Genomic DNA, 115,343 nt, shown 5'->3' with positions numbered 1-115,343 from the left:
GGCATCAGGTAATAAACCAAAGCGGTCTATTAGCTCTACTTGTAATTCGTCCATATCGGCAAGGTTAGCACAACTTGCAATGCGCTTGTACATACCTAAACGCGCATTAACATCGTGTATGTAATCATCAGGTAGTAAGGCAGGGAGTTTTAAATCAACTTCAGTTTGCTGCTGAAGCAGGTTTTCAAGCGTTGGCTCTTTACCATTTTTAAGGGCATTAACCGCTTGCTCTAGCATTTCCATATACAAGCTAAAGCCAATAGTTTGCATTTGCCCTGATTGATCGTCGCCTAATAGCTCACCCGCACCACGTATTTCTAAATCATGTGTGGCAAGGGCAAAACCTGCGCCTAAATCTTCCAACGACTCAATTGCTTGTAAGCGTTTGGTGGCATCTTTAGAAAGTGCTTTAGCATCGCCGGTTAATAAATAAGCATACGCTTGGTGGTGGCTTCGCCCAACACGACCGCGTAATTGGTGTAATTGCGCAAGGCCAAGTTTATCGGCTCTGTCCATTATAATAGTATTAGCAGTAGGCACATCAATACCGGTTTCGATAATAGTGGTACATACCAGTACATTGTATTTTTGATGATAAAAGTCTGTCATTATTTGCTCAAGCTCTTGCTCGCGCATTTGCCCATGAGCAGAGGTGACACTAGCCTCTGGCACCCATTCGCTGATCTCTTGCGAGACTCGCTCAATAGTCTCAACATTGTTATGCAAAAAGTACACTTGGCCGCCGCGTTTAATTTCACGCAGTATGGCTTCGCGTATTAAGTCGCTGTCGCGTTGGCGTACAAAGGTTTTAACCGCTAAACGCTTAGCAGGTGGGGTGGCAATAATTGATAAATCACGCATGCCGCTCATCGCCATATTTAAAGTACGCGGAATAGGCGTTGCAGTAAGCGTTAATATATCTACATCAGCACGTAATGACTTTATTTTTTCTTTTTGGCGCACACCAAAGCGGTGCTCTTCATCAACAATTAGTAAACCTAAGTCGTTAAATTTAATATCTTGCTGAATTAACTTATGCGTTCCAATAACGATATCTAGTTTACCGTCGGCCATTTTTTCAAGCGTGTCTTTTTGCTCTTTAGTTGAATTAAAGCGCGACAACACTCCCACTTCGATAGGAAAATCGGCAAATCGGTCTTTAAAGTTTTCATAATGTTGCTGAGCCAGCAGGGTGGTTGGTACTAATACGGCTACTTGTTTGTTATCGTTAACCGCTACAAACGCGGCGCGCATAGCCACTTCTGTTTTACCAAAGCCTACATCACCACACACTAAACGGTCCATAGCAAGTTTTGATTGCATATCACCAAGTACGGCTTCAATAGCATTACGCTGATCGTCGGTTTCTTCAAATGGAAAGCTGTCGCTAAATTGGCGATAGCTTTGCCCATCGAGTGCAAATTTATTACCTGGTTTTGCTTGGCGCTGTGCGTAAATATCTAATAGCTCCGCGGCTACATCACGTACTTTTTCGGCGGCCCGCTTTTTGGCTTTCTCCCAGGCATCTGAGCCAAGTTTGTGAAGCGGGGCGCTTGCTTCTTCACCGCCCGAATAACGGCTTAGCATATGCAGTGCCGATACCGGCACATACAGTTTTGCTTCACCGGCATAGGTAATGGTAACAAACTCAGTAATTACACCTGCCGCGTCAATTGTTTGCAGGCCTTGATAGCGACCAACACCGTGGTCAAGGTGAACAATTGGCTGGCCCTCTTTAAGCTCGGCTAAGTTGCGAATTAACGCATCTTGGCTTGCTTCGTATTTATGTTTACGGCGCCTGCGTTGCGACACCTTGATACCTAACAGCTCTTGCTCGGTAATAATAGAAAGGCTCGGTTTTGTACCCAGTACAACACTTTGCTCAAGAGGGCTTACAATTAAGCCTACATCGCTTTGGCTTTGTGTAAATTGCTGTAAGCTTTCAAATTCTTTAAACTTTAAGCCGCTTGGCTTAAGCACGGTTAATAAAGACTCGCGGCGACCATCAGACTCAACACTTAATAAAATACGGCTTTTTTTCTTTTTTTGTTCTGCCACATAGTTAATAAATGCGCCGTAGGGTTCGTGTTGTTTATGATCGATTCGTACTGCGGGCAGCTCGCTCACATTTAAGTTTTTATTGCCTGCTTTAGTGGGTAATTTAGCTTGCGATAAACGTATTCGTGAAAACTCACCTAAATTAGAAAACAACTCATTAATAGGTTGATACAACTCGCTGGGCGCCAGTAGTGGACGCAGGGGATCTACTTTACGGTTTTCGTAGCGTACGTTTACATCGTGCCAAAAGGTATCTGCGGCGTGTTCTAAGTCACCTAGTTGCATAACCGTAGTGGTGTTTGGCAAGTAATCAAAAATGGTGGCAAGCTTTTCAAAAAACAGCGGCATGTAGTATTCAATACCGGCAGGCCAAGTACCTTTGCTTACTTGCATGTAAACAGAGTCTTGCTCTGAGCTGGCCCCAAATTTATCGCGATAATTTATTCTAAAACGCTCAACGTCTGCTTCGTTGGTTGGAAATTCATGCGCGGGAAGTAACTCAATTTTCTCTACTTTTTCATCTGAGCGCTGGGTTTCTACGTCAAATAAACGAATAGAGTCGAGTTCATCGTCAAAAAAGTCGAGCCTAAATGGGTGCACACTGCCCATTGGGTACAAATCAACAATAGAGCCGCGTATTGCGTATTCGCCGTGCTCCATTACCTGTTGTACGTTTAAATATCCTGCTTGTTCTAAATTACTGCGCAGGTTATGGGTGTCGAGTTTATCGCCTACTTTAAAATTAAGGGTAGAGCCATAAATAAACGAAGCAGGCGCAGTACGTAGCATTAACGTAGATACAGGCACTATAAGTACGCTTTGCTGCTCGTTTTTTAAAGTGTTTAAAGTGGCTAAGCGCGCTGAAATAATATCTTGGTGCGGAGAAAAATGGTCATACGGCAAGGTTTCCCAATCAGGAAATACCATTACCGGGTTATCTGGCAATAAGTATTCGAGCTCGGTTTCAAGCCGTAATGCGCTTGGCGTATCTGGCGTAACTATAAGCACTAAATCGTTTTGCTGTTTTACACCTTCTGCAATGGCTATACTTAGTGCACTGCCAGTAAGCTGCCCCCATTGAATTTTATCTTTTTGAGATTTTACCCACGGCAAGGCTGCCCATTGCTCAAACGCCATTTAGTGCTCCATTTTTTAGTTGGCGTTTGCTCGCAAACGCCATGCAGTTATTTAGTCTCGGTAAATTTTTGTTAAGTCTTGATAGTGATCAATTCTGCGGTCGCGTAAGTACGGCCATATACGTCTTACGTTTTCAGAGGCTTTTTGATCAAGTTCTACTACTAAAATTTGCTCATCAGTATTGTTCGCCTCTGAGAGCATTTCGCCTTGAGGGCCTGCAATAAACGAGTTACCCCAAAATTGTATACCTTCGCTTTGTCCGCTAGGGTCGTTTTCGTGCCCTACACGGTTACAGCTAATAACGGGTACGCCGTTCGCAACCGCATGCGCACGCTGGCTTATTACCCACGCGTCTTTTTGGCGTGTTTGCTCTGCGTTATCATCACGTGGGTCCCAGCCTATTGCGGTTGGGTAAATTAGTACTTCTGCGCCAGCCATGGCCATTAAACGGGCCGCTTCAGGGAACCATTGATCCCAGCATACTAAAACACCTAATTTACCTACTGAGGTTTGAATTGGCTCAAAGCCTAAATCGCCTGGGGTAAAGTAAAATTTTTCGTAAAAGCCAGGGTCATCAGGAATGTGCATTTTACGGTATTTACCCGCAATGGTGCCGTCTTTTTCAAGTACCACCGCGGTATTGTGATAAAGCCCAGTGGCACGTTTTTCAAACAGTGAAGCCACAATAACGATGCCGAGCTCTTTAGCAAGCTCGCCCAGTGTATTTGTGCTTGGACCCGGAATTGTTTCGGCTAGGTCAAATACATCTACATCTTCTGTTTGGCAAAAATACAGACTACGGTGCAGCTCTTGTAGTACCACAAGCTGTGCGCCTTGTTTAGCAGCATCACGAATGCCAGCAATCGACTTTGCCATATTTTGGCAGGCGTTATCACTGTTAGTTTGTTGCACTAAGGCAACGGTTAATTTTGCAGGGCTTGTCATTGTGCTGCTCCAGCTAAAAATCCACGAGGTAATTGCATGGTAATGCAATGTAAACTACCAAATTGTTCAATAATAGGTAGGCAATTAACGCCAATAATAGTGTGCGCTGGGTATGCTTTTTGAACTTGCGCTAGCGCCAGTGCGTCGTTGTCATCGTTATACGTCGGGACTAAAACCGTATTATTGATAATCAAGTAGTTTGCGTACGTTGCCGGTAAACGGGTGTTGTCATCATCAAACACTGGTTTTGGCCACGGCAAATCAATTAACGTATATGGGGTATTATTTTGCGTTTTAAAGCTTTGCAGCTGCTTTTCCATCGCATCTAATGCGTTAAAGTGCTCATCTTCTTTAGCATCGCACTTAACATACACAAGTGTATTATTGGGGGCAAAACGGACCAGTGTGTCGATATGGCTGTCGGTATCGTCACCGGCTAGGTAGCCATGATCTACCCATAAAAAGTCAGTTGCGCCTAAATGTGTTGTTAAAATTGACTCTATATCGCCTGATGATAAATCGGGGTTGCGGTTTTTATTCAGTAAACATTCGCTGGTTGTAAGCAACACACCGTGTTCGTTAATTTCAATGCCGCCACCTTCAAGTACCACATTTAGGGCTTGGTAATCAGTGTTTGGATTACTTAGCTGGTTTACCAGTACGGCGTTAATTTTATTATCGAGGGCACTTTCGAATTTATTACCCCAGCCATTAAAGATAAAGTCGTAAATTTTAAGTTGGCGAGCGTCGCTAATATTTGCGCAGGTAATAGGGCCGTGATCCCGTGCCCAGGTATCGTTTGTTGGTGTAAGAACAAAGTGCACGTGGCTTAAGTTTATATTCGCTTTTGTTAGCAAGGCAGTAATGTGGATTTTAAGCGCCGTGTTATGGGCAACAATAACAAGCTGCTGCACGGCTGTGATATGCGTTGCAAGTTCAACATAAACAGGCTCTACGCGTTCAAGCGTATCAGCCCAGTCGGTCTGTGCATGGGGCCAGGTAAGCATAACGGCGTCTTGCTCAGCCCATTCAGGTAAAAGTCTAAAGTTCATGAAGTTTTGATACAAATTACGGTGGCGCTAGTTTAGCATTTTACATGCATATGTCAGCTATTTATCGCTGCTTGAATCATTGTCAATTTGCTCGAGTTCTTGGCGTTTTTTTAGCTGGCGTGTTTGTGCATGTAAGCTGGCTCTGACAACTAATTCTTGGTCTGTGGTTCTTATTGCAGTAAACAGTAATGTGTATTGGTAATGTTCGCTGTCTTGTTTTTCAACGGCCACAACTTCTGTATAGCAGTAAACGGCTGAGGCTTCGTGGTGCAAAAATAGCTTTGTTCTAAAAGCTTGGCCTATTGCGTATACATCAGGCGAAGTAAAGCGAATGCCGCCTCCGCCGTAGCTATCGCACTGTATGGCGTTATCTTGCGCTTGCTCTGAGGCTAAAATGTGGCTCATTATTAAATCAATTTTACGCGACTGTGCTTGTAAAAAAGCCGCCAGCTCTTGTGCTAAATCGCCTAAGTTTCTAAGGGGTCTTAAAGAGGCCTGTTCAAGCTCACTGACTTCGTTAGCTAGCTTAAATAGAGGAGGTATATCGTCTTCAAGCGCGAGTTGAGATTGCGGCACTAACTGATTTTCTACAGCAAATAAGTTTACTCGAATGCTTTCATTTATTTGAAAGTATTCTTCAAATTCGCTTAATCTTTGACTGTTCATAATTATCTCCACTGCGTATTCATTAAATAGTAGCGTTGTGGGGAGTAAATTGCTAGCAGATAAAAATGCTAAATGGTTTGTTTATAAGCCAGTTTTTAAGAATGTTGATTAGGGCGTGTTGAACTTTGCGGATTGAAATTTGTTCAATCTAGGGGCGGTTAAATTGCGGCGAGAGGTTTGTAACCTAGTGGGCACGATAACTGCTCCTGCGTTTCGCCTATTTATGTGGAATAACCACACTTATAGGCTCTGCCTTGCCTAAAAACTAAACACACTGCTGCAAATTTAATTATCAAAGATCAACACGCCCTAATAAAAAAGCGGCCAATGTCATCCTAACATCGGCCGCTTGGGTATTGATTAATTAGCGCTAGGAGTGCTTATTTAAGTAGAGCGGCTAATTCATGTAAATCTTTCACAACGTGGTCTGGTTTTTTTGCCAGTGGGTAAAGTGTTTTACCTGGGCGGGCGATAAAGGTTGTTTGTAACCCGGCTTCTTTAGCACCTGCTACATCCCAACCGTGCGCCGCTACCATCATTGCTTCATTTGCTTTTACATTTAATTTTGTTAGCACCCACTCATAGGCACGTAAGTCTGGTTTATAAATTTTAATATCTTCAATGCTGTAACGCGCATCAAAGAACGACATTAATCCAGCGCTCTCAAACTGGGCTTTAACGCCTTTGTTTGAAGAATTTGTCAGACTTACTAACTTATAGCCCTGTGCTTTGAGTTTTGCCAGTCCTTCTTTCACATCTTTGTGAGGAGGTAGGGTTAAAAGCGGGGTGACAATGGCTGTTTTTGCTTGTTCATTCGTAATGGCTATGTTGTTATTTTTGGCAACCATGCGCAGCGATGCAACGCCAATTTGACCAAAATCGTGGTAATTGCCACTTACAGTATCAACGAGTGAATGATGCAACATGGTCGAAAACCAAAGTGGTAATAAATCTTCACGCCCGCCAAGCGCTTTACCAATAGAGGTGCGCATGGAGGTTAAATCTAACAAGGTTTCGTTTACATCAAAAATAAGTACTTTAGGTTTCACTTGTGCCTGTGGCTCCTCAGCCATAGCGTAGCCAGAGGCAAGGCTAGTACCAACAAGTAGTGATAAGGTAAAGGTTTTTAACGATTTTAAAATAGACATTAGTGTTGCTCCGATTCAAGGGCTGCCAATACATCAGTAGGCTCTGCGCGTAGGGTATAGTCTTCGTTTAAAAAGGCATACGTAATTATGCCTTTTTGGTTAATTACATAGGTTGCTGGTAAAGGTAATTTATAACTTTTATTGCCGTAGTACTTTTCAAAATCAATTCCAAACTGGCTATAAAGCGCCACAATACGTTCATCTAAAGTAAACAGTAAACCAAATTGCTCGGCCACCTTGTTATTAATATCTGAAAGCACATCGAATTCAAGGGCATTTTTTTGTGCGCTAGATAACGTCTCGTCGGGTAATTGTGGCGATATCGCAACTAACTGCGCATTGTGCGTTTTAAATTCGGGTAAGTGATCATTAAGTGCTTTTAGCTCTAAATTACAATATGGACACCAGTTACCACGGTAAAAGCTAATTATTACCGGGCCATTATTTAATAAATCAGCGAGCTCAACTTGCTCAGCGCTATGATTGTTTAAGCTGAAATTGCTTACTTTAGCGCCTACCTGTAGCGCATTATCTTTTATATGCTGAGCAATGAGCTCTTCATTTGTCTGCGCCATAAGGGCTAATACATCGCCAGGTAGCTTCGCTTCTTTTTGCACGTTATAGGCATCAATCTGTGATTTTAAACTCATTATTAAATCTCGAATATAACTGTATGGCGATTATGGGTGTTTTAGTTATTTAAATATATATTGCAAAACTGAAAGCTTCATTCGAAAATATTAAACACTCAAAACTGCCTAGCCAAATGTATGTATAATTTAAGTGACCTAGAAACATTTATTGCCGTAGTAGAAAATAAAGGGGTGCTTGCAGCTGCGCGTGAGCAACGTTTGTCGCCGGCAACAGTAAGCCACAGGCTAAGCAAGCTCGAGCGCGAGCTTTCAACCGTGTTAGTGTTTAGAGACAGCAGACGAGTAAGGTTATCGCCCGCCGGTGAGCTATTTTATCATCGCGTAGGGGCTATTATAGAAGCCTTGCACGATGCAGAGCACAGCATTGGCGCACGAAGCTCTTCGGTGAGCGGGTTATTACGTGTGACTATGCCACCGTGGGTTTTTTCAAAGTATGTTATGCCTAAGTTGACCGAGTTTGAAACCCAATACCCGCAGCTAAAGCTCGACTTTTTAATTACTGATCATTTTGTCAATGTGGTCGATGATGCACAAGACGTGGCAATTAGAGTAGGGCAATTAACCGATTCTGGCCTGCTTTCTCGTAAAATTGTCAACAACTCCCGTATTTTATGTGCAGCGCCAAGTTATATAAAAAAGCATGGTATGCCTTGTACACTAAGCGAACTGAGCACGCACTATTGGGTGTGTTTACCCTGGCAAAGGCAGTTAAAACTGTATGATGAAAATAATAAAATACACACCTTTAATGCCAAAACGCGCTTTACTATTTCTAATTCCGATAACATGACGCAAGCAGCCCTTGCCGGACATGGCATAGCCATTAAATCTAAAATAGCAATTAACGATGAGCTAAGCGCCGGAAACTTAGTAGAGGTGATGCCCAATGTAATGGCCCAAAGCGACGCGCCGGTGTGGTTTTTACGGCCTCAAAATAGCTTAACAACCCGCAAAACCGAGGTGTTTTATGAGTTTATGAAGTCTTTATTTGCCAGCTATGAATAAGCGGTAATACCCGCGCTTAATAATGAACAAGGTTACAAAGCCAATAAACTCAGCAAAAATAGCAATAATAATGGCGCAAACAAGCGCTGCTATTATGGAGTCTTTTTTGAGCACTATTTGCCCTTCAAAGCGTTGCCATACTTGCTTTTTAATGGTGAGAAAGTCGCTGGTTAAAGTAAATAAATAAGGCGATTGGTTAAAGTTATTAACTGCCGCTTGTAAAGAGTGCTGGCGATTATTGAGGTTTTTAATATGGGTAGCCCCTTTACCCACAATATCATCACCAATATTTTCATAGTGGGCAATTAACTTGTTTAAATCGTTGTTAAAGTAGTTTTGAGCATCTTTTTTAAACGGGGCTAATGCTTTATTTGCTTCAATTAAATGTGCATCTAAAGCGTGCCCAAAGTCGCTTACAAAGGCTGGTATTTGTACCCCTAATAGTAAACCTGCTGCAAAAAAACTGAGCCTTATGTAATCTAATAATTTACTCATTTGATCTCCTGTTTACTCAAAACCCACCTAAACAACGCTAAATTAACATTTGCGCTTGTTTTTATGCCAAAAACTCGTAATCTATCGGTAATAAAAATAACAATAGGCCTATGTTAAGGATGACTACCAAAGTAAATATGACATCAACGTTTGTTGATATCACTAAGCAGTTAAAACGCTTTGTGTCGCGTATTGTACAGCCCGATGACGTAGAAGACATTGTGCAAGAAACCTTTATTAAAAGCTACGAAGCTGATTTGAAACAAGATATTCAGTTTAGACGCAGTTACATGCTTAAAACTGCAAAGCACTTAGCGCTTAATCATATAGCCAAGTGGGATAACAAGTTTAATGACTCGTTAGAGCACGACGCAGAATTACCCCCGCTGCTTAAATCCTCACAACTTGAGGATGAATACACCTCAAAAGAGCGTTTTTTACTTTTTTGCAGAGCAACGGATCAACTAAATTCTTCTATCCGTAAATGCTTTATATTTAAAAAAGTGTACGGTATGAGCCAAAAAGAAATCGCCCAGCACATGCAATTAAGTGAAAGCACAGTAGAAAAACACATTGCCAAAGGTTTATTACAAACCATGTTATACATGAAAGAACATGAACAAAATCATAACCAATCTGCGGCGCATAATTCTGCTTGTAATTCGGCTCTATCAATTGAAAGGGCAGCAAAATGAGTAATGTTCATCAATTTACATCAAAAGATTTAATTTTAGAAAAAGCCTGCCAATGGATCAGCGCAATTGATAGGGGCTTAAGCGAAATTGAAAAAGAGCAATTTAAGCTGTGGATGATGCAAAGTACCGCCCATCAAGATGCCGTCTACGAACTTGCGCAGCTATGGGATGAATTGTCCGTATTAAACGAGTTAAGCAGTTTATTTCCGCATAGAAGTGTAAAACAGCCCCAGAAAAAAAGATGGGCGTTTTCTAGTGCGATTGCCGCGAGCTTATTTGCAGCATTAATGGTGTGTAGTTACTTATTAATTAACCTTGAAAACGGCTACAACGAAGAGCTGGCTAAAATAAATTACACCAAAATATATACAACGAAGGTGGGCGAACAAGCCACGTATGTTTTACCCGACGGCACCATAGTGCAATTAAACACGAATAGCCTATTAGAGGTAGCTTATAGCAAAGGGCGTCGTCAGTTGTTACTGAGCAAGGGTGAAGGGCGTTTTAATGTAGCAAAAGATGCATCGCGCCCATTTAGTGTGATGGCTGGCGATAAGAGCTTTACGGCACTTGGTACTGTATTTAATGTACAACGCAATACCTCTTCTGATTTAGAGCTGGTTGTAACCGAAGGTAAAGTGATGATCACCGACCCAAGTGTTGCTGTAAGTGCCAACGATTTTAAAGACTACCAACTGGCTGATAATAACGCTAAAAAAGTACGTAAAATCAATGCCAATATTGTTATCTCTGGTGAAAAAGCAATTATAGAGCAAAGTATTACTAAACCTATCACGCAGCTTTCTATGGATGACGTACAGCGTGATTTAGCGTGGCAAAATGGCATGTTAATTTTTAATGGTGAGCATTTAAGCGATGCATTAAATGAAGTGAGCCGTTACACCTCTACGCGTTTTGAGCTTTCAAGCGATGAGCTTGCCAATATAAAAGTGGCGGGTGTTTTTAAAGCTGGCGATGTTGAGGGGCTACTTGAGAGTTTACAGACTAACTTTGCAATTGAGCATGAGCGTTTAGGTGAACATATGGTGAGCCTAACACAGCAAACTAAATCATAAGAAATGTTATGCATATCAAACAAATGTTAGGTGAAGTTGCATCTTTAAATGTTATTAGTAAAAAAAAGTTTAAAAAAAAGATAAAAAACTATAGAGGAATTTTGTTTGTCAGCTGTTTATATAAATTGCGCAGTAACCAAACGCGTTTATTTAGTGGTTTAAGTGTACTTGCTCCGGCTATTTTTAGCTTGAGTGTGCAAGGGGCAACACAGACCACTGGGCAAATGGTGCAATTTGATATACAAGCGCAGCGAGCAGACAAAGCCTTAATAGAATTTGCTAAACAAACAGAGCAAACCGTGGTGTTTTCTTATGAGTTGGCAAAAAATTACCAAGCAAATTCGGTTTATGGTTTTTATACCCAATTAGATGCACTGCAAGCATTATTAAGTGGGACTGAGCTCGATGCGGTTGTTGATCAAAATGGTTTACTGAGTATAAAACTCAAACAAATCAATAGGAAAGATAACAACATGATGAAGCTTTCAGGGGTTAGTGCAGCTGTATTACCAGCATTGCTTGCAGCAAATTCACACGGTGTGAATGCAGCAGAGGATGTTGCACAAGAGAAAATAGAAAAAATTGCTATTGTAGGTAGCCGCGTAGCAGGGCGCTCAGTAGAAGATTTACCCGTACCCGTTGATATTTTAAGTGCTGAAGCACTTGAAAACACAGGCCAAACCGAAGTTGGCCGTATGTTGCAATCTATTGCACCTTCATTTAACTTTTCAAGCTCGTCAATCAGTGACGGCACTGATGCCTTACGACCTGCAACACTGCGTGGTTTAGGGCCTGACCAAACACTTGTGCTTATTAATGGTAAGCGCCGCCATCAGGCAAGTATTATTCATATCAATACCTCAGTAGGGCGTGGTACCGCAGGTACCGATATGAATGCTATTCCAGCCTCAGCTATTAAACGTATAGAAGTTTTACGAGACGGCGCAGCAGCGCAATACGGCTCAGATGCAATTGCCGGTGTAATTAATATTGTACTAAAAGATGGCAGCGAAGGCGGCAAAGCAGCGGTTAATTACGGCCAATACTCAGAGGGTGATGGCGAAACAGTAAACGTTGATTTTAATAAAGGGTTTGCCCTAGGTGATAGCGGCTACTTAAATGCAACACTTAATTACCGCGACCGCTCGCCTACTAACCGCGCTGGTTTACACGGCTCGTGTCAGTTTTATGGGTGTACAGAGCTTAGCGACGGTACTTTACTGGCAGGCGATCCGCGTGAATTGACCGCCGACAGAGACACTTTTCGTATTGGCGATGCCGACTCACAACAATTTGGCTTAACCGTTAATACAGGGTATGAGTTAGGTGATGGCGAGCTGTATGGTTTTATTACTTATTCAACGCGCGATAACGAATCAGCCGCGTTTTTCCGTCATAATGCAAATGCGGGCGGTAACCCTGTTTTACAAGACAACGATGCAACTATCCCGCTAGGCTTTTTACCTAAAATTAATACCACAATTGATGATATTTCTTACAACTTTGGTTACAAAACCGACTTTGATAACGATGCAAGTTTAGATGTATCATACACCTACGGTGAAAACAGCATTGATTACACAACAAGTGACACAATCAATGCCTCGTACGCTAACTTTTTACGTTACGAGCAAGGTTTAAGTGCCGCTGATATTCGCAGTACTATTCCACGTGAAGCCTATGCCTATGGCATGGAGTTATCACTGCAAACCATTAATATAGATTTTACACAAAACTTTGATGACTACTCATTGGCTATGGGTGCAGAAATTCGTACCGATGAATACCGCATTTTAGAGGGCAGCGAATATGCTTATCGTGATTACGACACCCTTGATGGGGTAAGTATTTATAGTGGTTTAAGTGGCGGTGTAGGCTCTGAAGATGCCTCTGGCGGCACGCAAGGTTTTGGTGGTTCTTCGCCGGCATCATCGGTTGATGAGTCACGCGATGTAATTTCGTTTTACCTTGATGCAGAAACCTACCTAATTGAAGATGTCATTTTATCAGGCGCACTGCGTTACGATAATTACAAAGGCTTTGGCGACACAGTAAACTTTAAGCTTGCAGGTAACTGGGCAATTACTGATGATGTGTCACTGCGTGGTGCATTAAGCTCAGGCTTTAGAGCGCCATCAATGCAGCAATTGTATTTTAACAATATCAGCACACAATTTGTTGTGGCTGAAGACGGCTCATTAGTTGCTGAAGAAGTAGGTACATTCAGAAACGATTCAACCCTTGCACAAAGTTTAGGTATTCCAAAACTTAAAGAAGAAAAATCGCAAAACCGTAGTTTAGGTATTGTCTACAACGTTACGGATAACATTAATGTTACTGTGGATTACTACTCAATTGATATTGACGACCGCATAGTAATTAGTAATCGTTTAGGCAAAGGGCTTTCTTCAAGCCTAGATGCTGCATTAATCAGCTCAGGTGCAGGTGCAGGGCAGTTTTTCTTAAATGGTGCAGATACCGAAACTTCGGGTATTGATTTTGTAGCTACTTGGAATACCGAGGGATTAGGTGGCACGCTTGATTTTACTTTAGCAGCTAACTTTACTGAAACTGAGGTGGTATCGTTATTTACGCCATCGGGCTCAGGGCTTGAAACCGTACCAGTTGAAGATGTTTTCTCTGATCAAGAAATTTCAATTATTGAAGAGTGGCAACCAGAAGATCGCATTAATTTAAGTGCGCTTTACCAGCGTGGTGATTGGACTGTAAACCTTTCACTTAACCGCTTTGGTGAATACACAGTAGAAGATGGCGGGCGCCAAACCTACGGTGCAGAAATTTTAACTGACGTTAAAGTTAATTACTTCGTGACTGAAGATTTATCTGTAAATATTGGTGCAAATAACTTATTTGACGTGTACCCAGATAAAAACACCATTGGTAACTCACGCTCGGGCACAATTGTAGATTCAAATGGCAATACGATTGTAAGCAGCGATGGGGTATTTGAATACTCTCGCCGTTCAGCGCCATTTGGCTTTAATGGTGCTTATTACTATGTAGGCGCAGAATACCGTTTTTAATAAATAACTCTCCCTTATGTTATTTAAGTTCAAAGGGCCGTAAGGCCTTTTTTTTGTATTTAGGCTTTTTAGTATTTATTTCTCAACCGCGATTTTATTGTGTTGCGCCTTACCTCAGCGTTAAATTATACCAATTCGCTTAATTAAACATTATTACGGATTGGTTTAACCCCTGTATGGCTTGGATAATACTAAATGTGGCATTTTGGACTTGGCTATACATAGCAGGGTTTAAACTGGGTGTTGCAATTATTGGCTTATAGCCTTAAACCTTGTAATAATAAAAAACCCAGCGGCTAGGCTGGGTTTTAAATATATGCAATTGAAAATTAATGCTTTTGCATACGGCTCATTTCGGTGTGGCAGCTTTGCATCGTTAGCAAGGTTTTCGCTAAGGCTGCTTCACAGTCGGCTGGCTGTGGTTTATCCATCGCTGCTTTAATTTCTTCAAGTGTTTTATCTTCTACCTCTTCAAGCTCTTTAACGTATGTTTTATCGTTATGAGAACTAAACGAAGTGAGTAGGGCTGTGTAAGCTCTGCGTGCTTCTACAGCAAAAGAAGAGCCGTCTTCACGCTCACCTTTTTCGTTAACTGCATAAGGTTGTAAGCGCTCAACACTTACTTTTCGTGCGTCAATCATGCGTTGAAATAATGCGCCAATGGCTGGGTCTTCAACTTTCTCTTGCGCTTTTTGATAAAAATCAATGCCACTGTTCATTACTTGGATGATGTCAGTAATATGAGTTGCTTCTGTTCCTTGATGGGTATTCATAATGACCTCTCTTTACATGAATTTAAGTTTCATAGTAACTAAAGCAAAGGCCATTCCAATTTCATTTTAATTTTTTAAGTTATTGTAATTATTAATTAATTATTTATTTGGCAAGCTGCAAGGCTATTTAAAATAAAATAGCCTCGCAAATTTTACATGGCTTTTGTAATAAGGTTATTTAAGCTCATCCGCCACTTCGGCTACTTTTTGGCGTAACCAAATATGACTTGCATCACGATGCAGTAAAGGGCTCCAAATCATATCTAGTTCAAAAGGCGGTATAGGAAATGGAGGCTCTAAAATTTTAAGGCCTGCATCATCTAAGTAAATATTGGCAGCCTTTGAAGGTAAGGTCGCCACTAAATTTTGCTCTTTTGCTAAATGAATGGCTACGTGGTAATTACGGGTAAACGTGGCAATATTTCGGTGTTTACCAAAATGGGCAAGTGCTTCATCTACCCAACCTAGCTTTTGTACATCTTTAGGGTCCATACCTACGCCAACCCCAAAGCCGGTTTTACTTACCCATATATGGCGGGCTTTTAAATAGCTGTCTAGGCTAAAGTTTTCGATAATTGGGTTGTCGGCTTTTACTAAGCAGCAAAAGCTGTCTTTCCATATGCGTTTATGATGAAAAGATTGCGGAAGGTTTTCAAAGCGGTTAATTGCCATATCCACTTTACCATTTTCAACATCATGAAACGTTACATCACTAGGCGTAAGTATATCTAAGGTTGTATCGGGCGCTTCTTCATGAAGTTTACTTAAAAGCTTTGGCGCTAATGTACTGGCTGCATAGTCACTGGCCATTATTCTAAATACACGTTTACTTTGGCTGGCTTCAAATTCGCGATTTGGTGCCAGGGTTTCTTCTAGGGTCATTAATATACCGCGTATAACCGGTTGCAGCTCTATAGCACGCTCTGTGGGGACCATACCTTCACTGGTACGTACCAAAATTGGATCGTTAAACAAGTTTCTTAAACGCTTAAGGCCGTTACTCATAGCTGGTTGAGTAATACTTAACTGGTTAGCGGCGCGGGTTACGTTACACTCACGTAATAGGGTGTCGAGGTAAACCAGCAAATTTAAATCTATTTTACTTATGTTCATTGTGTGTCCTTTAACGCTTACCAGTGATGAATAAAGCGCTGTGCTGTCGGGTATGGGTATATGTGACTAACATGACCCTTTTTTATATTTTGCTGAGCTTGCTTCCAAAAACTAACATCAACAAGCTCGGGGTGTGTACTGAGCAAAAACTGTTTGTACTTTGGGTTTGGCATAACAAAGGTACAAAGTTGCTCAGGAAAAACATCTTGCGGCGCAACTGAGTAACTTTGTTCATCAGTTAAGTAATCATCATAGCTTTTGGCCTTAGGTAAGGCCCTAAAGTTCATATCTGTTAGGTATTGAACCTCATCGTAGTCGTAAAAAATAATGCGCTTGTGTTTGCTTACCCCAAAGTTTTTAAGCAGCATATCGCCTGGGAATATATTTACCGCAATCATTTCTTTAAGTGCTTGGCCATACTCTTCTATTGCATCGGCAGCACTTTCTTCGCTGGCGTTTTCTAAAAATAAATTAAGCGGTGTCATGCGCCTTTCAATATATAAATGCTTGATAATAAGCCACGGGCCTTCAATTACCATAGATGAGCCAATGGTTTTATGTAGCTGTGCCAGTAAATTACTATCAAAGCGTGCCAAAGGAAATACGACGTTAGAGTATTCTATGGTATCGGCCATGCGACCAACCCGATCGTGGCTTTTTACCAGTTGATAGCGTTTAAGCACGGTATCACGGCCAAACGGTTTGCTTTCGCCAAACTTATCTTTAATTACTTTAAATACATAGCCAAAAGAGGGCAGTGTAAATACCATCATAACCATGCCTGGTGTGCCTGGCGCTATAATAAAGTTATCGTCTGAGTGAGACAAGTGATGTAAAAATTCACGGTAAAACTCTGTCTTACCTTGTTTATGAAACCCAATGGCATTATAAAGCTCAGCGAGTGTTTTATTAGGCATAAGTTGATTTAAAAATCGCACCATGGCTGAGGGCGCATGGGTTTCAACCATGAAATAAGCCCGTGCAAAGCCAAAAATAACCCGCATTTGCGATGATTTGGTTAATAGCGCATCGAGGTATAAGCCTTTATCTTCATGGTGCAGTATTGCAATAATAAAAGGCTGTACACCGCTTTGAGAGACCACTCGGCCGACTATGTAAGCAGCTTTATTACGATAAAAAGGCGTGTGCAAAATATCAAAGCGCATTTGCCAAGGCTGGTGGTGAGTGTCGGGCGCTTGTTTGTAAAATGCCTTTACGAGCAAACGTATATCCCGCTCTAAATTTACAAACGGGGCTTTAAAATCAAAATGCTCAATAATGTGCTTTATTGTGGGCTTTAAACCATCAACCACAGGAAAGTAGCTGCGGTACTCTGCCTCAACAGGAATGGCAGGGGCATCTTTTAATGTGGCTTGTACAAATATAAAGTCGTTATGAAAATAGCGTCTGTGGTACAAACGGCAAAATACTGAGTTATAAAATGTTTCGGCAAGTTCAGCTTGAGGATGAAAGCATAAAAAGCGTTGGTACAGTATTTTTACTTCAAGCCAAAGCTGCTCATCTAATTGCTCAGTTAACTGTGCTTGTTTTAATGCTTTAGTGGTTTCGTTTACTCTGTCATCGTAGTAACTAATACGCAGTTTACTAATTTCATTAATTTGTTGCCAATCGCGCTTTGCAAAGGCAAGCGGGGCTTGGGCGGTGGTTTTATGAAACAGCTGATAATGCTTTTTAAAACCCGTTAAAATTAATTCAGCTATGTGGCGTGGCTGCATAAACACTCCTTAAAAAAGTGTATATAACGATTTTAGTACAGCATTTATAAATGTTAGTGGTGCTGTAGTGTTATACACGTTAGAGCTTTAGCTCTATAGTTGTTAAGGTTATGTTATTTTAAGTTTAAAACCAAGATAAATATTCTCAGTTTTTATACTTTTATCTTAAAGCATAATTGAGTGTGATGGCAAAAGCTAAGTTATTGGTAGGAAGCTATTTTTTTCTCTAACTTTTTAATGCGCTTTTCAATTTCGGTGGTTTGCTTTTTATGATCTTTATTTATTATTTTTAATTGCTTGGTAATATCTTTGCTAATTAACTTTTTGTCCTCGTCATCTAAAATACGGTTGAGGCGCTGTTGTTGGTTGTATTCTGCGCGGTCTTTTTTACGTTTTATAATCGCTAATTTATTAGTATTACTTCTCAGCTCTGCTTGCAGGTCAAGCACGATCCGTTCGCGCTCTAATGCGTTTAGCTCTTTTGTGTAGTCTTGCGCCGGTGCAGTATTAATTCCCGATACAGTATTAATTGTGTAGGCGGTAGCGTTATCGTTACAAGGGAATTGCGAAAAGATAGTGCCGTTTTTTTTCACGCATTTATAGTAAGTTGTGGCATTTTGCGCATGCAGAGAAAGTGGGCATACCATTACTGCGCATAAAAAAAGTGTGTGTTTTTGCATTAAGTTCATCCCTGAGCGTTTACTATGATTTAGTAAATATAACCTAGCTTGGTGTTATAGCAAGCTAGGTTAAGGGATAGGGCTATTGTGTGTAGGTTTTTAGCTTTTTAATACTTTGTACTAAAAACGGGATATCGAGGCTTTGCTCAATAGAAAAACCTTCAGCGGCAGATATATTTTTATAGTTACCGTCTGAATCTATTAGCGTAATTCTATCTTTTTTGTAAGCAATAACTACGCCTTGTGAGTAATTAACGCCAGTGTCCGTTTTTTTCTTATACAGGTTTTCACCTAGCATGGTTTGTTTAACCACAGACTTACAGTTTAAGTATTGGCCTACACTGGTTGCAATAATATCACTGGGTTGAATAAGTCCATCTACCTTGGCTATTCGCTTATCTGAGCTGTATAACACCGATGATGTAACTACTTCCGAGCTATTATTAGCTAAGCTAAACGCAAAAATATGGGTGTCGTCACTGCGAGGAGACGGATTTTCTTCACCTTTAATGATTTTAATTGCACTGTTTGAATGCGCTTGATCGTTTATAAAGCTTAGCTTTTCAATTCCAGCAAGCTCTATGCTTCTGCGCTGACTTTGCCACGCAGGTAAGGTTTGCTCTGATAAAATAGCCATTTTATAAAAAGAAGGTAAGCCATACACTAAACTAAACAAGCTATCGCCATGGTGTGTTGGCTGTAAAAACTGATCAGTTTTATGTAGGTTTTTATGCTTGGCAACAAAGCGTTTTAACTGCTCGTTGCTATCAAATACAAAAATATCGACTTGCTGCGCAGTGTAATCTTCACATTTTTGCATTGGCGCAGGTATTTGGTAATTAATATTTTGGTTATTAATTCTTACATTGTGAGCTTGTTTATAGCTTTCAATGTCGAGCAAATCATTTTTTGCTAATAAACTTTTAGCGGTCGTAGGGTACGACAGCGGTAAAACGTTATCTTGCTTCGTTATATCAAACTTTAAATTTGCATCTGCCCAAATGTGAATACTGTGGCTAAGTGCAAAACACAACACTAAAAACGAGCTGGCAAAACGGGCAAACTTAAGTTGTTTTAAGCGCGCTAAGTGCTGCCATGTATAGTTACTTACAACTAATTGGAAGCCTAAAATGAGTAAAACAATCCCCCCGGCTAGCAATGTAGTAAGGGCAGGCGAGCTAGTTAGACGATGCCACAGTAAGGAAATGATTTCCGGTAGCGCAGAAGAGCTTAAATGATAGCCCAAATTAACGTATACATACGCATCAAGCGTTAAAATAGACGCCCCAAGCGTAGCAATAACGGCAGCCATACCTCGAATATGTCGAGGGTAGGGAAACACTAAGCTTAAAGGAAATACCGTCAGCACAAATGCTAAAAAAGCGATAAAGCTCGTATGGCTTAACCACGTCACTAACATATAGGTAATACCCATAAAGCTAGTTGGCGGTGAATCTGCAAATAAAAAGCTTAGGCTAATAAAAAGCGCTAAACCAATATTTGCAAAAGTGAACCAGTGGCCCCAACTTAATAACTGACTCGCTTTTGACGAAAACTGATTGTGCTGCGATAAATTCATATAATTTATTTAACCGACTGAGCAAGTGCTTTTGCAAAGTTCTCAGTTACGGCTTGTCTTTTCCCTGCAGGTACATGCTCTTTTAGGATATGCGTGATAGAATTTCCTAAACACATAAGGCTTAAATCAACCGGCGCATTGTGTTGCGTTAGCACATCAATGAGCTGATCGACGATTTGTTCTACTTCTTCATTAGAGTATTTTGATAAGATTGGCATCAGTTGGTTCAATAAAAGAGTTATATTCTCGTATTTTAACACCAGAGGCGTGAAAAACAAAGATGACAACAGACGTTAAAAAATTAGTCGTTCATTATGTAGACAAAAAAGACGACGATACGCAAATTCACCTACGAAACGATGAAATGGTGATAAACGATAAAGTCGCTGTTTTTATCGAACAACTTCATCATGCATACAACTCAAAGCCAGGTAAAGGTTACTGTGCATTTAGTGGCGATAAAAACAGTGTTGTAGCATCGGCAATGCAAAGCTATCGTAATGACGAGTTAGGCTTTTGGCACATGACCGAGCAGGCATCTACTGTTTTAAAAGAAGAGTTAGATAAATACGCCTTTAGCGAAACAGGCTACTTAGTATTTTGTCATTATCAGTATGTGGCTACTGATTACATGCTAATAGCTATGATCAATATTAAAGAGCACTACAGCATGACCTCTGAACTTGATTTAGCAGCGTCGCGCCACTTAGATATATCGCGCATGCAACTAGCTGCACGTATAGATTTAACCGCGTGGGATACTCAAGCTGATGACAATCGCTATATCTCTTTTATTAAAGGGCGAGCAGGGCGAAAAGTAGCAGACTTTTTCTTAGACTTTTTAGGTTGTGAAGAGGGCATAGACCCTAAACAACAAAGCCAAGTGATGCTTAATGCCGTTGAAGACTATTTATCGGAGCAATCATTCGATAAATCAGAAAAAGACGAGTTACGTAAGCAAGTATTTGACTACTGTAACGATTGCGTGACCACGGGTGAAGATGCAAGCGTTACTGAGCTCTCGGCTACGCTAACGAAAGGTGACGACAGCCCGTTTGATAACTTTTGCAAAGAACAAAGTTACGACTTAGAAGACTCTTTCCCGGTCGATAAAAAAACAGTGACCAGTATGGTTAAGTTTTCGGGTTTAGGGGGCGGTGTTAGTGTTAGTTTTGAGCGTAAACATTTAGGTGAGCGCGTAACTTACAATGAAGCGACTGATACACTGGTTATTAAAGGCATTCCGCCAAACTTAAAAGATCAATTACAACGCTTTATGGAAAATGAAAGCGAATAAACTCATTTGATCTAGTTAAAAGCCGATTTAAGAGCGCGATATTTATATCGCGCTTTTTTTATTTTTGCTAGGTAGTAAAGCCACTTAAAAATCTATTGCACAAAGAGAAATGAAAGAGGAACAAATGAGAAAATACAAGCTATGGTTTATTAGCTGAGCCCTTTTAAATTAGCTTGTTTAGCTTTATTACTCACTCTAAAAGCGCAGCGTCTCTTATCCTCTTTGTGAATATGCGTTTATTACGGGCTTTGCCCATCACGCCAACAAGCTGAGTGTACAATTTAAAATTCACTGTATGAAATTTCGCCCGTAGGCGTGAAGCTTGCTCACACGAGAATCAGCGTTTTGTTTTTTTTAATTTTTTACTAATAAAAACACATGAAGATCTATTGCACAAAGAGAAGCGAAAGAGGAACAAATGAGAAAATACCTTTCAGGACAAGACAGGTATTAAAACAAAAAAGCCGCGCTATTTTACATAGCGCGGCTTTTTAATGAGGCTAAGGGTTACTCAGCGCTCATTGTTTTAGTCATGTCTGAACTAGCACGACCTGCAGGTTTAATTGACCCTGCGCGTAAGCCACTATCAGGAACTAACTCACGTTTATCGTGTGCCATGGCAACTGATGTATGCTTTACGTCGCTATCAGCAACTGGTGTCGGTTGAGCCATAGGTGCGCTTGCAGCCCCTTTGCTAATAACCGTTTTTGCATTGGCATCTTTTTGCTCAGCTACTTCAGTCTCTGCTTTAACAGGCTCAGGTTTCGCTGGTTGCTCAACTACTTCAGGCTCTGCTTTAACAGGCTCAGGTTTCGCTGGTTGCTCAGCTACTTCAGGCTCTGCTTTAACAGGCTCTGGTGTTGCTGGTTGTTCAGCTACTTCAGGCTCAGCTTTAACAGGCTCTGGTGTTGCTGGTTGTTCAGCTACTTCAGGCTCTGCTTTAACAGGCTCTGGTGTTGCTGGTTGTTCAGCTACTTCAGGCTCTGCTTTAACAGGCTCTGGTGTTGCTGGTTGCTCAGCTACTTCAGGTTCTGATTTCACAGGCTCAGATGCTGTTATTGGTTGCTCAGTAACAACAACTGGCTCTTCAGCTGTTTCTGGGTCAACAGTTTGTACTGCATCGTCATTGGCTGTTGGTTGCTCTGCTTTAGGAGCAGCTTCAACTTTAGCTAAGTCTTCTACAGCTAACGCTTGCTCAACATTTTCTGATGCATCGTTTGAGGTTGGCTGTTCAGCTTTTGCTTTTAGCTCTGCCTCATACTCAGCGGCAGCTTGATCTGCTACTGGCACAAATGCCGGAGCTTCATCTGCTTTTTCTTCTGTAGCTTCACCTTGTTCAGGACGACGGCGACGCTGGCCCGAAGCGCGAAGGTGACGAGGAGAACGGCGTGAACGCGTACGTGTTTGCCCTTGCTCATCTTCAGAGTTTGCTTCGTCAGTTGACGCTGCAGCTACTGGCTTTTCTTCTTGCTCAGGTTGTGCCTTAGGCGCTTGCTCTTTCACAGGTGCAGGTTTTGTTTGCTCTGACTTTTGCTCATTTGCAGTTTGCTTTGCTGCTGGCGCTTGCTCTTTAGGCTGCTCTACTTTAGCTGTTTCAGTGCTTTGCTGCGCTTGCTCAGTCGTATCAGATGCTTTTACTTGCTCAGTATTTTCATCTTGGATACGTACTTTTTTGCGAACATTACGACGTTGACGGCGAACTTTTGGCTTCTGCTCTTTAGGCTCAGTGCTTTGCTTAGCCTCAGTTTCATTCGCTTTTACGTCTGTTTTAACTTGCTCTTTGTCGGCATTACGATTGTCGTTATTACGGTTATCGTTACGCTTACGCGAGTTAGGATTACGACGGCGCTTATTGCGGTTCTCGTTTTTCTCTTGGCTTTCGTTCGCGGTAGATTCAGTTTTCACTTCTTCTTCAGCAGGGCGTTCACCACGAGGTTTAGAGCGTGAGTTATTACGACGACGCTGGTTGTTATTGCGGCGACGGTTGTCACTGTTACCACGGCGATTGTTATTACGTGTTTGCTGTTGCTTTTCTTGCTCAGCTTTTTCTTTTGCTTGCTTTTCTTCTTCGCTTTCACCAGCAAATAACGACTTAAACCAATTACCAATAGCAGCCAATAGGCCACCTTCAACCTTAGGTACAGCAACAGGCGCTGCTGGTTTGTCTACTTTAGCTTGTGGCGCTGGCGTTGAAGGCATAACAACACCTTTAAGCATCGGCTCTTCACGAACAGGCGCAGCTGCTGGTTTAGCCATTTCGAACGACTCTGGCTCAGGTGCAACTACTTGCTCGTAACTTACTGTTTCTAGTGTTTCGTCTTTACGTAAACGCATCACTTCGTAGTGTGGTGTTTCCATGTGTTGATTAGGAATAATAACCACATCACATTTATGATGTTTTTCAATACGATGAACGCTTCTGCGCTGCTCGTTTAATAAATAAGCGGCAACCGCTACAGGCACTTGTGCATTTACTTGTGCTGTGTTGTCTTTAATTGCTTCTTCTTCAATTAAACGCAAAATAGACAAGGCGATAGACTCGTTAGAACGAATAGTACCTTGGCCGCTACAACGCGGACATGGGCCTTGGCTTGCTTCACCTAGTGAAGGGCGCAAACGCTGGCGCGACATTTCAAGTAAACCAAAGCGCGAAATTTTACCAATTTGTACACGCGCACGATCTGGACGAGCGGCATCTTTTAAGCGGTTTTCTACTTCACGCTGATGGCGTGGCGGTGTCATATCGATAAAGTCGATAACAATTAAGCCACCTAAGTCGCGAAGACGTAATTGACGCGCAATTTCATCAGCCGCTTCTAAGTTAGTATTCAGTGCTGTTTCTTCGATATCTCCGCCTTTTGTTGCTTTAGACGAGTTGATATCAATAGAGGTAAGCGCTTCTGTTGGGTCAATTACAATTGAACCACCTGAAGGCAAACGTACTTCACGTTGGAACGCAGACTCAATTTGGCTTTCAATTTGGTAATGCGTAAATAATGGCGTGTCGCCTTGATAAAGCTTTACGCGGCTCATAAAGTCAGGGCGAAAACGCTCAATGTGCGCTTTAGCTTCTTCAAATACACGTGGTTTATCAATTAATATTTCACCAATATCACGACGTAAATAATCGCGAATAGCGCGGAAAATCACATTGCTTTCTTGGTGAATCAAAAACGGTGCTTTAGCACTGTCGGCTGCTTGTTGAATTGCATCCCAATGGACTAAAAGTGCTTTTAAATCGTAGTTTAATTCTTCAAACGACTTGCCAACACCTGCTGTACGTACAATTAAACCCATACCTTTAGGAAGTTCTAATCGGCTAAGTGCTTCTTTAAGGTCTGTACGCTCATCGCCTTCAATACGACGAGAAATACCGCCTGCACGAGGGTTGTTTGGCATTAGCACTAAGTAGCTACCCGCTACGCTGATAAAGGTAGTAAGTGCTGCGCCTTTTTGGCCGCGCTCTTCTTTATCAACTTGTACAATTACTTCTTGGCCTTCTTTAATCACGTCGCGAATATTTGGGCGACCATGAAAAGTGTAACCTTGTGGGAAGTAAGTACGGGCAATTTCTTTTAAAGGAAGGAAACCATGACGATCGGCGCCGTAATCTACGAAAGCCGCTTCTAAAGAGGGTTCAATGCGTGTGATTTTGCCTTTATAAATATTGGCTTTTTTCTGTTCGTGACCTGGGCTTTCTATATCTAAATCATATAGGCGCTGGCCGTCAACCAGTGCTACGCGCATTTCTTCTTGCTGCGTTGCATTGATCAGCATACGTTTCATATTGTTACTCTACTTATTTTTTGTCGCTGACATGACGAAACGTGTTCGCCTGTTCAGTTGTTCCTTTTTTTAGAATGTGCAGCCTCACGACTGGGTCTGTAACGGAACGCTCTGTAATGTGTATGCAGTATTTTTTAAATGCTGGCTAACAATAACGTACGCTTACGTTATTAAATTCTTTATGGTGCTAAAACTGTCGGCTCTTATGCTCTTTACAAGTTTTACCCAGAAGTTGGCCTGTCATATCAATCTTTTTAGTACGTTTATGTTAGGCGCGTAGGGCTCGTTAAGTAACTTAAATACGATGAGTATTTTCTAAGTACTTGCGAGCAAAGTTCGCTGCCGAATGTTAATAAACGCTTATTTGCTAGATTTTTAGTTCTAAATAAGCTGCTATACGGTACTACGTGTGAGCAAATGCTGAACAACGTTTTTACGTCGTCACTATCAAACAAATTATTTGTTCATTGCTTTTATTTTTACATTAAATGTAAATTCATGTTCAAACTTAACCAGTAATATATTACGCGCATTACTGTTAGTTGATCGCACGTGTTAACTGAGTAGGCATAAAAGCTTTGGAAAACTTAACTCGGATCTGTATGATCGGCTACCCAGAATGTGCATCACGAATGTTTTAATGTGTTAAAAAGCACCGTTGTTATTTGCAAATACTAAATATTTGCGCTGCTGATTATCCCACTATTATAACCGTGTTAGCAACTAAATTATTTTACTTAAATCAGTGATTAGGCAATGTCAGAAAAAACCGGCTTACAAGTAACTTTTGTCACAATCAACGAAGACCATTTAGGTCAGCGTATTGATAACTTTCTTATTACCCATTTAAAAGGGGTGCCTAAAAGCGCTGTTTATAAAATTTTACGCAAAGGCGAGGTACGCGTTAATAAAAAGCGTATTAAGCCAGTTTACAAATTACAGCTTGATGATGTAGTGCGTATTCCGCCAATTAAAGTAGCAGAGCGCGAAGAGTTTGTGCCTAAAAAGCTCGATAAAGTGAAGCAATTAGAAGACGCAATACTCTTTGAAGATAAATACCTTATTGTAATTAATAAACCTTCGGGCATGGCTGTACATGGCGGCAGTGGTTTAAGCTACGGTTTAATAGAAGCACTACGCGTATTACGCCCAGATGAGCGCAGTTTAGAGCTAGTACATAGGCTTGATAGAGACACATCGGGGTGTTTATTAATTTCAAAGCGTCGTTCGGTACTTACCGCATTGCATGAGCAGCTGCGTGAAAAAACAATGGAAAAAAATTACTGGGCGTTGGTAACAGGGCAGTGGGATTCGTCGGTTAAAAATGTGACCGAAGGGCTGCGTAAAAACACCCTCAAGTCGGGCGAGCGCGTGGTGCGAGTAGATAATAACGAAGGTAAACCTTCACATACTCGCTTTAGAGTACTTGAGCGTTTTAACGAGTGTTCGTTAGTGCAAGCCTCACCTGTGACAGGACGTACTCACCAAATTCGTGTTCATACACAGTGTAAAGGCCACCCTATTGCATGCGATGATAAATACGGCGACCAAGGGTTTGATGTATCAATGCGCAAAATAGGCTTAAACCGCTTATTTTTACACGCCCACGATTTAAGCTTTTATCACCCTAAAAACGAAACTACCATGCGTGTAGAGGCACCGCTTGATAACGCACTTAAAAGTTGTATTTTAAAATTAAGAGATGCTAAAGCGTAATGACCACCGCTGTATTAAAAAAATATAAACTGGTTATTTTTTGATTGGGATGGCACTGTAATGGACTCAATTAGCAAAATTGTTAATTGTATTCGTCACAGTGCGCTGGCGCTTAATATTGAGCCGCCGAACGACACTGCAATTAAAAATATTATTGGTATGTCGCTTGAACTTGCTATTGAGGTGCTATTTCCTGACGAGGTAGCGCATCATCCCGCATTAGTTAACGGCTATAAACAGCAATACCGTGTTGATACGACTGCCACCCCTGTATTTGATAATGTAGAAAATGTTCTAAGTGCGTTAAAAGCACAAGGGGTTATTTTAGCGATTGCCACCGGTAAAGGTCGTGCTGGTTTAATGCGTTTATTAGAGCAAACTCAGTTAGGGCATTACTTTAGTGCCACGCGCACAAGTGATGAAGCACGCTCTAAACCTTCCCCCGATATGCTTGAACAACTATTAGCTGAATTAGCAATAAATGCCGACGAAGCACTCATGATTGGGGATACCAAAATAGATATGGCCATGGCACAGGCAGCCAACATAGATAGAATTGGCGTTACTATGGGCGTACACAGTGCAGCGCAGTTAAGTGAGTTTAGCCCCGTTGCAACCGTTGATAATTATCAGCAGCTGCAACGCATACTACTTGGCTAAGGTTGAGCTGCGAGTATGTCGAGATTAAACTCAGCCAATAGCTGGCTGAGTTTAATTAGAGGCAAGCCTATTAAGCTATTAGGATCGTCTCCGTTTAATTTTTCAAATAAGCATATCCCTAATCCTTCACTTTTAAAGCTCCCAGCACAGTTATAAGGCTGCTCTGCATCGCAGTAGGCTTCTATTTGCTCTTTGGTGAGTGTTCTAAATACTACTTCAAAAGGCTCTATTAACGTTTTTGCTTTATCGCTAGCAATATCGTAAACACACAGGCCCGTTAAAAACGTGACAGTTTGGCCGCTAAACAAAGAAAGCTGCTTTATAGCGTTTTCTTTATTATGAGGTTTACCAAGTATTTGCCCATCATATACGGCCACTTGGTCGGAGCCGATTGCAAGGCCTTTAACAAAATGATCGCAAGCGGCACGCGCTTTGCGCTCGCTTAGGCGTTTAACAAGTTGCTCTGGGGTTTCGTTTGGTATGGCGGTTTCGTCAATATCAGGCGAAAAAGTACTAAATGGCAGATTAAATTTTTGCAATAAAGACTGCCTAAATGGCGAGCTTGACGCTAATATAAGCGGGTGCTTCATAAATTATTATCCTAATTAAAATTAGTTTGAGTTAGGATAAATCAGATCCGTAATGAAAACACGTGAAAAACCATGTAAAAATGCTTTTTTGCTTTGACTAACTAATTAACTATCTATATGATGCAGCCCCTATGCAAAAGGTAAAAATTCCCATCACTCTTCATCCTGGGAAAGCAGCGCAACACCGTTTAACTTACGATGGTATTGTACCGCTTGAAAAACTTGCTCGTTTACGAGGTGTTGTACAGGAAGAAGTAGGTGAAATAGCGGTAAAAATTCAGTGCAAAACCGATGAGCAAGGTTTAGTTGTGATTAGTGGCAATTTGTCTACACACGTAACTGTAACTTGTCAGCGTTGTAATGATGATTTAGGGTTGGATTTGGATCAAGACTTTATGTATTCGCCTGTTGGTTTGGATGCTGAGTCAGATGATCTTCCTGAAGTCTACGATGAAGTAGCGCTTGATGAAAACGGTGAAATTAACGTGTTTGAGTTAATCGAAGACGAACTAATTTTAGCAGTGCCATTAGTGCCTACACACAACGAAGCTTCGTGCAATTATTCATCAAAGCCTGCTAGCTTTGGTGTACTAAAGGCGGAAGATGATAAACCAAATCCATTTGATATTTTGAAACAACTTAAGAAAGATTCTTAGGAGAAGACTAATGGCTGTACAAAAAAGCAAAAAGTCTCGTGCAAGACGCGGCATGCGCCGTTCACACGATGCGATCAACGGTCCAACTTTAACAGTTGACCAAACTTCAGGTGAGACTCATCGTCGTCACCATGTAACTGCTGACGGTTACTACAAAGGCGTTCAAGTAATTTCTAACTAAGAGATTGCTTTATGCTGACTAATCTAACCATAGCGTTAGATATGATGGGGGGCGATTATGGCCCCCGTTCATCTATCCCCGCTGCTGTTTGCGCAGTAAATGCTCATGCCAATTTAACACTCATTTTATGTGGCAACGAGCAAGTAATTACTAATCAATTAGAATCCCTCGATTCACTTTCACACCCACGTTTAATTATTCGCCATTGCAGCGAAGTTGTCACTAATGCCTGCGAACCCGCTTTAGCTGTGCGTTCAAAAAAAGACTCCTCTATGCGTGTCGCCCTTGATTTAGTTAAATCGGGTGAAGCACAAGCCTGTGTAAGCTCGGGTAACACCGGCGCTTTATTTTTTATGGCTCATTACGTATTAAAAATGCTGCCTGGCGTTAAACGCCCCGCATTAATATCGGCCGTTCCTACAGAGCGAAAAAATCCAGTTTATCTGCTTGATTTAGGCGCTAATGTGCATTGTGATTCAGAAATACTTTATCAATTTGGCATTATGGGCTCGGTAGTAGCAGGCCAAGCTCTTGGCTGCGATAACCCTAAAGTGAGTTTACTTAATATTGGCTCTGAAGACATAAAAGGCCATGAAGGCATAAAGCAAGCAGCGCAGCTTATGCAGCAAAGCCCTTATATTAATTACACGGGTTACAGTGAAGGCAGTGATATTTTTTCGGGGAAAGCCGATGTCATTGTGTGTGAAGGGTTTGTCGGAAACGTTGCATTAAAAACCTGCGAAGGCATTGCTAAACTGATCATGAAAAAGTTTACAAGCGCCCTAGAAAAGCACTTAATTTACAAATGCATGGCGTTTATTTTAAGTCCTATCATAAAAAAACTCTATAATCGGGTGAACCCCGACCAGTATAACGGCGCTTCTCTGGTAGGATTGCGCGGTATTGTCGTTAAAAGCCATGGAAATGCATCAGCAAAAGCATTTCAAGCAGCAATCGATGAAGCGGTAAAAGAGGTTGAACGTCAACTTCCAGATAAAATAGCCGCTATTTTCGAAAAAACACATTCTAAAAACTCGGCGGCCGAATAACGTTTAGGTGCCGTAGTTACACTAAATTTTTGTTTAATTAAAAAGAGCAAAGTATGGCACAAAAAATTGCACTTCTATTTCCTGGTCAGGGCTCACAAAGCGTTGGCATGTTAAGCGAGCTACTAGAGAGCTCTGACATTGTAAAAGCAACCTTTAGCGAAGCGTCAAGCGCACTTGGCTACGATTTAGCAGCGCTTGTACTAAATGGCCCAGAAGAAGAACTTAATCAAACTCACCGCACTCAACCTGCTTTATTAACAGCAAGCGTGGCAATTTACCGCCACTGGTTAGCTGCAAACCCAGATGTGGATGTGGTTATGGCTGGTCACAGCTTAGGTGAATACTCTGCATTGGTATGTAGTGAGGTTATTAGCCTAGGTGAAGCGGTAAAACTTGTTGAAAACCGTGGCTTATACATGCAAGAAGCTGTGCCTGCGGGCGTAGGCTCTATGGCTGCCATTATTGGTTTAGCCGATGAGCAAATAAAAACAGCATGTGAAGAGTCTGCACAAGGCGAGGTTGTTTCACCGGTAAATTATAACTCACCAGGGCAAGTGGTTATTGCAGGGCATAAAGCTGCTGTTGATAGAGCTTCACAAGCGTGTAAAGATGCCGGCGCAAAACGTGCCTTACCACTGAGTGTAAGCGTGCCTTCACATTGTGAATTAATGAAACCAGCGGCTGAAAAACTCGCAAATGATTTAGCCGCTTTAACATTTAATACACCTAAGTGTGATGTAATTAATAATGTTGATGTAAAAGCACAAAGCTCGGCTGATGCAATTAAAGATGCATTGGTACGTCAACTATACAGCCCAGTTCGTTGGACAGAAACAGTACAGGCTTTAGTTGCTCAAGGTATTACGCAAAGCTACGAATTTGGCCCAGGTAAAGTATTAACTGGCCTTGCAAAACGAATTGATAAAGCAATGGTATGTGGCTCAGTAAATGACGCTGCTGCTATCGACGCTGCAAAATAAGAGAATATAAAATGACTAATTTATTTTCATTAGAGGGCAAAGTTGTCCTAATTACTGGCGCAAGCCGTGGTATTGGTAAAGCAATTGCAAACACTTTAGTAGCGCAAGGCGCAAAAGTAGCAGGTACTGCTACGAGTGAGTCAGGCGCGGCTAAAATTAGCGATTACTTAGGTGATAACGGTAAGGGTTATGCTTTAAACGTAACCGATCCTGCATCGATTGAGGCTACATTAGCGGCAATAAAAGCCGACTTAGGCGATGTTGACGTACTTGTAAATAACGCAGGTATTACCCGTGATAATTTATTAATGCGTATGAAAGACGGTGAGTGGGACGATATTATCGACACCAACTTAAGCTCTATCTTCCGTTTATCTAAAGCGGTATTACGCCCAATGATGAAGAAAAAGAACGGCCGTATTATTAATATTGGCTCAGTTGTGGGCACTATGGGTAATGCAGGGCAAGCTAACTACGCGGCGGCTAAAGCGGGTGTCATTGGCTTTTCTAAATCGCTTGCACGCGAAGTTGCATCGCGCGGCATTACAGTAAATGTAGTAGCCCCTGGTTTTATTCAAACTGATATGACCGATGAGCTAACAGAAGATCAAAAAGCGGCCACCCTTGCTAATGTACCAGCAGGTCGGTTAGGTCAGCCTGATGAAATAGCAGCGGCAGTGTGTTATTTAGCATCTGACGCGGCTGCGTATGTATCTGGCGAGACTTTGCATGTAAATGGCGCGATGTACATGGTTTAATCGCCATTGTTAAAAGTAAATGCTAAAAATAACTTAAGTAAGTGACCTCAAAAACATTGAAATTTTTATGATCTTGCTTTAAACATACTTGAAATCGCTGTGAAAATAAGCGATAAAAGACAAAACAAACACTCAGAGGTTTGACCAGACAATTATTTATGGTCAAATCATTGAATCAGAGAATTATGCGGCGTAAACTACGCCGCAATCTGAAAATAACGCATTGGCGTTTTTAATAAAGGAAAGAAGAATGAGCGATATCCAAGAACGCGTAAAAAAAATTATCATCGAACAGCTAGGTGTTAAAGAAGAAGAAGTTAAAAACGAAGCTTCTTTCGTAGACGACCTAGGTGCAGATTCTCTTGATACTGTTGAACTAGTTATGGCTCTTGAAGAAGAGTTTGATACTGAGATCCCAGATGAAGAAGCTGAAAAGATCACTACAGTACAATCTGCAATCGATTACGTATCAGCTCACGCTGAGTAATTAATCGCATATTAAAGGCAGCATTCGCTGCCTTTAATCTATATATCCAAACCACCTCAAAGTTCATGATTCAAATTCACCCGCTTTTACTCTCTACTGCATTCATTTGTAATAGCACATCTTTAGTTGAATTTGAGACTCGCACTTTGAGGTCGCTTGGGTATGAATTCCCTTTGTAATGCCAATAGATTTAAACTTAGTGAGTTAAACGGCTTACTAAAGTAATACTATTTTAATCAATTGGTTTAAATATCCCTTATTGGAGGCAAACCGTGGCTAAACGTCGAGTCGTCGTAACTGGCTTAGGAATGTTGACGCCGCTAGGTAATGATGTGCAATCTACCTGGCAAGGCTTATTAGATGGTAAAAGTGGTATACAAAATATAACCCACTTTGATACATCAAAATTTGGTACTAAATTCGCTGGACTCATAAATGACTTTGATGCAACTGCATACATGTCAGCGAAAGATACTAAAAAAATGGACTTATTTATTCAGTACGGCATTGCAGCGGGTGTTCAAGCCTTTCAAGACTCAGGTCTTGAAGTTACTGAACAAAACGCAACACGTATTGGTGTTGCTGTAGGTTCAGGCATTGGTGGATTAACCCTAATTGAAGAAAACCATATAAAGCTACTTAACAGTGGCCCACGTAAGCTTTCTCCATTTTATGTGCCATCAACCATTATTAATATGATCTCGGGCCATTTATCAATGATGCATGGTTTACGTGGTCCTAATATTTCTATTGTGACGGCATGTACTACAGGCCTGCACAATATTGGCCATGCAGCGCGTATGATTGCTTACGGCGATGCCGATGCGATGGTTGCCGGTGGCGCAGAAAAAGCCTGTACACCTATTGGTATGGGTGGCTTTAATGCTGCACGTGCGCTTTCTACCCGTAACGACGACCCACAAGCTGCGTCGCGTCCGTGGGATAAAGACCGCGATGGTTTTGTACTATCTGATGGTGCAGGGGTTGTTGTAGTAGAAGAGTACGAACACGCTAAAGCCCGTGGCGCTAAAATTTATGCTGAGCTTGTTGGCTTTGGTATGAGCGGTGATGCGTATCACATGACCTCGCCACCGGAAGACGGTGCAGGTGCGGCACTCGCTATGCAAAATGCATTAAACGATGCACAAGTAAATGCAGACCAAGTTGGTTACATTAACGCACACGGTACATCTACTAATGCAGGCGACAAAGCCGAAACGCAAGCTGTTAAAGCTATTTTTGGCAGTGCAGCGCAAGATGTAATGGTAGGCTCGTCTAAATCGATGATGGGACACCTATTAGGTGCTGCGGGTTCTGTAGAGTCTATTATTTCTATTTTATCGCTGGCCGATCAAAAAGTATCGCCCACCATTAACCTAGATAACCCAGATGAAGGCTGTGACTTAGATTACATAGCCCACACTGCACGTGATGCAAAACTTGACTTTGCATTGTGTAACTCATTTGGTTTTGGTGGGACTAATGGCTCGTTGCTATTTAAAAAGGTATAATCCTTTTTAACAACGAACCAGATTATAAGAGCTCAGTTGGTTAACTGGGCTTTTTTTATGCAAGCCATTCAATATGCAAACAATAATAACAACCGATGATACAAGTGCGATTAATACACGCGATAGAGGCCTTAACTACGGTGATGGCTTTTTTACCACAGCCAAAGTAATTGCTGGGCAAGTAGAGCATTGGCAGTACCATAAAGCACGTTTGGTAGAATGCGCAGAACGCTTAGCGTTTCCTGCAATTAACTTTACTGAGCTTGAGCAACATATTGCAAAGGCGATTACTGGCTGCCAATTAAATGTGCTTAAAATAGTGATCACCCGCGGAGAAGGTGGGCGAGGCTATGGGTTGCCGCAACACACCCATTTAACCATTTTAATTACCGTGTTAGGGTTTCCACAAAGCTACCCAGCATTAGCAAAAACAGGGGTGAGTTTAGCCCTAAGCCCAATAAAATTAGCATCCCAACCTTTATTAGCCGGTTTAAAAACACTTAACCGACTAGAACAAGTGCTGATTAAAAATGCCATGGCAAAACAACAATGTGACGATGTTTTAGTACTCGATCATCAAAACAATGTGATTGAAGCCTCGGCAGCTAATATTTTTGCTATTCGTGATAATAAGGTATATACGCCAAGCCTTGAGCAATGCGGTATTAAAGGGGTTTATCTGCAATCGTTATGTGATAAATTAGCGGTTGAATTTAAGCAAGTAAGCCTAAATGAATTAACCCAAGCTAGTGCTGTATTTATTTGTAATAGCTTAATGGGCGCTGTGCCCGTTAATCGTATAGAACAACATACATTTAATGTTGAGCAAAGCATGTGCTTATTAAATGAATTATTAGCCAAGGAGGCTAAGTGTTAAAAGTTATTTTATCGGTATTATTGTTAGCTTTAGTTACAACGCTAGTAGGGTATCAGCAATTACAAGCAACAATAACTAGCCCGCTAAATATAACAACGCCTACCCAGTTTGAAGTTAAAAAAGGCATGGGCTTTAACCAGCTATGTAAACAATGGCAAGCTAATAATTGGTTAAAAAGCTGCTGGCGTTACCAAGTAATTGCAAAGCTTGACCCAACACTAACAGACTTAAAAGCCGGCTTGTACGAGCTAACGAATACAAGCGTTATTAATAATATAAAAAAAATAAACAACGGTGAGCAAATCAGTTTTAGCTTTACTATTATCGAAGGGCAAAACTTACGTGAAGTGATAGCTGCTATTAGTAGTGCGCCGCATTTAACTAATAACTTAAATAAAGAGCAACTGGCGCAGCAAATAGTAGGTAAAGAAAGCCATTTAGAAGGATGGCTGTTTCCAGATACGTATCATTATCACAGCGGTGATACTGCCAGTAGTTTATTAAAACGTGCGGCCGTTAAAATGCAGCAAACACTTGAGCAAGCATGGTCACAACGTGCAGAAAAACTACCGTATAAAAACGCATATGATGCACTTATCATGGCCTCTATTATCGAAAAAGAAACAGGCCTTGCCAGTGAGCGCCCCTTAATAGCCGCCGTATTTATAAATAGATTAAACGCAAATATGCGCCTACAAACCGATCCCACCGTAATATATGGCCTAGGGGAGAGTTTTGACGGTGACATTAAACGAAAAGATTTACGCGATTACACACCTTATAATACGTATCGCATTAAAGGGCTGCCGCCAACACCCATTGCCATGCCCTCAAAAGCGGCTATTTTAGCAGCGCTTAATCCGCCTAAAACACAGTATGTTTATTTTGTGGCTAAGGGCGATGGCAGTCACCAGTTTTCAACCACGTTAAAGCAACACAACGCGGCAGTTAAAACGTATATATTAAATAAAACGAATTAAACTTTATATGAAACCAAAATTTATTGTTATTGAAGGCCTTGAAGGCGCAGGTAAATCAACGGCTATTTCGTTATGCCAAGACTTTTTAAATAAAAAACAAATAGACTTTATTAACGTACGCGAGCCAGGTGGTACACCGCTTGCCGAGTCTTTACGTACTTTAGTAAAAGCCGAGCATGAAGAAGACATAGCCTTTGAAACCGAACTACTTATTATGTACGCAGCTCGCTCGCAGCTTATGCATAATGTAATTAACCCGGCGCTTGATAAAGGGCAGTGGGTATTAGCAGATCGCCACGATTTATCATCTCAAGCGTATCAAGGTGGTGGGCGCGGCATTAGCGCTAATACGTTAGCGTCTTTGTCGTCTATGGTATTAAAAGGGTTAAAACCTGATTTAACCATTTACCTAGATATAGACCCCGTAATAGGCCTTGAGCGTGCTAAAGGCCGTGGAGAGCTTGATAGAATTGAGCAAGAAGCCATTGAGTTTTTTCAGCGCACGCGCATGCGTTATGTTGAGCTGGCAAATGACGATAGCTCTATTAAAACCGTAGATGCCAACCAAAGTATTGATAAAGTACACCGCGATATAACCAATGTACTACGCACCTTTTTTGAAGGGTTAAAATAACATGGCATTGCCATGGCTTAATAACGTAGAGCAACAGCTTGCGCAAAGTTATAAAGCGCAGCGTTTTCATCATGCACAGTTGTTATGCGGGCCCAAAGGCGTTGGTAAGTTTGAGCTAAGCGAGCAATTAGCTAATAGCTTATTATGTCAAAATATTAATACCCATATGCAAAACGAAGGTAGCAAGTTAGCCCCGTGCGGGCAGTGCAAAAGTTGCTCATTAACACTTGCGGGTAACCACCCTGATAAACGGTTGACGCAAGTTGAAGGGCAAAGCATTGGTGTTGACGATATTCGCGCGATAAGCGATTTTATGAACCACTCTGCTGCACAAAATGGCAATAAAGTGGCTATTATTGAAAACTGCGAAAAAATGACCACGGCAGCAGCAAACGCGTTATTAAAAACCTTAGAAGAGCCCAGTAATAGCCGTTTTTTAATTTTAACCACAAGCCACACTGCGCAGTTACCTGCCACTATTTTAAGCCGCTGTGCTAAAACAGACATAAAAGTCGCAAACCCAGAAGCGGCTAAAATCTGGTTAGCCGATTTAAATATTAGTGACTATGGATGGCTGCCTTTATTTTATACGCAACCACTTTTAATTAAACAGTGGCAAGCGCAAGAGCAGCTGCAACACATTGATACTTTATATAAATTTGCAACTGAGTTTAAACAAAGCCATAATTTTAGTCCGCTTGTAAATATTATAAACAAACAACCTGAGCTAATACGCATTTTTACATTATTTTTAAGCGAGCAATTAAAACAGCAGCTTATAATGGGTTTAAGTTTTGACGCGTACCAAAGTGCTCAGCAAGCGTTGAATGAATTTTTACAAAATAGCACAGAGGTACTCGGGCTTAATTTACCTCTAGCAGTGTCGCGTTTAGCGCATGCCCTGCGTAACATTTAATAGGAATACATATGCAAGAGCTTTTAGTTGATGTAGATAACCTTGACGAACTTTATCGCTGCTACATGCCTTATTTAAAAAAGGGCGGCCTATTTGTACGTACCAATATGCGTTACGAAATAGGTTACTCTTTAGCGCTTAGAGTTACTTTACCTGATGCGCTAGAAGATGACGTGGTAACGGGTAAAGTTGCCTGGATCACACCACAAGGCGCACAAAGCTCTAACCCACCAGGTATAGGCATTAGCTTTTTAGATGATAAAACAAATTTAAACGCTAAAATCGAAAAGCTATTAGGCACTATGTTAAACTCTGGTAATCCTACATATACCATGTAGTTTTAAACGCATTTGCTTAATAGTGATATGCATAAAGCAGCCGGTTAGCGAGCGCTTAGCTCTCGTTAACCTGCAATACTAACTTGCTTATTCCAACTCGTTTAATACCCATTCGCTTACTTAAGTGATTTACTTTAAGGCTGAAAAACGTGTTGATAGCTAGGTAAAAAATTCGCTATTTAGTTGTGCTCGGCAATTGCTCTGCATTCATGCAGTCGTAAATGAGAGTTTTTTAGCGCAGGTAGCGACACGTTTAGCTCCGCAAAATGCTTAGGTATTATTGCAAATTGGTACAACTAAGTATTTTTGCAGGTTAGTATAATTTAACACCCAAAACCATACAGGCCGTATAGTGATTGTAGATTCTCATTGCCATTTAGATCGTCTTGATTTTGACAAATTAGATTTAAACCTAGATCAAGTGCTCGATAACGCCCGCGCAAAGCAAGTAGAGCACTTTTTATGTGTAAGTGTAACGCTTGATCAATTCCCAAGTATGCTTGAAAAAATTAAACATTACGACGATGTATCGGCATCGTGTGGCGTGCATCCGCTTGATCAAAAAGATGCCCTTAATAAACAGCAACTCATTGATTTAGCATCGCATGAAAAAGTAGTCGCGATTGGCGAAACAGGCCTAGATTACTATTATTCAAAAGACACGCACGCAGTACAACAAGCCAGTTTTGTTGGCCATATTGAAGTAGCAAACGAACTACAAAAGCCACTGATTATTCATACCCGTGATGCCAGAGCCGATACCATTAACTTAATGCGTGAGCACAAAGCAGAAAACTGCGGTGGCGTACTGCATTGTTTTACCGAAGATTGGGATATGGCCAAAAAAGCGATTGATATGGGGTTTTATATCTCTATTTCAGGCATTGTTACCTTTAAAAATGCCGTAGAGCTTAAAGAAGTTGTAAAACAAATCCCACTCGATAGATTACTCATCGAAACAGACTCGCCTTATTTAGCACCTGTGCCGTACCGTGGAAAAACAAATCAGCCTGCGTATGTAGAAGATGTTGCCTACTATATTAGTGAGCTTAAAGGCATAAGCTTTAACGAGCTTGCAAAAGCAACGACTGATAACTTTTATTCACTTTTTAAATTAGCAGCGAAAGGCTAACACATGACTACTCAATCGGCGCAACTCCCACTTTTATTAATGGGGCCTATGGTGCGCCGAGCTGAGCAAAGTGCTATATGTATACAGTTTGCTACTTCACGCCCTGGCAATTGCCAAATCACACTTGAAAACCAACAAAGCTACAGCGAGCAGCAAAGCATTGCATTAGGTAAACACCTTTACCTGCATTTTATAATTATAAAACCTGTTGATAGCCAGTTTCCGCTCGACACATTATTAGCGTATACATTGCATATTAACGAGCAAAAAATTGACTTAACTCCTTGGTGCTTTGAAGGGCAAACGGCGCCTTCGTTTGCAATTGCCAATAAGCTTACGCATATTTTACATGGCTCGTGTCGCAACGCACATCACCCCGCAAAAGACAGCTTAGTATCAGCAAGTGAATGGCAAAATACCCAGCGCAGTAATAAACTGCAGGGCGCACAGCTTTTACTGCTTAGCGGAGACCAAGTTTATGCCGATGATGTAGCCGGCCCTATGCTACTGGCTATTCATCAACTAATAGATGCATTAGGACTTTATAAAGAGCAACCGCTTGAGCTCAATTTACCAGCAGATATAAATGAGCAGCTTTTTAACCGCCATCATTACTTACCAAAAACGCCATGGCAAAAACGTTCAAAATTGGGCGTTGGGTACTGGCTAAAAAAAGACGAGCCTCATTTTTCTAGCGTAAAAGCGCATAATCACTTAATTCACTTTGAAGAATTTATAGCGCTGTATTTACTTAACTTTAGTGCCGCCGCGTGGCAATGCGTTGATATTAAAAATAGCCATTACACACAAGGCAATGAAAAAAATAACACCATTTTTAACGCCGAAAAAAAGGCGTTAATTGACTACGCAAAAGGCTTAAATAGCGTAGAGCGTTTATTTGCTAATGTATCTACCTTGATGATGTTTGACGATCACGATGTTACCGATGATTGGAACCTAACAGCAGGGTGGGAGCAAGCTATAAATCAAAACCCAAGTAGTAAACGCATCATTAATAATGGGCTAATAAGTTATTGGCTATTTCAAGGGCTGGGCAATGATGCGCTACATAAAACCGGCGCGCTTATAGATGATTTTAAACAAAGCCGTAGCGCCAATAATATTTGGCAGTTTAAAGCCTTTGATAAGCCTCTGAACGAATTTAACTATTGGCATTATGAGCTTACCACCACGCCTAAAGTAGTTGTGCTTGATACCCGCACGCACCGCTGGCGTAACGAAAGTAACTTTAATGAACCCTCAGGCTTACTTGATTGGGAGCGCTTAACAGAGCTTGAAGAAAGCCTGCTGAGCCACAGCAAAGTAATTATTGTATCGCCAGCGCCTGTGTTTGGCGTTAAATCAATAGAAGCAATACAGGCGGCGTTTAATATGTGCGGGCAGCCGCTTATGGTTGATGTAGAAAACTGGATGGCACACGAAGGCTCGGCCAAAAAACTGCTTGATACCTTTAGGCGTACAGACACACCTAACGAAACGCTTATTCTATCGGGTGATGTGCATTATTCTTTTTGTTTTTCGGTGCAAAAGCGTTTTGGCGATCACCCAAATAGAATATGGCAGCTCACCGCCAGCGGAATTAAAAACGAATTTCCGCGTAAGCTAATTAATGTACTCGATAAGCTCGACTCAATATTATACGGCCCCAAAAGCCCGCTTAACTTTTTCACCAAACGCTGGCACATGGAAGTAGATAAACACCAAACCAAAGGTGAAGGCCAAAAGTACCTAGTAAGCGACTCCGCCATTAGTTTAATTACGCTTGACCAAGGAGATTTAGCGCGTTATCAACTAATCCACGGCGACGGCCACACCACCGAGTTTGATTTAGAAGAGCAGTAAAGCTGCGAAAAATTTGTTGAGTGAATTAAAAACCTTAATTGCACAAAGAGAAGCGAATGAGGAGTAAATGAGAAGACACAACCAATCCAGACATCTTATTTATCACTACTCTAAAGTGGAGCGACTCTAAGCCGCTTTGTGATTTAAACAATATAAAAATTGCAAAAAGAGAAGTGAATGAGGAGTAAATGAGAAGTCACAACCAACCCATGCATCTTATTTATCACTACTCTAAAGCGCAGCGTCTCTAAACCTCTTTGTGCAAATATTTTTAAAAATAGCTATTTAAAATCACGCCCTCGCTTAACAACTATTTTATTACTTAAAATCGCCAAACATAATATAGCCATAAACAACATTGAATTAGCGCCTGCTTGGAGCGAATAATCTACCGACGAATGCAACAGCATATCTACAATAGCGATAGCACAGCCAAAAGCCACGCCCTGAAATAACGCTGTTTTGCGTTTTCGCATGGTTTGAATACATAACCATAAGCAATATAAAATAAGCGCCCCTAAAGCTGATGTTACGGGAATGCCTAGCTCTACAGCAAATTGAATATAGTCGTTATGAGCATTATCGTAATAGCCAGAGTACGGCTCAGATTGATACGCAGGGAAAGCTGTATAAAACGTACCGCCACCTGAACCCAATAAAGGCTTGTCGAGTATTAACGGGATTGAATCACGAACTACTTCATCACGTGTTTCAGATTGAATACTGGTTTCGCTTATACGTTGCTTTACTTTTTCTACATCAAATATTGCACCAATAATGATCAAATCAATTATAAAAAAACTAATAATAAGTAACTTAAACGCTTTAGGTTTTTTATTGTAAACAAACAAAGCCAACAAGCTAACAGCCATCAGTGCTATAAAAAAGGCTGAATTACCCATTCGACTGCGCGTTAAAATTAGCGCAATAATTATAATAATTAACGATATACGCAAAATTATTTTTGAGCTTAATAGTATTTCTGTCCAGGCGCGCAAAGTTTGTTTAAATGTAAGGTCACTTGCATGATTACCTCGCTTTAATTCACTCACTAATACACCAATACCCAAACATAAGCATAGCGCTAAATAGTTAGCTAAAAAGTTAGAGTAAGTAAACGTACCTATGGCGCGTTGCGTGTGCCTATATCCAAAAATAGGGCTAAGCATGTCAGGCGAAAGATTTAGGTAAGTTGCATACAAAGCTTGGAAAACACCCGCTGCAATAATGGTATAAATAAGCTTTTTTATACGCTCACTATTATTGCAATAAATAAATATAAGCCAACAAAAGCAAACCATAAAGCTCGTTTTTAACAGCATTTGTTTTGTTTGAAAGGGGTCTAAACTCACAGTAAAAAATTGCAAAGTACACATAGCGCATACTAATAATAAAGCAGAAATAATGGGTAAAGAATAGCGAGGAGGGTACAACGTTTGGTTATTTACAGCGCTATTAACCAAGTGAAAAACAAAGGTTATACAAATTAAAATACCCATTGCCATAATGGCCCAGGGTCGGTAGCTACCTAAAGGAAGGGGCAGCAAAAAAACAATTGCACACAGCAAAAAAAATATAAAACGATTCACAGCTTTCTCAAAAAAACGAGCTAATAGTTAAACAATAGTGTTTAAAGTAAAAACGCAGCCATTAGGCTGCGTTTTTATTATAAAACTAATTATTATTTAGTTGCCAACTTCAGAAATACCAGCGTCACCACCGGTACCGCCAGCGCCTTGAGGAACGGTTGTTGTAGGCAAGGTTACAATTACAGGGCCAGCTGGTGCGGTAGGCTCTGTAGGACCAGCTGCTGTTGCTTCTGACGCAATAGTTGCATCAACTCCAGCTGTTATTGCAGCAAGCGTTACAGCATCGCTATCAACGCCTGCAGTAACTAAGGCCGCTAAAAAATCAGAAATAAAAGGGCTATCTGCACCAATTGCATCTACAACTACCGTCATCATAGAGTCAACTTGTGCGGGGGTACAGTCGTTACATACACCATTTATAGCAGTAACTAAGTCGGCTTTTAATTGTTCAGGCGCTGTTTCCGCAGTGGCATTATTTAAAACGTTAACTAAACTAGCCATGCCTTCAGTTTGAACTACCGCATCTGTGTCCGTTTGTGCATAAGCAGGTAAAACTGTAAGTGCTGATGCGCTAGCAAATAAGCTAGCTAAAATAAGTGATTTCATCTCTGATCCCTTGGTTGAATATCTAATTACAAAATTTTAGCGTATCGGTGCAAAAAGTAAACTCTTTATTTGCGCCATTATTACTAGTTTTTATGACTTTAGAAGGCGGCATAATTAAATTGCCTTGTACACCATCGCAGCCCAAGCTTTCAAGTACCTTTAATGTTTCAGGTTTTTCTATTAAACAGGCTAAAACTTTTATACCAAAGCCATGGCAAATATTATTAACTGTTTGAATAAAAAATTGGCTTTGGCTGTTATCTAATAAGTCTTGTATGTAGCTACCGTCTATTTTTACATACTCAATATCTAGCCCTTGTAAATACCTAAAGGAGGTAAGGCTAGTACCAAAATGTTCAATACACACATTAATGCCTATGTCTTTTATTATGTCTATATGTTGCGAGGCAATATGAACATTATAAAGCAAGCTAATCTCGTGTAGTTCAAATAACAAGTTAGTTTTTATAACAGGTTTGGTATGTGAGTAAAGCGTTAGCCATTCAATAAAATCAGTTGAATACAAAGACGCCTTACTCAAGTTAAGTGCAAATACATCGTTTGGGTGTTGCTCTTTTACATTTACAAAATTACGTATTATTTTTTTATCAAGCTCTTCGGTTAAGTTAAGTTTTTCAGCCATAGCAAATAAATGCCCATTATTAACTTTTTCTCCTTCAAAAATAAAATGAGCAAACACCTCAAAATAACATTGTTTATTTTGTGAGTTAGCACGCTTCACTGGTTGGACTGAAAAACTCACTTCGCCAGAGGCCAAAATAGACTGAATAAGCGAGCGCCACTGATTAACACTAAATAAAGTGTCTTTGTCTACCTTAGTGTTTGTATCACCAATTGTGCAGCCCGTATCTAACGCTGATAATACGCGCCCTACGGGCATTCCTTTTTGTACACTTACCAACGCAAAGTTAGCAAAGCCATTAACATGCAAACTATTTTTTTGCTGGCTAAATGCATCGGTAATTTCAAGGCGAGTTCTATTTAAAAAATCACTATCGTAGGGCGCAAGGGCAATAAAAGTACTGCCATTTAACCTAAACACTTTTGCATTAGTAAGCTCGCCAAACCTGGTTTTGAGTATGTTTGCCACTTCGTTTACGTGTTCATCACCGTCTTGATAACTTACCGTTTTATTAATATTTGCAAGCGAGGGCAGGGTAATCATCATTGCGGTAATAGGCGTCTCGTCACTTATAGAATCAACTACCGAGTTAAAATGGTTATCAAACGACTTTCGGTTACCTAAACCAGTTAAAGGGTCTATATATACTTCTTCGGTAAGGGCTTGTGTTTGCCTAGTAAGCGAGTCAAACGTACTTTGCAGGTTCATAACCATATTGTTAATGGCTTTAGTTACAGTGCGCAGCTCGCGCGCAACAGGTATTTCATCATTGAGTGTAAAGCGCTTACGTGTAACTAGGTGGGCTTGGCTTTCTACAGCTTTTAGTGGTTTAAAAACCGCACGTAGTATTAAAAATGCAACAGCCAGTGACGCTATTAATAACAAAAACGACCCATAAAAGCTGCGTTTAGTGTGTTCCCAAAGGGTTAGATACGATTGCCCAACATGGCTTGTTACTTCAAGCGTACCCGCCATGATCCAACCATTGTTTAGCTCAGATTGCCTAGTTGGCGCGTTTAGTTTAACTGCACTTATAAACCAATTAGGTACCGATTCAACACGCTTAGGGTTTACAAGTTCAAAAACCACTTCGTTCTGGGCATTAGTAAATTTTATTTGTTTATAATAACCTGAGTCAAAAATGGCCGTTGCCATTGTTTGAGCAATCATTATGCTGTCGTCTTCAAGGTAGGGTGAAATAGAAAGCCCTAAACTTGTAGCGGTGTCTTGGGCATGGCTGCCCATTTGCGTTTGTAAATACTGGCGAGTGGTATCTACATCGGTAAGAACCCGAACACAAAATGAAATTAATGAAATGACTATAATTAATCCATAAACTTGCGTTTTTAAGCTCAAGCCATTTTTAAAAAAAGACAACATAACTAATAGTTCCTTTAACGTTATTCTATATGGGAGCAAGCTCACCTTGTTCAATTCGCTCTAACATGGTGTTCCAAGCTGATACACCACGGCTGTTTTTTACTTTATTACCCAGGCCTTTCGATTTTGCTAACCACAAACCTTGGCCATTAAAACTATAAATAGGGGTTAAATCGCGGCGTTTGTTGGCGGGCAGTAGTTTAGTATTAAAGTTACCTAAAACATAAGGAATTTGATTTGGGTTCTCAATGTATATAAGCACCATATGAGGTTGATTAACTGTTTTTTGTCTCACATACATTAATCGTATTTTATCCTCAGGAACACCCAATGCCATTAAAGTAAAATACTTGGCAATTACGTAGTCTTCACAATCGCCCATGCCAATACCCAAACTTTCGAGCGGGGTCGCCCAATAGTCTTTTTGATGCCATAGGTCTTCGTCGGTTTTATACTTAATATGTTTATTAAAAAAATCATTAACTAAATGGATTTTTTGCCATTCACTTTTATCAGCAGACTCATCTATAAAATTTAACCAGTTTTTTATACGTGCATGGCCTTCGCTACCATATTGTTTTTGCGCACGGGCAATTATATCGCTGTTGCGTAAATACATAAGCATGTCTTGCGCGCATACAAAAAACGAAACCACTAATACTATACAAAGCCCTAAACGCACACACGTTCCTTTAAGTAAGTATTCCCTAATAATAAAACAAGCCTAGTATAGTATTGTTAGCATTAAAAAGGTAGATCATATAAAAGAATGAGGGGCACTAAAATAGTGCGCTGCAGGCTAACTTGGTGCAACATAAATTTAACAAAAAAACAATATTAAAGGACGCTTTTATTATTGAGTACATTGTTGTGGTGTGTATAATAATGACCTCACACGGTAGGTGAGGTACGCTAAATGGACTTAGGCTTTTGCTTGTTCTTTTTTGCGTGTTTTACAAAATAAACAAAAAGGACTTAAAGTGAAAGTTTTAAAAGCAGTGTTACCTGTTGCTGGCCTTGGTACGCGCATGTTGCCAGCCACAAAAGCCATTCCTAAAGAAATGCTACCTTTAGTAGACAAACCGCTTATTCAATATGTAGTTAACGAAGCCGTAGCCGCGGGTATTAAAGAAATAGTACTCGTTACTCACGCCTCTAAAAATTCAATAGAAAACCATTTTGATACCAGCTTTGAGCTAGAAGCCACCCTAGAAGCACGCGTTAAGCGTAGTCTCTTAGAGGAAGTACGCTCTATAGTACCAAAAGATGTTACTGTTATTTCTGTTCGCCAATCAGCACCACTTGGCTTAGGTCACGCGGTACTTGCTGCGCGCCCTATAGTAGGTAATAATCCGTTTACCGTAATGCTCCCCGACGTAATAATCGATAAATACAAGTCAAATCCAAAAGCCGACAACCTAAGCCAAATGATCGAGCGCTTTGATAAAACAGGCCACAACCAAGTAATGGTGGAGCCCGTACCACAAGAATTAGTACATCAATACGGTGTAGCCGATTTAGCGGGTAAAAAAATTAGCGCGGGCGAAAACGCGACCATTAAAAACATGGTCGAAAAACCAAATAACAATGAAGCACCGAGCAATTTAGCCATAACTGGTCGTTATGTTGTATCGCCCACTATCTGGGATTTGCTCGAATACACACCTCCAGGTGCGGGCGGCGAGATACAGCTTACCGATGCATTATTACAACTCCGCCACCTAGAAACACTCGAAGCTTATCACCTAAAAGGTAAATCTCACGATTGTGGCTCTAAACTAGGTTATATGCTCGCAAATGTAGAATACGCAATGCAGTCTACTCATATAGGCGAAGAGTTTAACAAGAAAGTAAAAGAGCTAGTTAATGATTGAAATGAAATATAAAAAAGCAAATTACAGCTTTTCGAATAGATGTTTTGACTGATGACGGAAAATTCTACGGGGCGTAAATTAAGTAATGCACTTTTGAACAGCTTAGCAGGAAGATACACTGTTTATGGAGTTCAGCTTTTATCCATGATGGTCCTTGCCAGGGTTTTTACTCCTGAAATTTTTGGGTTAGTTGCTGTTATTCAAGTTTTTGCTATTTTCTTTACTCTATTTAGTGAAATGGGGTTAGGGCCAGCTCTGATAAATGAAAAAAAAATTAGCCGAGATATGCGTGATAGCGTATTTACAATAACGTTGCTATTGGGGACGGGTATTTGCTCGATATTTATATTTTTATCACCTTACATATCAATATACTACGAAAATCCCATATACACTTTTATCAGTATACCTATAGGCATCAGTGTAATATTCAATTCTGCATTGATAGTACCTCTAGCATCATTACAAAAAGAAAGAAAGTTTATTGTAATAGCAAGATCGGAATCTTTAGCTGAGATTATCTCTTTAGGCTCTGTTTTTGTTTTTTTGAAGTTTTTAGAACCGATATGGTCACTAACACTAAAATATTTAGTTTCTTCTCTATTTAAATTCTCAATTCTTTGGTTTGAATCTAGAAAAACTGAAACTGGGTCTGCTAGATTAGGGTTTGCTTTTAGTAATATAAACCCATTGTTAGGCTTTTCTTTTTATCAGGCAGGGTTCAATTTTTTAAACTTCTTTTCAAGAAATCTCGATAATGTTTTAGTTGGTAAATATTTCGGTGCTGTTAGTCTAGGGATTTATGATAAAGCATATCAACTGATGCGATATCCCCTCATGCTGCTAACGTTTGCAATGACACCAGCAATTCAACCCGTTTTGACAGAGATTAAAAGTAATAAAATTGAATTTGAAAGATTGCACAATAAATTTGTCAAATATATCTCACTATTGGGGGTTGTTGGAGGAGTTTCTATATTTCTATTATCTGATTATATTGTCTTATTTTTACTAGGTGACCAGTGGGATGGGGTTGTACCTCTACTTGAAATACTCTCAATCACTATACCAATACAAGTAGTACTAAGTTCAAGTGGTGGTTTTTATCAAGCTGCGGGAAGGACTGATCTTCTATTTAAGTGTGGGCTTTTCTCCTCTTTAGTGAACGTATCTGCTATTTTCACTGGTATATTTCTTAATTCATTGGAGTCTCTAAGTTGGTGCTTAGTTGTTAGCTTCTCAATTAATTTTTTCCAATGTTACTATCTGATGGGGAGGAAGCTATTTCCAGGAGGGTATTTAAGTATAATTAAAAGTATGTATATATCAATAATTGGGACTGTTTTATTCTCAATTTATGTTGTTGCAAACTAATTAATAGGAATATTATGTTTAGTCTTATAAAAAAAATAAGAAAAGTTTTTACTATTATAAATGAGTTAGAAAGAACAATTAACACTCAATATAAAATTGGTAGATATACGGAAAAATCGCTAAACTCCAAACAATCTTTAGTTTCAGATAAGAGTGATTTTTTAGTTAGCTTTACTACGTACAGCAAAAGGATACACTCAGTTCACTTGATGATTGAATCGTTAGGGGAGCAAACTATTAAAGCAAATAAATTAATATTGTGGTTAGATGAGGATGAGTTTAACCCGAATAATATCCCTGAGGTTTTAAAGTTACAATCTAAAAGGGGCTTAGAGATAAAATACTGTAAAAACTATCGTTCATATAAGAAACTTATACCGACATTATTAGATAACACAAGCACAAATATAGTAACTGTTGATGATGATATACTTTATCCGTCCGATATGCTTGAACTTTTAGTTAAAGAATCAAAAGATTACCCAAATCTAGTTATAGCTCATAGAGTACATAAAATTAAATCCAATAATTCAGAGATAATGAGCTATCTTGATTGGGAGCACGACTTTCAAAGCTCTGAGCCTTCAGAAAAAATTTTCCCTGTTGGTGTTGGTGGAGTGTTTTATCCCAAAGGTTGCTTTGATAATGAATGCCTAAATGTAAGTGCATTTATGAAATTAGCCCCAGATGCAGATGATGTATGGTTTAAAATTATGAGTCATAGAAATGGGTTCAAAAGCAAAAAAGTTCATGACACAAGAGCTTTCTGGGAGCGTTTTTTAGTGATTCCGGATGGGCAAGACATAGCGCTATGTGTTGAAAATGTCGACAATGGCGGTAACGATAAGCAAATAAAGAATGTTTTAAAGGAGTATGAAATTAGATTTATGGGAGATAGTTTTGATTAGTGTGATTGTTCCATGTACTGATAGAGTTATGGGTCTAGAAAAGTGTCTTAAAAGTATACTAAATCAAAATGTTAGCTGTGATTTTGAGATCTTATTAATTGAAAATAACTCCTTTGATAGAGAAGTAGTAAAAGATTTAATAAAATCTCTTCATTCTAATATGATCAAACATCATTATTTAGATAAATGTGAGAACGCTAATGTAGCTCGTAATTACGGTGCTTATAAAAGCTGTGGTAAATATATTGCTTATCTGGATGCTGATGATTGGTGGGCCGAAGACCATCTAGATACATGCTTAAATGCATGTAAGAAAGGTGCTAAGGCTGTTTATAGTGGCTTTGTATTGGATAATGGTGAAAGACAAGTAGAAAAATATTCAAGAGCAATAAAAGATGAGACAGCGTATCACTTCTTATTTAATGACAATAAAGCTGTTGCGCAAACATCATCATTTTTTCTTTCAAAAGATATTTTTAATAGTTGTAAATGGGATGAAAAATTAAACAGAAGCCAAGATTATGATTTTTTTATAGAAGTTCAAAAAAAAATAGGTTGGTCGTATAAACCTAAATTAACGGTATATGTTTATTGGGAAATAGGGGCTAAAAGGTCTTTATGTGGTGAAGCTTTTGAGACTTTTTATAATAAACATTCACCATTTATGACTAATAAAGAAATTTCAGAGTATTTATGTGAAATTGTTAAAGCATATGCCCTAGTTTCTAAAGAAGAATATCATAAATTTTCTCGTTTTATAGATCGTTACCGTAATTACCTCGATAGAAAAAACAGTATAATAATTAGCAATTATTATATAACACTAATTTTTTATAAACTAAAAGTTATTTTTAAACTTTGAGAAGATGACAATGCAGGCTATTTCTTTCAAGACTGAAGAGACAAGTTTTAAAGTTACACTAGATGGTTTATTTAAAATATACTTTCTATCTTGTATGTATACGCCATTTTTAGCAGGTTTAATACCCTTACCAGGTTTGAACTTGTTGGACGATCTTATTTTCTTCTCGATTTTACCATTTTGTATTTACAGTATTAAATCTGGCCAAAATAAAATAGACCTTTTGGTCTTAACATTGCCTGTTTATATCTTATTTTCATGCATATTAAGTGTTTTTAATGGCGAAGATTTGACAGTTATATTACTTTCCTTGAAAAATATTAAAAACTTATTTTTATTTTTCATCTTAATCTCTCTTCGAGATGATAATACTGAATTTATAAAAAGACACATATTGTTTTTTTTATTTGCATCGATTCCTGTTGCTGTTTTCCAATTTTTTACTGTCACACACCAAGATGATATTACTGGTTTATTTGGCCCAAAAAGCACAAGTCTGTACAGTTTTCTTGTGATTGTATTTGTAGCTACGTATGCAACTTATTATGGTTTAAACAAGGTGAAGTGGCTATGGTTGTTATTTATTCCGGTATTTTTGAATGAAACTAAGATAACCTTTATATTATTTCCAGCGATACTGCTGACATTACTCTTAATTTCTAAAAAAATTAAAATAAAGCATTTCTTTATTTTATTAATAATAGGAAGTATTTTTTTTAATTTACTTAATGAGATCTACTTGAACTTATATGGATATGCATTTTCGGAGATATTTAACTATGACTATTTAGAGACTTACTTATTTGAATATACCGATTTACACAACGATATACCTCGATTCTATAGGTTGTTTGTTGCTTATACCTATTTAGATAACTCAAGTCTATTTGACTTTTATTTTGGTTATGGACTTGGTTCCGAATATGTGGGAGGGAATGGCGAAACGTTAGGTATAGTTGCAAAAGATTTTGAGTACACCTTATTAAATCAAGGAACTCGTATCCAATTGTTTCAGATGCTTTTGGATTATGGCGTTCTGGGTAGCATCATTTTCTGTTGCTGTCTTCTTTTATTTTTAGTGAAGATAAGTATAAAAAAAATCACCTTTGACAATTTGTTTACGGTGGCTATGTTGCTGGTAATGCTATTTTCTTTGGTATATCAAAATATGTTTTTTACTAAGCAATTATCATTTGTACTTTTCTATTTTGTTTACATGTCTATGATGAAAAAAATTCAATTTAAATAGGTGTTATATGAAGGTATTAGTCGTTTCAAATATGTACCCGGGTAGGAATAAGGATTTCAAATATGCTGGTATATTTGTAAAAGAACAAGTAGATGCATTAAATGGCGAGAAAGATATAGAGTGTGATCTATTTATAATTGATGGTTATAAATCAAAACTACATTACTTATTCGGAACTTTAAAACTTTATATCCATTTATTGTTTAATAGATACGATATAATACATGCTCATTATGGTTTAAGCGCAATGTTTGTATTGTTTAATCCATTTAAAAGAAAGTGGAATAATGTAGTTCTCACTTTGCATGGCGGAGATATACTTTCTGCACAAGGAAAAAAAATACAAGTAATGCTCACAAAAATGATTTTACCTAAAGTAGGTGCGGTACTAACTTTGAATGAGGAAATGAACCGTGTAGTAAAAAATTATAGAAAAGATTATGTAATATGCCCTTGTGGAGTCGATGCCAGTTTTTTTTGTAAAGAAGATAATTCAGAGCGCATTAATACAGTGGTTTTTCCTGGACGAAAGGATCGCAAAGTCAAAAACTATCCATTGTTTGAAGAAATAATCCAGTGTTATGAAGATAAATATGAACCGCTCAGTATAATTGTACTTGATGGCTATAAACGTGATGAGGTAAAGAAAATATTAATAGAGTCAAGTGTGATGCTTATGACTTCAATTAGTGAAGGATCACCTCAGGCTATAAAAGAAGCAATGAGTTGTGATATGGCTATTTTAAGCACTAATGTTGGGGATGTTTCAGTCTTGCTAGAAGGAGTTAGTGGGGCAGATATATTCGAGAAAGGTGAATGTCCTAAACTAATTGCCGATAAACTTAACAAGGTAATTATTGCAGCAAAGAAACACTCAGGTGAAAGAAGAAAAAAATTAAAGATGCTCGGTTTAGACAACAGACAAATTGTAAAAAGGTTGAAATTAATCTACGAGAAGGCCGTTAATAATGAAAAATAAGTTGGCATTAACTTTTTACTATTCATTTATTTATCACTTACCTAACACCAAGTTTTTACCTGTTTTTAACAGGTTCAGGGTATGGTATTTATCAAAAATTTTAAAAGTCTTAGAACCTCATCCAGAGACTATTTTTGAAAATGGCGTGTATATCTCTAATGGAAAGAGTATATCAATTGGTAGGCACTGCCATATAAATGAAAGAGTTTTTATTCAAGGTGCAAAAATCGGGAACTTTGTAATGATAGCGCCAGATGTGTCAATTTTAAACAATAGTCATATGTACGCTGATACAAAGATTCCAATGATAAAACAAAAATTAATTAAAGATAGTAACCCTATTATTGAGGATGATGTTTGGATTGGACGTAACGTAGTAATTCTTCACGGCATAACTATAGGAAAAGGCTCTATAATTGGTGCAGGTTCTGTAGTTACAAAAAATGTTGAGCCTTTTTCTATCATGGGTGGGGTCCCAGCAAAAAAAATTAAGTCTAGATTACCTATAGGTGAAATATGATTTCAGGTATTAGTAACCTTCATTTGCTTTCAAAAAATGAAATAGATGAATTCATAGACTCATTAATAGAAGTGAAAGTTCCGACATCTCTGGGGTTTATTAACCAACACGCTTATAATTTGATCCTAAGTGATAGCCTTAATAAAGATAGTTTTTCTGATTTAGATTATATGCTTAGAGATGGTAAAGGTATAGAGCTAGCTTGTAAATATTGTAAATTAGATCCTGGGTTAAACCTGAATGGTACTGATTTTATTCCTTTACTAATTTCTAGGATAGAAACAAGGAAAATACCGTGTAGTAATATAGTCTATGGCACTTCATCTCCCTGGTTAGAGTCAGGTGCTGCTAAGTTAATAAGGGGCGAGAAGCTATTAGTATTAAATGGGTTCGAATCTACAGATAAATACATAGAACATTATATTGAACATGAAAATCATGAATTATTAAATATTGTCATTTTAGCCATGGGAATGCCGAAGCAAGAACATCTAGCTAAAAAGATTAAAGCGGTCGCTTCCTCTCGAGTTTTAATTATTTGCGGGGGGGCGATAATAGATTTCAAAGCAGAGCGATTTAAGCGAGCTCCTTTGATTTTTAGAAAAATGGGAATAGAGTGGTTTTATAGATTAGTTGTTGAACCGAGGAGATTGTTTCGTCGCTATGTAATAGGTATTCCAATCTTTTTTTATAATGTTATGAGATTTAAACTCCCATCGTTGAAGAATAAACAATTCGTATGTAATAAACTAAACAAGGAAGAATAGTTTGCTGAACTCGCTGAATTACTTTAGGGCTATAGCGATTACTATAATTGTTGCTGGCCACTTTTATCCTGTTTTAGGTATAAATCATGAAAGCTTTCTTAATAGGACTATGATAAATCTAATTACAGGTGGAACAGCTCTATTTGTTTTTATATCTGGTTTCTTATTTCACCATGTGTTCATAAAAACTTATAAATTTGATTTTTTTATTATAAAAAAAATAAAAAAAATTTTTATCCCATACTTTATATTAGGTATTCTTCCTGTTTTTTACCTTGTCTGGACAGGAGCGAATTATTATGGAGACTATTTTTTAGCTGATGGTGAAGGTGTTCTCACCAGTTTTATTTTTCCGGTATCAAAATATTATCTTACAGGACGGTTTTTAACTGCTTATTGGTATATTCCATTTATTATATTAGTATTTTTGATGTCACCAGCTCACGTTAAGTACGCTAAATTAAATCTGTCTTTGCAGATTTTAATTATTGTTATCTTGTCTTTTGTTTCTATACTTATACATCGCCCCACCGGAAATTTATTACCTTTCCAGAATTTGATATACTTCACTCCAATATATCTAATAGGAATAACCGTATCAATACATAAGGATTATATTTATAAAAAGTTACAAGGTAAAGAATTCTATTTACTCGCTATTACTATTAGTTTGGCAGTTATTCAGGCGTCACTTGGCTATACAGGTAGTTACCATAAGTCAATGCTGACTTATGCAGGTATTGATATAATGTTTTTTCAAAAAATAGTAATGTGTTTCTTTTTTCTTATTTGGCTAAAAAAATATGAAAACGTAGAAGTGAGAACTCTTAATTTGTTAGCATCAACTAGTTTTGCTATCTTTTTTATACACCCTATAATAATTTCAATAGTTTATAAGTCTCAAGTTTCCTTTTCAGGGTCTGATTCTTTCCTATTTCTAGTTTTAATAACCCTATTGGTGCTTTTTTTCTGTGTGGTTTTTGCATTGATATTAAGGTATTTAATCCCTAAACATAGCCGTTATATTATTGGGTACTAATTCAGTCTCGTAATAAGCAATTATATACAATATAACACTATATTCGCCTTAGAAAGTTTATTGAATACTTTTATTTGCTGTTGTATTATTAGTGTTAGCTTTATGGACTAAATCCAACTTTAGGATACCTATTAGGGATATGATAGTATGACATCTTCAAGGACGTTTAAGCCAACAGGCTCGTCAGATGCGAATTTTTATCGGCTATTCGATATTTTTGCATTATTTTTAGCCTTTCAATGCTCTGCAGTTTTTTATAGTTTTGAACTCTCACCCACATACATGGTAGCTGCCTTAACCGTTGCGTTAAGTTATTTGTATTGTGCTGAAATATTTTCGGCTTATCGGTCTTGGCGTGCTGGTAAATTTAGAACGATGGTTTTATGTGCTTGGGGATCTTTGTTTGTAGCCTTTGCAGTTTTATTTTGTGTGTCGTTTGTTTTTAAGTTTACAGAAGAGCTTTCGCGTATTGGTTTGGGTTTATGGTTTTTATTGAGTTTTGCTTTCATGTATGGCTGGCGATTAGGTGCACATATGTTTAAGCGCAACAAGCGCAAGCTTGGTATGAACTTACGTAATGTAGCCATTGTTGGTGCAACAGAGTCGGCCGTACATTTGTATAATGAAATTACTAAAAATGATGAGCTAGGCTTCAACTTTTTAGGTTTTTATGACGACCGACAGCCAGAGCGTTTGTTTGAAAATTCAACCAAGCATGATGTTGCAGGCAAAATTCAGGATGCAGTAGATGCTGCGCGAAATGGTCGTATAAGTGTTTTATATATTGCCCTACCTATGAAAGCAGATAAACGTATAGCGGATATATTACTGCAGTTAGGTGACACCACGGTTGATGTACATATTATTCCTGACTTTTTAGTATCTAACCTAATACACGCACGAATAGAGCACGTTGGTGAGCTTGATACACTAAGCGTTTTTGAATCCCCCTTTATTGGTGCGCGTGAATTTATTAAACGTACCGAGGATGTAATAGTTGCTAGTATCATTTTACTGTTGATCTCGCCTATTTTAATGGCCATTGCATTTGCTGTTAAATTTACCTCTAAAGGGCCTGTTATTTTTAAACAAGACAGGTATGGCCTTGATGGGCGCAAGATTAAGGTATGGAAGTTTCGCTCAATGAGCGTTACCGAAAATAGCAATGTAGTTACACAAGCCAAAAAGAATGATGCGCGTATTACTCCCCTTGGTGGCTTTTTACGCCGCACCAGCCTTGATGAATTACCACAGTTTATAAATGTTTTAAAAGGCGATATGTCGATAGTAGGGCCAAGGCCGCACGCTGTTGCACATAATGAGGAATACCGCAAAAAAGTAGAGTTTTATATGTTACGCCATAAAGCTAAACCAGGTATTACTGGTTGGGCACAAATTAATGGCTGGCGCGGCGAAACCGACACCTTAGACAAAATGGCAAAACGTGTTGAATTTGACTTACATTATATTAAACATTGGTCGCTGTGGTTTGATGTTAAAATTATTTTTATGACAATTTTTAAGGGATTTAAAAATGCAAATGCATACTAAAAAACTTGTACCACTTAGCGCTTTTTTGAGCGCTATGATAGCTGCGCCTGCTGCTGCTAATTTAAAACCGGGTAGCGTTATGACTAAAGATGGAGCAGAGATCACGCCCACTCTTGAAACCGGTTTCAGTAGTAACAATAACTTTTTTAGCACCCCGAACGATGAAGAGTCGCGCTTAATTTGGACCATAACCCCAAATGTTAAAGCGGTAATTGAGGATGGCCCAGATAGCTATAACTTAGACTTAGGCACTAGCAGCTCGTTACACAATAAAGATACTGACGACAACTTTACCCAAGTAAATATAGGTGCGGGTGTTCATAAAGAATTTACCAGCCAACATAGGTTAGATATTAACGGCGATGCCGATTGGCTATATGAACCTCGTGGTAGTGGTTTAACCGAAGGCTTAGGTGATGTTGTTAATGAACTTGTAAAGTACCAACAACAAAATGTTTTAGCACGTTATGAGTACGGTGCGCAAAGCTCAAAAGCGCAGGTGGCGTTAAGTGCCGGTTTTTTTAGTAAAAAGTATCAAAATTTTAGAGAGGTATCGCAGTACCGTGACTACGATAAGTCGCTATTAGGTGTTACCGGTTATTACAATACCCAAGCCGTAACACGCACCTTTTTAGAAGTGAAGCAAGAAAACTACCGTTATGATGTTTTAGCCAGTAGTGGTATCTCGCGTGACAGCGACGATATAAAAGTACGTGCTGGTATGGAGTGGGAGGCAACTGCTGTTACTTCTGGCTCGTTTAAAGTGGGTTACCAGAATAAAGATTTTGACTCATCTGAGCGCGAAAATTTTAGTGGCTTAAGTTGGGAGGCCGCCATTAATTGGCAGCCACTTACTTACTCTACCGTGCAGTTTATGACTAGTCGCGCAGCAAAAGACCCATTAGTACAAGGCGATTACATTAAAGAAAGTGTTTACGGTGTAAATTGGACACATAGTTGGAGCGAGTATTTAAGCTCGCTTGCAAGCGTTAATTATATTGACGAGCAATATACTGGCGACGTTGGCCGTAAAGATAAAACTAAAAACTTACGTTTAGGTTTAAATTATGTAGCTAGCAATTTTGGCATGGTTTCTACCTATGTAGATTTTATGGATAAAAACTCTACACAAAATCCTATAGAGTTTGAGCGTGTACTTGTTGGTATTAACTTTACTTTTGTGTTAAAGGCTAATTAATGAAGAGTTTTTTTAACTTGATGCTGCTTGTATTTAGCAGCATTTGTTTTGCTCAATCTGCGCAAAATTATGTATTAGGCGCAGGTGACAAGGTTGAAATTAAAGTGTTTGGTCAACCCGATTTAGAGGTTACCGCTCTATTAGGTAACAGTGGTGAAGTTAATTACCCATTTTTAGGTAAAGTTAAACTTGCAGGTTTAAACACCTCAGAGGTTGAGCAAGTTATTACCGAGGGCTTAAAGCCCGATTACCTAGTAAACCCCAATGTGTATGTACAAGTTGTGGAATACCGCCCTTTTTACATACATGGGGAGGTTGAAAACCCAGGCGCTTACCCGTACCAACCAGCCATGACCGTTAACCAAGCAATAGCCCTTGCTGGCGGGTTAACCGAGCGAGCATCTACCGATAAAATTTATATTTTTAAAGAGCAGACAAAGCAGCAGCAACAAAAAGGTAGTTTAAATAGTCAAATTGCAGCGGGCGATACTATAAAAATTGAACAACGCTTGTTTTAAGCAGTTTACAAGGCAGTATTTAAATGAACCCAATAAATGAAAGTATTAGCAATAAAGAAGAAGTTATTGATTTAGTTTTTTACTTCAATATAGTTAGAAGTGTAAAGTGGCAAATTTTAGGTTTCTCCACAATAGTTACGTTACTTACTATTATGGTTACACTCACAATAATACCCAAGTACGTTGCAACTTCAACATTACTTATTGAAGCAGAGCAGGCGAAAGCGGTTAGTTTCCAAGAGATCTATGGCTTAGATTCCAATAAGAAGGAATACTATCAAACTCAGTTTGAAGTTATTAAGTCTGACAGTATTGCTCGCGAAGTGATTTCAAAACTTGACTTAAAAAACCATAAAGATTTTATTGCTAAACCCTCGGCTATTAGTGAAGTAAAGGAGGCTATAAAATCATACTTGCCTTTTTTAAATAAAAAAGAAGCGACTGAACATTCTGCTGAAGAGCAAGCTGAGCGTGAAATGTTAGGTTTACTAGCTGCGTTTAAATCTCGCCTTTCTGTTTCGCCTATCCGCAAAACTCAATTAGTACGTGTAAGTTTTGAGTCGAGCGACCCTAAGTTAGCGGCACTTGTTGCGAATACGGTGGGTGAAGTTTATATAGAAAGCCAAATGCGAGCCAAGATGGGCGTGACTCAAGAAGCCTCTAACTGGCTAAATTCAAGATTATCAAAATTACGTTCTCAGTTAGATGAGTCTGAGCTCAGGTTGCAAAACTTTAGAGAAGATCAGCAACTTGTTGATATTGAAGGTATCGCAGGGCTTGCAACACAAGAGCTTGAGCAAATATCGCAACAATTAGTGATAGCTCGCAATGAAAAAAATAACCTTGAAAGCATTAATCGTGTAATTAGTGAATATGGTAATAATAATTTAGAGCTACTAGGCAGCATGCCTGAAATAACATCGCATCAAGTGGTACAAAATGTTAAGAGGGAAGTTGTTATAGTTGAGCGTAAATTAAGTGATTTAAGCGAGGTATATGGCCCTAAACACCCTAAAATAATTTCTGCTAAGGCTGAACTTGCTACTGTAAGAAATAACTTAAATAAGCAAATTAAGGGCCTTGTTACCGGCATTGAAAAAGAGCTAAACCGCGTAACACGTACTGTTAGTGCGCTTGAGCGCGATTTAGTTAAAATACGCGCTGAATACCAGGACATTACCCGCAAGGAAACCAAATATAATCAACTAAAACGCGAAGTTGAAACTAACCGAAATATTTTTAATACGTTTTTATCTCGCTCAAAAGAAACCGAGGTAACAAGCGATTTTAGTTCGGCTGCTGCACGATTTACCGACCGTGCCTACCCACCTAAAGACCCAGCTAAGCCAAATAAAAAACTTATTGTGGTTTTGGCTTTTGTTGCAAGTTTTGGTTTTGCAGTTGTAATGAGTTTTATATTTGATGCCTTAAACGATACCGTTAAAACTAAAAACGATGTTGAGGGTAAACTCGCTCAGCGCATGCTAGGTTTATTACCTAATGTACCAATACCTAAAAAGAGCGTATTTCCTATACATGCTTACCTTGACGATAACTACAGGCGTTTTGCAGAGTCTGTTCGTACATTCCGTACTAGTTTGTTATTAACGCAATTAGAGCGCAATCATAAAGTTATTGCAGTTACATCCAGCTCTCCAGGTGAAGGTAAAACAACTACGTCAGCTAATTTAGCTATGTCGCTTGCGCAAATGGGTAAGGTATTACTAATTGATGCCGATTTACGTAAACCAAGCATAGCAAAGCGATTTGATATACCGGTATTTCACCCAGGGCTAAGTAATTTAATTATAGGTACCGAGCAGTTTAGTGAATGTGTGCATGTTGATGGGCAGTCGGGTGTTGCTATTATGCCTAGTGGGCAAATTCCTGGTAATCCGTTGGAGCTTTTATCAAGCTCGCGCTTTAACGAAGTGCTCGATGTTTTAAAAACGAAGTACGATCATATAATTATTGATACACCGCCTACTCAAGCTGTGAGTGATGCACTTGTTATTTCACAAAGTGCTGATTCGGTAATTTATGTGGTTAAATCGGACGTTACCCGCATTAATCCTATAAAAGCAGGTATAGAGCGACTATTTGAATCTAAAGCACATGTTGCGGGTATTGTACTTAATAAAGTTGATATGAGTAAAAGTAAGGATGAACACAGCCATGGTTATTATGATTATTACGATTACTCACAAAAACCTGAGCAACCTACCTCTTAGTTGTGAATAACCTATGTTTGATATTCATTCACACATTTTGCCAGGTATTGATGATGGCGCTAAAGATTTAGGCGAGTCTTTAGCGCTATTAAAAATGGCGCAAGATGATGGAATAACACATATTGTTGCAACTCCTCATATTCATATAGGTCGATTTAATAATTCCTCAAAAATGCTTGCTCAAGGCATTATTTCATTAAAGGATGAGGCTTTGGCTGCAGGCATTCATTTAAAGCTTGCGCTAGCTGCCGAGGTTAGGCTCGACATTGAATTAATGGCGATGGTTATGGCAGGGCAGTTACCTTTTATTGGTGCGTTAGATTCGGTTAATTATTTGTTGTTAGAGCTACCTCACTCGCATGTACCGCAAGGTTACGATAAGTTTATAAATTGGTTATCTAAGCAAAATATAAAAGCGATAATTCCTCACCCCGAACGCAACAGAGATATTCAAGCAAACCCATTTTATATTGAGCGTTTAAAACAATTAGGTTGTGATTTTCAATTAACTGCCTCAAGCATAGAAGGAGCGTGGGGCGATACTGCAAAAGCAATTAGTATTGATATGTTACAAAAAGGATTGGTTAGTTATGTTGCCTCTGATGCCCATTCAGTTAAACGTAGGCCTCCTATATTAAGCAATGCAAAAAAGTTAGTTGCAGATTTAATTGGTGAGTTTGAGGCAGAAAAATTATTTGTTACCAATCCACAGCGCTTAACAGAGTCTTTGTTTGATGAATGATTTAAAAAAGCTAACTCAAATAACTTTGCTAGCAATTATTACATTATTTATTAGTTACGAGAGCATACAAAGTATGCGTGCTAATGCATGGTATTTTAATGCATTAAATACGCTAAAACAGCCTCGTGCTTTAATAACTCCTCAAGAGCTTAACCTCGCAAACGATGCAATAACACTCGCTACTCAACTAGAGCCTTTACAGGCGCATTATTGGCAGCTAAGTGCTTATATAAAAATGCTTAGGTTGACTGAAAAGAACGTGAACCGAAGCAACGTCCCTAAAGTATATAAGCAGGCAGAGTTGGCTTTATTAAATTCGTTAAAGTATAGGCAGTCGTGGGCAGAAACTTGGATTGAATTAGCTAAAATAGTTAGTTACCAAGAAGGTCCAAGCGAGCGTGTATTTGGTTATGTTCAGCAGGCTAAAAAAGCAGGCCCTTATAAAATAGATGTTCACTTAGGTGTGATTGAAATAGCACTTATCAATTGGCATCAACTCCCTCCAAAATATAAGGCTTTGTATGTTAGCGAGCTTAAGCTTTTGGCTAAGCATGGTTATAAATTCCCCCTTGTTTTTGATATTGCAAAGCAGACTGATGCATTGCCAATTTTATGTATGTCACTTCAGTTTGGTAATGATTTTGAGAAAATAAGGGGTAGTTTTATTTTTGAGCAGCACTGTAAAAGTAGAAGAGTATATACGTCATCGTTACATATAAAGTAGTGTTATAAAATTATAATTTTAGTAATAAGGGACTAGCAATGTATGAACGTGTAAAAGTCGATACTTTAAGAGGGATGGCATGTGTATTACTTGTTGCATATCATGTTATTGGATTTAATATAGACTCTGGGCTGAGGCTACACGATGGCTTTTTACGAAATATAAATGATGCTTTAGTATTTATAAGGATGCCACTATTTACGTTTTTATCCGGGTTAGTTTATGCAAAAAGGCCCTTTGTATCAGGTGGTGTTAACTTTATTTCTAAAAAAGTAAGGCGCTTAATTTTACCCATGTTAACTGTAGGTACTATTTTCGCACTTTTGCAAGCTTTCACACCGGGTACAAATAATACTAATATTGATCTTTATACTTTGCATATTAAACCAGTTGCACATTTTTGGTTTGTAGAGTCACTATTTATAGTATTTTCTTTTATACTCATATGCGAAAAAATGTTCCTATTTGATAGTTTTAAAAAGTTTTTAATTGTTTTTATCTTCGCTGTAATACTTTACATCTCACCTGTTAATATAAGCTATTTTTCCTTGTCCGGTTTTATTTATTTACTGCCTTATTTCTTATTTGGAATGGCAGTGGTTCGTTTTAAATATTACCTCAGTGTTTCAAATAGGGTAAAAGCTTCTTTGCTTAGCCTATTGATTGTGTTTGTCGCGTTAATCTATGTAGGTCATATACCTCTTTTTGAACATCGTTCGTTGATTAACCTACTTGCAGGCTGTTTGGGCTGCATACTCTTACTTACGATTGGTTTTAAATCTAAAGCTTTGGCTTGGTTAGGTGGGTTTTCTTACTCGATATACCTTTTTCATGTTTTTTATACTGCTGCTACAAGAATACTACTTCATAAACTAGATTTTTATAATACTCCTTTATTATTCATGGTCGGCTTGATGGCAGGTTTGCTATTGCCAATAGTAACTGACAAGGTACTAAGAGAAAACAGGTTTACAAGTATTATGCTACTTGGACGTTCGGGTAGTAATAAGTAAAAATTTACAAGATAAAGCTTAAACTTATGCACAGTAACTAAGTATAAATTTTATTTAATAGTACAGCGTTTTTGGGAAATACTCTTTAATAATAAAGTTAATATTCTACAAAAATAAAAACGCCCAGAGCCATTGTATACGCTCTGGGCTACAATTGGCTCTTAGTTGAGCCTTGCGCTAACTAAATACACTTTCGCAATTCTTAGGGAGAAGAAGAAAGTACCTCTAAGTGTAGTTAACTAATTTGCAAAACTCTAAATTTTGTTTATTTATTAACCGTAAATGATAACAAAGACTTAATAATGTTGTGCACAGGTTACCCTTTGTGTTGAGTGTTTTATGCCCAGCTTATTAACTGGGTATTTTGCACAAGATCGCGTGGCAAAGAATTTTTGATCTTATTCTTTTGCCATTTACCTAGTCCTATCGGGCAGCCACATAAGGTTAGTACTACTTCGCCGCTGGCTTTTGTAACGTCTTCTAGGCGTATATCTTTACCATTAAAGTAGTCGTTTGCTTGCTCGTTTGTTAAAGCATACGTATTGCTTTTGCATTCATTACCAAACACGGTAGCAAACTCGTGAGTTAGCCTTACTCCGTTTTTATGAATAATACCTAGTTGAATACCTAAACGTGCGTATTTTATTTTGTTTTCAACGGCTTCAAACCCATCAGGAAATAACCACAGTTCTTTATCGCGCTGCATTAACTTACCTGGCAGCGTTTTTAAGCCAAACTGTTTTTTAAGCTCGCTCATAAAAGAGCTGGTTTGTTTTTTATCAAACTCGTTAAACGGAAACGCACCTTTTTTCACGCTTTGGGTTGGGTTATTGCAGCTTGCGAGTTTTTTAAACTTAGCGATAAAAAAACCTTCACTGTCGAATGTTTGCGGCCACACATGTAAGTAGCCCTCGGCGGTTGTGGCTTTTTCTGCCCCTTGAAATAAATCACTTAGTGATTGCGGCTCAATATAGTCACCAAATTCATTCAGTAGGTAGTTGCATACTTGTTGGTTTTCGAGCGGGGTAAGCGTACAGGTTGAATAAACCAGTGTACCGCCTGGTTTTAATGCGTAAAAAGCGCTTTTAATTAAATCTTTTTGAACTTGAGCAATTTCTATATTTGATTCTATTGACCAGTTTTTAAGTGCATCGGCGTCTTTACGAACGGTACCTTCGCCAGAGCAGGGTGCATCAAGTAAAATGCTATCAAAGCATTCAAACATATAGTTACCAAATATGACGCCATCAAAGTGCGAAAGCGCACAGTTACCAACGCCCATACGTTTAAGCGTAGCGCTAAGTACTTTTAAGCGTGATGACGAAAGCTCGTTGGCAACAAGTACGCCTTGGTTATTCATTATTGCGGCAAGTTGCGAAGTTTTAGAGCCAGGCGCTGATGCCATATCAAGCACATAGTTATCTTGTAAATCTGAGTTTTCAATACTTTGTTTTAGTGCCATAGGCGGCAGCATTGAGCTTGCCTCTTGTACGTACATGGCGCCGCTTAAATGTAAGTCGGTATTGCCTAATGCTAAGTTTTGCTCTTCATCGCTTGGGCGTTCTAGCCAAAAACCTTCATTGCACCAAGGTATAGGCGTAAGTTGCCAGTTTTTTTGCTCTGCACGGTGTTTAAATTCAGCAACACTAACTTTTAATGTATTTACACGAACAGATTTTCTGAGAGGGCGACGGCACGCGTTTATAAAGTCGTCTAAATTGAGGTGCGCAGGTAAATAGGTTTTTACGTCGTCAATAAAATGCTCAGGAATAAAAGTGTTGGCGTTCACGCGTTGGCTCGTACATTAAAAAATAAAGCGCGATATTAGCACTTTTAACGCACTATTTCAGTGTTAAATAGCGGCTTTATAATTTGTTGGCATGTCGACATATTGTGTTTTTAGTTTAATTTTAAAGCAATTTTATACGACTTTAGATTAACAGTGTCGACAATAAGTGTGTTTTTTACTCATTTTTACCTTAGGTGGGGTTGACATGTTTTTTTATTAAGCACATAGTTAACCCATCAATTGTCGACAATTTATTTATAAAGCCATGACGCAACTTTTTTTAAACGATACACCTATTACTACAGCATCTGATCAAGTGTTTGTTGATATGCGCCGTGAAATAGTAGAAGGCAGCATACAGCAGGGTAGCAAAATATCGGAGCCTGAGCTTGCAAAGCGCTACGGTGTAAGCCGTGCGACGCTTAGAGAAGCGCTTAATCGCTTAGAAAGCTGTTACTTAGTGGAGCGAAAAGCCAATGTAGGTTGCCGAGTAGTGGCGCTAACCGCAGAGCGTTTAATTGAAGTATACCAAGTACGCAGCTCGCTTGAAGGCTTAGCATGTAGGCTTGCTGCCGACAATATGGCAGCTGACGAAGTTAAAGGCTTAAAGCAATTACTTAACCAACATTTGCAAACACAGCGCGTTAAAGAGGGTGAGTCGTACTATCAAGAAGCGGGCGATTTAGACTTTCACTATCGCATTATTAAAGGCAGTAAAAACGCCCATTTAATCCATTTGTTATGTAACGAGCTTTACCAATTAATACGTATGTACCGTGTACAAATGGGCATGGTAGGTCCGCGTGTATCAAAAGCGTTTGACGAGCACTTAGCCATTATTAACGCGATAGAAAACCACGATGGTGAACTTGCTGAAATGCTGATGAAACGACATATCAGTGCATCGCAAGCAAATATTCAAACCAAATTTGATGTATACCAATCAATATGAGTATTCGAACAATTTAACTGATTAAATCGCTCTATAACGTCGTTAAGAATTTTTTATTTAGAACCACTAAACATAAAAATTATTGCCTAGTTACAGAACGATTTTCTTAGCGTTAAATAGACCTCATACACATACAGATTGGTATTTGTCATAAACAAAAACTTTATAAAAGCTAACAGCTAAAAGCTAGTAACAGTTAAACAGTCACAATGTCAGATTAAAAATATAAGTTACTCCATGTAGCAACCGTTCAAAGTGAGGAGAAAATAATGTCAGCAGGATTAAAATTTAAACAGGCCATTGCGAATAACCGCCCATTACAAGTAGTGGGTACTATTAATGCCTACACAGCCATGATGGCTGAAAAAATGGGCCACCAAGCTATTTATCTCTCAGGTGCCGGTGTTGCGAACGCCTCTTACGGTATGCCCGATTTAGGCATGACCAGCCTTGATAATGTACTTGAAGATATTCGCCGTATTACCGGTGCCAGCGATTTGCCACTACTGGTAGATGCCGATACAGGCTGGGGCGGGGCGTTTAATATTGCGCGTACCGTTAAAGAAATGACCAAAGCAGGGGCAGCGGGTTTTCATATTGAAGACCAAGTAGCGCAAAAGCGTTGCGGCCATCGTCCTAATAAAGAAATTGTTAGCCAAGGTGAAATGGTTGACCGTATTAAAGCCGCAGTTGATGCAAAAACCGATAGTGATTTTTACATTATGGCGCGTACCGATGCGTTTCAAAAAGAAGGTTTAAGCGCCGCGATTGACCGCGCAGCTGCCTGTGTAGAAGCGGGCGCTGATGCTATTTTTGCAGAAGCCGTGCATGACCTTGCCGATTATCAAGCATTTGCAAAGGCGATCAATGTACCAATTTTAGCTAATATTACAGAGTTTGGCCAAACGCCTATTTACACCAAAGAGCAGTTAAGTGAGGTAGGTGTTGAAATGGTGCTTTATCCACTTAGTGCCTTTAGAGCAATGAATAAAGCCGCGCTTAATGTGTACTCTGCCATTTTAAATGAAGGCTCGCAGCAAAGCGAAATTGAGAACATGCAAACACGCGCCGAGCTTTACGAATTTTTAGATTACCACACATACGAAAACACACTCGATAACCTTTTTTCATCAAAATCTGACAAATAATAACTATTAAAATAGATAACACACACAAATTTAGATAGGAGAAGATCATGGTAGATAAAGCTTTAGGCGGAGCAGGTTTACGCGGGCAAGTTGCAGGGCAAACAGCATTATGTACAGTAGGGCAAACAGGCTCAGGTTTAACGTATTGTGGGTACGATATTAGCGAACTTGCCGAAAAAGCACAGTTTGAAGAAGTGTCTTTTTTACTTTCACGCGGCGAGCTACCAACAGCCAATGAACTAGCCGAGTATAAAGCTAAATTAAAAAGCTTACGCGGCCTGCCAGATGCACTAAAAACCGTGCTTGAAAATATTCCTAAAGACGCGCATCCAATGGATGTTATGCGTACCGGTTGCTCAATGCTGGGTAACCTAGAAATGGAACTTGATTTTAGCCAAGCAAACGATGCGATTGACCGCATGGTTGCAGTGTTCCCAAGTATTATTTGTTACTGGTACCGATTTACTCACGATGGCGTACGCATTGAAACACAAACTGATGACGACTCAGTGGGCGCGCACTTTTTAACTCTATTACACGACAAAGCACCGAGCGAGCTTTTTGCGCAAGTAATGAATGTGTCGCTAATTTTATACGCAGAGCATGAATTTAATGCCTCTACATTTACTGGGAGAGTGTGTGCATCAACGCTTTCTGATATTCATTCTTGTGTAACGGGTGCTATTGGTACGCTACGTGGGCCACTGCATGGTGGTGCAAACGAAGCCGCTATGGATATGATTCAGGGCTTTACAAGTGCAGATCACGCTGAGCAAGAAATTATGGGTATGCTAGAGCGCAAAGATAAAATAATGGGCTTTGGACACGCTATTTACCGTGAGTCAGACCCACGTAACGTTATTATTAAAAAGTTCTCTGAAAAACTAGCTAAAGAGGTGGGCGATGATGTGCTTTACCCTGTGTCGGTTAGGTGTGAAGAAGTAATGTGGCGCGAGAAAAAACTGTTTTGTAATGCTGATTTTTTCCATGCATCGGCGTACCACTTTATGGGGATCCCAACTAAGTTATTTACGCCAATATTTGTGATGAGCCGTGTCACCGGCTGGACTGCACATGTTAAAGAGCAGCGTGCTAATAACCGTATTATTCGCCCAAGTGCAGATTACACAGGACCAGAGGCGCGCAGCTACACGCCAATTGAATCAAGAGGCTAATTAGTTACACATAATACCAATCCGTAACAATACTTAATTAAGCGGATTGGTATAGGGTGAGCAATACGCTCACCTCTTGCCTTTTATCTCCCGTCACCTATTAGCGAACAGATATTATGACCATAATTAATAACACCCAATACCGAAAACCATTGCCCGGCTCAAATGTGGATTACTACGATACGCAAGAAGCCGTTGATGCAATAAAGCCTGGTGCTTATGCCACATTGCCTTACACATCACGCGTACTTGCCGAAAACTTAGTGCGCCGCTGTGAGCCTGATATGCTAACCGATGCGCTTAATCAGCTTATTGAGCGTAAGCAAGATTTAGACTTTCCGTGGTATCCGGCGCGCGTGGTGTGCCACGATATTTTAGGCCAAACTGCATTAGTTGATTTAGCAGGCCTGCGCGACGCAATAGCTGCAAAAGGTGGTGATCCAGCAAAAGTGAATCCGGTTGTGCCTACACAGCTAATTGTTGATCACTCATTAGCGGTAGAGCACGCAGGCTTTGACCCTGACGCGTTTGAAAAAAACCGTGCAATAGAAGATAGACGCAACGACGACCGTTTTCATTTTATAAACTGGACTAAAACCGCCTTTAAAAATATTGATGTTATTCCGCCTGGTAACGGCATTATGCATCAAATTAACCTTGAAAAAATGTCGCCTGTTATTCAAAACCGCGATGGCATTGCATTCCCCGATACCTTAGTTGGTACCGACAGCCACACACCGCATGTTGATGCACTTGGTGTAATTGCTGTAGGTGTTGGTGGGCTTGAAGCCGAAAGCGTAATGCTTGGCCGCGCCTCGTACATGCGCCTGCCTGATATAGTAGGAGTTGAGCTTACAGGCACTCGCCAGCCTGGGATTACCGCAACCGATATAGTGCTGGCTATTACCGAGTTTTTACGCGCTCAGCGTGTTGTATCGACCTATTTAGAATTTTACGGCGAAGGCGCTGATGCACTAACCCTTGGCGACAGAGCAACGATTTCAAACATGACACCAGAATTTGGTGCCACTGCTGCAATGTTTTATATAGATGATAAAACAATCGATTATTTGCGTTTAACAGGGCGTGATGAAGAGCAAATAGCGCTTGTAGAAAACTACGCTAAAACGGCTGGCCTTTGGAGCGATAGTTTAAAAACCGCAAAATATGAGCGAGTGCTTAAATTTGATTTATCGAGTGTTGGGCGCAATATTGCTGGGCCTTCAAACCCACATCGTCGTGTATCCACGAGCGATTTAGCCAAAGAAGGTATATCTGGCGTTGTTGAAAACGAAGAAGGCTTAATGCCAGATGGCGCGTGTATTATTGCTGCTATTACCAGTTGTACTAACACTAGTAACCCGCGCAACGTAATTGCTGCCGGCTTACTTGCACGTAACGCAAATGCCAAAGGGTTAATGCGTAAACCGTGGGTTAAAACGTCATTAGCACCGGGTTCAAAAGCGGTGCAATCATACCTAGAAGAAGCAAAATTACTCCCTGAACTTGAAAAACTTGGCTTTGGTATTGTTGGTTTTGCTTGTACTACCTGTAACGGCATGAGTGGCGCGCTTGACCCTGTAATTCAACAAGAAGTGATAGATCGCGACTTATACGCAACAGCGGTACTTTCGGGCAACCGTAACTTTGATGGGCGTATACATCCGTATGCTAAGCAAGCCTTTTTAGCGTCACCGCCATTAGTGGTGGCTTACGCTATTGCCGGTACTATTCGTTTTGATATTGAAAAAGGTGTACTAGGGAAAGATCAAAATGGTAACGACATAACGCTAAAAGATTTATGGCCAAGCGATGAAGAAATAGATGAAGTAATCAAACAAAGTGTAAAGCCAGAGCAATTTAAAAAAGTGTACGAACCTATGTTTGATTTAACCGTAGATTACGGTGAAGACAACGACCCGCTATACAATTGGCGCGAGCAAAGTACCTATATTCGCCGCCCGCCATACTGGGAAGGCGCCCTTGCTGGTGAGCGAACCATGACCGGCATGCGCGCCCTTGCTGTACTTGGCGATAACATTACAACGGATCATTTATCGCCTTCAAACGCTATTATGGCAAGCAGTGCCGCGGGTGAATACTTAACTAAAATGAATGTTCCTGAAGAAGATTTTAACTCGTACGCGACGCACCGAGGCGATCACTTAACAGCGCAGCGCGCTACATTTGCAAACCCTAAATTGTTAAACGAAATGGTGCGTGATGAAAACGGCGAAGTTAAACAAGGTTCATACGCACGATTAGAGCCACAAGGTACTAACACACGTATGTGGGAAGCAATCGAAGCTTATATGCAGCGTAAACAACCACTCATTATTGTAGCCGGCGCCGATTATGGTCAAGGCTCATCGCGTGATTGGGCTGCAAAAGGGGTAAGGCTTGCAGGCGTTGAGGTTATAGCTGCAGAGGGCTTTGAGCGTATTCACCGTACTAACTTAATTGGTATGGGTGTTTTACCGCTTGAATTTAAACCGGGCACTACCCGTAAAACGCTTAACATTGATGGCAGCGAAAGCTTTGATGTAAAAGGTGAGCCAACACCAGGTGCAACGCTTGATTTAGTGATTACACGTAAAAATGGTGAGGTTCTAACAGTACCTATGAAATGCAGATTGGATACCCAAGAAGAACTTTCTATTTATTCCGCTGGTGGTGTATTACAGCGCTTTGCGCAAGACTTTTTAGAAGCTACGCAATCAGCATAAGGGGCGTGCATTATGTTTAAACCACAAATTAAAGTGCCAGCAACTTATATGCGCGGCGGCACCAGTAAAGGTGTATTTTTTAAGTTAACCGACTTACCCAAGCCTGCCCAAGTGGCAGGTGAGGCGCGCGACAATTTACTGTTACGCATAATTGGTAGCCCCGACCCATATGGCAAACAAACCGATGGCATGGGCGGTGCAACATCAAGTACTAGTAAAACGGTTATTTTAAGTAAAAGCGAGCAACCTAACCACGATGTGGATTATTTATTTGGCCAAGTGGCAATAGATAAACCCTTTATAGATTGGAGCGGCAATTGCGGTAATTTAACCAGCGCAGTGGGTGCGTTTGCTATAACAAACGGCTTAGTTGATAAAAGCACAGTACCCGATAACGGTGTAGCCGTGGTGCGTGTGTGGCAGGCCAATATTAAAAAAAGCATTTTAGTTCATGTGCCTATCACCAATGGCGAAGTGCAAGAAACTGGCGATTTTGAACTTGATGGTGTGACCTTTGCTGCTGCCGAGGTAAAGCTAGAGTTTTTAAACCCCGCCGATGGTGAAGGGGCGTTATTCCCAACAGGCAATGTAGTGGATGACTTAGAAGTACCAGGTGTTGGTACTTTAAAAGCCACCATGATAAACGCGGGTATTCCTACTGTATTTATTAATGCCGCGGATATTGGCTATAGTGGCACTGAGTTGCAAAGCGATATTAATAACGATACTGACGCACTTAAAAAGCTTGAAACTATTCGTGCCTATGGCGCAGTAAAAATGGGTTTAATAGCTAATATTAACGAAGCGCAAACACGCCAACACACACCAAAAGTAGCCTTTGTGGCAGCGCCATTAGATTATAACGCGTCAAGTGGTAAGTTTATTGAAGCTACAACAATTGATTTATTAGTACGTGCTATGTCTATGGGCAAGCTTCATCACGCTATGATGGGCACAGCTGCAGTCGCTATTGGCGCAGCCGCCGCTATTGAAGGTACGCTTGTTAATGTGGCCGCAGGTGGCGGAACATTGAACGAAGTTAACTTTGGCCACCCCTCTGGCACGCTAAAAGTAGGCGCAGAAGCTAAAAAAATAGCTGGAGATTGGCAAGTAACAAAAGCAAGTATGAGCCGCAGTGCTCGTGTGCTTATGGAGGGCGTAGTTAGGGCTTTGCAGTAAGCTGATTTTAACGTTTTATATTGAGTCATTAACGCTACCCCTAGTCGTTATTGACTCTTAAAATGTTTAGTTTTAAAACTAAACAACGTAAACATTGTGTTTAAGAATTCCCCTTCCAAAAAACCTACAAAACCAATTCTTTTTCATTATATCAGCACTTAGATGGTTTTTTTTTAACGTATCTGACGCATTTACTTGAAGAATATTATTAACAAACTAAATTAAATGTAATATTCACTTAATATAGTGGATATATGGTACGCCAGAGCGATGCTTCTTAATGGCTTTAACATATGTTATTGAAAAATAGTAAAGCCTATGAAGAAGCGTCGTTTAAATTTAGGTAAAAAATTGTACTTAAAAAGTATAAAAATGTAGCAAAAACTCATTACTTAATGTTACTTTAATCAATAAGTAACAAAGGTTGTTATTGTGTGTCTGTTTATGTTTTTTTGTAAACTTTCACACGTATATTTTATAAAATATTTTCTGATACTCATTGCAGGCTATCAAGGAGAAATAAATGGCACAGCGTATGAATAAAATTACCCCAATTGCAGCATCTGTTGCACTTACCCTAGGTTTAGCGGGTTGTGGTTCAGACAACGACGGCAACACTTACGTTCCTCCAGTTGAATCTGTTACTTCATCTGATGACGCTCAATTTAACGTAGAAATAACAGGTAAAGCTGTTAAAGGTGCAATGAAAGGTGCCGTTGTTAGCGTGATGACACTTGATGAAACAGGGCAAAGTGTTCCAGTTGCATTTAGATTAGAAGCATCAGCAGAAGCTGAAACGTTTACCGGCGAAGCAACTTCTCAAGATGCGGCAGATGCGGCAGTAGAAGCTAGCAAAATAGCAGGTAACCCAGATGCGCTAGTAACCGGCGATAATGGTAGCTACAGCATTTACCTTGAAGATGACTTTACAGGCCCTGTATATATTACAGTGACTACTGCTGAAGAAGGCGATGATAGCTTCTTACGTTGTGATGCTTACGTAGGTTGTGGTACTTACGATGAAGCGCCAGAAGCAGATGATGTAAACGATGGCGATACTAACATTGAGTTTGGTGAATGGTACAAAGCCGACTTAGAGCTTTCTGTTGTTAAATATGTAGCTGCAGCAGAAGCCGACTCATCTGATACGAGCGGCGCAGCAGGCGATGCAAACGTAGCACGTTCGTTTAAAGCGAATGTAACCTTTTTAACTACGTTGGTTGCTCAAGCTCTACTTGAAGCCGAAGGTGAAGTTGACGCTGATGCTATTGCATCAACAAGCTTAAATACAGTGATCCAAGTTTTTGGACCAGATGCAGCGGTATTATTATCAGCACTTATTGGTGACTTATCAAACGGTGGTGCAGTAGATTTAAGTGATGTAGACGGTGAAGAAAGCCTTTCACAAGGCGTGTTGATGATTGCGCAGCTGTCGTCTTCGGTTCAAGGTTTACCATCGATTTCTGATACTATAGCGAGCATTAAAGCTGGTATTGCAGCAGGTACTTTAAGTACAACTGATATTGCAGCAACCTTACAAACAGCCGTTTCTAGTACTGCAAGCGTGTTTGTAGCTATTGCAACGGGTGATGAAGATGCTATTAAAGCGGCATTAGAAGCAGCCTACTTAGCAAATAACCCTAATGCATCAGCTGCTGATATTGCTACATTTGCAGAAAATTCTGCGGGTATTGCAGCTAAAGCAAAAGAAGCAAAAGACAACGCAGTTAAAAATGGTGCGGCAACCGATGCAGAGCTGGCAGAACTTGCAGGTACTGTGCAAGAAGCTCTAGAAGAGCTGGGTTGTACTGGCGATGAGTGTGTTGCAGGCGATGACTTTTTTGCAGATTTAGCAGTTGCTTTATCAGCGCAAATTGATGCATCTTCTACTGAACTTTCTGCTCTTCAAACATCTATAGATACTGCTGAAGAAATGCTTGCTGATGTTGAAGAAATGGGTGATGCCGTAACTGACGCAGCTACTGCAATTGAATTTGTTGCGGCTGTAGCTGCACTTGAAAATGAAGCTGAAGCAGCGGATTTAGCAACGGCAACAAACAAGGTTTATGTGCAAGCACAAGGCTATGTTAGCACAGCGACTTTATTAGTAGCTCAAAGCTCTGACTACCAAGGAATACTAGATACTGCAATTGATTTACAAGACGCTGCTTTAGAAGAAGTAGAAAACGTAAGCACATACGATTTAGCACTTGCACAGTTAGTACTTGATGCAGAAGCCGCTATTACTGAATACGAAATTGTAGTTGAAGCCGCTAAAGAAATTGCTTTGAATACTGCAGATGTTGCAGATGAAAAGAAAGCCGCTGCAGATACAGCTGAAGCCGCTTCAACAAGTGCACTTGCTGATGCGCAAGCTGCTGTTGACTCGGGTGACGATGCACAAGCAACTGTTGAATTAGTTGATGCTGCGGTAACTGCGGCGTCAGATTTTTCTGCTGCTGTAGATGCACTAGAGCTTGCGATTGAACAAGCACTAGAAGCAGCAACTGAATATGAAGCTGTAGCAGTAACTGAAGCTGATATGGCTGAAGCTGCAGATTTAGTTGAAAGTGCAGAAATGATGGCCGAAGCTGCTGAAACTCAGGCTGAACTTGCAAACGAGCAACTTGTAACTGCGCTTAGCCTTCAAGCAGAAGCAGAGCTTGCGGTTGCAACGGCATCTGTTAAAGACACATCAGAGTCACTTTCTACAATGACAGTATTAACAAGTACCGGTGGTGATGCACTTTACGACACAGCTGAAGTGTTATTTGATGTATTTGAAGAGCTTGCCGATATGGGTAACTCTGGTGAAGGTACTTCAACAACTCATCCTGAGTGGGCGTACGACTACAGCTTAGATGATTTAACGCTAATGCTTACTAATGCGACGACCGGTAGCGAAATTACAGCGTCTGCAGCGTATCAAGATAACCAATTGGTTGTTGCTTGGGGCGGTATGCTAACTACTGAAAGTGATGCAACTGTTGAGCTTGTTACGGGTGATGTAGCCGCAGATGCACTTGAAGAGTGTCAAGCATTTGCTGATGGTACAATTACTGACTCTACGCAAATTGATTCGTGTTTAGTATTTACGTTTGACGGTGATGTGAGTGCAGATACCGTTGATGACGCTGAGCTTACGATGACGCAAGCGTGGAACCGTGTTGAAATTATGGACGGTGACTCAGACTTTATGGGTACACTTAACTTAAGCGGCATGGAAGAGACAGACATGGCTATGCTAGAACTAGCAGGTATGTCTGGCGACTTAGACTTTAGCGTTATGTCTGAAGTGGATAGCAGTGGTGATGAAGACATGACCATGCTTGAAATTAAAGTAAATGGCGACGCTGCAATGGGTTACACGCTGTCTATGTCGGGTACTGAATCAGCTGGTTACATGGGCGATGTTAAAGCTATGTACGATGGAATGATGATGACCTTTGGTACAGCAACTAAGGTAACAAATGGTGTTTCAATTACTTACATTGATGATGAAGTAATTGATTACACAGATGTGACTTTAATTGACTCATCTAACTAATACTTAAACTATAAAAGGGAAAAGCTGTGTGCTTTTCCCTTTTTTTATAGAAAGCGATTAAATTATGAAAAAAAAAATTCTCTTGTTAGGATTTTCAACTGCTCTACTTTCACCTCTAGCTTCTGCAAATAATCAATTTCAAATATTTACTCACTTTGACGCCGAAATTTACACTGAGGCACAGCCAGTACAAGCATTTGTAGATGATTTTGACGAGCCTATTAAGTCTGGCGATAGTGCATTTACTTATAATATTTTTGAAATTGGTGTGGGTTACAACAATTTTAAAGTTGGTTTGCAGAGCCGTTATGACTACGTACTTAATTTTGATCCCGATACTGCACTTTATACTTATTTAGAAAAAAACGATTTACCCTTTGAAGAGCGTTTTTACACGTATCAGCTAAATGCTAAGCAAGTGACCTCTAATGGGGTGTTTGTTTCATACGATTTTAAATTTTTAGATAAAAACGCGCTAACTATTACACCAAAAGTGTCTGTTTTTGCCAGTACACATTTTCAAGATGCCTCTGTAGATGGGCGAGTGTTTAGTGACGATGTAGAAGGCAGCATTACCGCTGATTATAATTTTTCGAAAGATATTTTATTTAAAAAATTTACTCCCTCGCAAAACCCTGAAGGTCTGGGTTATAGCTTAGATATTTTTGCTGATTGGCAAGTAAATGACGATTTAAAAGTAGGGCTAAGTGTAAAAGATCTGCTTTATAAAACTGACTTTGATGATACCGGCGCGGTAAAAGGGCAAACAACAGAAATCCCTTTCAGTGAAGATGAGAGTGGTAATGTTACCTCTACTCCGACTGTTTCTCTTCAAACATCTGCTTTTGGTAATACCCAGTCGCACACACTTGATATGGAAATGCGTATTACCGCCTTTGCCGATTATCAAATCAACCGTCGATATTCAACGGCGCTTACAATCAAGCAGTACGACGAAGATACATTTAGTCAGCTTAAAGGGCGTATTCATTTTTGGGATCATTGGAAGGTACAAGCTGGCTATGAAACAAAAAGTGATGCGTTTTTAGTCGGTATTGAAAACGAGTACTTTGGTCTTAATTTACAAACCGACAGCTTAGATTTAGATAAAGCTTATTATGCGAATGTAAATTGGTACATGAACATTAAGTTTTAAGGAATGAAGATGTTAAAAAAACTTTTACCTTTGTCAGTTGCTTTAGCTCTTAGTGGCTGCGGTGGCTCTTCAAATGACAGTAGTGACGAAGCGGTTGAAATAAGCGTAGCATCTACCTCTACCGTAAACTTTTATGTACCTCAGTGGCAATCAGCCAAAGGTACGCTTAATCAATTAGACAGCCAAGGCAATGTGGTTGAGTCTGTCGCGGTCGAAAACATAAATACCGCCAGCGTGAGTGTATCGCCTCTTAATTTTTATACATTTGAATTTATACCTGACGATAGCGCCTTGCCGTGCCCACGCTTTACAGGCTGTGGCAGAACGCTTCGTGGAGATGTAAACGATATAAACGAAAACCGTTTAATTGATTTTGAAGAGATAACTGGCGTTAATTTAAACTATGCTGCCCGTGCCTATGTTGCGCCAGGCGTTAATGAGGTGTTTTTCTCGCCATTGAGCACCGCAATTACGAATGCAAATGTTGACGCAACCCTTGCAAGTTTATCTGCGAGTCCTTTTTATCAGCTTACACATAGTAGCTTGAGTAATACACTAGAGGCAGAAATCGTTGCTAATGCATTTACGTATAGCGCTATCGTCGCTGGTGTGTCTGTTGAAGGATTTGATTTAGCCACTGCATTTGATGATTTTATCACCCAGCAGGATGATACAAGTGCTTGGCAAACTTACAGCAGTTTAGCTGATCAATACATCGCAGATAACCTTTACAGTGAACAAGGTAATGGTTTAATTCAAAGTGTAGCCGGGCAGGTTAAGCAAACTATTGCGAGCGTGACTAGTTATACCAATTGGCAACAAAAAGTTGAAACTGAGCAAGCATTAGAGTCACGCGAATTACTCGAAAATATAAGAGATGCGCTAGGTGTTATTCGCTTACAGGACAAAACCTACGCTGATGATTTAGACGCGAAGCTTGAACAACTAGAAAGCGCACTTGATGACGATACGCAGCAAACTATTACCGTGCTTGCAGAGGTAATTAATGAGGTACTTATTAATTACTCTCCACTTGCAGAAGTATCTGCGAGCGAAGGGCAGTACACGTTACGTAATCTTGATATTAGCTATTCAACCTCACCCTACGAATGGCTAATTACCGGTACCTATGATGGCCTCCCAGTAAATATAGACATGTCTATCCCCACATTTAGAATAAGCGGTGTACTTGGTGATAAAATAGAAGGGGTAATGAGTGCTTCTGTTATTAATGGCTATACGCGCTTAGATGTTGATGTAAGTGAACTGCTGGTGGAATTTGATGGGGTAAGTGAGCAAAGTGAATTATTACCCGATGCACAAACAGGTATTGCTAATATTACCACTGATGTAGTTATTACTAAGCAATCAGGCGAGCTTACTGGTGAGATATCATTAGATCTAAATCGATTTGTTACTGCGTTTGCACAGGAAGTTACGTCTTTATCTGCCTTTGATTTTGCTGGCCAATATCAAAGTGATATTCAAACTACGCCTTTTCATATTACAGCATTAGAAGCTTCGCCACTGACGGGTGAGGAAAACGATGATTTAATGTTTGGCCTAGAACTGGCTCTGCCATTAGGTGGTGCGAGTGACTTTAGCTTAGCGTATGTAGGTGATGTTATTGATTTATCGCAGCTTACCAGTAGTGATGTATTTATTAGCGTAAAACAAAAAGCCTTAGATTTACGCATTAAAGAAGTAAATAGCAATATTAGTTTAACCGCAAAAGGTGAAAACGGTCGCTGGCTTGATGTAAAACAAGCTGGCAGTAACTACAGCGGTGGCTTGTACTTAGGCGATACAAAAATTGCGGATGTAACCGCAGTCCGTGGTATTCCTGGGGTATTATTTCCTAATGGAGATTTTGAGTCGTTATTTTAATAGCGGTTTAAACCTAAACTTAAGCCCAGCAAGTTGCACATACTTGCTGGGCTTTTTTATTACTCGTGCTTATATACTACCTAACTAAGCAAATTGGCATAAGTTATAGTAGCTCTATTTCTACGGTTTCGTCTTTTCCAATATTGCCACTTTCGGCGGGCACCACAATAAGGCAATTTGCGTGGCTAAGCGATGAGAGTACCCCTGACCCTTGCTTATTTATAGGCGTTACCAGTAGGTTATTGTTTTCGTCGGTGCTGGCAATACCGCGTTGAAAGTCGGTACGGCCGGGGCGCTTTTTAATCAGCGCTGTGGTGGTTGCTTTTAAACGTAACTTAGCAGTATGTTCATTTCCTGAAAGCTTTGTAAGGGCTGGCTTTACAAGTCGCTCAAGCGTAACGGCTGCCGATACGGGGTTACCTGGTAAACCAAAAAAGTAGCTGTTAGGTAATTTACCAAAAGCAAAAGGTTTGCCAGGTTTCATGGCAATTTTCCAAAAGTGTATATCGCCAATTTCATTTAATACTTCTTTAGTAAAATCGGCTTCGCCAACTGATACACCACCAGAGCTTATTACGGCATCGGCTTGCTCGTTTGCTTTTAAAAATGTGTTTTTAATGAGCGTTTTATCATCGGCAATTATCCCAAAATCAATCACTTCTATATTGTTATCATTAAGCTCGCTTAATATAACAGCGCGATTACTTTCATAAATAGCACCTGCGGGAAGCGCATTGCCAGGCTCTATAAGTTCATCCCCTGTAGAAAAAACCGCGACCTTTAGTGTTTCATATACACTTACTTGGTTAATACCAATAGAGGCAAGTAAGCCTACATCGACTGCTTTTAGTTTTCTGCCCGCTTTAAAAACAACACTATTTTTTGCAATGTCTTCACCTGCAAAGCGCACATTATTATTGAGCTCAATATGACCTGTAAACGATATTTTATCATTATCTACGCTGGCGTTTTCTTGCATAACTACCGCATTAGCGTCAGGGGGCAGGGCAGCGCCGGTCATAATTCTAACGCATTGCCCAGGTGTTAAGGTGTTTTTAAAGGTTTGCCCAGCAAATACACTGCCTACTTGCTGATAAGTTGTTAACCCTTCGCTTAGGCAAAGTGCATAGCCATCCATTGCCGAATTATCATGAGCAGGCACATTTATATTGGATTTAATATCGCTTGCTAAAACACGGCCAACACTGTGCATTATTGAAATGGTTTCTGCGGCTTTATCAAAGTTAATAGCGCTTAGCATGTTACTAATTGCGGTTTCTACTGGTAATAAACCAGGTGCATTGCATACATCGTTCATATATATTGTTTTTTATAATGTGTCTGATTTTTAAAACAATACTTATAATGTTAAAGCTTTACAATACATGGTGTGGTTATTTGTTATTGCTGTTAGTGGTATTTAGCAATCCTCTTAACGCAAAAGAAACGCTGCATATAGCCGTTGCGAGCAATTTTAAACCTGTGCTGCAAACGCTGGTGACTAACCCAGCCCTGAAAAATATTAATATTAAAATATCAGCTGCTTCTAGCGGCGTATTACACTCTCAAATTATGCACGGTGCACCGTACGATATATTTTTATCAGCCGACGCTGCACGCCCACACGCACTGATAAAAGACGGCTTTGCACTCAAAAATAGCTTAACCACCTATGCGATAGGTTTATTAGCGCTGTGGCAGCCAAGCAACTCAGTTATTAATCATAAATTAGCCATTGCTAATCCAAGGTTTTCGCCATATGGGCAATCATCAGCGCATTATGCTAAAAACTATATAAAAACACCGTATGAATTTGTGTATGGAAATAATATTACCCATGCGTTTCAATTTGTAGAAACAGGCAATGCCGCTAAAGGCTTGGTCGCGCTATCTACGTTAAAGTCGGCGTATCGCAAAACTAAAAATAAAAAATATTTAAATTACACGCTTATCGAATCTGAAAAATACCCTGAAATAACGCAGCAAGGCGTTATCATAAGCGCTACTAAGCATTTAACGTCAGCTAAAAAGTTTATGGCTTTTTTAAATGACCCCTCAACCGCAAAAACATTATTAGAGCTTGGTTATAAAGCAAAGGAAAGTGATGTTAGCAAGTGATGTAACAGCGCTGTGGCTTACAATTAAACTTGCCTTTATAACGGCTGCTATTTTGTTGATTATATGCATTCCGCTTGCATGGCAGCTAGCCAGTTATAAAGGTAAGTTAAAGCCTATATTAGAAGCACTTATAGCAATGCCATTGGTGCTGCCGCCTACGCTAATGGGCTTTTATTTATTGGTATTGTTTTCACCTACTCATGCATTTGGCCAGTTTTGGTTTTGGCTCACGGGTACGCAGCTCGCGTTTAGTTTTCAAGGGGTGGTTATTGGTTCGTTATTTTACTCTCTCCCTTTTGTGATGCAGCCGTTACTGGCGGGCTTTAAACAAATAAATACTACTTATAATCAAGCTGCTATTGCCTTAGGATTAAGTCCATTTAAACGTTTTATGTATTTAACGTTACCGCTATTAAAGCCAAGCATAGGCAGTGCCTTTGCACTGGGCTTTGCCCATACATTGGGAGAATTTGGTTTAGTGCTAATGATTGGTGGCAATATACAAGGCGAAACCCAAGTGGTGTCTATTGCGTTGTACGACCATGTAGAGTCGCTTAATTATGGGGCTGCGCACCAATTGTCGTTGGTATTGCTAGCAATCTCGTTTGCGTGTTTAGTGTTGTTGTTTAAATTTAATAAAACCGTGATAAACGGAGCTGCTAATCGTGCTTAAAATACAATGCCATCAACGTTTGGACGATTTTGAATTACATGTTGATTTAGCTATAAATCAATTTGATATTTTAGGGGTGTTTGGCCCTTCGGGCTCTGGCAAATCGAGCTTATTACAGGCGATAGCAGGGCTTACGACAGCGCAAAATGTGTGTATAAATAATCATAATATTACCCATTTAAAGCCAGATAAACGCCTACTTACTTTACAGCTGCAGTCGTGCCCGTTATTTCCACATTTAAATGTAATGGGTAATTTACTGTTTACTCACAAGCATTGTAAAAATAAAAGTAATAACCTAACGCCTGATCAGGTAATTGATTTATTAGCACTAAACCCATTACTAAATCGTGATGTGTCGGGGCTTTCGGGCGGGGAGCGCCAGCGCGTAATTTTTGCAAGAACACTACTAAGTGGGCAATCTGTTGTTTTACTTGATGAGCCATTTAGCGCCTTAGATTGGTCAACGCGTTTTACTATGTTGGGGGCTGTTCAACAACTTAATAAATCCCATGGTATTAAATTTATTATTGTTAGCCACTCTTTAAAAGAGCTACTTTATTGCAGCGATACATTACTTCATATAGCGAAAGGCAACGTGCTCCAGTGCGGTGCAACACAAGAAGTGGTGCAAAGTATTTATACAAATAAGAGCCAAACGCCACTTAGTATACTTAGTTATAGTAAGCCTGAATTTAATGATGCTTTTGGTCTTTACCAGCTTACTCTTAGTAATAGCCAACAGCATTTATATGCAGTGCCTTCGCTGGTAAAACAAAACCATAAGTTAATTATAGAAAGCAGCCAAATAACCTACAGCAAAGTAAAACCAATTAACGAGAGCAGTGCAAACGTGCTAATAGGTATGCTTGAAAATGCTCAGCAGCTTGATGAGCAATGGCTACTTACAGTTAACGTAGATACGCAATTACTGTATTGCGCGGTGTCTAAAAGGCAATCGCAGCAAAGTGCTGTAAGCTTAGGCGAGCAGATTTATTTAACAATAAATAACCTAGAAACGCTAAGTTAGGCTCTAAGAAGCAGTCATGTATTTACCATGTACTAAATTAAGCGCTGCAAACAGGGCAGTGCTTATTTTTAACAATGTTAAAACGGTTAAACTCCATACTCAAACCATCTACAAGTAATAGCTGCTCGGTGAGTTTACTAGGCAGTCCTGCAATAATTTTAAGTGCTTCAGTCGCTTGAATACTGCCAATAAGCCCTACAATAGGGGAGAGTACGCCTGACTCTGAACAGCTTTGAGTTTGTTCGCCAAAGAGCTGTGACACACACCCGTAACAATGGCTATTAGGCGCCATTGTAAAGCAAGCTACTTGACCCTCTAACCTTATGGCAGAGCCCGAAACCAAGGGCGTACGGGTGTTATAGCAGGCGCTGTTGAGTAAATTACGTGTTGCTAAGTTATCAGTGCAGTCAATAACTACATCTACTTTGCTAAGTAGTTGTTCAAGCTGCGAGTTTTCATTTAAAAATTCATCAATAGTGTGGATCTCTATTTCATCATTTAACTGAGTTAACTGTTTTTTTGCACTGTGGGTTTTAAAGCACCCAACATCACTTTGTTTATAGAGCACCTGCCTTTGCAAGTTAGTTGCATCAACCACATCGTTATCTACAAGCGTTAACGTACCTACGCCCGATGCCGCTAAGTACTGCGCAACTGGGCAGCCTAATCCACCTAACCCCACAATAAGAGCATGACTTTGCCAAATTTTTTCTTGTCCATCTATATCAAGCTGAGGAAGCATAATATGGCGAGAATAGCGTAATTGCTGCTGATACGTTAAAGGGGGTTTTTGCATTAATGAGTTCTCGTAATTTTTTTTAACAATACCAATTAGTTAAAACCTAGAGCAAGTAAAGCTTAAAAATTCTTTGCACTGTTTACGCCCAACAAAGCTGCTTAAATAGTGCAAAGCGAAATAAATATTAATTCCCAAAAATATAAGTGACTGAAAAACCTACCTATTAATTGTTGGCTTAGTAATTGCTGAAAGCGGTTAACGTTAATTTAACAATCGTCGCAGTGTTATTACTACCAAAGTCGTACTCACTGCTTAAAATAATAATCGTTACAAGGAAAAAAACATGCAACCGAGTTCTGGGTTTAATCTCATATCGTTTAGCGGAAAAATGAAAATACTACATTTAAGCTGGATGGTGTTTTTTATCTCTTTTTTTGTATGGTTTAACCATGCTCCATTATTAGGGGCAATAGCGGGCTCGCTAGGTATAACTATGGCACAGGTAAAAACGCTGCTCATTTTAAATGTGGCCTTAACCATTCCCGCGCGTGTTGTTGTTGGCATGCTGACAGATAAGTTTGGTCCGCGTATTGTTTATGCCGCTTTACTTATTTTATGTAGCATACCGTGTTTTATGTTTGCTATGGCCACCACATTTGAGCAAGCCGCTATCGCGCGTTTTGCACTAGGCTTTATTGGAGCAGGCTTTGTAGTGGGCATTCGTATGGTGAGCGAGTGGTTCCCGGCTAATGAGCTTGGTACGGCAGAAGGTATTTATGGAGGCTGGGGTAATTTTGGCTCGGCTGCCGCTGCCATGTTACTACCTGTATTAGCGCTTATGTTTGGCGGCGACGATGGCTGGCGTTATGCCGTTGGTTTAACGGGCGTACTTAGCGTTATTTTTGGTGTTATTTGGTACATAAACGTAACCGATACACCAAAAGGGGGGACGTACTTTAAGCCTAAAAAAGTAGGCGCAATGGAAGTAACCAGTAAAGGTGACTTTGTATTATTGCTTATTATGAAATTACCTATGTATGGCGCACTGGCTTTACTTACTTGGAAGTTGTCTCCTACAGGCGCTAATTTAATTTCTGCCAATTTTGTTTTAGCCGTTTATGCATTTTTAGTGCTGTTATACGCCTACGAGGTATATAAAACCTTTGATATAAACAGACATATATTTAAACAACCCGTGCCAGAATCACACCGCTACGAATTTAAACAAGTAGCTGTACTTAATATTTTATATTTTACCACCTTTGGCTCAGAGCTGGCCGTTGTATCTATGCTGCCATTATTTTTTATGGAAGTGTTTGGCCTAGATATGGTGTACGCAGGTTTACTGGCCTCTGCCTATGCGTTTATGAATTTGGCCTCGCGCCCAGGTGGTGGTTGGATCTCAGATAGAATGGGCCGTCGTAAAACACTTATTGTTCTTACCTCAGGGTTAGCTGTTGGCTACTTTGTTATGGGCTTAGTTGACGCTAGCTGGCCACTTTGGCTTGCTGTAGCTGCTGCCATGGCGTGTTCGTTCTTTGTGCAAGCAGGTGAGGGAGCGGTTTTTGCTGCTGTGCCACTTATTAAACGTCGCTTAACAGGGCAAATTGCAGGTATGACAGGCGCTTACGGTAACGTTGGCGCGGTGGTGTATTTAACGGCGCTCTCATTAGTGGATTACCAAACGTTCTTTATGATTATTGCTGCCAGTGCATTGTTAGGTTTAGGGGCGTTATTTTTCATGAAAGAGCCAGATGGGCACATGACAGAAGTAAACGAAGATGGCTCTGTTGAACTTATTTCAGTGACTTAAGGCAGCGTTAACCATGTTTGATGAAACCCAACACGCTCAAGTTCGTAATAATACGCTAGATGTTTCTTTTGGTGGGCACAGTGCCGCGGGCATAAAAGATGAAAATCAAGATGCGTTTGCTGCTTTAAATACTGAGCACGAACAACAAGAAACAAAAGGCGCTATTGCGTGCTTAGCAGATGGGTGTTCATCAGCTAAAAATGCCAAACAAGCATCGCAGCTCAGTGTTACTCATTTTATAAATGAGTATTTAAATACACCCGACAGCTGGGCGGTCAAAAAATCGGTTTCTAAGGTTTTAGCTAGCTTAAATCAGTGGTTATATTCGCAATCAGTCAACTATAACCACTTAGGGCAACGCCAAGCAGATTGGATGACCACCTTTACGGCGCTTATATTAAAATCAGCTACGGGGTATATATTTCATTTAGGCGATACTCGCATTATGCGTTTACGCGATAATCAAATGGAAGCGATAACGCGGGATCATAAAGTAAATGATACGCTCACTCGTGCTTTAGGCGCGCAGTCACATCAAGAAATTGATGTTTACGAAGTTGACCTAAAAGCCGGTGATATTTACATACTGACTTGCGATGGTGTGCATGATGTATTGCCCTATACTGAAATTGCCAACGAAATAAACGCCCATAACAACTTAGAGCAGGCAGCAAAGGCCATTACCTCACGGGCTATAGCACAAGGCAGTGATGATAATGTGAGTTGTTTATTAGTGAAGGTAAATAGCATTGCGCAGCAAAATCTAGATGAGCTTTATCAATCGTTAACGCAGCGAAAAATACCACCCGCATTAGAGGTTGGCCAAATAATTGATGGATATACGGTTATTCGTAAAATCAACGAAAGCAGCCGATCGCACATTTATTTGGTACAGCAAGCACCTGATGCACCTCCCGTTGTATTAAAGGCACCCTCGGTTAATTTTGAAGACGATATACACTACCTTCAAGGCTTTATACGCGAAGGGTGGGTAGGGCAACGTATTAATCATCCTAATGTAATGAAGGTTTTAAATACGCAATCGCAAAGCCGATTTTTATATCATATTTGCGAGTACATGGACGGACAAACCCTCAGTGACTATAAGCACGACGTCCCTTATTTAGAAATAGCGCAAGTGCGCAGTATTGTAGAGCAAATAGTGCATGCGCTAAGGGCTTTTCAGCGATTAGATATGGTACATCGTGATTTAAAGCTCGATAACGTGATGATAGATGCTCACGGTAAAGTTACGTTAATTGATTACGGTACTGTAAGTGTTGCGGCTATGGATGAGTCGGTTAAGCAAATAGCCGATGACTGCCCGCAAGGGACTATAGATTATACGGCTCCTGAAACACTTATTTCGCTGCACGCCGATTTTAAAAGCGATATGTTTTCGCTTGGGGTGATTGCTTATGAGTTATTGTGCTCGAAGCTGCCTTATAAAACATTACCGGCAAGTCATACCCCTATTGATTACAGCCACTGGCAATACACAAGTATTCGCAAGTACCGAGCCGATATACCCTTTTGGTTAGATCAGGCTTTAATGAAAGCACTTGCGCCAAAACCAGCGCTCAGATACCACGCATTTTCTGAGTTTTTAACAGATATTAGTAAACCTAATCCACATTTACAGAGCTCAGCCAACAAAATTTCAATAATGAAACGCGATCCAGTATTACTCTGGAAGAGCATTTCGCTGTGTTTATTTATCATTTTATTGTGCGTGCTCATAATTAAAAACTAAGAGACCAACATGTTAAATTATAAAAATAACTTACCTATTATTTTAATGATAGGGTGCATTGCTGCGCCTTCTATTAGTGTTGCAGCGCAAACCGACCTTAATTTTAGGCTGCGTTATGAAAGTGCAGAGCAAGATAACGCACTAAAAGATGCCAGTAGCTTAACGCTGCGCACACGCCTTACTCATAAAACCGATGAAGTGAATGGCTTTTCTGCTTTATTAGAGGTCGAAGATAGCCGAAGCATATTAGGTGTAGACGATTACAATAATACGCTGGGTAAAAATACTAATTACTCAGTAATAGCCGACCCTGAAACCACAGAAGTAGATCAGGCTTTCGTTAAGTACGCAAAAGATGCTTTATCAATTAAAGTAGGTAGGCAAGTAATAGCGCTTGATGGACAGCGCTTTGTAGGCCACGTTGGCTTTAGGCAAGACAGGCAAACTTTTGATGCTGCAACAGTAAATTACTCCTTTAATGATATTAACTTGCACTATAGCTACATAAGTAAGCGCAACCGTATATTTGCCGATAGCAAAGATATTGATGCATCCGATCATCTTATCAATGCAAGCTTTAAAACAAGCCTAGGTAAGGTGGTTTTATACAGCTATTTATTAAGTGACGATGCAATAGATAATGACAGCTTAGATACTTATGGTGTGTCTTTTAATGGTAATAAAACGCTCAGCGATATTAAATTTTACTATAAAGCACAGTACGCCACGCAATCTGCATCAACGAGTATGAGTGATTTTGACGCAGATTACTATGCGTTTGAAGGGGGGATAGATTTAGGCGGTTTAGGCATTGAAACCGTTACATTAAAAGCTGGTATTGAGTCACTGGGTTCTGATAACGGTGATTATGGTTTTGCCACGCCGCTTGCCACAATGCATAAATTTAATGGCTGGGCCGATACGTTTTTAGCAACCCCAGCACAAGGGCTTGATGACACTTATGTAAGTTTAAATGGTAAAGCTTACGGCGGTAAATGGCTGTTGGCGTATCACAGCTTTGATGCCAACGATAGCGCCAATGGCGTTGATGATTTAGGCACAGAGCTAAACGTACAATACGTAAAGCCTATTAATAAAACCTATGCTGTAGGCGCAAAATATGCCGATTATTCAGCAGGCGATAGCGCTGCAGGCAAAGTTGATACCCAAAAACTGTGGGTATGGGTAAGCGCTAAATTTTAAGTATTTAACCTAAACCCTCGTTATTTAATTTAAAGCGTTACAAGTTGGTGCAATAGCGCCAGCTTGTGGTGCTTTCACTTCTTTTTTACTGTATTAAATTAGTTAAGCTGTTGAAATATATTGTTTATATATCTGGCTTGCATATTGCTATAACCAACACATAATAAATTATACATTTAAAGTACCCATCTAAAGTTAAGTGTATTTTAAATCAAACAGGTGATTTTAATGCCAAGCAAGCAGCGTGTTGTAGTTGTCGGAAATGGAATGGTTGGCCATCATTTTGTACAACAGCTAGTATCACAACAAGGTGATACTCAAAATATGGAGATTACCGTACTCAGCGGTGAAGACCGACTCGCTTATGACCGCGTACAGCTTTCGTCTTTTTTTAAAGGTAAAACCGAAGACGATTTAGCACTTACCTGCAGTAAAACCTATCAAGATTGGCAAGTGTGCTTTCATACTCATTCTAAAGTGGTTGATATAAACCGCGATGCAAAAACAGTCACTACTGCAAAAGGCAAAACATTTGAATACGACAAGTTAATATTGGCTACCGGTTCATTTGCATTTGTACCACCCATTCCAGGTAAAGACCGTGAGCATTGCCTAGTTTACAGAACCATTAACGATTTACACGCCATAAAAAAATCTGCACATGCCAGCAAGGTGGGCGTAGTAATTGGCGGCGGTTTATTAGGGCTAGAAGCTGCCAACGCATTAAAGCAGCTTGGCTTGCAAACCCATGTAATAGAATTTGCACCACAACTTATGGGCGTACAAATAGATAGTGCTGGTGGTCGATTGCTTAAAAATAAAATTACCGAGCTGGGCGTTACAGTGCATACATCAGTGGCGACAGAGCAAATTATAGAGGGTGAAAACAGCCGTTATAAAATGTGCTTTAAAGGGGGGCAAACCCTAGAAACCGACATGATTGTATTTTCGGCCGGTATTCGCCCATACGACAACCTAGCTCGTGAGTTTAATTTAGAAATAGGTGAGCGCGGCGGCATCGTAATAAACAACCATTGCCAAACGAGTGATAAAAACATATACGCCATAGGCGAATGCGCCCTTTGGAATAACTTTATTTTTGGCCTTGTAGCACCGGGCTACGCGATGGCAAAAGTAGCGGCAGGGCATGTTTTACAACAGCTCTCTTCAAACAAAGCTTTACACACTACCTCAAACAATTCCTCAAATAGTGCTGATGAATTTAGCGGTGCCGATATGAGCACCAAGCTTAAATTAATGGGTGTTGAAGTAGGCTCAATTGGTGATGCCCATGCACGCAGTGAAGGCGCAATTAGCTATTACTTTGAAGATCAGCCAAACGGTGTTTACAAAAAAGTAGTCACTAATGAGCAAGGCAATAAGCTCATAGGTGCTGTACTGGTTGGCGATACCAGTGATTACGATAATTTATTGCAGTATCACTTAAATGGCATTGAGCTTAGTGTGCCCGCAGAGTCATTAATAATGCCGCTTGCAGGTGACGCGGGCGAGCTAAACGCTGATGATTTGCCACGTGATGCCATTATTTGTGTGTGCCACAAAGTGACAAAACACACTATTGAACAAGCGGTTATACAAGGTTGTAGCGATTTAAATAAAGTGCAGCAAGCCACTAAAGCAAGTACGGGTTGTGGAGGCTGTGAAAAACTAGTGCAAAGCGTTATTAGCAGTGCGCTTAATAATAAAATAGCTACGCTAACCCCAGTAGATGAGCCAGTATCACAGAGCGCTTAACGCAAATAATAAGAGAGCAGTATGGAAACATTAAACACATGTTCAAACACACCTTTGCTTAAACAAACCACCTGCGCTTATTGTGGTGTAGGCTGTGGGGTTGATATTTCATTATTAAATAATACCCCAACAAAACTTGAAGGCACGCGCGAGCACCCCGCTAATTTTGGCCGTTTGTGTGTTAAAGGCACGCACTTGCTTGACACCATTGGCACTGATAATCGCTTAACATCGCCCCTTATTGATAACGAACCCGCCAGCTGGAATACGGCAACTGATTACGTTGCCAACAAATTTAACGCCATTATTAAAGAGTATGGACCGGAGTCGGTTGCGTTTTATGTATCGGGGCAGTTACTTACTGAAGATTACTACGTTGCCAATAAATTAATGAAAGGCTACATAGGCTCAGGCAATATAGATACAAACTCAAGGCTGTGTATGTCATCGGCGGTTGCCGGTTATAAACGTGCGTTTGGTGAGGACGTAGTACCATGTAGCTACGACGATTTAGAGCAAACGGAGCTACTTATTTTAATTGGCTCAAATGCGGCGTGGACTCACCCGGTGCTTTACCAGCGTATGGAGCGCGCAAAAAAACTTAATCCAAACATGAAAGTAGTGGTTATCGACCCGCGAAAAACCGATACAGCCGAACTTGCCGATACCTTTTTAAATATAAAACCAGGCAGCGACGGGGCTCTTTATAACGGCTTACTTAATTATTTAAGTGAACATAACTATTTAGATACGCAATTTATAAATGCGCATACAAACGGCTTTGAAACAGCGCTTGCAGAGGCTAAAAAGTGGAGTGTAAAAGCGGTCAGTGATTTTTGTGATATTGACGCGCAGCTAGTCAGTGACTTTTACGCCTTATTTGCACAAAGCCCAACCGCTATTAGTTTTTATTCAATGGGTATTAACCAATCAAGCTCAGGGGTTGATAAGTGTAATGCCATTATAAATGCGCATTTAGCGTCGGGCAAATTGCTAAAACCTGGATGTGGCCCGTTTTCAATAACGGGGCAGCCTAATGCTATGGGTGGGCGTGAAGTAGGGGGCTTGGCAAATCAATTAGCAGCACATTTAGACATTGAAAACGACGCGCATCAACAGTTAGTGCAGCGTTTTTGGCAATCGCCAACAATAGCTAAAAAAGCAGGGTGTAATGCGATTGATATGTTTGATGAAATCGCCAAAGGGAAAATAAAAGCTATTTGGATAATGGCAACCAACCCGATGGTGAGCTTACCTAATAACGCAGCCATACAACATGCACTTGAGCAATGTGAGCTGGTGGTTGTGTCTGACTGTATTGCTAAAAGTGATACGCTAAAATTTGCTAATGTGGCGTTTCCATCAACCGGATGGGGCGAAAAAAACGGCACAGTAACTAACTCAGAGCGCAGAATATCGAGGCAGCGCCCGCTAGTTGAGCCATTTTCGGGGGCTAAAAACGATTGGCAAATAATGTGTTTAGTTGCCCAAAAAATGGGTTTTGAAGGATTTGACTTTACAGACCCCAGTGGCATTTTTGAAGAATGGGCACAACTGACTGATTTTGAAAATAATGGTGATAGGCTATTAAATTTATCAGCTTTAGTAGGGCTTTCGCAGCAGCAGTACGATAACTTAAAACCGGTTATGTGGCCGGTACTAAAAAATGAGCCATATAAGAACGGGCAGGTTTTTGTTAATAAACAATTTAGCACCGCAGATAAAAAAGCCCGCTTTATTCCTATAACGCCCAAACTTCCTGTGCAGCAAACATCAAGCGATTACCCGTTTGTAATGAACTCAGGGCGAATACGCGATCAGTGGCATACAATGAGCCGCACCGGAAAAAGTACAGCCCTTTCTACTCATATAACGCGCCCATATATTGAAATAAACCCCATAGATGCATGCAAATTAAACATAAAAGCAAACGACTTAATAACCGCCAATGCTAAAACTGGGCAGGTTACGGCTCATGCAAAAATAACGGATGCCGTGCGTAAAGGCGAATGTTTTATGCCTATTCACTGGAACAAGCAATTTGCCTCATCCGCTACGGTAAGTGGCCTCTATCAATCGGTTGTTGACCCTATTTCGGGCCAAGCTGAATGTAAGCATGGTGCTGTTGATTTAGTTAAAGCGCAGTTTGCTCAGTACATGCAAGTTTTTAGCAAAACAGAGCTTAAAATAACCAGTGATTTTTGGCTTAAAGTTAACGCAAGTAATTGTGTTAACTACCAGTTAGCGCTCAATGAGCCGCAAAATGATTTGCTTTATTATTGCCAAACACTGACAGGGTTACAAGGGCAGTGGTCGGCAATGGGCAGTGCAAAAGCAATGCATATTCAATGTATTCAAAACCAGCAGTTAGTGTTTGTTGCGGTTATTTCGCCGGCTCAAAAAGACACATCACTTGAGTGGATAAATCATTTATTTGCAGAGCCTTTAATAACCTTTAGCCAATTACAGTCATTGCTTTATGCCACGCCTGATGAAGAATTTACTCAAGGCGCACAAGTATGTAGTTGCTTTAAAGTACGTGAACAACCCATTATAAACGCCATTAAAAGTGGTGAAAATACAGTAGAACAATTGGGGTCTAAACTAAAATGCGGCACTAACTGTGGGTCGTGTAAAACCCAGTTAAGCCAATTAATAAAGCAGCATACTACGCAAAACGCTAACAGTATTGATGTTGCAGTTGAAATGTAAATAAACAAGGAAGCATATGCTTAATGATCAATTTGGTCGGCAGTTTAACTATTTGCGCCTCTCAATTACCGATGTGTGTAATTTTAGTTGCACCTATTGTTTACCAAACGGGTATCAGTGCGATACCCCGCGTAACTTTTTAAATAAAAACGAAATAAACACCTTAGTAAATGCGTTTGCGCAATTAGGCACAAAAAAAGTGCGTATTACAGGCGGTGAGCCGTGTTTACGCAGTGACGTAACCGATATTATAAAGCAGTGTAAAAACACTCCAGGCATAGAAAAAGTCGCCATAACAACCAATGGTTTTAACTTATTTAATAAAATTGATGAGTTTTACAGCGCTGGCCTAGATGCCCTAAACATTAGTATAGATAGCTTAAACCCGAGTATGTTTAAATTAATTACAGGACACGACAAGCTAACCCATATTTTAAAAGGGATAGACCGGGCAATTGAGCTGGGCATAAAAGATATAAAAATAAATGCAGTGCTGGCTAAGCAATTTAATAAAAACCAATTGAATGATTTTTTAGACTGGGTAAAACATAAAAAAGTAACGGTACGCTTTATTGAATTAATGGAAACAGGTAATGGCGCCACTTTTTTTGAACAAAACCATTTAAGCGGGCAAAGTGTTAAAACACAGCTTTTAGCACAAGGTTGGTTACAGGTAGTAAGAGGTAAATTAAACGGCCCTGCAGAGGAGTTTTGTCATCCCGATTTTGAGGGGCGCATTGGCTTAATTATGCCCTACAGTAAAGACTTTTGTAAAAGCTGTAACCGATTAAGAGTATCGTCATTAGGCAAATTGCATTTGTGCTTGTTTGCCGAGCAAGGAATAGACTTACGCCCGCACTTAAATGCGCAAGATACGCCAGCCACTGTAAATGCAATTCAAGCGGCAATGGGCAATAAAACCATTAGCCATGAGCTTGATAAGCGCTTAACGGGCGCCACAACCCATTTAGCAATGTTGGGCGGCTAAAATGAGCAATAAAGCCGTGTTTACGGGAGTTGTACTCGCTGGTGGGCAATCATCAAGAATGGGCAGCGATAAAGCCAATCTCATTTTAAAAAATAAAACATTACTGCAAAATGCATGTGAGTTATTAACGGCAGCAGGAGCAAGTGATGTACTTATAAGCCGTAATGTACAAAGTGCTACTGCGCAATACATTGCAGATATATACCCAGGTTCTGGCCCGCTTGGCGGGATTTATTCAACCTTAATAGCAACAGAGCAAGATATACTTGTAACCGCTGTTGATATGCCATTGCTTACTTGCACTTTATTATCGCAAATTGTATCTGCAGCAAGCGATAACCCCCACTTTCAAACAAATCAGCCACAAATACATGCGTGGCACTTTGAAAATGAACCGTTACCCCTGTATATTCGTAACACCCAAAGCGTTAAACGTCATTTAAAACAATTACTCATAAACGCAAATAGTCATAAATCAATTAAACAGTTTACCCGTAGTATTGGTGTGCAAACGCTAAAATGTAATAAAGCACATGCACTTGTTAATACCAACACACCGGCGCAATTTAAAGCTGTTAACGAGCAATTTGACCAACACAAACCTAATTTATTGAGAAGAACCCTATGAGCCACACAACTGAGTCACAAATCGCATTAAACATTGCCGTAATGACAGTAAGCGATACACGCGATGAAATTACGGATACTTCAGGCCATTATTTAATTAAAGCCCTTACTGAAGCAGGCCATCACTTAGCTGATAAAGACATAGTTAAAGATGATGTTTACCAAATGCGAGCCGTTGTATCGCAGTGGATTGCCGATGACACCATTCACGCTATTTTAGTAACCGGTGGTACGGGCTTTACCGAGCGTGACTCAACACCAGAGGCATTTGCACCGCTGTTTGATAAAAGCGTAGATGGATTTGGAGAGCTATTTAGACATATTTCGTACGGCGAAATTGGTAACTCAACTATTCAATCGCGTGCGTTGGCGGGCCTTGCCAATAACACCGTTATTTTTTGTATGCCTGGCTCTACGGGCGCATGTAAAACAGCCTGGACAGGTATTATAAAAGATCAGTTAGACTCAATGCACAAGCCATGTAACTTTGCCCCGCATATTACTATTGGTAAAAAATGCGAATCGCGAGAGCAATAATATGCTGAGCCACGTAGATGAAAACGGCCAAGCAAACATGGTTGATGTATCGCTAAAAGAGGTCACTCTGCGCGATGCATCTGCCGAGGCCTACATTAAAATGAGCAAACAGGCTTTTGAGCAAGTGTTGCTTAATCAAAATAAAAAAGGTGACGTGCTAGGCGTAGCCCGAATTGCGGGTATTCAGGGCGCTAAAAAGTGCGCTGATTTAATTCCGCTTTGTCACCCGCTGGCACTGAGTAAAGTAGCCGTTGATTTTGAACTTGATGAAGCAAATAGCCAAATTAAAGTTACTAGCTACTGTAAATTGGCGGGCAAAACGGGCGTTGAAATGGAAGCACTCACCGCTGTATCTGTGGCGACCCTTACACTATTTGATATGTGTAAAGCTGCCGATCCGCTTATGGAAATACACGGTATGCGTGTAACGCAAAAAGCAGGAGGCAAGCATGGCAGCTGGCAGCGAGACTAATTTAAATGAGACTGATGCAGCGGCAGGGCATGTAAACGTACTGTTTTTTGGCCAACTAAAAGAGCGCCTAAAGTGCGATAAGTTAACCGTTGATATAGCGTATACCCTTAGCATAAAAGCGTTTAAACACATGCTGGTTGAGCAAAACCCGCACTGGCAGGCATGGCTTGAAGAGCGTGATGTATTGTGTGCGCTTAATCAAACTATGACATCAAGCGATGAGCTTGTAAAAGCAGGGGATGAACTTGCTTTTTTCCCACCAGTGACAGGTGGCTAATGAGTATAAGTATTAACGTACAAACGCAGGATTTTTCAGTAGGCGAGCAACATGGCGCACTTTGCAGTAATAACAAAAGTGATGGTGCCGTAGTGACGTTTACAGGGCTGGTGCGAGAATTTAGCAGCGGCGATAACGTAATCGCCCTTGAGCTTGAACACTACCCAGGTATGACTGAGCAACTACTGCAATCGATAGCTGAGCAAGCGCAAACACGCTGGCAACTTGCCCGCATAAGTATTATTCATCGAGTAGGCTATTTAGCGCTTGGTGAGCAAATTGTATTTGTTGGCGTAACTAGCCGCCATCGCCAAGCCGCGTTTGAAGGCGCGCAGTTTATTATGGATTACTTAAAAAACCACGCTACGTTTTGGAAAAAAGAGCATTTTAAAGACTCCTCAAACTGGGTTGAGTTTAAACAAAGCGACAAGCAAGCACTGGATAAATGGCAAAGTATCGAACAGGATGCAATTAAGTAAATGCATATAATCTCTACCAACATCTCTAAAATAAAAACGGTTGAGCATAACGGCAAAGCCATTAAAACAGGTATATTTAAAACACCAACCAATGAGCCGGTTGTTATTGAAAAGCTGAATATAATAGGTGATGAACAAGCCGATTTAGTCAATCATGGCGGGGTGGATAAAGCGGTTTATGCGTTTTCGCACAATCATTACGATTATTGGAAGCGCACCCTTAAAAATGATGATTTAGCAGTCGGTGCCTTTGGCGAAAACTTCACAATTTCAGAACTTGATGAGCAAAATATTCATATAGGCGATCGTATTCGTTTAGGTACTGCACTACTTGAAGTAAGCCAGCCCCGTGTGCCGTGCTTTAAATTGGCTATTGCACTTAATAATAAACAAAGCCTAAAACTGTTTACTCAGTATTACCACACGGGTGTTTATTTTAGAGTGCTTGAGCAAGGTGTTGCTAAAACGGGCGATGCCGTGACTTTTGAACATAAAGCTGAGCATAACATTTCGGTTAAAACGTTGTTTCAGGCCTTTTTTGATAAACACTACCCAGATTATGAAAGCGTATTATTAGCAGCACTTGAACTACCCGAGCTTGCACTTGAGTGGCAAACTAAAATCAAAAAGAAATTGGGGAGTTAAAAGAGCGTTATTAAAGCTGTATTCCCCTTAATAAAAGCTCACTTTTAGCTGTATTATTTAGTTTGTTAAGTGAGCGACCGCTGATAAGTATTTGCACACCAATTGGCTTAATGTGTCGTATTGCTGTTTGTTATTTACCGGCTTACTAAAATCGCTACTTACCGCCACTGCGCATGCCCCCGCTGCAAACCAATGGGTTAGGTTGTCTAAATTAATGCCGCCTACGGGCATTAATGGCACATCAGAAAAAGGCCCCGTTAGCGCTTTAAAGTAATTAACCCCCATACTGCCTGCAGGAAAAACCTTAATAATATCGGCGTTATACTCTATTGCATTGGCAACATCGGTAGGGGTGAGTGCGCCCATTAATACAGGTAAACCATGGCGGTGGGCAAGCTCTACCACTGCTTGATTAGTATTTGGTGTAACTATAAATTGCGCACCGGCATCAATCGCTTGTTGCGCAAGGGCGGTGTTAATTATTGTGCCAGCGCCAATGAGTGTATTTTTATAAGCAGCGCGTGCTTTTGCTATTTCTTGCTCAAAGCCAGGTGTATTTGAGGTGATTTCTAGCGCGTTAATGCCTGCATTAACTAAGCAATTAATTAAAGGGGCTACATCGCTTTGTTGCTTTAAGCGAAGTATAGCAACTAACTTATGTTGCTTTATTTGGTTGCTTATTTTTATTCTGTTGGCATTTAAAATTTGGCTCATAATGTCACTTTACTTTATTTAATCCAGAGTCAGACGTGTAACAGCAATCGGCAATAATACTTAATTATTTTGGGGCTAAACGCGTTACAAAGCTCTCACTTTGATCATTTTGAATAACTAAATAGCGAGTTTTTGTCTAGTTATCAACACGCTTTTGCACCCTCAAAATAGCACACTTAATTAAATGGATTGGTATAAACGTTTTTTTCTCATAAAAAAACCGCTGAAATATCAGCGGTTTTTTATAAGTAATAAATTACATTACACGCATGCCTGGCTCAGAACCATCGTCTGGGTTAAGAATGTAAATTTCTTTACCGCCAGGGCCTGCAGCTAATACCATACCCTCTGACATACCAAAGCGCATTTTACGAGGCTTAAGGTTTGCAACCATTACAGTCAGTTTGCCTTCAATGTCTTCTGGTGCGTAAGCCGATTTAATACCAGCAAACACTTGGCGTGTTTCGCCGCCTAAATCCAGCGTAAGTTTAAGTAGCTTATCGGCGCCTTCAACATGCTCTGCTTTAGCAATTTTAGCAACGCGTAAGTCTACTTTTGCAAAGTCATCAAATTCAATTTCATCCGCAATTGGCTCTTTTGCCAGTGGGCTATTAGGGTCAATTGTTACTTTTGATTCTAGGCTTTCTTTTGATTCTTCAACCATTTTGTTCACTTTATCCATTTCTACACGTTGCATGAGCGGCTTAAATTTATTGATAGGGTGTGCAACAAGTGCATTTTGAACGCCATCCCATGCTAAGTCGTCATTTAAAAAGGCTTCTACGTTTGCAGCCATACCTGGTAATACAGGTTTTAAATAGGTAATTAAAACACGGAACAAGTTAAGGCCAAGCGAGCACACTTCGTGCGCTTCTTGCTGTTTTGCTTCATCTTTAATGAGTACCCATGGCGCTGCGGCATCAATAAATTGGTTTGCTTTGTCGGCTAGGGCCATAATTTCACGAATCGCGCGGCTGTATTCACGGTTTTCATAGTGGGCAGTAATGCTCGGTGCAGCAGCTTGAAATTCTTCAAGTAATTCAGGCTGCATAATTGTGCTACTTAATTTACCGTCAAACTTTTTAGTAATAAAGCCTGCACAGCGGCTTGCTATGTTTACTACTTTACCTACTAGGTCTGAATTTACACGTTGTGCAAAGTCTTCTAGGTTTAAATCAAGGTCAATAATACCGCTGTTTAATTTAGCTGCGTAGTAATAACGTAAGTACTCTGGGTCTAGGTTATCAAGGTAAGTACGTGCTTTTATAAACGTACCCTTTGATTTAGACATTTTTTCGCCATTGACGGTTACAAAGCCATGTGCAAACACGTTAGTTGGCTTTCTAAAATTAGCGCCCTCTAGCATGGCTGGCCAAAATAAGCTGTGGAAGTAAATAATGTCTTTACCAATAAAGTGATAAAGCTCAGCATCAGACCCTTCAGCCCAAAATGCATCAAAGTCGAGGCCTTTTTCGTTACATAGGTTTTTAAAGCTTGCCATGTAGCCAATTGGCGCATCTAGCCATACGTAAAAGTATTTGCCCGGTGCATTTGGAATTTCAAAACCAAAGTAAGGCGCATCGCGGCTAATATCCCACTGTTGCAGGCCATCGGTAAACCACTCATCTAACTTATTCGCCATTTCTTGCTGAATAGAGCCCGAGTGTAGCCACTCTTTAAGCATGCCTTCAAATGCTGGCAGGTCAAAAAAGTAATGCTCTGAATCTTTTAAAATTGGCTCTGCACCTGACATTACTGAGCGCGGGTTTATTAATTCGGTTGGGCTGTAAGTTGCGCCACACGAGTCACAGCTATCGCCATTTTGGTTTTCAGACTTACACGTTGGGCAAGTGCCTGTTACAAAGCGATCTGGTAAAAATATGCCTTTTTCAGGGTCGAATAACTGTGAAATAGTGTGCTTTTTAATATGACCCGCATCATTAAGGCGGTTATAAATAAGCTCACTCAGCTCTTTATTTTCTGAGCTGTGGGTACTGTGGTATTTATCAAACTTGATGTTAAAGTCGGCAAAGTCGCGCTGGCGTTCAATGCTTACATTTTTAACCATTTCTTCAGGCGTGATCCCTTGCTTTTGCGCATTAAGCATAATTGGCGTGCCGTGAGCATCGTCGGCGCAAACATAATAAGCTTCGTGGCCTTGTAGCTTTTGAAAACGTGACCAAATATCAGTTTGAATATATTCCAATAAATGGCCTAAGTGAGTAGGGCCATTTGCATAAGGTAATGCGCTGGTAATGAGGATCTTTCGCTGCGTCATAATCATTCCGAATTGAGGATAAACCACCATTTTTACTACAAAAAAGGCGGTTATCATTAATTTATCCATAAGCTTTGGACTAACGGTACGCGCAGCTTATGGATTTTTGTTAATTGACTGGTGTTAATGCCCTGAATGTTACATAATTCTGTGGCACTTTTCATCAAAGAAACGCTATTTAATTGCTATGTTTGGACTGTCGAAACTATTCTCCTCTAAATCGGTGCAAAAACAACCGATTATTACTGCCTTAGCGGCGTATCGAAGCGCGGCATTTGCCGTAGGTATTGATGAAAGTTTTATTGATACCATTTCGCAAAATGACGATAAATCAATACACATTAAAATAACGCTGCCATTTGCGGCTCAATCAGAAATGCCGTTAGTTGAGCAGCACGTAAGTGAAAGTATAAATACACCGGTTATCATAGACTCTGTGGTGACTATAAAAGAGCCTGCAAAGTTTAAAGCCATTAAACACATTGTGCTGATTGCCTCAGGTAAAGGGGGGGTAGGAAAATCCACTACCGCTGTAAATTTAGCCGGGGCGCTTAAAAACGAAGGCGCAAAAGTAGGGATTTTAGATGCTGATATTTATGGGCCATCTATTCCTATGCTTTTAGGGCTTGTGGGTGCAGAGCCACAAACCAAAGATAACAAACTGCTTCAGCCATTTGATGCCAACGGCATTAAAGCGCAATCAATCGGCTTTTTAGTGCCAAGTGATGACGCAACGGTATGGCGAGGGCCAATGGCATCGGGAGCGCTCAACCAATTATTAAACGAGACAGATTGGGGCGAACTTGATTACTTAATTGTTGATATGCCACCGGGTACGGGCGATATTCAGCTAACAATGAGCCAAAAAGTGCCTGCCAGCGGCACTGTTATTGTGACGACACCGCAAGATTTAGCCCTTGCCGATGCGCAAAAAGGCATTGCAATGTTTAATAAAGTAAACGTACCTGTGCTTGGGCTTATAGAAAATATGAGTCACTACATTTGTAGCCACTGCGGAGAAGCCAACCATGTGTTTGGCAAAGATGGCGCAGAAAAACTTGCTCATAAACACGGCGTACCGGTGTTAAGCCATATTCCACTTGCCATAGATATTCGTGAATACTCAGAGCAAGGTAAATTAATCGCCAGCGATACCAGCGCGGCTATTAGCAACACATACAGCGCAGCGGCAAGACTGATTGCCAGCACGCTTTTTTATCAGCAGCACCAACACAGTGTTGAGATAGTGATAACGCAGGACTAAGAAAAAATGAGACTCTCAGATACCCATATTAAAGAATATTTAAGCGATGGCCGCATAGTGATTGAGCCTGCGCCGACTAACGAAATGATTTCGGGTGTGACAGCCGATTTGCGTTTAGGGAACAAATTTAGAACCTTTAACGCACATAACGCAGCGTACGTAGATTTAAGTGGCCCTAAAGATCAGTTAAATAAGGCTATGGAATCAATAATGAGTGAAGAGATTGAGCTTGCCGACGGCGAAGCTTTCTTTTTACACCCAGGTGAGCTGGCATTGGCCATTACCCATGAAAAAGTAACACTTCCTGCCGACATAGTAGGCTGGTTAGATGGTCGTTCATCACTTGCCCGCTTAGGTTTAATGGTGCATGTAACAGCGCACAGAATCGACCCAGGTTGGAGTGGTAATATTGTTTTAGAATTTTATAACTCAGGTAAGTTACCACTAGCGCTGCGCCCAATGATGAAAATTGGTGCAATGAGCTTTGAAATGCTTTCAGGACCCTGCGAAAACCCATACAACATTCGTAAAGACGCAAAATATAAAGATCAAAGTAGTGCGGTAGCAAGCCGCATTAGCGACGATAACCTATAACAATATAAAACTATTAAGCGTTTAAATCGCTGTTTTTTTTGCTAGTTTAAACGCTTAATAATTTATACCAACGTGCATTATTCCTTAAACTGATATTAAATGTGTTTTTTATTTCTGGCTTTATAAACGAGTAAAAACTCGACTAATATAGATAATAAAATAACTATAATTACAATGCCTTGAATAGTGTGCAGCCTTTTAACCCTGTCAACACTCTCTTTTTCGTACTGCATAACTACCGTATTAAACGCTTTTAAAAGCGGCTCTTTTGCTAAAGAAAAAAAGCTTTCTTGCACTGTATCTAAATTAAGTGTTTGTGTTTTTAACTTTAGTACTTCTTCAACTCTATCTGAAAACATATTTAATTTTTTATCGACATTAATAGGCTCTTTAAAATACATTGCTAATAACTCGTTAGATAGCGGGCTTTCATCGCCTAATACTTGCGCCCCATAATGCTCACTTAATAAGTATTTATGATTATTTTTTAAAGAGTTTAAAGCATTAATGGCCAGTAATTTAGAATCCTGCGAGCCATACATTAAGTACTCTAAAGTAAACATACTCACCCGTTGCGAAAGCATTCTTTGTTGACCACTTACATTTACGAGTTTTCCAGTATCGGTTTGCGCGTCTATTACTTCATCAAGCATAAAGTGAATACAGATAGATAAAATTGCAATTACAGTTAAGGGAACAATATAAACAAAAGAGATAGCGCCATGCTTTTTATTTGTAAAATCAGTATTTACCATTTAATTGCTACTTAATTTAAAATTATTAATGCTTTAGGATAGGATAGATTAAATATAAGATTTTTCACGTAGATAAAGTTTACAAGGTAGTTTGTTGCTTATTGAGATTTATGAAGTGCATAACCTAGTAGTTCAAAATACTTATTAAGCGCTTTATTTGTTTTATTAACATGCTGAGCATTTGGGTATATCAAATTACTGCTTTTTAAGCCACTAACCAAAAAACTATTTTGTATCGTGCTGTGGGCATCTATGCAGGCTTCAAAGCAGCGCGCTGCTAACTCCTCAGGCATACTCATGTAGTTTATGTTATGCGCTTGGTCGTGTTTTATGCACGTTTGTACAAATTCATTCGCATCTTCCCCATCAAAATCTAAAAACACGTTTTTGTAAAAATCGTTTAGCGCACTATTAAGTGGGTGCGATAAATTTGGCGTATTTGAAAGCCATAATTTTGATGCAAAACCAAAGCGAGGTTTTGCATTAAATAAATGCTCGCTTATATGGTGATCAAAGGCATGAAACCATTCGTGAGCCAATGCGCCACCGCCGGCGTTTTTTGCTAAAGCAAGGGTTTGTGAAGCTGCGTTATAATGCGCTTGGACGCCTTTTTGACCGCCATGCCCAAAGGCAAAATTTAGTTTGCCGCGCAGGCCAATGGCTTTGGGTGGTAAATGTAATATTTGAGCAAGGTCGGCGAGGGCATCGTAAATTAAGTTTGCACTAATAAAATGCTCTTCTTTGGTCACCCATTTTCCTACAACCATAGATCTAAAGCCAAAGGTGTCTCTAATATCACTAAAGTCAACTTGGTCGTCAAAGCGGTAGTCTGGCCCTTTACGAGTGAATCCGCGTTTTAATCTGTTTGGGTAATTACGCATTTACATTTAATGGTGGCTAACTTAAGTAACGTGCTTTTACGTGTTCGGGCATGTGTTGGGTTTGTTTTTGTATTAATTCATCTAATAAATTATAAAGTGGAGCAGGGTTTAACTGCTCTATTAACAACAAACTATGTGCAACGGCCTCAAGCGTAGAAAGACTGTCGGCTCTGGGGGCTTTTCTAATAGCGTAACGGCTTTGCGGTAACTGCTTAAAGCTCACTGTTTTAAATTTAGTGAGTAGCGGGGTCAGCTGCAAAATTTTATAGGCTTTTTTCCAGGTGCCATCAATCACGACTAAATGCGTAATGTTACTTAAGGCTGGCTTTGGGTTTGCATCATCTAAGTAGGTGGCGTGCTCATTAGGGTAGAGCAGTACTGTGGACTTAACAGGTAAAGAGTTGAGCATGGCAAAGTCGGTGTTATTTTCCCCTTTGATTATTTTGCAGTCAGTTAGGCTCAAATTAAGCAATTTTGCCGTGTTTTTCGCTATTTTTTCTTCACTGGGGTGTTGTAGAATAACCACGCTAACTTTATTTATTAAACGTTTAATGGCCCCGCATATACAGGTAGAGGGCGTAAACAAACAGCGTTCACAAACTTGGCGAGTCATTAATTAAACTTTTTATTGCGAGTGTATTTTGATAATTATACATTTATAAAGTAATAAAGTTGGATTTTTTTACGCATAGATATACAGTAATACTATTAATTATAAAAATGACACGGAATGTTTAGAAGGGCTTAAAATATGACAGAAGTACAAATAGATGAGGCTGCTCTAGAAAGTATGCAGTCGTTACTTGGTGAGCAGTTTAAAGATACACTTGAATTTTGCTGCAGTGAATTTGAGCGCCTTGGTAATGAAGTAATTGCAACCATTGGTAACGATAAAGAAGCGGCGATTCGTCATGCCCATAGTTTAAAATCGAACGCGGCTCAGTTTGGTGCTACGAGTTTATCTGATGTAGCCCGTGATATTGAACTTAATCTAAATCAAGATAACTTAGCGCAAGCTGTTACGGCATCAACTGATTTATTGGCGCAAGTAAGTGGTTCGCAGGCCCAATTAAGAGCGTGGGTAGAGTCTAATTAACTTTATTTGTTAACGTGAATTTATTTCAGTATTAAGCAACTAATTACGCTGGCATTTTACGCCTTTACTAGGGTAGTCTTAGACATTACTAGGGCGTGTTTGGCCTCTCGATAATAAATTTGATCACGCATTGCCCAAGGGCCACCCTTGGGCTAGTAACACAATTTTACCGAGCCCATTAGGTTATAACCCTCGCATTGAACAAACCCACTCCTAGTTCATTATTTTTTTCCATAAAGCCAGTTCGCCCCAAAGAGGTAAAAATGTCAGATATTAAAAAGAGTCACAAATTAGAAGGTGTATGTTATGACATTCGTGGACCGGTTTTAGCGCAAGCCAAAAAAATGGAAGACGAAGGTCAAAAGGTACTAAAGCTTAATATTGGTAACCCTGCGGCGTTTGGTTTTGATATGCCAGAGGACATGCACCGCGATATTATTCGTAATTTGTATTCGGCCCAAGGCTACTGCGACTCAAAGGGGCTATATTCAGCCCGTGTAGCGGTTTATCAGCATTACCAGCAACGAGGTTTGCATAACCTAGATGTAGATAATATTTATATTGGTAATGGGGTGAGCGAGCTTATTCAAATGATCACCCAAGCGTTATTAAATAACGATGATGAAGTGCTTATTCCAGCGCCTGATTACCCACTGTGGACCGCGTCAGTTAAATTAGCAGGCGGGAACCCTGTTCATTATTTATGTGATGAAGAGCAAGATTGGTTTCCGGATATTGCTGATATAAAAAGTAAAATTACGTCTAAAACAAAAGCGCTCGTACTAATTAACCCTAATAACCCAACCGGCGCGGTTTATAGTGACGATTTACTTTTAGAGCTAATTAATGTGGCGCGCGAGCATAAGCTGTTATTGCTTAGCGATGAAATTTACGAAAAGATTTTATACGATGGCATCACTCACACCTCAATTGGTGCGCTATGCGATGATGTGCCCATTATTACTTTTAATGGTTTAGCTAAAACCTACCGTGCAGCGGGTATTCGTATGGGCTGGATGGTACTAAGCGGGCGCACTTCTGCAATGGAAGATTTACGCAAAGGGCTAGATATTTTATCGTCTATGCGTTTGTGTGCCAATGTACCCGCGCAATATGCGATACAACAAGCGCTAGGGGGTGTGCAATCAATAGATAGCTTAATCGACCCAGGCGGGCGATTATATGTTCAGCGCGATATTGCTTGGCGTGGGCTTAATGCTATTGAAGGGATAAGCTGTAAAAAGCCAAAAGGGGCGCTTTACGCCTTTGCTAAAGTAGACACGGCTCATTTTAATGTCACTGATGATGAAAAAATGATGTTTGATTTACTAAAAGCAGAAAAAATATTATTAGTGCATGGGCGTGCATTTAATTGGCCAGAGCCAGATCACTTTAGGTTAGTGTTTTTACCTAACAAAGACGATTTATCGAGTGCGATGCTTAAAATGCAGCGCTTTTTTAAAGATTATCGCCAAGTTTAGTTAATTCCAACTAATACGCTGTAAAATAAAAAACGAGCTTAATTAGCTCGTTTTTTATTTACGCGATAATGCTGATACGGGTTTATTAGTACGCGCGGTCAACTCTTACGGTATTATCACTTAAATAGACCAACCGTACGTTATCACCTTTACTAAAGCGCATTGACTGGTCTTGGTCTTGTACCACCATGTATTGATCGCCGTTTTCTACCTGAATCAATAACTCTACTAGGTGCGTTTGCTTATAATAGCTTTTTTGCTGATTATTATGCGCCACGCTTCCGCCAATGACTGAGCCTAAAATAGTGGCGACGGTACGACCGCTCCCACCACCAAATTGATTACCGACAACACCCCCGAGTAGGGCGCCGCCAAAGGTTTTCCAGCCATTGTTTTTGTCTTGCACAAGCTCTTGTTCGGTAATTTTACGTACAGATTTTACATCGCCAAATAAAACCTGTTGTACAGGCACGGCTTTGTTTCGCTCATAGTTCGCAAAACTTGGTGCACTGAGTGTAAGCAATGCACACATTGCTATAGTTAAGGCTTTCATAGGTGTCTCCTATTGGTGTTACGCAAAGCCAATATTTTTGCCTTTGCGTGGAAATGTATACCAATGCGCAAAAATACTTAATCATTTTGCGGCTAAACATGTCACTACCGGCGTTAAAAATTATCATTTAAAACAACTAAATAGTCATTTTTTACCTAGTCATCAACGCGTTTATCCAGCCTCAAAATAGATCAGTTAATTTAGCTAATTGGTATTATTACCAACCAAATGTCGATTTTTCTTTCGTTTTACGAATTTCAGTTTCGTCTGCCCATTCTACTAGGCCGCTTTGCATATCCATTAAGCGCATTGTAAATTTGTAATACACATCTGATTTATCAGCATTTGATTTAACAATGCTCGATAAGTTGCCGTACAACATGTATTGCGCACCAATTTGTTTACCAAAGGCAACTGCGGTGGCAGGGTTTACAAGGGCATCTTCGTTTTGAAAGTTAAGCTGCTCACGTACTGATTCAACACGGGTCATGTCAACAAAACGAAACTTACCGCTGCGCAACAGTTGCGTAGAGATTGAGTCGGTAATAGATTCAGTGTCTATGTGTTCACTGGTTTTATTTTTAATGCGCTCAACAAATACCACAGGGCGTTTGTTTTGGGTCATTGTGCCAATAACCGGCGAGCTAAGTAGTGAGTCGGTCATTTGGCTGGCTACTTTTTGTAAATCGGTAGAGCCAAAGTTTATATCGGTGGTTTCTACTGCTTGCGCGTCGCCATAACTAACTACGGCTTTATTGGCACAACCGCTTAAAATGAGGGCGCTGAGGCCAATAACTGCATAACTCGATAACGTTTTAAATTGTGTAGTGATCATTTTTATAACCCTTATTCTTTAAATTCTTGTGCGTCGGTAGACACTTCTCTTACTGCGAGCGAAAATGTAACTGCATCCGGTGTTGGCGCTAAGCCGGGTAATTGTGTTTTAGAAAAACCAAACAGTGTTAAGGCTTGCCAAGGTGAGTGGTTTCCTTTAATTACAAACCCGTCTTTGTCGTACCAATTAAACTGATACTGTAAATATTGCGACTTTTTATATTGGCTGCTTAGTGTTACTACCACGTCGGTTAACTGGTTTGTTTGGCGTGTTTTAACATCGGTAATGGCAAGCTTTTCACCTAGAGCAGGATTATCAACATGTAGCTGCTCGTTAAATGTATTTTTGCTTTGCTCAACCGAAATGCCTGATGTATCAGGTTGGCTTGCACATGCCCCAAGCATTAATGCAGCCACTAATGGCAAAGTATATTTCATGATGACTCCTAGAGTTGAACCACATGGTAGTTAAAATAGTTATTAATAGAGGTTAGGTAAATTAAGGTTAACCCTTGCTTACTAACGGTAAAATTAATAGGCGCATGGTTGCCCATTAAAAGTGTATGCGACCCAGCATTTAAACTGCTACGAGCCATGCTTATTTGATTAGGTAAAGTAAGCCAGCTACGTGTATCAGCCTGCTCAGACGCCAAATTATAAATATTAGCAATGATATTGCCTACATCGCCTGTGCTACGTGCAAGCTCTGCGCGCACTTTTTCTTTGGCTACTAAGCGTAATACTTGCCTAGATACGCGAGCCGGTATTTGTTGCTCTAATGTTTTAGCCGCTAATGCTTCTATATGCACTAATGGGTTGAGCTCTAAATTCTGCGAACCTATATTTACGCCATTAATATTAGCTATAAACGCATTATCTTTATAAACCGGCATTGCTAAACTGTAAAAACGCGCATCGCCACCTGAGGTATAAATAGGCAAGCGTAATTTAAATTCATCTTGTTTAGGCACTAAGCCTTGTTCAACCAATATAACTACTTCACCGTGATTAGCACGAAGGGGCTTTAATGGGCTAAAGCGGCGCTCAAACTCTTCTAAATCTTGGTTAAAACCTTGCTTTTTAGCTAATCGCATTACATCTTGCTGTAAGTAGTGATTATCAGGTTGAATCTCTAATGCTTTTTTATAATCAATGTAGGCATCATCGTATTGTTTATCACTTTGGTACAACAGCGCAGATAAATAAAACGTAAAGGCATTTTGAAAACCATTTTTAATACCGCGTGTCACATTACTCATACTTGGGTAATGCTGTTGTGCTTGCTCTATTGTGTCGTTTATTTGTGTTTTATTATCAGCAAGCGCATCGACTTGTACTTTGTTAGCACGACGTATTTCAACCAAGGCGCCTTCTAAATCACTGTTGTATACATAATTAAGTGCTTTGTAGCTATGTAGCATGCTCATTTCATATGCCGGTGGTACATAGGTAATGGCAGAGTCGTTAGTAAATAAGGCGTTACTTTGTTCAAGCCCTGCACTTAATTGAATTTTTGCTGCTTCTCGTTTTGTTTGTACCTGGGCGTATACGTTTTCAAATTGTTGTTGTGAAAGACTTTGCTCGTTAGCAAGGTCTTTTAAACGGGCTTGCTCTAATTGGTTAAGTAAATAGCTACTGTGTAACTTACTATTGTTGGCAATAAGTGATTGAGCCTGTTCAATATTGTTATTTTGAATTGCGTTTCTTACAGACGTCATTTGGCTTGCATAGTCGTTAAATAAATCATTAAAGCCTATGGTGCTGCATCCACTTAATATAAAACAAACACTTAAAATTATACTTTGGCGCACTGAGCACTCCTATATAGTTAGGTTTTAAAGATTAACATACTCTGGTTTTGGATTTGTGTGAAATAGTGTAAAAAAGCGTAGCCTACTTTAGGGCATATAGACCTGTGAAGATTGAAAATTATTCTCCCTAAGGTAGCCACGCGTTAGTTAAATTACGTGTATTTAAGGTAGGCAAATCATCATGAATAGCTTGTGAATGCCAGAGGATAGACGCTTAATTACAGCAATTTAGCAGTATATAAAGTTATAATGCTGCGAATAAGAATAGAGTAATTACAACAATGCCGCTTTACAGCTAAATGGCTCAGCTGTTTAAATACAGAGCTGGCTGAGCAAGCCAATTTAAAGCATCTCATTATAAGGTTTTAGTTAAGGAGCGATTTTGAAAGCCACTTTATACACCCTCGTTGCATTAATAGCCTTTGCGGCAAATTCTTTACTTTGCCGTATGGCGTTAGCGCAAGGTTATATTGATGCGTGGAATTTTACAATTATCAGGCTCGTAAGTGGTGCCGTGTGTTTAGGCTTAATTATGGCTATATATACGTATAACCTTAAGCGTAAGGGCGCGCTTAATGACGCTATTTTAAGTGATACCGGAAGTTGGCGAAGCAGTATTAGTTTATTGGTATATGCACTTTGTTTTTCTATTGCTTATATAGAGCTAGATACAGGCACCGGTGCGCTTATTTTATTTTCAGCGGTGCAACTTACCATGATTGGTTGGGGCATATATAAAAAAGAGCAGCTGAGTAAATTGCAGTGGGGGGCTTTTTTTGTCGCGTTAGCTGGATTTGTGTATTTAATGTTGCCCTCTGCCGCTGTGCCTTCTTTGTTAGGGGCCTCGCTTATGGCGTTAAGTGGTGTTGCATGGGGCGTTTACAGTATACGCGGTAAAGCATGTGTATCGCCGCTGCGGACCACCGCCTTTAACTTTATAAGAAGCTTAGTAGCTATTCCTGTTTTATTACTTGTAGCAATAGGCTATTTAAAAACAGTAAGTATGCAAGGGGTGCTGCTCGCATGCGCCTCAGGCGCCATTGCATCAGGCATTGGTTACAGTATTTGGTATGTGGCCATGCCGCTACTAAAAAGCACGCAAGCGGCGGTCGTACAGTTATGTGTGCCTGTACTAGCTGCTATTGCAGGTATGTTGTTTTTATCTGAGCAGGTAACAGTGGAGTTTATTATTGCAAGCTCACTAATACTTGGCTCGGTATTGGTGTTTATATTAAATAAGCATACAGCGCGGTAATGCCAATAAAAGCTGCCACGTTTTATCAGTACTGATGCCTTTTAAAGTGAATAAAAGCCCGCTATTAAGGCGGGCTTACATTTGTTATAAAACGTTTATATAGCGCGGGTAAATTATCTAAAATAGCTGACTTACCCTCTAAATCGCTGTTGCTTATACATTCGTAAAGCATCGCTTCGCTCAATGCGTTTACTAACCACTGAGATTGCTTAATATGGCTAATATGCCAAGGTTCAGGTGCTACGCCGCCTAAATCCTGTTTGTAGGGGCGATAAAAACCATATTTAGCTAGATTTTTATCAAGCCACTGGCTGAGTGGTGCAAATGGCCCCCCATGTTGGTATTCATCAGGGGTAAGTTGCAGCTTATAATCATCGCTAATTGCGGCGGAATCATACACATCAAGGTCGGTTCCTAAATGATGCCGACTAGCCCCTGGCATGGCAGAGTAAAGCATAATAGCCGTGCATTTTTCCAGCTCATTTAGTTGGCTTAAATCCACTATCTGTTGCTGTTTATTAAAAACAGGGCGTATACCTAAAAACTTGTTATTCCAAATCATAGCTTGGCGATTAAAATCGCGAAAACTTGAGGCAATAGTCAACTCAAAACCAGCATTCTTAGCGCCATTTTGCAGGGCTAAAAAGTCATCAATAATATCAGTATGTAACCGATGCGATTGAATCTCAGTGAGGTGTGTATCACTTTGTCCAGTGATACACATTGCTAATGTATTGGTATCGAGTGCCATTAGGTTAACAGTTGCTCTAAAATTTGCTCGTAAATATCAGCTAAAGCGATTAAATCATCGGTGCTTACACATTCATCTACTTTATGAATAGTGGCGTTGCGGGGGCCTAGTTCAATCACTTTTGCGCCTGTTTGCGCTATAAAGCGCCCATCTGACGTACCCCCGGTGGTTTCGAGGTTAGTGGTTAACCCCGTGACAGATTTAATCGCATTTACGGTGGCATCAACTAACGGACCATGCTCGGTAATAAACGGCAAGCCATTTACTATCCAGCTTAATTCGTAGTTTAAGTCATGCGTTTGTAAAATAGCATTAACCCGTTCTTGTAGTTGCTGATGAGTTACTTCGGTACTAAATCTAAAATTAAATTGCACCTCAAGCTCGCCCGGTATGACATTCCCGGCCCCCGTGCCACCCTTTATATTTGATACCTGGAAGCTGGTTGCAGGGAAAAATTCATTGCCGTTGTCCCACACTGTTTGGCTAAGTTCAGTAATGGCGGGGGCAGCCAAATGAATTGGGTTTTGTGCTAAGTGGGGGTAGGCTACATGGCCTTGCACACCTTTTACTTTTAAAAAGCCAGTAAGGGAGCCACGACGGCCATTTTTTACTACATCACCGAGCACATCTCGCGATGAAGGCTCACCCACTAAGCACATATCAATTTTTTCGCCGCGTGCTTCAAGCGTATCTATTACTTTGGTTGTACCGTTGATAAAGGGGCCTTCTTCATCAGAGGTAATTAAAAATGAGATAGAGCCTTTGTGATCAGGGTTTTTAGCCACAAAGCGCTCAGTAGCAACAAGCATTGCCGCCAGAGAGCCCTTCATATCAGCTGCGCCTCGGCCATGCAGCAAACCATCTTCAATTAAGCCTGAAAATGGCGGGTGCTGCCAGTTTTGTGCAGGTCCTGTAGGGACTACATCGGTATGGCCTGCAAAACAAAAGTGTGGCGACTGGTTTCCTTTTCGGGCCCATGTGTTGAGTGTATCGGTAAAAAATAACGACTCAATATTAAAGCCTAGGGCTTTTAAACGCTCGTTCATCATTGATTGGCAACCCGCATCTTCAGGGGTTACCGACTCGCGCTGAATAAGCGCTTGTGCAAGTGCAATTACTTCATGTGTCATTATTTAAATATCTCATCGTATTGCGCAGCTTTAAAGCCTAAGTGGTAGCTGTTGTTATTTACAAGCACTGGGCGCTTGATCATAGCTGGTTGCTCTACAAGTAATGTTATAGCAGTGTCTTTGCTTAGGTTTTGCTTTTGCTCATCAGCGAGTGCGCGATAGGTTGTACCACGCTTATTAACTAACTGTTCCCAGTCAATATGCTCAGCAAATTCGCTTACAAGCTGCTCGTTTACACCGTCTTTTCGGTAATCGTGAAAGGTAAAATCTATGTTGTTGTCGGCGAGGTATTTTTTGGCTTTTTTAATGGTGTCGCAATTACTAATGCCGTAAAGAGTGATCATAGGTTTAGTTCTTCTTAATAATAGTTAAAAGGGGGTCTACACCCGCATTTACGTGCGTGTGTGAATAATGAAAAGTGCCTAAGTTATGGCCATTTAATAGCACTAAGCTGGCCAGTAAGGGCGATTTAAGTTCGCGTAAATCAAAGTAGGCTAAGCGCTGCCCTTTGCTTATTTTGCTGCCATTTAGCTGTGCAATATGTGTGTGTGTAATAGGCTGCAGCGCCGGTAGTGACAAGTTAATGAGAACCTTTAGACCGTTATTTGCTTGGAGAATAAATTCACATCCTGCATTTTTAACCTGCACTAAAGTGCCATCAAAGGGCGCTAAAATCTTATGATTACTTAGTGCAACCAACATAGTTGGCCCAAGGGTAGAAAATTTAAAAAAGGGCTCAGGGTGTTGGTTTAAATCAATGACTTTGCCGCTAAAGGGGCTGGTAATTTTTAATGCGCTGGCGGGGAGCTTATTTTGCGCTAAAAACTCGATAGAGGCTGCTCTCATTTATTGATCTACTACTAAATTGTAGCCATCTTTTTTAAGTGCAGTGATGGCTTGCTGCGCAGTGTGTTTTTTTACCAAAATATAATCTGTGTCGTAGGTTGAGATAGAAAAAATAGAAATATTAGCCTTTGCAAGCACGCCAGATATATTGGCCATAATCCCCGTTAAAGAAAACCCCAACGGGCCAACCACTTCAAGTGCTTGCCAATCAGGCTCTGTATCTAAACACTCAATAGCAAAATGACTAGGGCAAACAATAGAAAGCTCATCGTGAGTTTTAGAAATAAAAAATAGGGGTAATTTTAATAGCGCTACAGGAATGTCTGCATCCACTTCTAAACTATGAATTGACAACAGCGTGCTGTGTAATTGTAATGTTTGTTTTGACATTAATAACCTGCAAACAGCGTATAGAGTCAGTTAATAGTATAGATTATTGGCTTTAAATTAAAGGTGTAACAGCCACTAAAATAAAGGCTGTGTGACTGTGGGTAATAAGGATTTAAAACTTACCCACAATTTCTGTGGATAAGTATGGGAATTGGTAGGTATAAATAGCCTAACTAACTAATTAATAAGTAAATATTAGCTAGGCTATAAAAAGCACTAGTTTGATTTAGGCGTTTTCGAGCGCTTCAACTTGAGCTGCTTGAATAGCCGTAAGTGCAATGGTGTACACTATGTCATCGACTAATGCGCCACGGCTTAAATCGTTAACGGGCTTTCGCATACCTTGTAGCATAGGCCCTATGCTGATTAAATCGGCACTACGTTGTACGGCTTTGTAGGTTGTGTTACCGGTATTAAGGTCTGGGAAAATAAATACCGTAGCTTTACCGGCTACTGGGCTATTTGGTGCTTTTTTAAGAGCAACATTTTCCATAATCGCAGCGTCGTATTGCAATGGCCCATCAATAATTAAATCAGGACGTTTTTGTTGAGCAATTTGCGTGGCTTCACGCACTTTTTCAACATCGGCGCCAGAGCCAGAAGTACCTGTGCTGTAGCTTATCATGGCAACACGTGGCTCTATGCCAAACGCAGCTGCAGAGTCGGCTGACTGAATAGCGATATCTGCTAATTGTTCTGCATTAGGATCAGGGTTAATTGCACAGTCGCCATATACCAGTACTTGGTCGGGCAGCAGCATAAAAAACACAGACGATACAAGTGATGACCCTGGTGCGGTTTTAATTAGCTGCAGCGGTGGGCGAATTGTATTAGCTGTTGTGTTAACAGCGCCAGATACTAAGCCATCGACTTTACCTTGCTCAAGCATCATAGTGCCCAGTACAACATTATCTTGTAATTGCTCTTGTGCTACGACTTCTGTTAAGCCTTTGCTTTTACGAATTTCGACCATAGGTGCAACATAGTCATTAATCACCGATTTTGGTTCAACAATACTTACATGTTCGTTAAGCTCAATACCTTGTTGCTCGGCAATACGCATTATTTCATCGCGATCGCCAAGTAATACTGTTTTTGCAATACCACGTTGTCCACAAATAGCCGCGGCTTTAATAGTACGCGGCTCATTTCCTTCAGGAAGCACCACTGTTTTAGCCGCTTTACGGGCTTTATCTGTAAGTAAGTAACGAAACGCAGGAGGAGAGAGCTTACGTGTTTTGCCAACATTTTTTGCAAGCGTATCGAGCCAATCAGAATCGATATATTCTGCGTTGTGATCTTTTACTTTTTCAATACGTTGGTCATCATCGCTTGGTACTTCCATATTAAAATTATGCAGTAGTAATGATGTACGCCAAGTATCAGCCTCTGTGGCTAAAATAGGCAAGCCTGTTTGCATTGCTTGTTCACACAGCGCCATTATACGCGGCTCTGGTTCAAAGCCACCGGTAAGCAAAATAGCACCAATTTTAGTGCCGTTCATGGCCGACAAACACGCAGCGACCAAAATATCTGAACGATCGCCTGGGGTGACTAATAATGCGCCCGGTGTAAAGTGGTTCAAAATGTTTGATACAGTACGCGCACAAAACGTAATACGGCGTAAGCGACGGTGTAGCATGTCGCCTTCGTTAATTATGGTGGCTTTTAAATACGCGCTTAAATCTTTAACGCGCGGCGCAACTAAATCAAAGTCCCATGGGATGGCGCCTAACAGCATAAATGGGTTTTTTCTAAAAATAGGTAAAGAAGCTAAACGGTTTAATTCGTTATCAAGCTCTTCTGCTTTGTATGAATCGACCAAATCAGCGCGGGCGCGGCCTTCTTCATCAAGCGGGGCATTCACTTTGTTAAAAATACAGCCTAAAACACGCGGGTGATCAATGCCACCATAATACCCAGCAGCAATTTCTAAACGGTCTTCAATTTGCGTAATGGTGTAATTACCAGGGGTTAATACAAATACAATATCGGCACCCAGAGTTTGGGCTATTTCGCGGTTTACACGCCCAGCATAAGGTTGGCGGCGAGTAGGCACCATACCTTCAATAATAGCTACCTCGTCATCGTTAATTTTACTTTCAAAGCGCTCTACTATTTCTTCAAGTAAATCATCGCCTTTACCATCGCCAATCATTTGCTCTGCATAGCTTAATGCAAAGGGAGTTGGTGGGGTAATTGATGAGCCTTGCATAATAATTTGAGTTGATTTTTCAGGGCCTGTTTCACCCGTACGTGGCTGGGCAATTGGCTTGAAAAAGTTAACTTTCACGGTTTTTTGCTCAAGCGCACGCACTAACCCGACAGAAACAGATGTTAAACCAACACCCGTAGAAACCGGAATTAACATAATACGACGTGCCATAATTAAAGCTCCTTCACAATGTTAGCGGCATCAAGGGCTATTACCCATTCTTCATTAGTTGGCATTACAACCGCCTTGGTTGTCGCGTTGTCAGAGCTAATAATGCCTTCATTACCAAATCGCGCATCTAAGTTGGCTTGTTTATCGCAATCTAAGCCTAAAAACGTTAGTTGTGTGATTACTTTTTCGCGGATAATATCTGAGTTTTCGCCTATACCACCGGTAAAAATAAGCGCATCTAACTGCTGTAATGGCACCATGTAGGCGGCAATTTGTTTAGCAAGGCGGTAGCAAAAAATGTCAAGTGCAAGGGCGGCTTTTTCATGGCCAGCTACAGCGGCTTCTTCTATGGTTCTGCAGTCGTTAGACAGTTCACTAATACCTAACAAACCACTTTCTTTATTCAGTAAGTTGTCGATTTGTTTTGCATCATAATTAAGTTGTGTTGTTAAAAAGTTAAATAAACCAGGGTCGATATCACCGCTGCGGGTGCCCATTACTAACCCAGCAAGCGGGGTTAAGCCCATGCTAGTATCTACACTTTTACCGCCTTTAATTGCACACACAGAACAACCATTACCTAAATGCGCACTAATAAAATTGCTTTGCTCAACAGGCTTATTAATTAATTTAGCGGTTTGGCCTGCTACATAATAGTGGCTTGTGCCGTGCATACCGTAACGGCGAACACCGTGCTCTGTGTATAGCTTGTAAGGGAGTGCATATAAGTAGGCTACTTTATCCATGGTTTGATGAAATGCAGTGTCAAAAACAGCAACCTGTGGCAAACCAGCAAACGAAGCCTGCGCTGATGAAATACCCAGTAAGTTTGCATGGCCATGTAAAGGGGCAAGGCTTGAAGCATCTGAAATACCCGCAATGACTTTTTCATCCACTAATGCAGATTGAGT

The 115,343-nt window shown here is 40.1% G+C and carries 102 protein-coding genes and 1 pseudogene (2 of these 103 running past the window's edge); 65 read left to right on the top strand and 38 right to left on the bottom strand.

Annotated features, from left to right (window positions below; translation table 11 throughout):
• The 6 genes from mfd to SJY38_RS07995 form a co-directional block, all read right to left on the bottom strand.
• On the bottom strand, positions 1-3,195 hold the 5' portion of the coding sequence (gene mfd, locus SJY38_RS08020) for a transcription-repair coupling factor (RefSeq protein ID WP_377109577.1). Its footprint begins 279 nt before the window's first position; 3,195 of the gene's 3,474 nt are visible here — the first part of the coding sequence; its start codon is at positions 3,193-3,195; the stop codon falls past the left edge of the window.
• Between the two features lie 51 nt (positions 3,196-3,246).
• Positions 3,247-4,140 carry a carbon-nitrogen hydrolase gene (locus SJY38_RS08015; RefSeq protein ID WP_004588908.1) on the bottom strand — a complete coding sequence of 298 codons (894 nt, stop codon included), beginning with the start codon at positions 4,138-4,140 and terminating at the stop codon, positions 3,247-3,249.
• On the bottom strand, positions 4,137-5,192 hold the full coding sequence (locus tag SJY38_RS08010; protein ID WP_377109576.1) for an agmatine/peptidylarginine deiminase: 1,056 nt from the start codon (positions 5,190-5,192) through the stop codon (positions 4,137-4,139). Before SJY38_RS08010 ends, SJY38_RS08015 begins: the two co-directional genes overlap by 4 nt.
• 57 nt (positions 5,193-5,249) lie before the next feature.
• Positions 5,250-5,858 carry a PilZ domain-containing protein gene (locus tag SJY38_RS08005; protein ID WP_377109575.1) on the bottom strand — a complete coding sequence of 203 codons (609 nt, stop codon included), beginning with the start codon at positions 5,856-5,858 and terminating at the stop codon, positions 5,250-5,252.
• A gap of 380 nt (positions 5,859-6,238) precedes the next feature.
• Positions 6,239-7,006: a haloacid dehalogenase type II gene (locus SJY38_RS08000; RefSeq protein WP_264390913.1), complete on the bottom strand. Its 768-nt coding sequence runs from the start codon at positions 7,004-7,006 to the stop codon at positions 6,239-6,241.
• Entirely contained in the window at positions 7,006-7,656 is a 651-nt protein-coding gene (locus SJY38_RS07995) for a peroxiredoxin-like family protein (protein ID WP_024032598.1), read from the bottom strand. The genes SJY38_RS08000 and SJY38_RS07995 overlap by 1 nt, the downstream gene beginning before the upstream one ends.
• A 120-nt stretch (positions 7,657-7,776) precedes the next feature.
• Between SJY38_RS07995 and SJY38_RS07990 the strand changes: the two genes are divergently transcribed.
• A complete protein-coding gene (locus SJY38_RS07990) occupies positions 7,777-8,664 on the top strand; it encodes a LysR family transcriptional regulator (RefSeq protein WP_024032599.1) in 888 nt (295 codons plus the stop codon).
• Here the strand turns inward: SJY38_RS07990 and SJY38_RS07985 are convergent.
• Positions 8,644-9,159 (bottom strand): DUF2937 family protein, encoded by a 516-nt coding sequence (locus SJY38_RS07985; protein WP_377109574.1) that lies wholly within the window; start codon positions 9,157-9,159, stop codon positions 8,644-8,646. The two genes, SJY38_RS07990 and SJY38_RS07985, sit on opposite strands and share 21 nt — an antisense overlap.
• Before the next feature lie 119 nt (positions 9,160-9,278).
• Between SJY38_RS07985 and SJY38_RS07980 the strand changes: the two genes are divergently transcribed.
• The 3 genes from SJY38_RS07980 to SJY38_RS07970 are packed head-to-tail and all read left to right on the top strand — an operon-like array spanning position 9,279 to position 13,974.
• Entirely contained in the window at positions 9,279-9,854 is a 576-nt protein-coding gene (locus SJY38_RS07980) for an RNA polymerase sigma factor (RefSeq protein WP_004588915.1), read from the top strand.
• The gene (locus SJY38_RS07975; protein ID WP_054982353.1) at positions 9,851-10,930 is read left to right on the top strand and encodes a FecR family protein; all 1,080 of its coding nucleotides are present in this window, start codon (positions 9,851-9,853) and stop codon (positions 10,928-10,930) included. The genes SJY38_RS07980 and SJY38_RS07975 overlap by 4 nt, the downstream gene beginning before the upstream one ends.
• A gap of 8 nt (positions 10,931-10,938) precedes the next feature.
• The gene (locus tag SJY38_RS07970; protein ID WP_377109573.1) at positions 10,939-13,974 is read left to right on the top strand and encodes a TonB-dependent receptor plug domain-containing protein; all 3,036 of its coding nucleotides are present in this window, start codon (positions 10,939-10,941) and stop codon (positions 13,972-13,974) included.
• 329 nt (positions 13,975-14,303) lie between these two features.
• Here the strand turns inward: SJY38_RS07970 and SJY38_RS07965 are convergent, their stop codons facing one another.
• From SJY38_RS07965 to SJY38_RS07940, 6 genes are all read right to left on the bottom strand, one after another.
• Positions 14,304-14,747, bottom strand: a complete 444-nt coding sequence (locus SJY38_RS07965; RefSeq protein WP_004588918.1) for a PA2169 family four-helix-bundle protein — start codon at positions 14,745-14,747, stop codon at positions 14,304-14,306.
• Positions 14,748-14,921: 174 nt separating this feature from the next.
• Positions 14,922-15,860, bottom strand: coding sequence for a LysR family transcriptional regulator (locus tag SJY38_RS07960; RefSeq protein ID WP_024032602.1), 939 nt, complete (start codon positions 15,858-15,860; stop codon positions 14,922-14,924).
• A 17-nt stretch (positions 15,861-15,877) separates the two neighbouring features.
• The gene (aceK, locus tag SJY38_RS07955) at positions 15,878-17,596 is read right to left on the bottom strand and encodes a bifunctional isocitrate dehydrogenase kinase/phosphatase (RefSeq protein ID WP_377109572.1); all 1,719 of its coding nucleotides are present in this window, start codon (positions 17,594-17,596) and stop codon (positions 15,878-15,880) included.
• Positions 17,597-17,796: 200 nt separating this feature from the next.
• A complete protein-coding gene (locus SJY38_RS07950) occupies positions 17,797-18,276 on the bottom strand; it encodes a DUF4124 domain-containing protein (protein WP_377109571.1) in 480 nt (159 codons plus the stop codon).
• Between the two features lie 82 nt (positions 18,277-18,358).
• On the bottom strand, positions 18,359-19,855 hold the full coding sequence (locus SJY38_RS07945; RefSeq protein WP_377109570.1) for a DUF3413 domain-containing protein: 1,497 nt from the start codon (positions 19,853-19,855) through the stop codon (positions 18,359-18,361).
• Positions 19,856-19,860: 5 nt separating this feature from the next.
• Positions 19,861-20,073 (bottom strand): DUF1414 domain-containing protein, encoded by a 213-nt coding sequence (locus tag SJY38_RS07940; RefSeq protein WP_004588923.1) that lies wholly within the window; start codon positions 20,071-20,073, stop codon positions 19,861-19,863.
• A gap of 62 nt (positions 20,074-20,135) precedes the next feature.
• On the opposite strand from SJY38_RS07940, the gene yejK reads away from it, so the two are divergent.
• Complete coding sequence (gene yejK / locus SJY38_RS07935; protein WP_248461321.1) at positions 20,136-21,152, top strand: nucleoid-associated protein YejK; 1,017 nt, start codon at positions 20,136-20,138, stop codon at positions 21,150-21,152.
• Positions 21,153-21,659: 507 nt separating this feature from the next.
• Here yejK and rne read toward each other — a convergent pair.
• Entirely contained in the window at positions 21,660-24,938 is a 3,279-nt protein-coding gene (gene rne / locus SJY38_RS07930) for a ribonuclease E (protein ID WP_377109569.1), read from the bottom strand.
• A 756-nt stretch (positions 24,939-25,694) separates the two neighbouring features.
• Between rne and rluC the strand changes: the two genes are divergently transcribed.
• Both rluC and SJY38_RS07920 read left to right on the top strand, forming a co-directional pair.
• Positions 25,695-26,654, top strand: coding sequence for a 23S rRNA pseudouridine(955/2504/2580) synthase RluC (gene rluC, locus SJY38_RS07925; RefSeq protein ID WP_004587682.1), 960 nt, complete (start codon positions 25,695-25,697; stop codon positions 26,652-26,654).
• Positions 26,654-27,314, top strand: a pseudogene (locus tag SJY38_RS07920) (HAD-IA family hydrolase). Before rluC ends, SJY38_RS07920 begins: the two are co-directional and overlap by 1 nt.
• On the opposite strand, the gene SJY38_RS07915 reads toward SJY38_RS07920, so the two are convergent.
• Positions 27,311-27,904 (bottom strand): Maf family protein, encoded by a 594-nt coding sequence (locus tag SJY38_RS07915; protein WP_377109568.1) that lies wholly within the window; start codon positions 27,902-27,904, stop codon positions 27,311-27,313. The pseudogene SJY38_RS07920 and the gene SJY38_RS07915 sit on opposite strands and share 4 nt — an antisense overlap.
• Positions 27,905-28,035: 131 nt before the next feature.
• Here SJY38_RS07915 and yceD point away from each other — a divergent pair, with 131 nt between their 5' ends.
• From yceD to SJY38_RS07845, 14 genes are all read left to right on the top strand, one after another.
• The gene (gene yceD, locus SJY38_RS07910) at positions 28,036-28,560 is read left to right on the top strand and encodes a 23S rRNA accumulation protein YceD (RefSeq protein WP_004587685.1); all 525 of its coding nucleotides are present in this window, start codon (positions 28,036-28,038) and stop codon (positions 28,558-28,560) included.
• Positions 28,561-28,570: 10 nt separating this feature from the next.
• Positions 28,571-28,741: a 50S ribosomal protein L32 gene (gene rpmF / locus SJY38_RS07905; protein ID WP_004587686.1), complete on the top strand. Its 171-nt coding sequence runs from the start codon at positions 28,571-28,573 to the stop codon at positions 28,739-28,741.
• A gap of 11 nt (positions 28,742-28,752) precedes the next feature.
• Entirely contained in the window at positions 28,753-29,790 is a 1,038-nt protein-coding gene (plsX, locus tag SJY38_RS07900) for a phosphate acyltransferase PlsX (RefSeq protein WP_004587687.1), read from the top strand.
• A gap of 53 nt (positions 29,791-29,843) precedes the next feature.
• Positions 29,844-30,770 carry an ACP S-malonyltransferase gene (gene fabD, locus SJY38_RS07895; RefSeq protein ID WP_377109567.1) on the top strand — a complete coding sequence of 309 codons (927 nt, stop codon included), beginning with the start codon at positions 29,844-29,846 and terminating at the stop codon, positions 30,768-30,770.
• An 11-nt stretch (positions 30,771-30,781) separates the two neighbouring features.
• Positions 30,782-31,528 carry a 3-oxoacyl-ACP reductase FabG gene (gene fabG / locus SJY38_RS07890; RefSeq protein WP_004587689.1) on the top strand — a complete coding sequence of 249 codons (747 nt, stop codon included), beginning with the start codon at positions 30,782-30,784 and terminating at the stop codon, positions 31,526-31,528.
• A 250-nt stretch (positions 31,529-31,778) separates the two neighbouring features.
• Positions 31,779-32,015 (top strand): acyl carrier protein, encoded by a 237-nt coding sequence (gene acpP / locus SJY38_RS07885; protein WP_004587690.1) that lies wholly within the window; start codon positions 31,779-31,781, stop codon positions 32,013-32,015.
• Between the two features lie 272 nt (positions 32,016-32,287).
• A complete protein-coding gene (gene fabF / locus SJY38_RS07880) occupies positions 32,288-33,526 on the top strand; it encodes a beta-ketoacyl-ACP synthase II (RefSeq protein ID WP_377109566.1) in 1,239 nt (412 codons plus the stop codon).
• 73 nt (positions 33,527-33,599) lie between these two features.
• Positions 33,600-34,403, top strand: a complete 804-nt coding sequence (pabC, locus tag SJY38_RS07875) for an aminodeoxychorismate lyase (RefSeq protein ID WP_377109565.1) — start codon at positions 33,600-33,602, stop codon at positions 34,401-34,403.
• Positions 34,397-35,383 carry an endolytic transglycosylase MltG gene (mltG, locus tag SJY38_RS07870; RefSeq protein ID WP_377109564.1) on the top strand — a complete coding sequence of 329 codons (987 nt, stop codon included), beginning with the start codon at positions 34,397-34,399 and terminating at the stop codon, positions 35,381-35,383. The genes pabC and mltG overlap by 7 nt, the downstream gene beginning before the upstream one ends.
• Positions 35,384-35,390: 7 nt before the next feature.
• Positions 35,391-36,017 (top strand): dTMP kinase, encoded by a 627-nt coding sequence (tmk, locus tag SJY38_RS07865; RefSeq protein ID WP_264389675.1) that lies wholly within the window; start codon positions 35,391-35,393, stop codon positions 36,015-36,017.
• A gap of 1 nt (position 36,018) precedes the next feature.
• A complete protein-coding gene (locus SJY38_RS07860; RefSeq protein ID WP_377109563.1) occupies positions 36,019-36,933 on the top strand; it encodes a DNA polymerase III subunit in 915 nt (304 codons plus the stop codon).
• 11 nt (positions 36,934-36,944) lie between these two features.
• On the top strand, positions 36,945-37,271 hold the full coding sequence (locus SJY38_RS07855; RefSeq protein ID WP_004587696.1) for a PilZ domain-containing protein: 327 nt from the start codon (positions 36,945-36,947) through the stop codon (positions 37,269-37,271).
• A 352-nt stretch (positions 37,272-37,623) separates the two neighbouring features.
• Positions 37,624-38,403, top strand: coding sequence for a TatD family hydrolase (locus SJY38_RS07850; RefSeq protein ID WP_029773701.1), 780 nt, complete (start codon positions 37,624-37,626; stop codon positions 38,401-38,403).
• Positions 38,404-38,406: 3 nt separating this feature from the next.
• Positions 38,407-40,266, top strand: a complete 1,860-nt coding sequence (locus SJY38_RS07845; protein ID WP_377109562.1) for an alkaline phosphatase D family protein — start codon at positions 38,407-38,409, stop codon at positions 40,264-40,266.
• Between the two features lie 281 nt (positions 40,267-40,547).
• On the opposite strand, the gene SJY38_RS07840 is transcribed toward SJY38_RS07845, so the two are convergent.
• From SJY38_RS07840 to SJY38_RS07825, 4 genes are all read right to left on the bottom strand, one after another.
• Positions 40,548-41,855 (bottom strand): O-antigen ligase family protein, encoded by a 1,308-nt coding sequence (locus SJY38_RS07840; protein WP_377109561.1) that lies wholly within the window; start codon positions 41,853-41,855, stop codon positions 40,548-40,550.
• A gap of 96 nt (positions 41,856-41,951) precedes the next feature.
• On the bottom strand, positions 41,952-42,461 hold the full coding sequence (locus SJY38_RS07835) for a hypothetical protein (RefSeq protein ID WP_377109560.1): 510 nt from the start codon (positions 42,459-42,461) through the stop codon (positions 41,952-41,954).
• A gap of 22 nt (positions 42,462-42,483) precedes the next feature.
• Positions 42,484-44,484 (bottom strand): EAL domain-containing protein, encoded by a 2,001-nt coding sequence (locus SJY38_RS07830; protein WP_377109558.1) that lies wholly within the window; start codon positions 44,482-44,484, stop codon positions 42,484-42,486.
• 25 nt (positions 44,485-44,509) lie between these two features.
• A complete protein-coding gene (locus SJY38_RS07825; RefSeq protein WP_377109557.1) occupies positions 44,510-45,166 on the bottom strand; it encodes a transglutaminase-like cysteine peptidase in 657 nt (218 codons plus the stop codon).
• 298 nt (positions 45,167-45,464) lie between these two features.
• On the opposite strand from SJY38_RS07825, the gene galU reads away from it, so the two are divergent.
• The 16 genes from galU (at position 45,465) to SJY38_RS07745 (ending at position 62,033) form a co-directional block, all read left to right on the top strand.
• Positions 45,465-46,358, top strand: coding sequence for a UTP--glucose-1-phosphate uridylyltransferase GalU (gene galU, locus SJY38_RS07820; RefSeq protein ID WP_377109556.1), 894 nt, complete (start codon positions 45,465-45,467; stop codon positions 46,356-46,358).
• 51 nt (positions 46,359-46,409) lie between these two features.
• Positions 46,410-47,732 (top strand): lipopolysaccharide biosynthesis protein, encoded by a 1,323-nt coding sequence (locus tag SJY38_RS07815; RefSeq protein ID WP_377109555.1) that lies wholly within the window; start codon positions 46,410-46,412, stop codon positions 47,730-47,732.
• 14 nt (positions 47,733-47,746) lie between these two features.
• Entirely contained in the window at positions 47,747-48,640 is an 894-nt protein-coding gene (locus tag SJY38_RS07810) for a glycosyl transferase (protein ID WP_377109554.1), read from the top strand.
• Positions 48,606-49,502, top strand: a complete 897-nt coding sequence (locus tag SJY38_RS07805; RefSeq protein WP_377109552.1) for a glycosyltransferase family 2 protein — start codon at positions 48,606-48,608, stop codon at positions 49,500-49,502. Before SJY38_RS07810 ends, SJY38_RS07805 begins: the two co-directional genes overlap by 35 nt.
• A 10-nt stretch (positions 49,503-49,512) precedes the next feature.
• The gene (locus SJY38_RS07800) at positions 49,513-50,751 is read left to right on the top strand and encodes an O-antigen polymerase (protein WP_377109551.1); all 1,239 of its coding nucleotides are present in this window, start codon (positions 49,513-49,515) and stop codon (positions 50,749-50,751) included.
• 7 nt (positions 50,752-50,758) lie between these two features.
• The gene (locus tag SJY38_RS07795; protein ID WP_377109550.1) at positions 50,759-51,730 is read left to right on the top strand and encodes a glycosyltransferase; all 972 of its coding nucleotides are present in this window, start codon (positions 50,759-50,761) and stop codon (positions 51,728-51,730) included.
• Complete coding sequence (locus SJY38_RS07790; RefSeq protein ID WP_377109549.1) at positions 51,720-52,250, top strand: acyltransferase; 531 nt, start codon at positions 51,720-51,722, stop codon at positions 52,248-52,250. Before SJY38_RS07795 ends, SJY38_RS07790 begins: the two co-directional genes overlap by 11 nt.
• On the top strand, positions 52,247-53,017 hold the full coding sequence (locus tag SJY38_RS07785) for a WecB/TagA/CpsF family glycosyltransferase (RefSeq protein WP_377109548.1): 771 nt from the start codon (positions 52,247-52,249) through the stop codon (positions 53,015-53,017). The genes SJY38_RS07790 and SJY38_RS07785 overlap by 4 nt, the downstream gene beginning before the upstream one ends.
• Before the next feature lies 1 nt (position 53,018).
• Positions 53,019-54,056, top strand: a complete 1,038-nt coding sequence (locus SJY38_RS07780; RefSeq protein WP_377109547.1) for an acyltransferase — start codon at positions 53,019-53,021, stop codon at positions 54,054-54,056.
• Between the two features lie 147 nt (positions 54,057-54,203).
• Positions 54,204-55,607 carry an undecaprenyl-phosphate glucose phosphotransferase gene (locus SJY38_RS07775; RefSeq protein WP_377109546.1) on the top strand — a complete coding sequence of 468 codons (1,404 nt, stop codon included), beginning with the start codon at positions 54,204-54,206 and terminating at the stop codon, positions 55,605-55,607.
• The gene (locus SJY38_RS07770; protein ID WP_377109545.1) at positions 55,591-56,805 is read left to right on the top strand and encodes an outer membrane beta-barrel protein; all 1,215 of its coding nucleotides are present in this window, start codon (positions 55,591-55,593) and stop codon (positions 56,803-56,805) included. Before SJY38_RS07775 ends, SJY38_RS07770 begins: the two co-directional genes overlap by 17 nt.
• Complete coding sequence (locus SJY38_RS07765; RefSeq protein WP_377109544.1) at positions 56,805-57,323, top strand: polysaccharide biosynthesis/export family protein; 519 nt, start codon at positions 56,805-56,807, stop codon at positions 57,321-57,323. The genes SJY38_RS07770 and SJY38_RS07765 overlap by 1 nt, the downstream gene beginning before the upstream one ends.
• 23 nt (positions 57,324-57,346) lie before the next feature.
• Positions 57,347-59,554: a GumC family protein gene (locus SJY38_RS07760; protein WP_377109542.1), complete on the top strand. Its 2,208-nt coding sequence runs from the start codon at positions 57,347-57,349 to the stop codon at positions 59,552-59,554.
• Between the two features lie 13 nt (positions 59,555-59,567).
• Entirely contained in the window at positions 59,568-60,296 is a 729-nt protein-coding gene (locus SJY38_RS07755) for a tyrosine-protein phosphatase (RefSeq protein ID WP_377109541.1), read from the top strand.
• The gene (locus SJY38_RS07750) at positions 60,289-61,020 is read left to right on the top strand and encodes a VpsP family polysaccharide biosynthesis protein (protein WP_377109540.1); all 732 of its coding nucleotides are present in this window, start codon (positions 60,289-60,291) and stop codon (positions 61,018-61,020) included. Before SJY38_RS07755 ends, SJY38_RS07750 begins: the two co-directional genes overlap by 8 nt.
• A gap of 38 nt (positions 61,021-61,058) precedes the next feature.
• On the top strand, positions 61,059-62,033 hold the full coding sequence (locus SJY38_RS07745; protein WP_377109539.1) for an acyltransferase family protein: 975 nt from the start codon (positions 61,059-61,061) through the stop codon (positions 62,031-62,033).
• 337 nt (positions 62,034-62,370) lie between these two features.
• Here the strand turns inward: SJY38_RS07745 and rsmF are convergent, their stop codons facing one another.
• On the bottom strand, positions 62,371-63,822 hold the full coding sequence (rsmF, locus tag SJY38_RS07740; RefSeq protein WP_377109538.1) for a 16S rRNA (cytosine(1407)-C(5))-methyltransferase RsmF: 1,452 nt from the start codon (positions 63,820-63,822) through the stop codon (positions 62,371-62,373).
• A gap of 265 nt (positions 63,823-64,087) precedes the next feature.
• On the opposite strand from rsmF, the gene SJY38_RS07735 reads away from it, so the two are divergent.
• The 8 genes from SJY38_RS07735 to SJY38_RS07700 all read left to right on the top strand — a co-directional run bounded on the left by SJY38_RS07735 (position 64,088) and on the right by SJY38_RS07700 (position 77,592).
• Positions 64,088-64,774 (top strand): GntR family transcriptional regulator, encoded by a 687-nt coding sequence (locus tag SJY38_RS07735; protein WP_377109537.1) that lies wholly within the window; start codon positions 64,088-64,090, stop codon positions 64,772-64,774.
• Between the two features lie 269 nt (positions 64,775-65,043).
• A complete protein-coding gene (prpB, locus tag SJY38_RS07730) occupies positions 65,044-65,922 on the top strand; it encodes a methylisocitrate lyase (protein WP_055253209.1) in 879 nt (292 codons plus the stop codon).
• A 47-nt stretch (positions 65,923-65,969) separates the two neighbouring features.
• A complete protein-coding gene (gene prpC / locus SJY38_RS07725; RefSeq protein WP_273589697.1) occupies positions 65,970-67,097 on the top strand; it encodes a 2-methylcitrate synthase in 1,128 nt (375 codons plus the stop codon).
• Positions 67,098-67,213: 116 nt separating this feature from the next.
• On the top strand, positions 67,214-69,823 hold the full coding sequence (gene acnD, locus SJY38_RS07720) for a Fe/S-dependent 2-methylisocitrate dehydratase AcnD (RefSeq protein ID WP_377109536.1): 2,610 nt from the start codon (positions 67,214-67,216) through the stop codon (positions 69,821-69,823).
• A gap of 12 nt (positions 69,824-69,835) precedes the next feature.
• Positions 69,836-71,002 carry a 2-methylaconitate cis-trans isomerase PrpF gene (gene prpF / locus SJY38_RS07715; protein ID WP_377109535.1) on the top strand — a complete coding sequence of 389 codons (1,167 nt, stop codon included), beginning with the start codon at positions 69,836-69,838 and terminating at the stop codon, positions 71,000-71,002.
• 523 nt (positions 71,003-71,525) lie between these two features.
• Entirely contained in the window at positions 71,526-74,549 is a 3,024-nt protein-coding gene (locus SJY38_RS07710) for a hypothetical protein (protein ID WP_377109534.1), read from the top strand.
• A gap of 64 nt (positions 74,550-74,613) precedes the next feature.
• Positions 74,614-75,705, top strand: a complete 1,092-nt coding sequence (locus tag SJY38_RS07705; RefSeq protein WP_377109533.1) for a hypothetical protein — start codon at positions 74,614-74,616, stop codon at positions 75,703-75,705.
• 9 nt (positions 75,706-75,714) lie between these two features.
• Positions 75,715-77,592, top strand: coding sequence for a hypothetical protein (locus SJY38_RS07700; RefSeq protein WP_377109531.1), 1,878 nt, complete (start codon positions 75,715-75,717; stop codon positions 77,590-77,592).
• Positions 77,593-77,695: 103 nt separating this feature from the next.
• Here the strand turns inward: SJY38_RS07700 and glp are convergent, their stop codons facing one another.
• Positions 77,696-78,910: a gephyrin-like molybdotransferase Glp gene (gene glp / locus SJY38_RS07695; RefSeq protein ID WP_377109530.1), complete on the bottom strand. Its 1,215-nt coding sequence runs from the start codon at positions 78,908-78,910 to the stop codon at positions 77,696-77,698.
• A 47-nt stretch (positions 78,911-78,957) separates the two neighbouring features.
• Here glp and modA point away from each other — a divergent pair, with 47 nt between their 5' ends.
• From modA to SJY38_RS07680, 3 genes are read left to right on the top strand one after another with little or no spacing between them, the layout of a single operon-like run.
• The gene (gene modA / locus SJY38_RS07690; RefSeq protein ID WP_377109528.1) at positions 78,958-79,710 is read left to right on the top strand and encodes a molybdate ABC transporter substrate-binding protein; all 753 of its coding nucleotides are present in this window, start codon (positions 78,958-78,960) and stop codon (positions 79,708-79,710) included.
• Positions 79,697-80,383, top strand: a complete 687-nt coding sequence (modB, locus tag SJY38_RS07685) for a molybdate ABC transporter permease subunit (protein WP_377109527.1) — start codon at positions 79,697-79,699, stop codon at positions 80,381-80,383. The genes modA and modB overlap by 14 nt, the downstream gene beginning before the upstream one ends.
• Entirely contained in the window at positions 80,376-81,413 is a 1,038-nt protein-coding gene (locus SJY38_RS07680) for an ATP-binding cassette domain-containing protein (protein WP_377109526.1), read from the top strand. Before modB ends, SJY38_RS07680 begins: the two co-directional genes overlap by 8 nt.
• A 37-nt stretch (positions 81,414-81,450) precedes the next feature.
• Here SJY38_RS07680 and SJY38_RS07675 read toward each other — a convergent pair whose 3' ends face one another.
• Entirely contained in the window at positions 81,451-82,209 is a 759-nt protein-coding gene (locus SJY38_RS07675) for a molybdopterin-synthase adenylyltransferase MoeB (protein WP_273607073.1), read from the bottom strand.
• A gap of 286 nt (positions 82,210-82,495) precedes the next feature.
• Between SJY38_RS07675 and SJY38_RS07670 the strand changes: the two genes are divergently transcribed.
• The 12 genes from SJY38_RS07670 (at position 82,496) to SJY38_RS07615 (ending at position 95,413) form a co-directional block, all read left to right on the top strand.
• Positions 82,496-83,965, top strand: coding sequence for a NarK family nitrate/nitrite MFS transporter (locus SJY38_RS07670; protein ID WP_377109525.1), 1,470 nt, complete (start codon positions 82,496-82,498; stop codon positions 83,963-83,965).
• Positions 83,966-83,978: 13 nt separating this feature from the next.
• The gene (locus tag SJY38_RS07665) at positions 83,979-85,718 is read left to right on the top strand and encodes a bifunctional protein-serine/threonine kinase/phosphatase (RefSeq protein ID WP_273611389.1); all 1,740 of its coding nucleotides are present in this window, start codon (positions 83,979-83,981) and stop codon (positions 85,716-85,718) included.
• Between the two features lie 9 nt (positions 85,719-85,727).
• Positions 85,728-86,921 (top strand): alginate export family protein, encoded by a 1,194-nt coding sequence (locus SJY38_RS07660; protein WP_377109524.1) that lies wholly within the window; start codon positions 85,728-85,730, stop codon positions 86,919-86,921.
• Between the two features lie 228 nt (positions 86,922-87,149).
• Positions 87,150-88,676 carry an FAD-dependent oxidoreductase gene (locus tag SJY38_RS07655; protein WP_273611387.1) on the top strand — a complete coding sequence of 509 codons (1,527 nt, stop codon included), beginning with the start codon at positions 87,150-87,152 and terminating at the stop codon, positions 88,674-88,676.
• A 21-nt stretch (positions 88,677-88,697) separates the two neighbouring features.
• Positions 88,698-91,388, top strand: a complete 2,691-nt coding sequence (locus SJY38_RS07650; protein WP_273611386.1) for a nitrate reductase — start codon at positions 88,698-88,700, stop codon at positions 91,386-91,388.
• 16 nt (positions 91,389-91,404) lie between these two features.
• Complete coding sequence (gene moaA, locus SJY38_RS07645) at positions 91,405-92,376, top strand: GTP 3',8-cyclase MoaA (RefSeq protein ID WP_273611385.1); 972 nt, start codon at positions 91,405-91,407, stop codon at positions 92,374-92,376.
• 1 nt (position 92,377) lies between these two features.
• Positions 92,378-93,004 carry a molybdenum cofactor guanylyltransferase gene (locus SJY38_RS07640; RefSeq protein ID WP_273611384.1) on the top strand — a complete coding sequence of 209 codons (627 nt, stop codon included), beginning with the start codon at positions 92,378-92,380 and terminating at the stop codon, positions 93,002-93,004.
• On the top strand, positions 93,001-93,540 hold the full coding sequence (gene moaB, locus SJY38_RS07635; protein ID WP_273611383.1) for a molybdenum cofactor biosynthesis protein B: 540 nt from the start codon (positions 93,001-93,003) through the stop codon (positions 93,538-93,540). Before SJY38_RS07640 ends, moaB begins: the two co-directional genes overlap by 4 nt.
• Position 93,541: 1 nt before the next feature.
• Entirely contained in the window at positions 93,542-94,012 is a 471-nt protein-coding gene (gene moaC / locus SJY38_RS07630) for a cyclic pyranopterin monophosphate synthase MoaC (protein ID WP_004587754.1), read from the top strand.
• Positions 93,990-94,289 carry a MoaD/ThiS family protein gene (locus SJY38_RS07625; protein WP_273611382.1) on the top strand — a complete coding sequence of 100 codons (300 nt, stop codon included), beginning with the start codon at positions 93,990-93,992 and terminating at the stop codon, positions 94,287-94,289. The genes moaC and SJY38_RS07625 overlap by 23 nt, the downstream gene beginning before the upstream one ends.
• Positions 94,289-94,768 (top strand): molybdopterin synthase catalytic subunit MoaE, encoded by a 480-nt coding sequence (gene moaE, locus SJY38_RS07620; protein ID WP_024032657.1) that lies wholly within the window; start codon positions 94,289-94,291, stop codon positions 94,766-94,768. The genes SJY38_RS07625 and moaE overlap by 1 nt, the downstream gene beginning before the upstream one ends.
• Entirely contained in the window at positions 94,769-95,413 is a 645-nt protein-coding gene (locus SJY38_RS07615; protein ID WP_273611381.1) for an MOSC domain-containing protein, read from the top strand. It abuts the gene before it with no gap.
• Between the two features lie 57 nt (positions 95,414-95,470).
• On the opposite strand, the gene SJY38_RS07610 is transcribed toward SJY38_RS07615, so the two are convergent.
• Both SJY38_RS07610 and metG read right to left on the bottom strand, forming a co-directional pair.
• Positions 95,471-96,127 carry a bifunctional 4-hydroxy-2-oxoglutarate aldolase/2-dehydro-3-deoxy-phosphogluconate aldolase gene (locus SJY38_RS07610; protein WP_264389637.1) on the bottom strand — a complete coding sequence of 219 codons (657 nt, stop codon included), beginning with the start codon at positions 96,125-96,127 and terminating at the stop codon, positions 95,471-95,473.
• A 256-nt stretch (positions 96,128-96,383) separates the two neighbouring features.
• Positions 96,384-98,405 (bottom strand): methionine--tRNA ligase, encoded by a 2,022-nt coding sequence (gene metG, locus SJY38_RS07605; RefSeq protein ID WP_248442555.1) that lies wholly within the window; start codon positions 98,403-98,405, stop codon positions 96,384-96,386.
• A gap of 187 nt (positions 98,406-98,592) precedes the next feature.
• On the opposite strand from metG, the gene apbC reads away from it, so the two are divergent.
• Both apbC and dcd read left to right on the top strand, forming a co-directional pair.
• Entirely contained in the window at positions 98,593-99,669 is a 1,077-nt protein-coding gene (apbC, locus tag SJY38_RS07600; RefSeq protein ID WP_121637374.1) for an iron-sulfur cluster carrier protein ApbC, read from the top strand.
• 6 nt (positions 99,670-99,675) lie between these two features.
• Positions 99,676-100,263, top strand: coding sequence for a dCTP deaminase (gene dcd, locus SJY38_RS07595; RefSeq protein ID WP_004587761.1), 588 nt, complete (start codon positions 99,676-99,678; stop codon positions 100,261-100,263).
• 95 nt (positions 100,264-100,358) lie between these two features.
• On the opposite strand, the gene SJY38_RS07590 is transcribed toward dcd, so the two are convergent.
• From SJY38_RS07590 to SJY38_RS07580, 3 genes are all read right to left on the bottom strand, one after another.
• A complete protein-coding gene (locus SJY38_RS07590) occupies positions 100,359-101,018 on the bottom strand; it encodes a type IV pili methyl-accepting chemotaxis transducer N-terminal domain-containing protein (RefSeq protein WP_377109523.1) in 660 nt (219 codons plus the stop codon).
• A gap of 98 nt (positions 101,019-101,116) precedes the next feature.
• Positions 101,117-101,899 (bottom strand): CLCA_X family protein, encoded by a 783-nt coding sequence (locus SJY38_RS07585; RefSeq protein WP_377109522.1) that lies wholly within the window; start codon positions 101,897-101,899, stop codon positions 101,117-101,119.
• A 16-nt stretch (positions 101,900-101,915) separates the two neighbouring features.
• Positions 101,916-102,512 carry a tRNA-uridine aminocarboxypropyltransferase gene (locus SJY38_RS07580; protein WP_377109521.1) on the bottom strand — a complete coding sequence of 199 codons (597 nt, stop codon included), beginning with the start codon at positions 102,510-102,512 and terminating at the stop codon, positions 101,916-101,918.
• 138 nt (positions 102,513-102,650) lie between these two features.
• Between SJY38_RS07580 and SJY38_RS07575 the strand changes: the two genes are divergently transcribed.
• A complete protein-coding gene (locus SJY38_RS07575; RefSeq protein ID WP_004587765.1) occupies positions 102,651-102,995 on the top strand; it encodes an Hpt domain-containing protein in 345 nt (114 codons plus the stop codon).
• A gap of 263 nt (positions 102,996-103,258) precedes the next feature.
• The gene (locus tag SJY38_RS07570) at positions 103,259-104,476 is read left to right on the top strand and encodes a pyridoxal phosphate-dependent aminotransferase (protein ID WP_004587766.1); all 1,218 of its coding nucleotides are present in this window, start codon (positions 103,259-103,261) and stop codon (positions 104,474-104,476) included.
• Between the two features lie 85 nt (positions 104,477-104,561).
• Here the strand turns inward: SJY38_RS07570 and SJY38_RS07565 are convergent, their stop codons facing one another.
• From SJY38_RS07565 to SJY38_RS07550, 4 genes are all read right to left on the bottom strand, one after another.
• Complete coding sequence (locus tag SJY38_RS07565; protein ID WP_004587767.1) at positions 104,562-105,029, bottom strand: glycine zipper 2TM domain-containing protein; 468 nt, start codon at positions 105,027-105,029, stop codon at positions 104,562-104,564.
• A 217-nt stretch (positions 105,030-105,246) separates the two neighbouring features.
• Positions 105,247-105,864 carry a penicillin-binding protein activator LpoB gene (gene lpoB, locus SJY38_RS07560; protein WP_024032666.1) on the bottom strand — a complete coding sequence of 206 codons (618 nt, stop codon included), beginning with the start codon at positions 105,862-105,864 and terminating at the stop codon, positions 105,247-105,249.
• An 11-nt stretch (positions 105,865-105,875) separates the two neighbouring features.
• Positions 105,876-106,301, bottom strand: a complete 426-nt coding sequence (locus tag SJY38_RS07555; protein WP_024032667.1) for a YcfL family protein — start codon at positions 106,299-106,301, stop codon at positions 105,876-105,878.
• 8 nt (positions 106,302-106,309) lie between these two features.
• Positions 106,310-107,674 carry a COG3014 family protein gene (locus tag SJY38_RS07550; RefSeq protein WP_377109520.1) on the bottom strand — a complete coding sequence of 455 codons (1,365 nt, stop codon included), beginning with the start codon at positions 107,672-107,674 and terminating at the stop codon, positions 106,310-106,312.
• A 382-nt stretch (positions 107,675-108,056) separates the two neighbouring features.
• Here SJY38_RS07550 and SJY38_RS07545 point away from each other — a divergent pair, with 382 nt between their 5' ends.
• Positions 108,057-108,929 (top strand): DMT family transporter, encoded by an 873-nt coding sequence (locus SJY38_RS07545; protein ID WP_138611151.1) that lies wholly within the window; start codon positions 108,057-108,059, stop codon positions 108,927-108,929.
• Between the two features lie 64 nt (positions 108,930-108,993).
• On the opposite strand, the gene SJY38_RS07540 is transcribed toward SJY38_RS07545, so the two are convergent.
• The 7 genes from SJY38_RS07540 to SJY38_RS07510 form a co-directional block, all read right to left on the bottom strand.
• A complete protein-coding gene (locus SJY38_RS07540) occupies positions 108,994-109,680 on the bottom strand; it encodes a M15 family metallopeptidase (protein ID WP_377109519.1) in 687 nt (228 codons plus the stop codon).
• Positions 109,680-110,810 (bottom strand): succinyl-diaminopimelate desuccinylase, encoded by a 1,131-nt coding sequence (dapE, locus tag SJY38_RS07535; protein ID WP_273611372.1) that lies wholly within the window; start codon positions 110,808-110,810, stop codon positions 109,680-109,682. Before dapE ends, SJY38_RS07540 begins: the two co-directional genes overlap by 1 nt.
• Positions 110,810-111,154 carry an ArsC family reductase gene (locus SJY38_RS07530; RefSeq protein WP_096041847.1) on the bottom strand — a complete coding sequence of 115 codons (345 nt, stop codon included), beginning with the start codon at positions 111,152-111,154 and terminating at the stop codon, positions 110,810-110,812. Before SJY38_RS07530 ends, dapE begins: the two co-directional genes overlap by 1 nt.
• A gap of 4 nt (positions 111,155-111,158) precedes the next feature.
• Positions 111,159-111,656, bottom strand: a complete 498-nt coding sequence (locus tag SJY38_RS07525) for a PTS glucose transporter subunit IIA (protein WP_248442542.1) — start codon at positions 111,654-111,656, stop codon at positions 111,159-111,161.
• Positions 111,657-112,046 carry an ACT domain-containing protein gene (locus tag SJY38_RS07520; protein ID WP_029772079.1) on the bottom strand — a complete coding sequence of 130 codons (390 nt, stop codon included), beginning with the start codon at positions 112,044-112,046 and terminating at the stop codon, positions 111,657-111,659.
• Positions 112,047-112,272: 226 nt separating this feature from the next.
• Positions 112,273-114,432, bottom strand: coding sequence for a phosphate acetyltransferase (gene pta, locus SJY38_RS07515; protein ID WP_004587777.1), 2,160 nt, complete (start codon positions 114,430-114,432; stop codon positions 112,273-112,275).
• A 2-nt stretch (positions 114,433-114,434) separates the two neighbouring features.
• Positions 114,435-115,343, bottom strand: partial view of an acetate kinase gene (locus tag SJY38_RS07510; RefSeq protein ID WP_377109518.1) — the 3' portion only. The gene runs 306 nt beyond the window's last position; the window shows 909 of its 1,215 coding nt (coding positions 307-1,215); the start codon falls outside the window, past its right edge; its stop codon occupies positions 114,435-114,437.

This window comes from Pseudoalteromonas sp. R86517 (genome assembly GCF_042466295.1).
GTDB classification, from domain to species: Bacteria; Pseudomonadota; Gammaproteobacteria; order Enterobacterales; family Alteromonadaceae; genus Pseudoalteromonas; species Pseudoalteromonas atlantica.
Note: the sequence above shows the minus strand (reverse complement) of the source record. Positions and strands in the feature narration are given on the sequence as shown.

Bases quoted from the DNA above. Each gene is read 5' to 3' on its own strand.
- prpC (WP_273589697.1), top strand. From the start codon at position 65,970: ATGGTAGATAAAGCTTTAGGCGGAGCAGGTTTACGCGGGCAAGTTGCA.
- rluC (WP_004587682.1), top strand. From the start codon at position 25,695: ATGTCAGAAAAAACCGGCTTACAAGTAACTTTTGTCACAATCAACGAA.
- moaC (WP_004587754.1), top strand. From the start codon at position 93,542: ATGCTGAGCCACGTAGATGAAAACGGCCAAGCAAACATGGTTGATGTA.
- prpF (WP_377109535.1), top strand. From the start codon at position 69,836: ATGTTTAAACCACAAATTAAAGTGCCAGCAACTTATATGCGCGGCGGC.
- SJY38_RS07835 (WP_377109560.1), bottom strand. From the start codon at position 42,461: ATGAAATCACTTATTTTAGCTAGCTTATTTGCTAGCGCATCAGCACTT.
- SJY38_RS07965 (WP_004588918.1), bottom strand. From the start codon at position 14,747: ATGAATACCCATCAAGGAACAGAAGCAACTCATATTACTGACATCATC.
- plsX (WP_004587687.1), top strand. From the start codon at position 28,753: ATGCTGACTAATCTAACCATAGCGTTAGATATGATGGGGGGCGATTAT.
- SJY38_RS07990 (WP_024032599.1), top strand. From the start codon at position 7,777: ATGTATAATTTAAGTGACCTAGAAACATTTATTGCCGTAGTAGAAAAT.
- SJY38_RS07855 (WP_004587696.1), top strand. From the start codon at position 36,945: ATGCAAGAGCTTTTAGTTGATGTAGATAACCTTGACGAACTTTATCGC.
- SJY38_RS07520 (WP_029772079.1), bottom strand. From the start codon at position 112,046: ATGTCAAAACAAACATTACAATTACACAGCACGCTGTTGTCAATTCAT.
- SJY38_RS07970 (WP_377109573.1), top strand. From the start codon at position 10,939: ATGCATATCAAACAAATGTTAGGTGAAGTTGCATCTTTAAATGTTATT.
- SJY38_RS07700 (WP_377109531.1), top strand. From the start codon at position 75,715: ATGTTAAAAAAACTTTTACCTTTGTCAGTTGCTTTAGCTCTTAGTGGC.
- rne (WP_377109569.1), bottom strand. From the start codon at position 24,938: ATGAAACGTATGCTGATCAATGCAACGCAGCAAGAAGAAATGCGCGTA.
- SJY38_RS07760 (WP_377109542.1), top strand. From the start codon at position 57,347: ATGAACCCAATAAATGAAAGTATTAGCAATAAAGAAGAAGTTATTGAT.
- SJY38_RS08000 (WP_264390913.1), bottom strand. From the start codon at position 7,006: ATGTCTATTTTAAAATCGTTAAAAACCTTTACCTTATCACTACTTGTT.
- SJY38_RS07775 (WP_377109546.1), top strand. From the start codon at position 54,204: ATGACATCTTCAAGGACGTTTAAGCCAACAGGCTCGTCAGATGCGAAT.
- fabD (WP_377109567.1), top strand. From the start codon at position 29,844: ATGGCACAAAAAATTGCACTTCTATTTCCTGGTCAGGGCTCACAAAGC.
- pabC (WP_377109565.1), top strand. From the start codon at position 33,600: ATGCAAACAATAATAACAACCGATGATACAAGTGCGATTAATACACGC.
- SJY38_RS07860 (WP_377109563.1), top strand. From the start codon at position 36,019: ATGGCATTGCCATGGCTTAATAACGTAGAGCAACAGCTTGCGCAAAGT.
- SJY38_RS07810 (WP_377109554.1), top strand. From the start codon at position 47,747: ATGTTTAGTCTTATAAAAAAAATAAGAAAAGTTTTTACTATTATAAAT.
- SJY38_RS07735 (WP_377109537.1), top strand. From the start codon at position 64,088: ATGACGCAACTTTTTTTAAACGATACACCTATTACTACAGCATCTGAT.
- modB (WP_377109527.1), top strand. From the start codon at position 79,697: ATGTTAGCAAGTGATGTAACAGCGCTGTGGCTTACAATTAAACTTGCC.
- SJY38_RS07565 (WP_004587767.1), bottom strand. From the start codon at position 105,029: ATGAAAGCCTTAACTATAGCAATGTGTGCATTGCTTACACTCAGTGCA.
- SJY38_RS07655 (WP_273611387.1), top strand. From the start codon at position 87,150: ATGCCAAGCAAGCAGCGTGTTGTAGTTGTCGGAAATGGAATGGTTGGC.
- SJY38_RS07650 (WP_273611386.1), top strand. From the start codon at position 88,698: ATGGAAACATTAAACACATGTTCAAACACACCTTTGCTTAAACAAACC.
- metG (WP_248442555.1), bottom strand. From the start codon at position 98,405: ATGACGCAGCGAAAGATCCTCATTACCAGCGCATTACCTTATGCAAAT.
- SJY38_RS07750 (WP_377109540.1), top strand. From the start codon at position 60,289: ATGAATGATTTAAAAAAGCTAACTCAAATAACTTTGCTAGCAATTATT.
- SJY38_RS07610 (WP_264389637.1), bottom strand. From the start codon at position 96,127: ATGAGCCAAATTTTAAATGCCAACAGAATAAAAATAAGCAACCAAATA.
- SJY38_RS07805 (WP_377109552.1), top strand. From the start codon at position 48,606: ATGAAATTAGATTTATGGGAGATAGTTTTGATTAGTGTGATTGTTCCA.
- SJY38_RS07555 (WP_024032667.1), bottom strand. From the start codon at position 106,301: ATGAAATATACTTTGCCATTAGTGGCTGCATTAATGCTTGGGGCATGT.
- SJY38_RS07995 (WP_024032598.1), bottom strand. From the start codon at position 7,656: ATGAGTTTAAAATCACAGATTGATGCCTATAACGTGCAAAAAGAAGCG.
- SJY38_RS07525 (WP_248442542.1), bottom strand. From the start codon at position 111,656: ATGAGAGCAGCCTCTATCGAGTTTTTAGCGCAAAATAAGCTCCCCGCC.
- moaE (WP_024032657.1), top strand. From the start codon at position 94,289: ATGAGTATAAGTATTAACGTACAAACGCAGGATTTTTCAGTAGGCGAG.
- SJY38_RS07710 (WP_377109534.1), top strand. From the start codon at position 71,526: ATGGCACAGCGTATGAATAAAATTACCCCAATTGCAGCATCTGTTGCA.
- lpoB (WP_024032666.1), bottom strand. From the start codon at position 105,864: ATGATCACTACACAATTTAAAACGTTATCGAGTTATGCAGTTATTGGC.
- apbC (WP_121637374.1), top strand. From the start codon at position 98,593: ATGTTTGGACTGTCGAAACTATTCTCCTCTAAATCGGTGCAAAAACAA.
- SJY38_RS07980 (WP_004588915.1), top strand. From the start codon at position 9,279: ATGACTACCAAAGTAAATATGACATCAACGTTTGTTGATATCACTAAG.
- fabG (WP_004587689.1), top strand. From the start codon at position 30,782: ATGACTAATTTATTTTCATTAGAGGGCAAAGTTGTCCTAATTACTGGC.
- SJY38_RS07755 (WP_377109541.1), top strand. From the start codon at position 59,568: ATGTTTGATATTCATTCACACATTTTGCCAGGTATTGATGATGGCGCT.
- SJY38_RS07615 (WP_273611381.1), top strand. From the start codon at position 94,769: ATGCATATAATCTCTACCAACATCTCTAAAATAAAAACGGTTGAGCAT.
- moaA (WP_273611385.1), top strand. From the start codon at position 91,405: ATGCTTAATGATCAATTTGGTCGGCAGTTTAACTATTTGCGCCTCTCA.
- SJY38_RS07960 (WP_024032602.1), bottom strand. From the start codon at position 15,860: ATGAACATAAGTAAAATAGATTTAAATTTGCTGGTTTACCTCGACACC.
- SJY38_RS07945 (WP_377109570.1), bottom strand. From the start codon at position 19,855: ATGAATTTATCGCAGCACAATCAGTTTTCGTCAAAAGCGAGTCAGTTA.
- dcd (WP_004587761.1), top strand. From the start codon at position 99,676: ATGAGACTCTCAGATACCCATATTAAAGAATATTTAAGCGATGGCCGC.
- SJY38_RS08015 (WP_004588908.1), bottom strand. From the start codon at position 4,140: ATGACAAGCCCTGCAAAATTAACCGTTGCCTTAGTGCAACAAACTAAC.
- yceD (WP_004587685.1), top strand. From the start codon at position 28,036: ATGCAAAAGGTAAAAATTCCCATCACTCTTCATCCTGGGAAAGCAGCG.
- SJY38_RS07625 (WP_273611382.1), top strand. From the start codon at position 93,990: ATGGCAGCTGGCAGCGAGACTAATTTAAATGAGACTGATGCAGCGGCA.
- glp (WP_377109530.1), bottom strand. From the start codon at position 78,910: ATGAACGATGTATGCAATGCACCTGGTTTATTACCAGTAGAAACCGCA.
- SJY38_RS07660 (WP_377109524.1), top strand. From the start codon at position 85,728: ATGTTAAATTATAAAAATAACTTACCTATTATTTTAATGATAGGGTGC.
- SJY38_RS07765 (WP_377109544.1), top strand. From the start codon at position 56,805: ATGAAGAGTTTTTTTAACTTGATGCTGCTTGTATTTAGCAGCATTTGT.
- pta (WP_004587777.1), bottom strand. From the start codon at position 114,432: ATGGCACGTCGTATTATGTTAATTCCGGTTTCTACGGGTGTTGGTTTA.
- SJY38_RS07950 (WP_377109571.1), bottom strand. From the start codon at position 18,276: ATGCAAAAACACACACTTTTTTTATGCGCAGTAATGGTATGCCCACTT.
- yejK (WP_248461321.1), top strand. From the start codon at position 20,136: ATGACAACAGACGTTAAAAAATTAGTCGTTCATTATGTAGACAAAAAA.
- SJY38_RS07975 (WP_054982353.1), top strand. From the start codon at position 9,851: ATGAGTAATGTTCATCAATTTACATCAAAAGATTTAATTTTAGAAAAA.
- SJY38_RS08010 (WP_377109576.1), bottom strand. From the start codon at position 5,192: ATGAACTTTAGACTTTTACCTGAATGGGCTGAGCAAGACGCCGTTATG.
- SJY38_RS07830 (WP_377109558.1), bottom strand. From the start codon at position 44,484: ATGTTGTCTTTTTTTAAAAATGGCTTGAGCTTAAAAACGCAAGTTTAT.
- acnD (WP_377109536.1), top strand. From the start codon at position 67,214: ATGACCATAATTAATAACACCCAATACCGAAAACCATTGCCCGGCTCA.
- SJY38_RS07580 (WP_377109521.1), bottom strand. From the start codon at position 102,512: ATGACTCGCCAAGTTTGTGAACGCTGTTTGTTTACGCCCTCTACCTGT.
- dapE (WP_273611372.1), bottom strand. From the start codon at position 110,810: ATGACACATGAAGTAATTGCACTTGCACAAGCGCTTATTCAGCGCGAG.
- SJY38_RS07815 (WP_377109555.1), top strand. From the start codon at position 46,410: ATGACGGAAAATTCTACGGGGCGTAAATTAAGTAATGCACTTTTGAAC.
- modA (WP_377109528.1), top strand. From the start codon at position 78,958: ATGTTAAAGCTTTACAATACATGGTGTGGTTATTTGTTATTGCTGTTA.
- SJY38_RS07745 (WP_377109539.1), top strand. From the start codon at position 61,059: ATGTATGAACGTGTAAAAGTCGATACTTTAAGAGGGATGGCATGTGTA.
- SJY38_RS07800 (WP_377109551.1), top strand. From the start codon at position 49,513: ATGCAGGCTATTTCTTTCAAGACTGAAGAGACAAGTTTTAAAGTTACA.
- SJY38_RS07790 (WP_377109549.1), top strand. From the start codon at position 51,720: ATGAAAAATAAGTTGGCATTAACTTTTTACTATTCATTTATTTATCAC.
- SJY38_RS07845 (WP_377109562.1), top strand. From the start codon at position 38,407: ATGACTACTCAATCGGCGCAACTCCCACTTTTATTAATGGGGCCTATG.
- moaB (WP_273611383.1), top strand. From the start codon at position 93,001: ATGAGCCACACAACTGAGTCACAAATCGCATTAAACATTGCCGTAATG.
- SJY38_RS07795 (WP_377109550.1), top strand. From the start codon at position 50,759: ATGAAGGTATTAGTCGTTTCAAATATGTACCCGGGTAGGAATAAGGAT.
- SJY38_RS07570 (WP_004587766.1), top strand. From the start codon at position 103,259: ATGTCAGATATTAAAAAGAGTCACAAATTAGAAGGTGTATGTTATGAC.
- SJY38_RS07540 (WP_377109519.1), bottom strand. From the start codon at position 109,680: ATGGCACTCGATACCAATACATTAGCAATGTGTATCACTGGACAAAGT.
- SJY38_RS07665 (WP_273611389.1), top strand. From the start codon at position 83,979: ATGTTTGATGAAACCCAACACGCTCAAGTTCGTAATAATACGCTAGAT.
- SJY38_RS07675 (WP_273607073.1), bottom strand. From the start codon at position 82,209: ATGCAAAAACCCCCTTTAACGTATCAGCAGCAATTACGCTATTCTCGC.
- SJY38_RS07985 (WP_377109574.1), bottom strand. From the start codon at position 9,159: ATGAGTAAATTATTAGATTACATAAGGCTCAGTTTTTTTGCAGCAGGT.
- prpB (WP_055253209.1), top strand. From the start codon at position 65,044: ATGTCAGCAGGATTAAAATTTAAACAGGCCATTGCGAATAACCGCCCA.
- SJY38_RS07640 (WP_273611384.1), top strand. From the start codon at position 92,378: ATGAGCAATAAAGCCGTGTTTACGGGAGTTGTACTCGCTGGTGGGCAA.
- SJY38_RS07590 (WP_377109523.1), bottom strand. From the start codon at position 101,018: ATGGTAAATACTGATTTTACAAATAAAAAGCATGGCGCTATCTCTTTT.
- SJY38_RS07915 (WP_377109568.1), bottom strand. From the start codon at position 27,904: ATGAAGCACCCGCTTATATTAGCGTCAAGCTCGCCATTTAGGCAGTCT.
- SJY38_RS07940 (WP_004588923.1), bottom strand. From the start codon at position 20,073: ATGCCAATCTTATCAAAATACTCTAATGAAGAAGTAGAACAAATCGTC.
- rpmF (WP_004587686.1), top strand. From the start codon at position 28,571: ATGGCTGTACAAAAAAGCAAAAAGTCTCGTGCAAGACGCGGCATGCGC.
- SJY38_RS07770 (WP_377109545.1), top strand. From the start codon at position 55,591: ATGCAAATGCATACTAAAAAACTTGTACCACTTAGCGCTTTTTTGAGC.
- aceK (WP_377109572.1), bottom strand. From the start codon at position 17,596: ATGCAGCCACGCCACATAGCTGAATTAATTTTAACGGGTTTTAAAAAG.
- SJY38_RS07785 (WP_377109548.1), top strand. From the start codon at position 52,247: ATGATTTCAGGTATTAGTAACCTTCATTTGCTTTCAAAAAATGAAATA.
- acpP (WP_004587690.1), top strand. From the start codon at position 31,779: ATGAGCGATATCCAAGAACGCGTAAAAAAAATTATCATCGAACAGCTA.
- SJY38_RS07670 (WP_377109525.1), top strand. From the start codon at position 82,496: ATGCAACCGAGTTCTGGGTTTAATCTCATATCGTTTAGCGGAAAAATG.
- SJY38_RS07575 (WP_004587765.1), top strand. From the start codon at position 102,651: ATGACAGAAGTACAAATAGATGAGGCTGCTCTAGAAAGTATGCAGTCG.
- SJY38_RS08005 (WP_377109575.1), bottom strand. From the start codon at position 5,858: ATGAACAGTCAAAGATTAAGCGAATTTGAAGAATACTTTCAAATAAAT.
- tmk (WP_264389675.1), top strand. From the start codon at position 35,391: ATGAAACCAAAATTTATTGTTATTGAAGGCCTTGAAGGCGCAGGTAAA.
- SJY38_RS07705 (WP_377109533.1), top strand. From the start codon at position 74,614: ATGAAAAAAAAAATTCTCTTGTTAGGATTTTCAACTGCTCTACTTTCA.
- SJY38_RS07585 (WP_377109522.1), bottom strand. From the start codon at position 101,899: ATGCGTAATTACCCAAACAGATTAAAACGCGGATTCACTCGTAAAGGG.
- SJY38_RS07530 (WP_096041847.1), bottom strand. From the start codon at position 111,154: ATGATCACTCTTTACGGCATTAGTAATTGCGACACCATTAAAAAAGCC.